The organism is Acinetobacter sp. WC-141 (assembly GCF_000313935.1).
GTDB lineage: Bacteria > Pseudomonadota > Gammaproteobacteria > Pseudomonadales > Moraxellaceae > Acinetobacter.
In genome coordinates this window covers 1-115,343 of the sequence record NZ_AMSS01000011.1, presented here as the reverse complement: position 1 = coordinate 115,343, position 115,343 = coordinate 1, and the positions used below count along the sequence as shown (strand labels likewise).

111 protein-coding genes and 3 pseudogenes (1 of these 114 running past the window's edge) are annotated in these 115,343 nt (G+C 37.7%); 46 read left to right on the top strand and 68 right to left on the bottom strand.

All coding sequences use genetic code 11. The annotated features are described in order from the left end of the window. Both ACINWC141_RS01490 and ACINWC141_RS01485 read left to right on the top strand, forming a co-directional pair. Window positions 1-780 carry the 3' portion of a PepSY-associated TM helix domain-containing protein gene (locus ACINWC141_RS01490; protein ID WP_034677207.1) on the top strand. Its footprint begins 777 nt before the window's first position, so only the last 780 of its 1,557 coding nucleotides appear in the window; its start codon lies beyond the left edge, outside the window; its stop codon occupies window positions 778-780. After that, window positions 777-1,058 carry a hypothetical protein gene (locus tag ACINWC141_RS01485; RefSeq protein WP_034677204.1) on the top strand — a complete coding sequence of 94 codons (282 nt, stop codon included), beginning with the start codon at window positions 777-779 and terminating at the stop codon, window positions 1,056-1,058. The genes ACINWC141_RS01490 and ACINWC141_RS01485 overlap by 4 nt, the downstream gene beginning before the upstream one ends. Here ACINWC141_RS01485 and ACINWC141_RS20190 read toward each other — a convergent pair. Further along, window positions 1,033-1,148 (bottom strand): annotated as a pseudogene (locus ACINWC141_RS20190) (hypothetical protein). The gene ACINWC141_RS01485 and the pseudogene ACINWC141_RS20190 sit on opposite strands and share 26 nt — an antisense overlap. Window positions 1,149-1,209: 61 nt before the next feature. Here ACINWC141_RS20190 and ACINWC141_RS01480 point away from each other — a divergent pair. Further along, window positions 1,210-2,100 (top strand): sulfite exporter TauE/SafE family protein, encoded by an 891-nt coding sequence (locus ACINWC141_RS01480; RefSeq protein WP_009387152.1) that lies wholly within the window; start codon window positions 1,210-1,212, stop codon window positions 2,098-2,100. Window positions 2,101-2,196: 96 nt separating this feature from the next. Beyond that, window positions 2,197-3,306, top strand: coding sequence for a 3-deoxy-7-phosphoheptulonate synthase (locus tag ACINWC141_RS01475; RefSeq protein WP_081399974.1), 1,110 nt, complete (start codon window positions 2,197-2,199; stop codon window positions 3,304-3,306). Between the two features lie 68 nt (window positions 3,307-3,374). On the opposite strand, the gene ACINWC141_RS01470 is transcribed toward ACINWC141_RS01475, so the two are convergent. From ACINWC141_RS01470 to ybaK, 8 genes are all read right to left on the bottom strand, one after another. Then, a complete protein-coding gene (locus ACINWC141_RS01470; RefSeq protein WP_034677201.1) occupies window positions 3,375-4,118 on the bottom strand; it encodes an adenosylcobinamide-GDP ribazoletransferase in 744 nt (247 codons plus the stop codon). A gap of 106 nt (window positions 4,119-4,224) precedes the next feature. Further along, a complete protein-coding gene (locus tag ACINWC141_RS01465; RefSeq protein ID WP_009387071.1) occupies window positions 4,225-5,793 on the bottom strand; it encodes a histidine-type phosphatase in 1,569 nt (522 codons plus the stop codon). Between the two features lie 124 nt (window positions 5,794-5,917). Beyond that, window positions 5,918-6,517 carry a histidine phosphatase family protein gene (locus ACINWC141_RS01460; RefSeq protein ID WP_009387099.1) on the bottom strand — a complete coding sequence of 200 codons (600 nt, stop codon included), beginning with the start codon at window positions 6,515-6,517 and terminating at the stop codon, window positions 5,918-5,920. Next, window positions 6,510-7,565, bottom strand: coding sequence for a nicotinate-nucleotide--dimethylbenzimidazole phosphoribosyltransferase (gene cobT / locus ACINWC141_RS01455; RefSeq protein ID WP_009387084.1), 1,056 nt, complete (start codon window positions 7,563-7,565; stop codon window positions 6,510-6,512). The genes ACINWC141_RS01460 and cobT overlap by 8 nt, the downstream gene beginning before the upstream one ends. A gap of 1 nt (window position 7,566) precedes the next feature. Then, complete coding sequence (gene cobU, locus ACINWC141_RS01450) at window positions 7,567-8,085, bottom strand: bifunctional adenosylcobinamide kinase/adenosylcobinamide-phosphate guanylyltransferase (RefSeq protein WP_009387194.1); 519 nt, start codon at window positions 8,083-8,085, stop codon at window positions 7,567-7,569. Further along, on the bottom strand, window positions 8,073-8,699 hold the full coding sequence (locus tag ACINWC141_RS01445; RefSeq protein WP_009387123.1) for a 2'-5' RNA ligase family protein: 627 nt from the start codon (window positions 8,697-8,699) through the stop codon (window positions 8,073-8,075). The genes cobU and ACINWC141_RS01445 overlap by 13 nt, the downstream gene beginning before the upstream one ends. Window positions 8,700-8,804: 105 nt before the next feature. After that, the gene (gene mtlD, locus ACINWC141_RS01440; protein ID WP_009387075.1) at window positions 8,805-10,952 is read right to left on the bottom strand and encodes a bifunctional mannitol-1-phosphate dehydrogenase/phosphatase; all 2,148 of its coding nucleotides are present in this window, start codon (window positions 10,950-10,952) and stop codon (window positions 8,805-8,807) included. A gap of 654 nt (window positions 10,953-11,606) precedes the next feature. Beyond that, the gene (ybaK, locus tag ACINWC141_RS01430; protein ID WP_009387110.1) at window positions 11,607-12,074 is read right to left on the bottom strand and encodes a Cys-tRNA(Pro) deacylase; all 468 of its coding nucleotides are present in this window, start codon (window positions 12,072-12,074) and stop codon (window positions 11,607-11,609) included. 190 nt (window positions 12,075-12,264) lie between these two features. Here ybaK and ACINWC141_RS01425 point away from each other — a divergent pair, with 190 nt between their 5' ends. From ACINWC141_RS01425 to ACINWC141_RS01410, 4 genes are all read left to right on the top strand, one after another. Further along, window positions 12,265-12,567: a hypothetical protein gene (locus ACINWC141_RS01425; RefSeq protein ID WP_034677196.1), complete on the top strand. Its 303-nt coding sequence runs from the start codon at window positions 12,265-12,267 to the stop codon at window positions 12,565-12,567. Between the two features lie 233 nt (window positions 12,568-12,800). After that, window positions 12,801-14,174, top strand: coding sequence for an ABC1 kinase family protein (locus tag ACINWC141_RS01420; protein WP_009387079.1), 1,374 nt, complete (start codon window positions 12,801-12,803; stop codon window positions 14,172-14,174). 229 nt (window positions 14,175-14,403) lie between these two features. Next, window positions 14,404-15,687, top strand: a complete 1,284-nt coding sequence (locus ACINWC141_RS01415) for an acyl-CoA dehydrogenase family protein (protein WP_171061946.1) — start codon at window positions 14,404-14,406, stop codon at window positions 15,685-15,687. Window positions 15,688-15,710: 23 nt separating this feature from the next. Next, entirely contained in the window at window positions 15,711-16,916 is a 1,206-nt protein-coding gene (locus tag ACINWC141_RS01410; protein ID WP_009387141.1) for an acyl-CoA dehydrogenase family protein, read from the top strand. A gap of 109 nt (window positions 16,917-17,025) precedes the next feature. On the opposite strand, the gene ACINWC141_RS01405 is transcribed toward ACINWC141_RS01410, so the two are convergent. Continuing rightward, a complete protein-coding gene (locus tag ACINWC141_RS01405; protein WP_009387159.1) occupies window positions 17,026-18,249 on the bottom strand; it encodes an alkane 1-monooxygenase in 1,224 nt (407 codons plus the stop codon). Between the two features lie 189 nt (window positions 18,250-18,438). On the opposite strand from ACINWC141_RS01405, the gene ACINWC141_RS01400 reads away from it, so the two are divergent. Continuing rightward, window positions 18,439-19,383, top strand: coding sequence for a cupin domain-containing protein (locus tag ACINWC141_RS01400; RefSeq protein WP_413814694.1), 945 nt, complete (start codon window positions 18,439-18,441; stop codon window positions 19,381-19,383). A gap of 48 nt (window positions 19,384-19,431) precedes the next feature. Here ACINWC141_RS01400 and ACINWC141_RS01395 read toward each other — a convergent pair whose 3' ends face one another. From ACINWC141_RS01395 to ACINWC141_RS01385, 3 genes are all read right to left on the bottom strand, one after another. Further along, window positions 19,432-21,297, bottom strand: a complete 1,866-nt coding sequence (locus ACINWC141_RS01395) for a SurA N-terminal domain-containing protein (protein WP_009387128.1) — start codon at window positions 21,295-21,297, stop codon at window positions 19,432-19,434. Between the two features lie 131 nt (window positions 21,298-21,428). Further along, entirely contained in the window at window positions 21,429-21,701 is a 273-nt protein-coding gene (gene hbs / locus ACINWC141_RS01390) for a non-specific DNA-binding protein Hbs (RefSeq protein WP_001043034.1), read from the bottom strand. A gap of 169 nt (window positions 21,702-21,870) precedes the next feature. Then, window positions 21,871-22,326, bottom strand: coding sequence for a phasin family protein (locus tag ACINWC141_RS01385; RefSeq protein ID WP_009387139.1), 456 nt, complete (start codon window positions 22,324-22,326; stop codon window positions 21,871-21,873). 208 nt (window positions 22,327-22,534) lie between these two features. On the opposite strand from ACINWC141_RS01385, the gene ACINWC141_RS01380 reads away from it, so the two are divergent. The 8 genes from ACINWC141_RS01380 (at window position 22,535) to fdx (ending at window position 28,646) form a co-directional block, all read left to right on the top strand. Then, complete coding sequence (locus ACINWC141_RS01380) at window positions 22,535-23,182, top strand: hypothetical protein (RefSeq protein ID WP_009387080.1); 648 nt, start codon at window positions 22,535-22,537, stop codon at window positions 23,180-23,182. A 109-nt stretch (window positions 23,183-23,291) separates the two neighbouring features. Next, a complete protein-coding gene (locus tag ACINWC141_RS01375) occupies window positions 23,292-23,765 on the top strand; it encodes an Rrf2 family transcriptional regulator (protein WP_009387115.1) in 474 nt (157 codons plus the stop codon). Window position 23,766: 1 nt separating this feature from the next. Continuing rightward, entirely contained in the window at window positions 23,767-24,984 is a 1,218-nt protein-coding gene (locus tag ACINWC141_RS01370) for an IscS subfamily cysteine desulfurase (protein WP_009387124.1), read from the top strand. 67 nt (window positions 24,985-25,051) lie between these two features. Further along, the gene (iscU, locus tag ACINWC141_RS01365) at window positions 25,052-25,438 is read left to right on the top strand and encodes a Fe-S cluster assembly scaffold IscU (RefSeq protein WP_004792646.1); all 387 of its coding nucleotides are present in this window, start codon (window positions 25,052-25,054) and stop codon (window positions 25,436-25,438) included. A gap of 30 nt (window positions 25,439-25,468) precedes the next feature. Further along, the gene (gene iscA, locus ACINWC141_RS01360) at window positions 25,469-25,789 is read left to right on the top strand and encodes an iron-sulfur cluster assembly protein IscA (protein WP_009387121.1); all 321 of its coding nucleotides are present in this window, start codon (window positions 25,469-25,471) and stop codon (window positions 25,787-25,789) included. An 84-nt stretch (window positions 25,790-25,873) separates the two neighbouring features. Continuing rightward, window positions 25,874-26,392, top strand: coding sequence for a Fe-S protein assembly co-chaperone HscB (gene hscB, locus ACINWC141_RS01355; protein ID WP_009387098.1), 519 nt, complete (start codon window positions 25,874-25,876; stop codon window positions 26,390-26,392). Window positions 26,393-26,430: 38 nt separating this feature from the next. Next, on the top strand, window positions 26,431-28,290 hold the full coding sequence (gene hscA, locus ACINWC141_RS01350; RefSeq protein ID WP_009387112.1) for a Fe-S protein assembly chaperone HscA: 1,860 nt from the start codon (window positions 26,431-26,433) through the stop codon (window positions 28,288-28,290). A gap of 17 nt (window positions 28,291-28,307) precedes the next feature. Next, the gene (gene fdx / locus ACINWC141_RS01345) at window positions 28,308-28,646 is read left to right on the top strand and encodes an ISC system 2Fe-2S type ferredoxin (protein WP_009387062.1); all 339 of its coding nucleotides are present in this window, start codon (window positions 28,308-28,310) and stop codon (window positions 28,644-28,646) included. 51 nt (window positions 28,647-28,697) lie between these two features. Here the strand turns inward: fdx and ACINWC141_RS01340 are convergent, their stop codons facing one another. The 8 genes from ACINWC141_RS01340 to ACINWC141_RS01305 all read right to left on the bottom strand — a co-directional run bounded on the left by ACINWC141_RS01340 (window position 28,698) and on the right by ACINWC141_RS01305 (window position 37,954). Continuing rightward, entirely contained in the window at window positions 28,698-30,164 is a 1,467-nt protein-coding gene (locus tag ACINWC141_RS01340) for an adenylate/guanylate cyclase domain-containing protein (protein ID WP_009387118.1), read from the bottom strand. Between the two features lie 56 nt (window positions 30,165-30,220). Further along, window positions 30,221-30,655: an HIT domain-containing protein gene (locus ACINWC141_RS01335; RefSeq protein ID WP_002117900.1), complete on the bottom strand. Its 435-nt coding sequence runs from the start codon at window positions 30,653-30,655 to the stop codon at window positions 30,221-30,223. Window positions 30,656-30,856: 201 nt separating this feature from the next. Beyond that, entirely contained in the window at window positions 30,857-34,318 is a 3,462-nt protein-coding gene (gene mfd, locus ACINWC141_RS01330; RefSeq protein ID WP_009387108.1) for a transcription-repair coupling factor, read from the bottom strand. 134 nt (window positions 34,319-34,452) lie between these two features. Further along, window positions 34,453-34,809 (bottom strand): hypothetical protein, encoded by a 357-nt coding sequence (locus ACINWC141_RS01325; RefSeq protein WP_009387068.1) that lies wholly within the window; start codon window positions 34,807-34,809, stop codon window positions 34,453-34,455. An 82-nt stretch (window positions 34,810-34,891) separates the two neighbouring features. Beyond that, the gene (locus ACINWC141_RS01320) at window positions 34,892-35,824 is read right to left on the bottom strand and encodes a Dyp-type peroxidase (protein ID WP_009387135.1); all 933 of its coding nucleotides are present in this window, start codon (window positions 35,822-35,824) and stop codon (window positions 34,892-34,894) included. 141 nt (window positions 35,825-35,965) lie between these two features. Then, window positions 35,966-36,745 carry a glutathione S-transferase N-terminal domain-containing protein gene (locus ACINWC141_RS01315; RefSeq protein WP_009387091.1) on the bottom strand — a complete coding sequence of 260 codons (780 nt, stop codon included), beginning with the start codon at window positions 36,743-36,745 and terminating at the stop codon, window positions 35,966-35,968. 25 nt (window positions 36,746-36,770) lie between these two features. Beyond that, window positions 36,771-37,277: a ribonuclease E activity regulator RraA gene (gene rraA, locus ACINWC141_RS01310; RefSeq protein ID WP_009387056.1), complete on the bottom strand. Its 507-nt coding sequence runs from the start codon at window positions 37,275-37,277 to the stop codon at window positions 36,771-36,773. Between the two features lie 11 nt (window positions 37,278-37,288). After that, window positions 37,289-37,954: a Rossmann-fold NAD(P)-binding domain-containing protein gene (locus ACINWC141_RS01305; RefSeq protein ID WP_009387095.1), complete on the bottom strand. Its 666-nt coding sequence runs from the start codon at window positions 37,952-37,954 to the stop codon at window positions 37,289-37,291. 212 nt (window positions 37,955-38,166) lie between these two features. Between ACINWC141_RS01305 and rpsT the strand changes: the two genes are divergently transcribed. Next, window positions 38,167-38,433 carry a 30S ribosomal protein S20 gene (rpsT, locus tag ACINWC141_RS01300; RefSeq protein ID WP_003651535.1) on the top strand — a complete coding sequence of 89 codons (267 nt, stop codon included), beginning with the start codon at window positions 38,167-38,169 and terminating at the stop codon, window positions 38,431-38,433. Window positions 38,434-38,490: 57 nt separating this feature from the next. On the opposite strand, the gene ACINWC141_RS01295 is transcribed toward rpsT, so the two are convergent. Then, window positions 38,491-39,225, bottom strand: a complete 735-nt coding sequence (locus tag ACINWC141_RS01295) for a histidine phosphatase family protein (protein ID WP_009387127.1) — start codon at window positions 39,223-39,225, stop codon at window positions 38,491-38,493. Window positions 39,226-39,282: 57 nt separating this feature from the next. Then, entirely contained in the window at window positions 39,283-40,140 is an 858-nt protein-coding gene (locus ACINWC141_RS01290; RefSeq protein ID WP_009387061.1) for a 3'(2'),5'-bisphosphate nucleotidase CysQ family protein, read from the bottom strand. 293 nt (window positions 40,141-40,433) lie between these two features. Between ACINWC141_RS01290 and ACINWC141_RS01285 the strand changes: the two genes are divergently transcribed. Beyond that, window positions 40,434-40,802: a hypothetical protein gene (locus ACINWC141_RS01285; protein ID WP_009387158.1), complete on the top strand. Its 369-nt coding sequence runs from the start codon at window positions 40,434-40,436 to the stop codon at window positions 40,800-40,802. A gap of 56 nt (window positions 40,803-40,858) precedes the next feature. Here ACINWC141_RS01285 and ACINWC141_RS01280 read toward each other — a convergent pair whose 3' ends face one another. From ACINWC141_RS01280 to ACINWC141_RS01250, 7 genes are all read right to left on the bottom strand, one after another. Further along, window positions 40,859-41,518, bottom strand: a complete 660-nt coding sequence (locus ACINWC141_RS01280; RefSeq protein ID WP_009387157.1) for an SOS response-associated peptidase family protein — start codon at window positions 41,516-41,518, stop codon at window positions 40,859-40,861. 107 nt (window positions 41,519-41,625) lie between these two features. Beyond that, window positions 41,626-43,359, bottom strand: coding sequence for an ABC transporter ATP-binding protein (locus ACINWC141_RS01275; protein WP_009387178.1), 1,734 nt, complete (start codon window positions 43,357-43,359; stop codon window positions 41,626-41,628). Window positions 43,360-43,372: 13 nt separating this feature from the next. Continuing rightward, entirely contained in the window at window positions 43,373-44,515 is a 1,143-nt protein-coding gene (locus ACINWC141_RS01270; RefSeq protein ID WP_009387192.1) for an ABC transporter permease, read from the bottom strand. 7 nt (window positions 44,516-44,522) lie between these two features. Beyond that, window positions 44,523-45,461, bottom strand: a complete 939-nt coding sequence (locus tag ACINWC141_RS01265; RefSeq protein ID WP_009387186.1) for an ABC transporter permease — start codon at window positions 45,459-45,461, stop codon at window positions 44,523-44,525. Between the two features lie 12 nt (window positions 45,462-45,473). Further along, window positions 45,474-47,507 (bottom strand): M3 family metallopeptidase, encoded by a 2,034-nt coding sequence (locus ACINWC141_RS01260; protein WP_081399973.1) that lies wholly within the window; start codon window positions 47,505-47,507, stop codon window positions 45,474-45,476. Beyond that, complete coding sequence (locus ACINWC141_RS01255) at window positions 47,508-49,328, bottom strand: ABC transporter substrate-binding protein (RefSeq protein ID WP_009387074.1); 1,821 nt, start codon at window positions 49,326-49,328, stop codon at window positions 47,508-47,510. Between the two features lie 18 nt (window positions 49,329-49,346). Further along, a complete protein-coding gene (locus tag ACINWC141_RS01250) occupies window positions 49,347-51,125 on the bottom strand; it encodes an ABC transporter substrate-binding protein (protein ID WP_009387089.1) in 1,779 nt (592 codons plus the stop codon). A 780-nt stretch (window positions 51,126-51,905) separates the two neighbouring features. Here ACINWC141_RS01250 and ACINWC141_RS01245 point away from each other — a divergent pair. The 5 genes from ACINWC141_RS01245 (at window position 51,906) to ACINWC141_RS01225 (ending at window position 57,191) form a co-directional block, all read left to right on the top strand. Beyond that, on the top strand, window positions 51,906-54,575 hold the full coding sequence (locus tag ACINWC141_RS01245) for a TonB-dependent receptor (protein ID WP_009387140.1): 2,670 nt from the start codon (window positions 51,906-51,908) through the stop codon (window positions 54,573-54,575). A 108-nt stretch (window positions 54,576-54,683) separates the two neighbouring features. After that, complete coding sequence (locus ACINWC141_RS01240; RefSeq protein ID WP_005304763.1) at window positions 54,684-55,397, top strand: energy transducer TonB; 714 nt, start codon at window positions 54,684-54,686, stop codon at window positions 55,395-55,397. Between the two features lie 41 nt (window positions 55,398-55,438). Then, a complete protein-coding gene (locus tag ACINWC141_RS01235; protein WP_009387170.1) occupies window positions 55,439-56,320 on the top strand; it encodes a MotA/TolQ/ExbB proton channel family protein in 882 nt (293 codons plus the stop codon). 15 nt (window positions 56,321-56,335) lie between these two features. After that, window positions 56,336-56,758 carry an ExbD/TolR family protein gene (locus tag ACINWC141_RS01230; protein WP_004792697.1) on the top strand — a complete coding sequence of 141 codons (423 nt, stop codon included), beginning with the start codon at window positions 56,336-56,338 and terminating at the stop codon, window positions 56,756-56,758. A gap of 19 nt (window positions 56,759-56,777) precedes the next feature. Continuing rightward, window positions 56,778-57,191, top strand: coding sequence for an ExbD/TolR family protein (locus tag ACINWC141_RS01225; protein ID WP_009387150.1), 414 nt, complete (start codon window positions 56,778-56,780; stop codon window positions 57,189-57,191). Window positions 57,192-57,242: 51 nt separating this feature from the next. On the opposite strand, the gene ACINWC141_RS01220 is transcribed toward ACINWC141_RS01225, so the two are convergent. From ACINWC141_RS01220 to ACINWC141_RS01205, 4 genes are all read right to left on the bottom strand, one after another. After that, window positions 57,243-57,704 (bottom strand): GNAT family N-acetyltransferase, encoded by a 462-nt coding sequence (locus ACINWC141_RS01220; RefSeq protein WP_034677165.1) that lies wholly within the window; start codon window positions 57,702-57,704, stop codon window positions 57,243-57,245. 99 nt (window positions 57,705-57,803) lie between these two features. After that, the gene (locus ACINWC141_RS01215) at window positions 57,804-59,969 is read right to left on the bottom strand and encodes a malate synthase G (protein WP_009387129.1); all 2,166 of its coding nucleotides are present in this window, start codon (window positions 59,967-59,969) and stop codon (window positions 57,804-57,806) included. A 366-nt stretch (window positions 59,970-60,335) separates the two neighbouring features. Beyond that, a complete protein-coding gene (gene zapE / locus ACINWC141_RS01210; RefSeq protein ID WP_009387105.1) occupies window positions 60,336-61,478 on the bottom strand; it encodes a cell division protein ZapE in 1,143 nt (380 codons plus the stop codon). 77 nt (window positions 61,479-61,555) lie between these two features. After that, window positions 61,556-62,578: an AraC family transcriptional regulator gene (locus tag ACINWC141_RS01205; protein WP_034677162.1), complete on the bottom strand. Its 1,023-nt coding sequence runs from the start codon at window positions 62,576-62,578 to the stop codon at window positions 61,556-61,558. Between the two features lie 160 nt (window positions 62,579-62,738). Here ACINWC141_RS01205 and ACINWC141_RS01200 point away from each other — a divergent pair, with 160 nt between their 5' ends. Beyond that, window positions 62,739-64,247, top strand: a complete 1,509-nt coding sequence (locus ACINWC141_RS01200) for a flavin-containing monooxygenase (RefSeq protein ID WP_009387146.1) — start codon at window positions 62,739-62,741, stop codon at window positions 64,245-64,247. Window positions 64,248-64,295: 48 nt separating this feature from the next. Next, complete coding sequence (locus ACINWC141_RS01195) at window positions 64,296-65,207, top strand: LysO family transporter (protein ID WP_009387160.1); 912 nt, start codon at window positions 64,296-64,298, stop codon at window positions 65,205-65,207. On the opposite strand, the gene pyrF is transcribed toward ACINWC141_RS01195, so the two are convergent. The 28 genes from pyrF to ACINWC141_RS01055 form a co-directional block, all read right to left on the bottom strand. Further along, window positions 65,204-65,902, bottom strand: coding sequence for an orotidine-5'-phosphate decarboxylase (pyrF, locus tag ACINWC141_RS01190; protein ID WP_016138293.1), 699 nt, complete (start codon window positions 65,900-65,902; stop codon window positions 65,204-65,206). The genes ACINWC141_RS01195 and pyrF overlap by 4 nt on opposite strands. Window positions 65,903-66,087: 185 nt before the next feature. Further along, window positions 66,088-66,453, bottom strand: coding sequence for a lipopolysaccharide assembly protein LapA domain-containing protein (locus tag ACINWC141_RS01185; protein ID WP_009387088.1), 366 nt, complete (start codon window positions 66,451-66,453; stop codon window positions 66,088-66,090). Window positions 66,454-66,478: 25 nt separating this feature from the next. Next, entirely contained in the window at window positions 66,479-66,781 is a 303-nt protein-coding gene (locus ACINWC141_RS01180; protein WP_003651488.1) for an integration host factor subunit beta, read from the bottom strand. Window positions 66,782-66,937: 156 nt separating this feature from the next. Further along, a complete protein-coding gene (gene rpsA / locus ACINWC141_RS01175) occupies window positions 66,938-68,611 on the bottom strand; it encodes a 30S ribosomal protein S1 (RefSeq protein ID WP_009387126.1) in 1,674 nt (557 codons plus the stop codon). Window positions 68,612-68,722: 111 nt separating this feature from the next. Beyond that, window positions 68,723-69,403, bottom strand: coding sequence for a (d)CMP kinase (gene cmk / locus ACINWC141_RS01170; protein WP_009387179.1), 681 nt, complete (start codon window positions 69,401-69,403; stop codon window positions 68,723-68,725). 10 nt (window positions 69,404-69,413) lie between these two features. Beyond that, window positions 69,414-69,854, bottom strand: a complete 441-nt coding sequence (locus ACINWC141_RS01165; protein ID WP_009387131.1) for an SRPBCC family protein — start codon at window positions 69,852-69,854, stop codon at window positions 69,414-69,416. Between the two features lie 70 nt (window positions 69,855-69,924). After that, complete coding sequence (gene tadA, locus ACINWC141_RS01160) at window positions 69,925-70,428, bottom strand: tRNA adenosine(34) deaminase TadA (RefSeq protein ID WP_009387138.1); 504 nt, start codon at window positions 70,426-70,428, stop codon at window positions 69,925-69,927. 5 nt (window positions 70,429-70,433) lie between these two features. Beyond that, the gene (locus ACINWC141_RS01155) at window positions 70,434-71,558 is read right to left on the bottom strand and encodes an enoyl-CoA hydratase/isomerase family protein (RefSeq protein ID WP_081399972.1); all 1,125 of its coding nucleotides are present in this window, start codon (window positions 71,556-71,558) and stop codon (window positions 70,434-70,436) included. Continuing rightward, on the bottom strand, window positions 71,555-72,268 hold the full coding sequence (gene ung / locus ACINWC141_RS01150; RefSeq protein ID WP_009387114.1) for a uracil-DNA glycosylase: 714 nt from the start codon (window positions 72,266-72,268) through the stop codon (window positions 71,555-71,557). The genes ACINWC141_RS01155 and ung overlap by 4 nt, the downstream gene beginning before the upstream one ends. Window positions 72,269-72,317: 49 nt before the next feature. After that, the gene (locus ACINWC141_RS01145) at window positions 72,318-72,914 is read right to left on the bottom strand and encodes a 6-pyruvoyl trahydropterin synthase family protein (RefSeq protein ID WP_009387142.1); all 597 of its coding nucleotides are present in this window, start codon (window positions 72,912-72,914) and stop codon (window positions 72,318-72,320) included. A gap of 229 nt (window positions 72,915-73,143) precedes the next feature. Next, window positions 73,144-74,103 (bottom strand): type II secretion system minor pseudopilin GspK, encoded by a 960-nt coding sequence (gspK, locus tag ACINWC141_RS01140; protein ID WP_009387069.1) that lies wholly within the window; start codon window positions 74,101-74,103, stop codon window positions 73,144-73,146. Beyond that, window positions 74,103-74,804 carry a type II secretion system minor pseudopilin GspJ gene (gene gspJ, locus ACINWC141_RS01135; protein ID WP_009387137.1) on the bottom strand — a complete coding sequence of 234 codons (702 nt, stop codon included), beginning with the start codon at window positions 74,802-74,804 and terminating at the stop codon, window positions 74,103-74,105. Before gspJ ends, gspK begins: the two co-directional genes overlap by 1 nt. Continuing rightward, window positions 74,804-75,184 carry a type II secretion system minor pseudopilin GspI gene (gene gspI, locus ACINWC141_RS01130; protein ID WP_009387073.1) on the bottom strand — a complete coding sequence of 127 codons (381 nt, stop codon included), beginning with the start codon at window positions 75,182-75,184 and terminating at the stop codon, window positions 74,804-74,806. The genes gspJ and gspI overlap by 1 nt, the downstream gene beginning before the upstream one ends. Continuing rightward, complete coding sequence (locus tag ACINWC141_RS01125; RefSeq protein WP_009387182.1) at window positions 75,174-75,728, bottom strand: type II secretion system protein; 555 nt, start codon at window positions 75,726-75,728, stop codon at window positions 75,174-75,176. The genes gspI and ACINWC141_RS01125 overlap by 11 nt, the downstream gene beginning before the upstream one ends. Window positions 75,729-75,738: 10 nt before the next feature. Next, window positions 75,739-76,347, bottom strand: a complete 609-nt coding sequence (locus ACINWC141_RS01120) for a TetR/AcrR family transcriptional regulator (RefSeq protein WP_004642629.1) — start codon at window positions 76,345-76,347, stop codon at window positions 75,739-75,741. A gap of 36 nt (window positions 76,348-76,383) precedes the next feature. Then, entirely contained in the window at window positions 76,384-77,157 is a 774-nt protein-coding gene (locus tag ACINWC141_RS01115; protein ID WP_009387117.1) for a TatD family hydrolase, read from the bottom strand. Window positions 77,158-77,174: 17 nt separating this feature from the next. Then, a complete protein-coding gene (locus tag ACINWC141_RS01110; RefSeq protein ID WP_009387057.1) occupies window positions 77,175-77,516 on the bottom strand; it encodes a PilZ domain-containing protein in 342 nt (113 codons plus the stop codon). A gap of 11 nt (window positions 77,517-77,527) precedes the next feature. After that, window positions 77,528-78,508, bottom strand: coding sequence for a DNA polymerase III delta subunit-related protein (locus ACINWC141_RS01105; protein ID WP_009387065.1), 981 nt, complete (start codon window positions 78,506-78,508; stop codon window positions 77,528-77,530). 13 nt (window positions 78,509-78,521) lie between these two features. After that, entirely contained in the window at window positions 78,522-79,283 is a 762-nt protein-coding gene (kdsB, locus tag ACINWC141_RS01100; RefSeq protein ID WP_009387109.1) for a 3-deoxy-manno-octulosonate cytidylyltransferase, read from the bottom strand. Window positions 79,284-79,292: 9 nt separating this feature from the next. Continuing rightward, window positions 79,293-80,303 (bottom strand): tetraacyldisaccharide 4'-kinase, encoded by a 1,011-nt coding sequence (gene lpxK / locus ACINWC141_RS01095; protein ID WP_009387176.1) that lies wholly within the window; start codon window positions 80,301-80,303, stop codon window positions 79,293-79,295. A 2-nt stretch (window positions 80,304-80,305) separates the two neighbouring features. Beyond that, a complete protein-coding gene (gene msbA, locus ACINWC141_RS01090; RefSeq protein ID WP_009387151.1) occupies window positions 80,306-82,033 on the bottom strand; it encodes a lipid A export permease/ATP-binding protein MsbA in 1,728 nt (575 codons plus the stop codon). Continuing rightward, the gene (locus ACINWC141_RS01085; RefSeq protein ID WP_009387120.1) at window positions 82,030-82,458 is read right to left on the bottom strand and encodes an ExbD/TolR family protein; all 429 of its coding nucleotides are present in this window, start codon (window positions 82,456-82,458) and stop codon (window positions 82,030-82,032) included. Before ACINWC141_RS01085 ends, msbA begins: the two co-directional genes overlap by 4 nt. A gap of 14 nt (window positions 82,459-82,472) precedes the next feature. Then, entirely contained in the window at window positions 82,473-83,108 is a 636-nt protein-coding gene (locus ACINWC141_RS01080) for a MotA/TolQ/ExbB proton channel family protein (RefSeq protein WP_009387053.1), read from the bottom strand. A 50-nt stretch (window positions 83,109-83,158) separates the two neighbouring features. Continuing rightward, window positions 83,159-84,046, bottom strand: coding sequence for a ParB/RepB/Spo0J family partition protein (locus tag ACINWC141_RS01075; RefSeq protein ID WP_009387096.1), 888 nt, complete (start codon window positions 84,044-84,046; stop codon window positions 83,159-83,161). Beyond that, window positions 84,043-84,825, bottom strand: a complete 783-nt coding sequence (locus ACINWC141_RS01070; protein ID WP_003651453.1) for a ParA family protein — start codon at window positions 84,823-84,825, stop codon at window positions 84,043-84,045. Before ACINWC141_RS01070 ends, ACINWC141_RS01075 begins: the two co-directional genes overlap by 4 nt. A gap of 21 nt (window positions 84,826-84,846) precedes the next feature. Beyond that, window positions 84,847-85,479, bottom strand: a complete 633-nt coding sequence (gene rsmG, locus ACINWC141_RS01065) for a 16S rRNA (guanine(527)-N(7))-methyltransferase RsmG (RefSeq protein ID WP_009387190.1) — start codon at window positions 85,477-85,479, stop codon at window positions 84,847-84,849. An 87-nt stretch (window positions 85,480-85,566) separates the two neighbouring features. Further along, on the bottom strand, window positions 85,567-86,256 hold the full coding sequence (murU, locus tag ACINWC141_RS01060; protein WP_009387066.1) for an N-acetylmuramate alpha-1-phosphate uridylyltransferase MurU: 690 nt from the start codon (window positions 86,254-86,256) through the stop codon (window positions 85,567-85,569). Then, window positions 86,256-87,269, bottom strand: a complete 1,014-nt coding sequence (locus ACINWC141_RS01055) for an aminoglycoside phosphotransferase family protein (RefSeq protein WP_009387064.1) — start codon at window positions 87,267-87,269, stop codon at window positions 86,256-86,258. Before ACINWC141_RS01055 ends, murU begins: the two co-directional genes overlap by 1 nt. Window positions 87,270-87,389: 120 nt before the next feature. On the opposite strand from ACINWC141_RS01055, the gene ACINWC141_RS01050 reads away from it, so the two are divergent. After that, entirely contained in the window at window positions 87,390-89,828 is a 2,439-nt protein-coding gene (locus ACINWC141_RS01050) for an LPS-assembly protein LptD (RefSeq protein ID WP_009387119.1), read from the top strand. Beyond that, window positions 89,828-91,138 carry a peptidylprolyl isomerase gene (locus ACINWC141_RS01045; RefSeq protein ID WP_009387133.1) on the top strand — a complete coding sequence of 437 codons (1,311 nt, stop codon included), beginning with the start codon at window positions 89,828-89,830 and terminating at the stop codon, window positions 91,136-91,138. Before ACINWC141_RS01050 ends, ACINWC141_RS01045 begins: the two co-directional genes overlap by 1 nt. A gap of 119 nt (window positions 91,139-91,257) precedes the next feature. Here ACINWC141_RS01045 and fba read toward each other — a convergent pair whose 3' ends face one another. From fba to ACINWC141_RS01030, 3 genes are all read right to left on the bottom strand, one after another. Further along, complete coding sequence (fba, locus tag ACINWC141_RS01040) at window positions 91,258-92,295, bottom strand: class II fructose-bisphosphate aldolase (protein WP_009387063.1); 1,038 nt, start codon at window positions 92,293-92,295, stop codon at window positions 91,258-91,260. A 121-nt stretch (window positions 92,296-92,416) separates the two neighbouring features. After that, entirely contained in the window at window positions 92,417-92,662 is a 246-nt protein-coding gene (locus tag ACINWC141_RS01035) for a hypothetical protein (RefSeq protein WP_009387171.1), read from the bottom strand. A gap of 123 nt (window positions 92,663-92,785) precedes the next feature. Beyond that, window positions 92,786-93,973 (bottom strand): phosphoglycerate kinase, encoded by a 1,188-nt coding sequence (locus ACINWC141_RS01030; RefSeq protein ID WP_009387092.1) that lies wholly within the window; start codon window positions 93,971-93,973, stop codon window positions 92,786-92,788. Window positions 93,974-94,111: 138 nt separating this feature from the next. Between ACINWC141_RS01030 and ACINWC141_RS01025 the strand changes: the two genes are divergently transcribed. From ACINWC141_RS01025 to putP, 14 genes are all read left to right on the top strand, one after another. Further along, window positions 94,112-94,495, top strand: a complete 384-nt coding sequence (locus ACINWC141_RS01025) for a DUF2237 family protein (protein WP_003651438.1) — start codon at window positions 94,112-94,114, stop codon at window positions 94,493-94,495. After that, a complete protein-coding gene (locus tag ACINWC141_RS01020) occupies window positions 94,495-95,088 on the top strand; it encodes a Maf family protein (protein WP_009387155.1) in 594 nt (197 codons plus the stop codon). Before ACINWC141_RS01025 ends, ACINWC141_RS01020 begins: the two co-directional genes overlap by 1 nt. A gap of 31 nt (window positions 95,089-95,119) precedes the next feature. Next, entirely contained in the window at window positions 95,120-96,283 is a 1,164-nt protein-coding gene (locus ACINWC141_RS01015) for a ribosomal protein uL16 3-hydroxylase (RefSeq protein ID WP_009387156.1), read from the top strand. 374 nt (window positions 96,284-96,657) lie between these two features. Continuing rightward, the gene (locus tag ACINWC141_RS01010) at window positions 96,658-97,221 is read left to right on the top strand and encodes a TetR/AcrR family transcriptional regulator (RefSeq protein ID WP_009387090.1); all 564 of its coding nucleotides are present in this window, start codon (window positions 96,658-96,660) and stop codon (window positions 97,219-97,221) included. Window positions 97,222-97,687: 466 nt separating this feature from the next. After that, window positions 97,688-97,999 (top strand): ArsR/SmtB family transcription factor, encoded by a 312-nt coding sequence (locus ACINWC141_RS01005; protein WP_002121379.1) that lies wholly within the window; start codon window positions 97,688-97,690, stop codon window positions 97,997-97,999. 411 nt (window positions 98,000-98,410) lie between these two features. Beyond that, window positions 98,411-99,613 carry a serine/threonine transporter SstT gene (gene sstT / locus ACINWC141_RS01000; protein ID WP_009387087.1) on the top strand — a complete coding sequence of 401 codons (1,203 nt, stop codon included), beginning with the start codon at window positions 98,411-98,413 and terminating at the stop codon, window positions 99,611-99,613. Between the two features lie 5 nt (window positions 99,614-99,618). Continuing rightward, window positions 99,619-100,299 carry a YoaK family protein gene (locus ACINWC141_RS00995; protein WP_009387085.1) on the top strand — a complete coding sequence of 227 codons (681 nt, stop codon included), beginning with the start codon at window positions 99,619-99,621 and terminating at the stop codon, window positions 100,297-100,299. A gap of 3 nt (window positions 100,300-100,302) precedes the next feature. After that, window positions 100,303-100,839 carry a DUF2058 domain-containing protein gene (locus ACINWC141_RS00990; RefSeq protein ID WP_009387144.1) on the top strand — a complete coding sequence of 179 codons (537 nt, stop codon included), beginning with the start codon at window positions 100,303-100,305 and terminating at the stop codon, window positions 100,837-100,839. 367 nt (window positions 100,840-101,206) lie between these two features. Further along, a complete protein-coding gene (locus ACINWC141_RS00985; RefSeq protein WP_009387059.1) occupies window positions 101,207-103,054 on the top strand; it encodes an ABC transporter ATP-binding protein in 1,848 nt (615 codons plus the stop codon). Further along, complete coding sequence (locus tag ACINWC141_RS00980; RefSeq protein WP_009387078.1) at window positions 103,054-103,494, top strand: MaoC family dehydratase; 441 nt, start codon at window positions 103,054-103,056, stop codon at window positions 103,492-103,494. The genes ACINWC141_RS00985 and ACINWC141_RS00980 overlap by 1 nt, the downstream gene beginning before the upstream one ends. Before the next feature lie 107 nt (window positions 103,495-103,601). Beyond that, window positions 103,602-104,627 (top strand): AraC family transcriptional regulator, encoded by a 1,026-nt coding sequence (locus tag ACINWC141_RS00975; RefSeq protein WP_009387134.1) that lies wholly within the window; start codon window positions 103,602-103,604, stop codon window positions 104,625-104,627. A 37-nt stretch (window positions 104,628-104,664) separates the two neighbouring features. Further along, window positions 104,665-105,039: a glycine cleavage system protein GcvH gene (gene gcvH / locus ACINWC141_RS00970; RefSeq protein WP_003651425.1), complete on the top strand. Its 375-nt coding sequence runs from the start codon at window positions 104,665-104,667 to the stop codon at window positions 105,037-105,039. A gap of 99 nt (window positions 105,040-105,138) precedes the next feature. Continuing rightward, window positions 105,139-105,837: an SIR2 family NAD-dependent protein deacylase gene (locus tag ACINWC141_RS00965; protein ID WP_009387174.1), complete on the top strand. Its 699-nt coding sequence runs from the start codon at window positions 105,139-105,141 to the stop codon at window positions 105,835-105,837. A 400-nt stretch (window positions 105,838-106,237) separates the two neighbouring features. After that, on the top strand, window positions 106,238-107,728 hold the full coding sequence (gene putP, locus ACINWC141_RS00960; protein ID WP_009387107.1) for a sodium/proline symporter PutP: 1,491 nt from the start codon (window positions 106,238-106,240) through the stop codon (window positions 107,726-107,728). 33 nt (window positions 107,729-107,761) lie between these two features. Here putP and ACINWC141_RS00955 read toward each other — a convergent pair whose 3' ends face one another. Continuing rightward, on the bottom strand, window positions 107,762-108,250 hold the full coding sequence (locus tag ACINWC141_RS00955; RefSeq protein ID WP_009387072.1) for an Lrp/AsnC ligand binding domain-containing protein: 489 nt from the start codon (window positions 108,248-108,250) through the stop codon (window positions 107,762-107,764). A gap of 124 nt (window positions 108,251-108,374) precedes the next feature. Between ACINWC141_RS00955 and putA the strand changes: the two genes are divergently transcribed. From putA to ACINWC141_RS00935, 4 genes are all read left to right on the top strand, one after another. Next, window positions 108,375-112,127, top strand: a complete 3,753-nt coding sequence (putA, locus tag ACINWC141_RS00950; RefSeq protein ID WP_009387154.1) for a trifunctional transcriptional regulator/proline dehydrogenase/L-glutamate gamma-semialdehyde dehydrogenase — start codon at window positions 108,375-108,377, stop codon at window positions 112,125-112,127. Between the two features lie 106 nt (window positions 112,128-112,233). Then, window positions 112,234-112,707, top strand: coding sequence for a GrpB family protein (locus tag ACINWC141_RS00945; protein ID WP_009387196.1), 474 nt, complete (start codon window positions 112,234-112,236; stop codon window positions 112,705-112,707). Window positions 112,708-112,813: 106 nt separating this feature from the next. Continuing rightward, window positions 112,814-113,899, top strand: coding sequence for a tRNA (uridine(54)-C5)-methyltransferase TrmA (trmA, locus tag ACINWC141_RS00940; RefSeq protein WP_009387104.1), 1,086 nt, complete (start codon window positions 112,814-112,816; stop codon window positions 113,897-113,899). A 248-nt stretch (window positions 113,900-114,147) separates the two neighbouring features. After that, entirely contained in the window at window positions 114,148-114,378 is a 231-nt protein-coding gene (locus ACINWC141_RS00935) for a hypothetical protein (RefSeq protein WP_003651412.1), read from the top strand. Window positions 114,379-114,413: 35 nt separating this feature from the next. Here the strand turns inward: ACINWC141_RS00935 and ACINWC141_RS20425 are convergent. Further along, window positions 114,414-114,590: pseudogene (locus ACINWC141_RS20425) on the bottom strand (phosphodiester glycosidase family protein); the annotation flags it as partial. Window positions 114,591-114,632: 42 nt separating this feature from the next. After that, window positions 114,633-115,343: pseudogene (locus tag ACINWC141_RS00930) on the bottom strand (IS3-like element ISAba22 family transposase); the annotation flags it as partial.

The window sequence follows — 115,343 nt, the reverse complement described above, 5'->3', positions numbered from 1 at the left end:
GGTAATCAACCGTTATCAACGATTAGTGTAAAAAGCCCGAATACTAATCAGGCGCAAATTACTTTTCTTCAAAAAGAAGATCACTCAATCACTCGTAATCAAGCTCAAATTACATTAAATGCTTCAACTGGCAAAATCTTAGAAGACACACGTAATAATAGTCCTATTGCAACGCTGAACGCGGGTATCTATGGCCTACATATGGCAACATTTGCTCAGCCTTTACTTCGTTTAGGATTCTTTTTCTCAGGCATTTTAGGCTGTGTAATGATTGCCTCTGGTTTGTTACTGTGGAGTCTTAAACGACAAATTCAAAATAAGAACAGCAAGTTTCATTTTGGACACTATTTGGTTGACCGTTTAAATGTCGCAACTTTTGTTGGGTTACCTTGTGCAACTGTCGCCTATTTAAGCGCCAATCGATTATTTACAGTCACTTCAACTACAATAAATTATGAAATCTATAGTTTTTTCTTAGTCTGGCTCATCAGCTTAATCATTGCGTTAATCACTAAAAAACAGCATTTATGGCGAACCCAACTTATTATTTTTATTATGCTTTGTATGGCACTTCCTATCTTAAATCTAAGTTATTTACTTAAACATGAGTATGTTCAAAGTCTCAGAGATTATTGGACCTTTGCACGTGTAGATGTATTTTTGTGGATCTTTGCAGCTTTAGCAATTTTTATATTCTTCAAAATTCAACCTATCCAGCATAAAGCTGTAGAGAAAATTCAAAAAAAGCTGAATAAATTAAATACTGAGGTGAGCTCATGATCTGTATAGCTTTCATCTTAATTTTATTAGGAATGTATTTGTTATTTATGGCCAGCGAAAAATATCGATCGCCCAAATCAACAGGTCATTTCAAATCATTAGCTCAAAAATATTACCGTCAATTTAAAATAGCTGCATTTATATCATTTGTTTTATGTGCATTTATTCTTATTCACCACTATAACTTTTCAATTGGTTTTGTCAGTTGGTGGATTTTTGCAACGCCATTAACTTTTGTCCTGATACTTTTACTTAATCCGCTAAGGTCATCAAAATAATCATTTTCTTTAAAAATGATTAAATATAGTACAAGCTAAGCAAAATTTTCATTGCTTAGCTTTTTTTTGCATAAGTAAATCATTATTCATGACAACTGTTTATCTCTAAAAGGAATAAGATATCTGCGTTTCGTGATAAGTGGCGATAAAGATGTCTGGTGCTTTTGAATTTATCTTAGCGGGTATGTTAGTTGGTTTCTGTGTAGGGATTACAGGAGTTGGTGGTGGATCATTAATGACACCAATTTTAATTGGCCTTTTTAGAATTGAACCTCATATCGCAATTGGTACCGATTTACTTTATGCCGCAATCTCAAAATTTTGTGGATCAATGGTTCACGCTAGAAAACTCAATATTGTCTGGCCAATTGTATTATGGTTAGCTGTAGGCAGTATTCCTGCATCTTTCGCTACCACTTGGGTACTTGAACATTTTTTAAGTCAGTCAACACACTATAAAGCTGTACTCACCATGGTATTAGGCTTTATGTTGACCTTAACTGGTGTTTCTATCATTTTTCGTTCTCGTATTGAAAAATTCTTCAATAAATTCAGAAGTAAAGAAGTAACTCAAACTGAGACTGAGCATTTAGCTATTCATAAAAAACGTAGCTTTATCGTGGTTATGGGTATCATCTTAGGTGTATTCGTAACGCTTTCATCAGTCGGTGCAGGTGCCTTTGGGATTATGGCCCTTGTGATCATGTTCCCGAACTTGCCAATGATTCGAATTATTGGTTCAGATGTGGTACATGCGGTATTACTGACCTTAGTGGCCGGCCTTGGACACATGAGTGCTGGTAACGTCGACTTTACACTTCTTATGTGGTTATTGGTGGGTTCAATTCCAGCGATTATTGTAGGTACACTTATTAGTTCTCGCATGCCTGAACGTTTAATCCGAAAAATTTTAGGGATTACCCTATTTGCCCTCGGTGTTAACTTTATGGTTCACCCAGTCAAAGCAAAACCAAAAGCACCTGTGGTACAACAACAACAAGCTGTAGTTGCCGAAAAAACAAGCAACTCAGCTGAAAGATAGCAAAATCAATAAGATTTTTCCAAACTGAAATACCATGCGATGTAGTATTTTCATAATTATTTCATGGTATATTCAGTACACAAAACAACCTTTAGTATGATCGAACCAGTGACAGCAATGACTACACATTTAAATTCCGTTTCAAAGCCAGATATCGACGACGTTAATATTAAAAGCATTCAAACTCTTGTAACACCAAATGAGCTTAAATCAGAACTTCCTTTATCTGATGTTGCTTCACAAACTGTTCTAAAAGGCCGCGAAACTATTCGTAATATTTTAGATGGTTCAGATAAGCGTCTGTTTGTCGTTATTGGTCCTTGCTCTATTCATGATCCAAAAGCTGCTCACGAATATGCCGATCGTTTAAAAGCACTAAGCGAAAAGGTTAAAGATACTCTATATCTAGTGATGCGTGTTTATTTTGAAAAACCACGTACGACAATTGGGTGGAAAGGTCTAATTAATGACCCTGACATGAATGACTCGTTTAATATTGAAAAAGGTTTACGTATTGGTCGTAAGCTTTTACTTGAGTTAAATGAAAAAGGTTTGCCATGTGCAACTGAAGCACTTGACCCAAACTCTCCACAATACTATCAAGACTTAATTTCATGGTCTGCAATTGGTGCACGTACAACCGAAAGCCAAACTCACCGTGAAATGTCTTCTGGCCTATCATCACCAGTAGGTTTTAAAAATGGTACTGACGGTGGTTTAACTGTTGCGACCAATGCGATGCAGTCTGTTAAATATGGTCATAGCTTCTTAGGTCTTAACGAAGACGGACAAGTTTCGATTATCAATACAAGCGGTAACCCTTACGCACACGTCGTATTACGTGGTGGTAATGGTAAGCCTAACTATGACGCTGGCTCTGTTGAAGAAGCAGAAAATGCTTTAGCGAAAGCAAAAGTTAGCACTAAAATCATGATTGATGCGAGCCACGCGAACTCAAATAAAGACCCGTACTTACAGCCACTTGTTCTTAAAAATATTACTGAACAAATTTTAGATGGTAATAAGTCAATTGTTGGACTTATGGTTGAAAGTCACTTAAAAGGCGGCCGCCAAGATATTCCTGAAAATCTTTGTGATCTCGAATATGGTAAATCAGTGACTGATGGCTGTATTGACTGGGAAACTACTGAAAAAACATTACTTGAAATGCATGAAGCTTTAAAAGACGTTTTACCAAATCGTTAATACATCTTTTTAAGAAGATCAATTAAGCCCTCATTTTTGAGGGCTTTTTTATTTTTCGAAATTCAACATTAAACTAAATAGAAATAACTCACCACAAAAGCAAAAAGCAGCACGGTTTCGCTAAGCTCAATCGCCGCCCCGACTGTATCACCTGTAATACCGCCAATTCTTTTAATAAACAGATGTCTTAAATAAACCAGGCTGATCAAAAAGCCAATAATGGCGATGAGCCCTTGCCATTCCCAATATAAAGCCAATAACAAAACTATCGCAGTTATTATCCATGAGGCTGTTTTAGGTAAATGATCAGTCAACGAACGGCCTAAACCTTTTTCACGGACATATGGTGTAGTTAAAAACAAAATAGATGGCACAATACGCCCAAGTACGGGAACAAAGACTAAAAATAACGTTTGATACTGTTCAATCAGCACATAGACCAGTGCAAACTTGAGCAAACAAATAATAACTAAACTTAGTACACCAATTGGGCCACAACTTGGATCTTTCATGATTTGTAAAGTACGTAGTTTATCTCCGAAACCACCTACCCACGCATCTGCCGTGTCTGCCAGCCCGTCTAAATGCAACCCACCTGTCAGCCAAATCCATAAAGTCATTATGATAGCAGCAAGCAAAAGAACTGGTAATTTGGTTAAAAGACATGAGACAAGAAAGAGAAAGCCACCAATAATGAGCCCAACCAGCGGATAGAACAAAATAGCCCGACCATTTTCTTGCGCCGTCGGCATTGTCTTTAGCTCAATAGGCAGAACAGTTAAAAATTGCAATGCAATCCAAAAAGGTGTCATATCCAAGTCTCTAACTGATCTATATTTAAAAACAAATTGGATTATGAATAAATAAAAATGGGAATAGCAATCCCTATTCCCATTAAAGACTCCAAAAACTGAAAATCTATTGCATTTGATAGCACTGTTTCAATTTAATGTAGTCGTAGTAAAAACTAGTTGGTGTATAACGCGCATAGTTACATGTAGATTTGAACAAAGTTTCTTTTTCGTTATAAAGCATTTTTACCAAAGTATTGCCTTGGCTATTTTGGTAAATATCCCATTGGACATTTGCTGCCATAGGTGAAACTACTTCACCGCGCCATGCGCTGGTTGAGTAATTATAAGTCTGACGTAGTGGTAAAGGCTGCATCATACTATGTAAATCTAGGCTGGTTGCCAAAGGAATAATAATTTCAGCATGGGCAAACCGTAAAACTGCTTTGTAAGGCTGAGCTTTATTCACCACGTCGTCAACTTGTTGGAATAGGTCCTGTTTAAGTCCTTGAGCAATTTCACTGGTAACCAGATTTGACTCTGTGAAACTTGGACCTTTTTCGTAAAAATCGTTTGCATCATTAAATTCAGCGTAGAATTTCGCAGCATCTAACGGCATATATTTATCAAAATTGATACCTTTCAACTCATCTTTCATACCACCAGAAATTGAATAGAGCTCATAAATATAAGCTGCTGCATCAACTGCACTGGCAATTGTATTTTTACCCTTACCTTTTTCTGTAATTTGCTCACCTTTAGGTGAAGTTACCGTAAAGGATCCGGTATTGCTAAAGCTATAACCTGTTGTGCCCAGTTTTTTAATAAAGTCTGCTTTAAAAATCGGATTAAGTACAGTTTGGGCTATTTTTTCAGCTTCTGTATTTTTTGATAACTCAACTAACTTTTGGGCTAAATCTTTATTATTTTCTTCAAAATCTTGATAGGCCTGACTAGCATCATAAACTTTCTGTTGGCTAGCACTCAGTGGTTGAGCTAAGTCTTCGTCTGCATTCAAACTATGAAAATAGAGTTTAAAACGATCAACGCCACCATCTTCAACACTTGGAACACTTTCACTCGACAAATTGGTATAAGACACTGGAACAATATTAGCTTTAAGTTTGGGTTGTTGCTTAATCAGCTCAGCAGTGAAGAATTTAGCACTATCTACCGCACGATCCACTCCAGAACTCTGCACCAATATTGAAGCTTGCGAATTTAAAAGATTTGGTAAGCGCTGTAATAAGCGATCTGCAATGCCACGGTGTTCTAAAATACCAGTCATGGTTTCATTTCCATAACCGTACTGGCGGATTCCTTCCACGCCATAGCCCAATAAGATATTGGCTTTCATCATTGCTTCTAAATCAGCACCTAATTGTTCACCTAATGGTGTTAAGGCATTTTCTGCTTTTGCCTGTTTCCATAAATTATAAAGTGCCAAATCATATTTCAGACTTGAGAGGCCTCTTGAACCATGACGTGCCACTAACTCTGTAAAAACTGGCTGAAATCCATTCGGCGCTTGTTCATAACTTTTTAAGTTTTGTTGCGGTTGGTAAGGTGTTTTGGTTTGATAATATTTTGATGAGTTTGTTGGGGCAGTTGTTTTAACATCTTGATCATCATTGTTGTTACAAGCCGCAAGTAATAATGATGCGGCGAGCAGAGTTGTTTTAAATAAAATATTCATAAGCCAGATAAGCTGTTAATAAGAAATGCCAATAGCTTAGATTCTAGCAATGACAGTTCTATTACACAGGCTAAAATAACATTGTAAAAATAATAACTTACAAGTGTATAAAAATATAAAAGTATTATCTCAATATAAAATTTAATTGATTATCTTTTTCAGAAAATTCGAGAGAATATAATTTCCCAAGCTCTGCTGGCATTTTAAGTAAGTCATCTAAAGATTGTTGTCTGGCTAAACAAGCCAATAGCTTAATCACACCGCCATGAGTTACAACCAGTGCATGTTGCCAATTTTGCTTTTGCATATGTACAAGCAAATCTTGAAAACCCTTCAGGATTCGCATTTGAAACTGGTTTAACGTTTCTGCCCCCGGCGGACAATATTGACTCGGTTTTTGCCAAAAATTTGCCAGCAATTCTGGGGAGGTTTCATAAATTTGCTGAGTTGAAACGCCCTCCCAATCACCAAAATACATTTCCTTTAAATCATGATTTAGAAGTAAAGGCAGCTGAGTTGTCTTCGCAAGTTGCTCAGCAAAACAAGCACAACGTTTTAATGGCGAACTTACAACTACATCCCATGAATGATTTGCAACTTGCTCAATGGTTGACTGCATTTGCTGCCAACCTTTAGCAGTTAACACATCATCTAAATGACCACGTAAAGTATGGCTATATTGACTTTCACCATGTCTGAGTAAATCGATCCTGAATTTACCCAATTTTGTCTCCACTTACGGCAGCTTGAGCAAAGGTAGCCATTTGGTTGTGTAATGCACATGCCATTTTAACCAATGCTAAGGCAGTCCCCGCGCCGCTGCCTTCACCTAACCGCAAATTCATTTTTAAAATCGGCTCAGCATTGAGTTCTTGCAAAATACGGCGATGACCATATTCAGCCGATTTATGGCCAAATAACATCCAGTCACGTACTTTAGGGTTCATTCGTACCGCGCATAAAGCAGCGACCGAACTAATAAAGCCATCTACAATGATAGGTAGGCCAATCTGCGCACATCGAATATAAGCACCTACAATTGCCGCAATTTCCAATCCACCAACTGCACACAAAGTTTTGAATGCATCACCAGTAACATGTTTATGGTGAAGCTCAATTGCTTGTTCAATTACTTCAATTTTATGTCTTAACTGTTCGGCACCAATTCCAGTTCCTACACCTGTCAGTTGTTCAGCCGTATCATTTAGTAAAAGACAAGCTAAAGCAGAAGCTGAACAGGTGTTCCCGATTCCCATTTCACCAGCAATATAAATATCTGCGCCATCGGCTTTAGCTGTATCTACACTCTTTTTTCCCAACTCTAAAGCAGCACGACATTCATCAGCATTCATTGCGGCTTGTTTGGCAAAATTTGCTGTACCAGCCCGAATACAATGACGTTCAACGCCTGCGTATTCGTACACTTCACCTACGGTACCACAATCAATCACTTGCAAATCAGCTTGATGATATTTGGCAATGACACTAATTGCTGCACCACCAGTTGTGAAGTTTTGTAGCATTTGACGAGTTACGGCTTGAGGGTATGCAGAAATATTTTCTTCAACCACGCCATGGTCACCTGCAAAGATTGTGATCCATGGATGGTTAACTTGAGGATGGGCATTTGACTGTAAACTGGCAAGCGTAATTGCAATCAGTTCTAAATCACCTAAGGCACCAGTAGGTTTAGTGAGTTGGAGTTGGTGTTGCTCAGCTTGTTGTTTTGCTTCCAGATCAGGTTGCTGTACAGATTCTAACCACCATTTCATTTTACTTCTCACCTTTTAAAATCATTGGAAAACCCGCCACACAAAACACAACCTTATCTGCCATTTGTCCTAAAGTTTGATGCAATCGTCCTGCTTCATCGACAAACCGGCGGCTAATCTCACCTAATGGCACAACACCAAGACCAGTTTCATTACTTACTAAAATAATTTCTGACTGGAGCTTAGGTAAAATTTCTATTAGTTGTTTGCACTCAAACGCTTGAACGTCTTGATCTTCTAAAAGTAACAAATTCGTTAGCCAAAGCGTTAAACAATCCACCAAAATGATTTGATTAGGTCTATCAATTTTTTGCAAAGTTTTTGCCAAAAATAACGGTTCTTCGACTAAAGACCAGTGAACAGGACGCTGGTTTTGATGGTGTGCAATTCGGCTTTGCATTTCTGGATCAAGTGCTTGCGCCGTCGCGATGTAAGTTACAGCTAATTGTGTAGATATTGCCGTTTGTTCAGCCAACCGACTTTTGCCAGAACGAGCACCACCCAAAATTAGTTGCAACATGAATCACCTAAAAACAAATGCTGATATGGATATAACTTACCTTGTAAAGTTTGAGCCTGATAATAACCAAACGTCAAATGCTCAATTTTAAGTTCAAATTCAGCGTGTTTATATTGTACAGGTAATTGAGAAATTTTTCGTAAAATCAAATCACTACTATAGTCTTTTTTATACAACCCCAATGTAATGTGCGGGCAATAATCTAAAGCTGCAATTTCATTAAAAACCGTGCCTAGTTTTTGACGTATGCGAGATAAAATATTTTGAGATTCTTGGATTTGAACAAATAAGGCGCTGCTAAAACTATCAACTGCTCCAATTTTTAAATGAAATGGAGCAAAATCCTCTTTTATTAAGATTTCTCTTTGCTGCTCAAATTCACTCAAACTAAAGTCATCACTATAGATTCTAGTTTCGTGGGTTAAAAATCCACATATAAACAGCGTGATATGATATTGACGGCTATTGGGTTCTAATAAGAATTCTGAAAAATGCACGCGCAAGGCATCTAAATAATCAACTACTTTTTGATCATTAATTTCTAAATACCATAAAGCATAATTTTGGCGCCCAAAGTGCCATTCAGGATAATCCCGTATAAATGTTGGCACCATGAACGTCGAGGGTTTTAGCAGCACAGCTTTAATTCAAAATCTTTCAATTTTCGTATTAAAGCACGTTTGCCTTTCAGTTGTAGAACATTAATTATTTAAACGAACTTAAGCATACTGAGTACGCGTACTTTTGGAGTTGGTAATATTCATGTTTAAAGGCTGTTTGCCTTGTTCAGAAAATAAATATTGAACTAATTGCGTTAACTCAACTTCAAGTTGTCTTTTTTGGGCAGTACTCATATCCAATTTTTGAATTTGCTGCTGTAAATGTTTAATCGCATCCGCCTCTTCAATTTCTAAATATTGAATCGCATAGGCATACCCTAGTGCAGCACCTTTTAATAGATTTTTATAAGGCAAATCATGCACTATATTCACCTCAATTGACGCAATTACTCTTTCATTATGAGTTAATTTGCGAAGTGGATCTCTTGCCACTCGTTGACAAGGATCTTTAAATGCATATTCACATGAATCTAGAAAGCTTTGTGCCATACGAACCAAATCTTTTGCATAGTTAGGCAACACGATTGCAAGCCCTTGCTTTACTTCTCTAATTAAGTTTTCTGCAAAGGCTTTAACTGAATGATCACCCATGGCAACGCCAATAGAATCATAACCAAGTAAAGATGCGTACCAAGCAAGCATCGCGTGTACGCCGTTCCATAGACGGTTTTTGATTAATTGAATGTCTGTAATCTGATTAACCAAGACAACTTGACGTAATTTTTCAAGTAAAGGACTACCCTTTTCTACATAAATTGGCATATCCGTTTCGCTATGAAACAAAATTAGATCCATGCTTTGTAATATGTGTCCTGGCTGAAAATTACGGCGCATGTTATCAACATATAAAGAGGCCTGGTTTTGCTGATCTTGAGTCAGTTTATTGCAGTCTTCAATTTCGACCTGTTCCTCTTGCTCCACATCAGATAAATGCTGTTCAAGAAAATGATGCTTAATGCGAAGCTGACGATATAGATTTTGATTAGATAGTTTAGAAACCATGCGGTTTACAACGGTGTCGCAAAAATAATGTTCTTTTAAAATATGCTCCGTCACGTCCTCATCGTTAGTTAGCTCTAGTAGAGCTTCTCTCAGATGCTTCATCACTAAATATTTTGCGCCAACTTTATTTAAAATAATTAGAAAGGTTAACGGTTCTATACATGTTTCAAGTGGTGAGTTAAAACGAGCGTATAAACCCTTTGCAATCGTTTTTGACTCGGCTTCAATTGCTTGTTCAGGTAAACACAGAGCGATCAAACTTGATTGAGTATACATCTCTAACATTTGCTGTTCATTGTCTGAATCAACAATGGTCATATTCTCAATGCGTTCATCATGAGAAAACTGCCCATAGCGAATGCCATAAGTTCCAAACGCATTTACTGCTTCACGAAATAGACTATTACGGGTAGAAGCAATGATTCGTCTTGGTTTGGTGTATCCATCCCAATGCGACAAGATTTGCGCCATATAACCACCACCAATAGCACCGAAACCGTGTATCCCAACGGTAAGCTGATTCAAACTTTGTGGAAAAGGTTCTTGTACTTCTGGCATATCCATAATAGGAATAAATTGGTCAAGATCTGTTAAGAAGTCATACATCTGATCATAATAAAAATGTGCTTTTTCCAGCATTTCGTCATTTGGTTCTTTAATATCTTTTAATAAAATGGTTAAACCTTTTGAAGTGTGAGCTGAAGTTAAACCATTTTCAGAATCTTCAAACATAAGACACTGGTTAGCGTCCAAGTGAAGTTGACTAGCAGCTTTTAAAAAGATTTCTGGATGTGGCTTTCCTTGCTCTACTTCATCACCACAGGTAATCACATCAAAAAATTTATAAACATTCGCATTAATTAAATATTCTTCGGCAATTGCCCTACGACTTGAAGTCGCAACAGCCATTCTTAAACCCGATTTTCGTAAACGCTCTAAAACTTGAACTAAACCCTTTTTGATAGGTACGCCGTGTTTTCGAATATATTCGAGTTCCATCTCATCAGCTTTTTTTCGAATTTCTTTATAAGGAACATTTACGCCATATAACCGTTGAGCCAATTGCTCAGCAGTAGTTGCACTTAAACCTAAACATTGCATTAAATATTCGTGTGAAAATTCCTGTCCAATGAGTTCTTGAGATGCTTGTTGCAATGTTTGAAATCGCAACCTCTCAGTATCAAACATTGTCCCATCCATATCAAAAATTGCTCCATGAACAGGTTTTCCATGAAAAATAAGCACGTTTTTTCCTCTTTTTTGATCATGTTTTATTCAGGGTATACAAAAAATTGGTTAAAAAGGCGGGATATTAATAAATGAAACATTAGTGATCATTTATTAATCAAAAATATAAGAGATCTGTTACTGAGCAGAGTTAAAACTCTAAAAAGGTTGAACAATATAAATAAGTATGAAGCTAGCTTTAAATACAAGAGCAGCAAGCCATCCTCGCTTACTGCTCTTGTTTTATTCTTTTTATTGCGCTGATCGTATTTATTTTTCTTAGTTCCATTTACCGCTGCTTGGACCTGCATATTTTTATAATATCTTGCAGGTGCTCACATACCAGAAATCAACTCACTTTTGGCTGTTATTCTTATCTGAGCCTCTGGTATAACTCAAGATTTCTTAGAGTATTAGCATAAACTAATAGAAAATAAGTTTGATATCACAAACAATTTCCTCCTCTTTATCGGAATTACAACTGTACCCCTATTAACAATAATGATAATCATTTTCATTAAATCATTCAAGCTTTTTTTAAATTTTATTAGTGCTGATCTCTTTTCATGAAAAATAAAGAAGAACGTACATTGAGCAATATACTCAACAAAGTATTTTCTAAAAGTAGATAAAAATGATGATTAGCTTTTAGAGTAAGCTTCTAAACTTTTATTATTGATCAAGTACATCAACAAATTGAGCATTTAAGAGTTGTGCTAGATCTTTAGGGTTTAAGCCAATATCTAGTCCACGTTTCCCTCCACTCACATAGATTTTGCTGAACTCTTGTGCAGATGCATCAATAACAGTTTTTAAGCGTTTCTTCTGACCTAAAGGACTAATCCCTCCGACCAAATACCCCGTTAAACGTTCAGCGTCTTTTGGATTGGCCATCTGCAATTTTTTACAGCCAAACGCCGTAGCTACTTTTTTCAAATTTAATTGATGATTAACTGGCAATACAGCGACAAAATAATTCTTATCGTCGCTCACCATTAAGGTTTTGAATACTTCCCTTACATCTAAATTTAGTTTTTCTGCGGCTTCTAGTCCAAAACTTTTAGCATTCGAATCATGTTCATATTCATGAATAGAAAATTCGATTTTATTACTTTTTAACAATCTACATGCAGGAGTCATGATAAGTGGTGTTATAGATGAAATTGTTTCGATTATAGTTTTTTTAGAAAAATTTTTAAATTTGCTTAGGCTATTTACAAGAGTTACATAAAAAATCAATCAGCAACTGAAGAAAAAATAATCTCAACTTGATATTCGCTGCTCGACTCCATATATTTTATTTAGATTTGAAGTCTGAGCTGACAATTTTATGAGTTATAAACACAACAATCTGATGGCGATGCGTCACCGTTTTTGGGATGAATCTTCAGATTCTGTATTAAATGAAAAGCAGTTTTTGCAACAGACGTTAATTGAACAAGGTATTTTTAATAACGCAACTCTTGATGATGTTAAGTATTTCTTTTATACCCTGCCTAGCATCATCATTGTAAAAGCTCATGCACTTGGTTTCATGCACGATTCAGTCAAACAGATGTTATTGCAACATATTCAGAGTAATCGTCTTCATTTGATGCAAAAATCTGAATTAAAGATTCAATTTAAAATGTAATCCATTTTGTTATCAACGATCTGTTTTATCTTAGTTTTACTCATCTGAACGGTCTCAATTTCTTAAATTTCTAAATTGCTTAGGCTATTTGAGAGTTAATGAAATAAAGATGACCATTTCGACCTATCATTCAGTCTGAGAGAACTATTTTAATACGCTCAAAACATGTAATATTCGTTACAATTTTAGATCACCAGCGTTTGGCTGCATGATGCGCATAGGATTCTATTTTCATGTCAAATCAGAAAGATAAGCTTAAGAGTTTAAAAACTTCTTCCATGGATCGACGCTTATCAATCGCGAAAGCTTCTTTACTTGCGGGAACGCGTTGGGCAACTGCAAGTGCCTCTTCTTTATTTTCTAATGAAGAAGAGAAAGAAAAGAAACGCAAAAAAGCGATGAGCGAACAAGCTAATTATCTGGTTTCTGAAATAGGTAAACTTAAGGGTTCTATTGTTAAAATCGGCCAAATGATGGCCCTTTATGGTGAACATTTTTTACCAGAAGAGATTACCCAAGCATTAAATACCCTAAATAACCAAACTGTTGCTTTAGATTGGCCTGCGATCAAGCCCCATCTACAAGAACAGCTAGGCGCAAAATTAAATGATTTAACGATTGATCATGAGCCAATTGGTACAGCCTCTCTCGCCCAAGTACACCGTGCAACACGTAAATCAGATGGCTTAGAATTAGTTCTAAAAATTCAATATCCCGGTGTTGCAAATGCAATTGATTCAGATATGAGCTTGTTTAAAAACATGCTTAAACTGACACGTATGGTGCCACAAACCCGTGAATTTGATCAGTGGTTTGATGAAGTACGTGAAATGATGCATCGCGAAGTTGACTATGATGTTGAAGCTGCCACTACCCGTCGCTTCGGTGAGCGCTTAAAAGATGACGAGCGTTATATTGTTCCGACAATTGTAGATGAATATTGCACCAATCAAGTACTGTGCATGACGTTCGAACGCGGCGTTCCAATTAACAGCCCTGTTATGTTGTCTTTGCCTCAAGAGCGTCGTAATCAGCTTGGTGAAGCTTCACTAGAAATTGCAGTTCGTGAAATTTTTGAATGGGGCGAAATGCAGACTGACCCTAACTTCGGCAATTACCTTGTTCGTTTGGGTAATGGCCAAGATGTTCAAGATAAGATTGTATTATTAGATTTTGGCGCTATCCGTCAGTTTGATGAACACTTGCTATCAGTTGCACGTAATTTGATTCAAGCAGGTTATCATCATGATAAACATGCGATGGTACAAGCAATGACTGGATATGAGTTTTTTGAGGCAATGCCTGAAAGTATTAAACCAGGCATGGCGGATGTCTTTTTAATCGCGACAGAGGCATTTAGTACCCCTGCAAATAATCCAGATATGCCTGCTGGCCTTATGGATGAACATGAACGTTATGACTGGAAGAAAAGTCAGTTACATAGCCGTGTTATGCAGCAAGCAAGTAAATCGATGGCGTCACGTTATTTCTCAGTTCCTCCAAAAGAATTTATGTTTATTAGCCGTAAATTTATTGGAGCCTATACATTTATGACGGTTATTGATGCAAAAACAAATGTACGACGTATGATTCGTAACTTTGCTTAATTTAATGAAGGGCTAGAATGATTCCATGTCATTCTAGTCAATACCTCACTACTCACCCGACAATAAAATTATTTTAAATATATAAAATCAAAAACTTACAATCTACTTACTTTCTATCTACCATTTATCTACTCATTTTTCGAATGTCAGTAACGACATAGTTTTTTACTATGAGGCGTGTCAGCATAAAACAATAACAACGTGTTAGGACACCATAATCATGACAAGTATGATCAATAAAGCTCAGGGTTTGGGTTTATCGCTGATCACCAGATTGGCTGGAAGCGATGTACTTGATCAACTCAAGTTGCGTAAATTTGTTGAAAAATCACTGTACCAAGGTTCAAAAGCTGGTTTCAGAGCATTGAGCCAAACTCAAAAAGCATTTAAACCGAAACAGATCTCTCAACAACGTTTGCCCCGACAACAAAAAACTCTGTTTGATTTAAGCCTAACTGAAGAACAACAAATGACCTCTGACGCAATGTCTCAATTTGCTCAAGAGGTTTTATTAGGATTAGCACATGAAGCTGACCAGAATGCTCAGTTTCCAGAAAGCCTTTGGCAATATGTTGAAGATCTAGGTCTTAACTACTATGCACTTCCTGAAGCATTAGGCGGTGTAGCAGCTGAACAAAATATTGTAAGTAACTTATTGATTGCTGAAAAACTAGCTGAAGGTGATTTTAGCCTTACAGCAGGATTACTCAGTACATTTAGCGTCATTAATGCAATTACACGTTGGGGTTCTGCAGAAGTTCAGTCAATGTACCTACCATGTTTTGCAGAAGACTCAGACATTACAGCAACCTTTGCAGTACAAGAAGCCACACCTGCATTTAATCCTTACGTATTAAAAACCAAAGCTTTACTTGAAAATGATCAATTCTTTATTGATGGCGAAAAAACGCTAGTTATTTTAGGTGACTTGGCTGACGTATTTTTAGTAAGTGCAGACTTTAATGGTAAGCCAGACGTATTTGTTGTGCAGTGCAACGAAACTATTTCAATAAAAAACAGTCCAGCCATGGGTCTTAAAGCCACAGAAACAGCAACTTTACGCTTTAATCACACTCCTGCTCTACGATTAGGTGCAACAGACTTTGATTACACTGCTTTTTTAGATTTAGGGAATTTAATGTGGTGCGCAATGGCTGTGGGCACCTGTGAAGCTGTAAAAGCTTACTGTATTAAATATGCCAATGAACGAACTGCATTTGGTGAGCCAATTTCTCATCGACAAAGTGTCGCTTTCATGATTGCCGATATGGCAATTGAAATTGATGCAATGCGTATGCTGATTTTAAATGCAGCAAGCCTTGCCGAATCAGGCAAACCATTCCACCGTGAAGCTTATCTGGCTCAACTACTTTGTGCTGAAAAATCCATGAAAATTGGTACAGATGGTGTGCAAATTCTTGGTGGACATGGTTTTACAAAAGAACACCCTGTTGAACGTTGGTACCGTGATTTACGGGCTACGGCAATTTTACAATCTGGCTTACATGCTTAAATGATCAATCAGAGGATACTTTAATGAATTTACAAAATCCTAAAAAATTCAAGATGATGATTGATCAAGCACATGATGTTGCGATCAATGTTTTACGCCCTATTTCTCGTAAATATGATAAAGCTGAGCATGCTTACCCTAAAGAACTCGATATGCTCGCTTCTCTCATTGATGGCATGAATGAAGGTGGCGAAGGTATTAATGCTGGAGCTGCAGGTGCTGGAAAACGTGGCGATACAGACAATGAAGGTATTCGTAACGGAACCAATATGTCGACCGCTCTTGGGATTATCGAGATGTGTTATGGTGATACAGGCTTATTGCTCAGCATGCCACGTCAGGGTCTTGGGAACTCAGCCATTGCTGCTGTGGCCAATGATGAGCAGTTAGAGCGCTTCAAAGGAACATGGGCTGCCATGGCGATTACAGAGCCAGGTTGTGGCTCTGACTCTGCCGCTATTCGCACCACTGCCACCAAAGATGGTAATGACTATATTTTAAATGGCGAAAAGATTTTTGTAACCTCTGGCGAACGTGCAGATTCGGTTGTTGTTTGGGCTACACTTGATCGCAAAGTTGGGCGTGCAGCTATTAAATCATTTGTAGTACCCAAAGGTACGCCTGGAATGAAGGTTGAACGACTCGAACATAAATTGGGAATTAAAGCTTCAGACACAGCAGTAATTAGTTTTATTGACTGCCGCGTACCAGCCGAAAATCTTTTAGGGAACGCTGAAGTCGACGTTGCAAAAGGTTTTGCCGGAGTGATGGAAACTTTTGATAATACTCGTCCACTAGTTGCTGCAATGGCAATCGGTTGTGCTAAAGCTTCACTCGAACGAATTAAAGAAATATTTAAAGATCAACTCGATTCCACTTATTCCACGCCTTATCTACACACCTCTAATCTTGCAGCGCAAATCTATCGTATGGAAGCTGAGTGGGAAGCTGCTCGCCTGCTTATGTTAAAAGCGACCTGGATGGCCGATAACAAAAAGCCAAATTCTAAAGAAGCTTCTATTGCGAAAGCCAAAGCTGGCCGTGTAGGGAACGAGATTACTTTAAAATGTGTCGAACTGGCCGCAAGCGTTGGCTATAACGAAGATGAGTTACTTGAGAAATGGGCACGTGATTCGAAAATTCTCGATATCTTTGAAGGTACTCAACAAATCCAGCAATTAATTATTGCCCGCCGAGAACTGGGTAAATCTTCTAGCGAACTAAAATAAGAATTAAGGGAAGTTTTTCCCTTCTTCTATTATCTTTTTATGTCAAAACTTAAAAGCCCTCTAGTTGTTAGACTAAAGGGCTTCGTATTTCAGGAATTAATATTTTTATTTATTCGGTAGTTGTATTATCTAACGCTTTATCAACTACACCAAATTTCTTAAAGATTTTTGCACGTCGTTTTGAAGAAATATTTGCTTTGTTTAAATCTCCTTTATAGTGATCAAAAACCCGCTTATCCATTATTTTAAACCACAATGAAGGAATTAATGCCGGTAATAACATACTTGCATAACCGCTTGGTAACTCTGGTGCCTCATCAAAATGACGTAATGCTTGGAATGGACGAGTTGGGTATGCATGATGATCTGAATGACGCTGCAACTGGTACAAGAATAAGTTCGTGACTACGTTATTGTTGTTCCAGCTATGTTCAGGCATTGTACGCTCATAATTACCATCAGCTTTTTTCTGACGTAATAAACCATAGTGCTCAATATAGTTAATAATTTCGAAAAGACTAATACCATAAAAAGCTTGAGTTGCTAAATATGGAATTGTACTTTTACCAAAGATTCCAACCATAGAACCATGAAAAGCAGCACTCATGCCCCAGCCTTGTAATAATTCATTATCTGAAGACCAGAATTCTTTACCTTTACGTTTTAAACGATTTTTTTCAATTTCTATTGCAGATTTAAAAGAACCAACAACGGTACGTGGCCAGAATTCATAGAATGTTTCACCCATACGTGATGAAGCTGGATCTTCTGGTGTTGCTGCACGCTTATGATGACCATAAGGATGCTCAATACGGAAATGATTATAACCTGTAGGAACTAAAGCAAGATGAGATAGAATATGGTCTATACGGTCATGCTTATGACTTAACTCATGGGCTGTATTAATCGCAATACCATTGATTGCACCCATTGAGATACCCAGTAAAATCTTATCAATAAAAGATGTCGTTTTACGGCTTGTTAAATAACATGCGTAAACATTTGCAGCATACTGAAGAGGAATAAAACTTTTCACAAGACGTGAATAATATGGATCTTTTTCTAAAAGCTTAATTTCTTCATCTGTCGGATTTCGCGCATCTTTCCCAATAATTGTATCAATTGCCGGAATCACGACATGTAATAAAAGTGGACCACCTAAAGCAAAGACTTTCTTTAATGGACGTGGACCAAAGTGATAACCTGCTAAAATACCTAAACCGATAGCAGGCAAAGCAGGACTAATCATCCATAACAAGCGTTTGCGATCTATTTCACGCATAGACGCAGGCACTGGCATAAGTTCTTGCTGAACATTTACTGGTGCATTCATAGTTATATTTCCTTTTTCTATATGTCTATATAGTTAAAGAAATAGTGTTTAGTTAACAGTAGTAACCGTCCAAAAAACCTATGTTAAAGTCTTTGGCATTTTCTTCCACTTTTCTGTCCTAAAAACACATGTTGATCTATTCCTATAGCTCACTATAATTTTATTAAAATAATGATTGATCATTTAAATATGGATGCACTAAGTAAATTTTTTGATGATATTCACCTTAATAAGTCTGAATACATCTATTTAAAAGCGCAAGGAGAATGGGCTTTTAAAACACAAGATCAATCTGCTCTACTTGCTTATATTGTTTTAACTGGTTCAGTCTATATTCAACTTAACGCTTCAGAAAAAATTATTGCAACCGCTGGTGATATTATTTTAATTCCTTCGGGAAAATCACATAGTGCGACTGACTCAAAATCAACAGCGAGTAAGCTAGTAGATTCTCTGGATATTACTTCGCTTTTTAATGGTCATAGACAAGATGTCATCGAATTTGGTACTTCATCTCCAGATAATACATTGTTGCTATGTTTACGCTGCCAAATCGATACTCATATGGCTGGGCCACTTATTAATGCCCTGCCGTCCATCATGCATATTCAACATGAAAACCAAACTAACCCACCTGAATGGTTACAAATTGGACTTTATTTTCTAGCAATCGAAACTCAAAAAATTCGGCCGGGTCACGACAAAATTATTGATCATCTCGTCAGTATTCTGCTGATTGAATGCATTCGTGATCATATTCAACAAATGACAGACCAACAAAACTGGTTAGGTGCCCTAACACATCCTGAACTGAGTAACGCACTATCTGCTATCCATAGTCAACCGGAAGTCACATGGACAGTAGAATCTTTAGCGGAACAATGCTGTATGTCACGCTCTAAATTTGCAAACTTATTTAGCAGTATTATTGGTGAACCACCTCTGACTTATTTGCAGCATTATCGTTTTCGTTTAGCAAGTCAGTATTTACGCACAAGTAACTTATCAATTCAGCAAATATCAAATAAGGTTGGCTACTCATCCGAAACAGCTTTTAGTCAGGCATTCAAACGAATTTTTGATTTATCTCCTAAACAATATAGACAGCAATATATTGGACACAGCTTAGATTAACTGCCAATAAAAAAAGCGCCGAGGCGCTTTTTTTATTGAATCAAATTATTATTTAATTTTCGCATGTGATTTTAAATATTGACTGTAATCTTCTAATATTTGTTGACCACGCGATTGACGATAAAGTTGTTTTAACTGCTGTAACTGATCAGCTGGAATAGCATTTGCAGCAGAGGAATTTACATTTGAAACTGCAACAACAACCAGCTCATTTGGTAAGTTCGCTGTTGTAACAGACCACATACCTGGCTTAGGTGTAGCTGCGCTAAATGCCGCGCGCTCAATTTCACGCTTTAATCCTTGTGAACGACTAAATACGCCAGCCGATTCAAATGCTACTTTGTTTTTAGCAACAACTTGATCTGCTGGTTGAGTTTTAAATTCAGCCAACATTGTAGCAATTTTTGCTTGAACAACTTTACGCGCTTTTTCATCGATAACTTTTGCTTTCGCTTCATTCATCGCTTGTGCTAAAGGTTTCACACCAGCAGCATGATAATCACGTACTTTAACCCATACCGTATCACCATTCGCTAACTGAATATTAGACGATGCATTACGGTCACCATTTTTTACGTCATCATTAAACAATTTAATTTTAACGTTCGGATCACTTAAATATGGATTTTGTGTAGCTAAAGTTACGCCATTTAATGATTCAACTTTTGTACCTTTTACTTCCTGCACAACAGCTTCTAAAGAATCATTACCAACAATCGTTTCATTTAAACTATTTACGGTATCTGAATAAACAGTCGCAACTTTATTCTTTTCAACCTCAGCAGTTAAACGCGCCTTCTCTGCTTCAAACGAAGGGATTTGATTAGCTTGAGTTTCTGCCTCAATAATATGATAACCATATTGTGTTTTTACTGGTTGAGAAATTTGTCCATTTTTTAAGCTCACTACAGTTTTATCAAATGCATCGGAAAAAACACCTGGTGCATATGCTTCAACTAAACCGCCTTTAGTTTTTGAACTTGGGTCTTCAGAGAACTGAGATGCAGCTTGTGCAAATGTAAGGCCGCCTTGAATTTTCGCATATACTTCTTTAGCAAGTTTTTGAGCTGCTGCATCATCACGAGCATCTGTAGTAATTAAAATATGCTTCACCGTACGTTTAGCATCTTTTTTCTGAGTCTCAACGAACTTGCTATATGCTTGCTGAAGTTCAGCTTCGGTTGCAGGAGCTGGTTTAGCCATTAATGATGGCGACACAACCACATAATCCACATCAACAGAAGCTTGTTGTTTAAACTCATTTTGGTGTTTGTTGTAATAATCTGTGGCTTCTTGATTAGAGGCAGTTAAACCAGTTTTATAACCATCTAATTTAATACTAGCCAAATGCAATGTACGTTGTTCAGTTTGCAAATTCGCAATTTGCATTAAATCAACTTTACTTACTAAAGAATAATCAGAAAAAGTTGAAGTAAGCATTTTTAAAGCATGATCTTGACGAAGGCTAGATATTAAGCCCTGACTTGTCATACCAATAGAACGTAAATAATTTTCATAGAGTTTTTGCGAGAATTGTCCATTCTCTTGCAAACTAGGCTGCTGAGCTAACATTTGCTCAATTTGAGTATCACTTAGTGAAATACCCAATTTTTCAGCTTGTTGAATTAATAAATTACGTGACACTAAAATATCGAGTGCTTTAGCCTGAATAACAGGCAAATTAAGTAAACTTTCATCACCTTTAACTGCAGCTAAATATTGTTCTTTGTAAGACTGAGTTAAAGTTTCAAGATCTTTTTTAGATATTTCTTGGCCATTTACTGTTTTCGCAACATCAGCCTTGTTTCCCCTATTAAAATATCCTTCAATACCTACAAGTGCTAAAGGGGTCAAAAACAAAATTAGAAGGACTTTGCCGAGCCAACCCTTAATGACTGTACGAAACGATTCCATAAGTATTCCAATATTTTATTTCGAGGAGAATTTTAACTGAAAAACCACAATCAATGAATGAGCAATATTGGTCAATTCAGATTTTTAATAAAAAACGCGCCTATATTGGCGCGTTTAATCATCTTAAAAGATTAAGCTACTGAATCTTTAAGACCTTTACCAGCTTTGAAGCTAGGTACTTTTGTTGCTTTAATTTGAAGCTCTTCACCAGTTTTAGGGTTACGACCAGTGCGTGCAGCACGTTCTTTAACACTGAAAGTACCAAAACCAACTAAAGTTACTGTGTCACCTTTTTTAAGTGCTTCAGTAATTGACGCAATCGTCGCATCGAGTGCCTTGCCTGCATCAGTCTTAGATACTCCCCCTTTTTCAGCAATTGCATCGATTAATTCTGATTTATTCATGAATAAAACATCCTCTTAATATCGTTTGTTTAAGGTCCAAGGCTATAGTTTAAAAGGCCATGACGCCTTTATAGCAATGCTTTGGGGGAAAACGCAATACTAGAGCAGGGCTTTTAGCAAAAATAAATGCTAAAAAACTGTTATATATTTGCTAAATCCCAACATTTTTTTACTTTTTATTCAATTTTGCTTTCAACTGTTCGTTTTCTTCTATTAAAGCATCCACCTTAATATGAAGCTGTACCAAAAGCTGTTCAATGTGCTGTAAATCCTTCGGAGTCACCAATCCAATCCTATTTAAAGAATGATTAACACTGGTATCAAGAATTTTTTCTACTTTATCTTTTGTTTCAGATACAGATTCTTTTGCTTTTTCTGTGACCTTACCAACCGTAGTATCTGCCAAGTCTCCGGTTTTAGATTCCAGCTCTTCACCTACCTTGACCAAAGAATCAAATAGCTTGTTGCCTTCTTCTTCTGCACGTGAAAAAGCCCCTAGCCCTGCTAACCAAATTTGCTTAGTGTACTTTCTAAAGTCTAAAGCCGATTTTCTTGAACTTCTTGATTTCAATTTACTTTTTTCTTCTGACTCTTCTGTCTGGGTATCTATATTTGCATTATCCATTGATCTAAGCTCCTAATCAGATGAGAGAGATGATGACTGATTTGACCACAAAATATTTCTATAATATCAAAGTAAAGACTTGATCCATTTACAAAACTGTTCTACAAAGCAAGTAAGTCATGTAAATATATTTAACAGGACATTTATTAAAGTTTGAGATAGGATGTCCCATTCTTGAATTAATTGCTATTTCTAAGGATAAACTTTTATGAGTGAAACGCAACAAAGACAAAAACATCCCCGTCTGTTGCTGAATATTGTTCTAATTATTTTAGAAACTTTCTTTTCATTTATACTCACCCACGATGGTGTTCTTCGCTTGCAAGCGAAAAAGTTTATTTCAAACAAAACAACGATTCGCATCAATAGCTATCTTCCTTTTTTTAACTTTTATGTTCAGTTTACAGAAAAAGGTTTGTTGTTCGATATCCACTCTTTTGATCGACGTGTTGATCTGGAAATCAATAGTACACTTATCGATCTGATTAAAATTTTCGCTTTTTCAAACCAGCGTAGTCTTAACAACATGCGTATAGATGGCGATGAAGAAACGAAAAAAGAGCTATTAGATTTAATTTCTCATCTTACCTTGCCTAAACTTTTAGCTGACTGGAAGCAATGGTTTAATTCACCTGATGATGAAGCTGAAGCGCTTGCTTCACGTAAACGAATTGCCCCATTGCTTGAAAAAATTGATCAGCAACGTTCAGAAATCAATTCACTTCATGTGGAAATTAAACAATATCAAAATCGAATCACTCGCCTACAACAGCGTCAACGCAATATTAACTTCTCCTTTGGTATAATTAGCCTGATATTTATTGTTTATTTCATATATAATTTATGGGTTGCTTAAATTATTTTTCCATTTTGTTCCTGCACTTGAATTAAAAATAAAAAAACTTGACTATTTTAGTCGGGATTCATAAAATCCTATTATCTAGTCTTAACATGTGTATCGAATCATGCGCCTTACAACTCGCGGTCGCTACGCAGTGACTGCTCTACTTGATTTAGCTTTGCAGCCAACTGAACAAACGATCACGCTCGCCGAAATTGCCGCTCGCCAATCCATTTCAGTTGCTTATCTAGAACAGTTATTCGCAAAACTTAAGCGTCATGGGTTAGTTTCTAGTGTTCGCGGTGCAAATGGTGGTTATCATTTGGCTCGAAATGCTGATGAAATTACTGTGTTAGAAATTATTGAAGCCGTAAATGAAACTGTTGATGCAACACGTTGCGACCACAAGGCTAACTGCCAAAATGGTGCAATGTGTCTCACCCACGATTTATGGCAAGAACTCTCTCATCATATTGCCGACTATTTAGCAAAAATCTCTCTTGCCGACCTCATTAGCCGAGACAACGTTCAAACTGTTGCATTGCGCCAAAATGTGAGCGGCACAGATTCAGCTCTTTTATCGGGTACAGGTATTTGATATGAAACGTCCAATTTATCTTGATTACGCAGCAACCACTCCAGTAGATCCGCAAGTTGCAGAACGTATGATGGAGTGTTTAACTTTCGACGGTACCTTTGGTAATGCTGCATCTCGTTCGCATGCTTATGGCTGGCAGGCAGAAGAAAAAGTTGAATATGCACGTGAGCAAGTCGCAAATTTAATTAAAGCTGACCCACGTGAAATCGTTTGGACTTCTGGTGCAACTGAATCAGATAACCTTGCCCTAAAAGGTGTAGCACAATTTTATGCATCTAAAGGCAAGCACATCATCACAAGTAAAATTGAACACAAAGCTGTTCTAGATCCTTGTCGTGAATTAGAAGAACAAGGTTTTGAAATTACTTATTTAGAACCAGAACCACGAACAGGTTTAATTACCCCTGAAATGGTAAAAGCTGCCCTTCGTCCTGATACTGTCCTTGTTTCTTTAATGATGGTAAATAACGAAATCGGTACAGTTACAGATGTAGCAGCGATTGGTGAGTTAACACGTGCCAATAAAACCTTCTTTCATGTAGATGCGGCTCAAGCTGCTGGTAAAGTTGAAATCGATCTCTCTACCATGAAAATTGATCTTATGAGTTTCTCTGCTCATAAAATTTATGGTCCAAAAGGTATCGGTGCATTATATGTACGTCGTAGCCCACGTGTTCGATTAAAAGCGCAAATTCATGGCGGTGGTCATGAACGTGGTATGCGTTCTGGTACTTTAGCAACTCACCAAATTGTTGGTATGGGTGAAGCTTTTGAAATTGCTGGCAAAACAATGCACGCAGAACAAGAGCGCATTCGCAAATTACGTGACAAACTTTGGAATGGTTTACAAGGCCTTGAACAGGTTTTCTTAAATGGCCATCCTACTCAAAACGTTGCTAACTACTTAAATGTCAGCTTTAACTTTGTTGAAGGTGAATCTTTAATGATGGCACTTAAAGATGCAGCCGTATCAAGTGGTTCTGCTTGTACTTCTGCAACATTAGAGCCTTCATACGTTCTTCGCGCATTAGGTTTATCTGATGAGCTAGCACACAGCTCAATCCGCTTCAGTTTTGGTAAATACACGACTGAAGAAGATATTGATCATGTGCTTACAATTACCAAAGCCGCTGTTGAGAAATTACGTGAACTTTCTCCGCTTTGGGACATGTACAAAGAAGGTATTGATCTTTCTACAGTTGAATGGGCTGAACACTAATTCATTGAAATTAGTGTTTTTACCCTCATATTAATATTAGGCTGACCCCGAGGTTTGGAGAAGCGAAATGGCTTATAGCGAAAAGGTAATTGATCATTACGAAAATCCTCGTAATGTTGGTGTTTTAGACAAAAACTCTGAAAATGTAGGTACAGGCATGGTGGGTGCACCTGCATGTGGCGACGTGATGCGTTTACAAATTCAAGTAAACGATAGCGGTGTAATTGAAGAAGCACGCTTTAAAACTTACGGCTGTGGTTCTGCAATTGCATCAAGTTCACTCGTAACTGAATGGTTAAAAGGCAAGACCCTTGATGAAGCTCAAGCAATCAAGAATATTGATATCGCAACAGAGCTTGCCCTTCCACCAGTAAAAGTTCACTGCTCTGTACTAGCTGAAGATGCAATTAAAGCTGCGATTGAAGATTATCGCACTAAAAAATCAAAAGCTTAATTTGTTACTATTGTAAACGTTGGAGTTTTCATGATTCATTTAACTGAAAATGCTGCGACTCATATTAGCAATTACCTTAAGAACCGAGGTAAGGGTGAAGGCATTCGCGTGGGTGTGAAAACTTCTGGTTGTTCCGGATTGGCTTACGTTCTTGAATTTGTTGATTCTGTCGATGAACATGACGAAGTTTTCGATCAATTTGGCGTTAAGGTATTTGTAGATCCAAAAAGTCTTGTGTATTTAGAAGGCTTAGAAATGGACTATGTTAAAAATGGCCTTAATGAAGGGTTCGAATTTAACAATCCCAATAAAAAAGGTGAATGTGGTTGCGGTGAGTCTTTCACTGTATAACCCTTCTCCTTCCATCTCTCATTAAAACAGTGTCTTTTTATAGCACTGTTTTAATGTATTTAATTAACGTGGACCTCCTTTCTAATGAATCATTTTGAGTTGTTCAATTTACCCGTAGAACTCGATATCGATTTGGCGAGCTTAAAATCTAGCTTCTTGAATTTGCAGCAGCAATATCATCCTGATAAAGCAGAAGATAAAAATCAGGCGTTGATCAAGTCAAGTGAAATCAATCAAGCTTTTAAAATACTATCGCAAATAGACAGCCGCGCAGCTTATCTTTTAGCATTAAAAAAGCAAGACCATCACCTTGATCAATCTATTAGTGATTTTGAGTTCTTACAATCAGCTTTAGAACTTCGTGAACAACTTGATGAAGCAACTTCACCAGAGCATCTAAGCACACTTAAACAAGAAGTGTTTCAGTGGATAGAGAGTTTAGTTCGCGAATTTAAGATTGATTACACTGATGAAGACTGGGGTGAAGCTCGAGATACTGTACGTAAATTACGTTTCTTTCAGCGCGTTCTTAACGATATTGAAAAAGCAGAAGATCAAATGTTGGATGACGAAGACAACTTTGATTTAGACGACGATTTTTAATTTTGCTTTTTCCAAATTATTTTCAAGGGATTTAACTCATGGCACTTTTGCAAATTGCTGAACCGGGTCAATCCAGTGCCCCACATCAACACCGCATTGCGATTGGTATCGACCTAGGAACGACACATTCTTTAGTTGCGACAGTGTTATCAGGCAAACCTAAAGTACTCAATGACGAAAAAGAAAGAAGACTTCTTCCTTCTATTGTGCACTACGGAAAGGATGCAATTCACTATGGTGAAGAAGCAAAGCCTTTTCTTATTGCTGACCCTAAAAGTACAATTGTTTCTGTGAAACGCTTTATGGGTCGTTCAAAAGCAGATATCAAATTTCAGCATCCCTATGAATTAATCGGTTCTGAAAATGAGATGCCAGCTTTTGAAACACGTGCTGGTCGTAAAACTCCTGTTGAAATTTCGGCTGAAATTTTAAAACAATTAAAAGACCGTGCTGAAACTAGTTTGCAGAATCCAGTAAATGGAGCAGTCATTACTGTTCCTGCCTATTTCGATGAAGCTCAGCGACAAGCAACTCGTGATGCTGCACAGCTTGCGGGATTAAATGTATTACGTTTATTAAATGAACCAACCGCTGCTGCTGTCGCTTATGGTTTAGACCAAGAAACTAATTTAGCAACAGATCATAACTATGTAATTTATGATCTAGGTGGTGGTACTTTCGATGTATCAATCTTGCGTTTCTCACAAGGTGTCTTTGAAGTATTAGCAACAGGCGGCCATACTGCTTTAGGTGGTGATGATTTAGATCGTCTCATTGTTAAATGGGCTAAAAAGCAGTTAGATATTGATACTCTCAGTGATGAAGCATATGCAGTATTTATTGTTGCTGCTCGTCAAGCGAAAGAACAGCTATCTACACAAGAATCAGTTCAGTTAAAGCTACTTGAAAATGTACTAACACTTGATCGTCCGACTTTTGAAAGTATTATCCAAGTTGCTTTAGATAAAACAATTAGTGTCTGCAAACGTGTTTTACGTGATGCAAAACTTGAATTATCAGATATTCAAAATGTTGTTTTAGTGGGTGGCTCTACTCGTTCGTATGCTGTTCAGCAAGCAGTTCGTAATGTATTTAATCAAGAACCACTTTGCACGATCAACCCAGATGAAGTAGTTGCAATTGGGGCATCTATTACTGCCAACCAATTAATTGGAAATAGTCAAGACGGTTCATTACTTTTAGATGTAACCCCACTTTCACTTGGTTTAGAAACCATGGGTGGGCTAGTAGAACGTCTTATTTCACGTAACACTGCTATTCCAGTTGCTCGTCGTCAGGAATTCACAACTTATCAAGATGGCCAAACTGCCATGCTTATTCATGTGGTTCAAGGTGAAAGAGATTTAGTAGAACATTGTCGTTCATTAGGAAAATTTGTCCTTCATGGCATTCCCCCAATGACTGCAGGTCAAGCACGCATTGAAGTTACCTTTCAAGTCGATGCGGATGGCCTACTCACCGTTTCGGCGCGTGAAACGACTTCAAATGTACAGGCTCAAATCGATATTAAACCATCTTATGGTTTATCTGAATCTGACACTGAACGCTTATTAATTGAAGGTTTCAAACACGCAGAAGAAGATAAGAATCTGCGTCATCTAAAAGAAACCAAAGTTGAGGCTCAACGTGAGCTTGAAGCTTTAGAACAAGCTCTCAAAGTTGACGCCGATTTGCTTAATGATGAGCAGCTTGAAGCACTTAAAACCGCTGAAAATCTTTTGAAAGCGCAACTTGAAGACAATGATATTCAAGCGATTGAAAAAGCTGTAGAACAACTTAAAGTACATAGTGATGCTTTTGCCGCACTACGTATGAATCGACATATTGACCACGCCTTAAAAGGTACAAAACTTGAAGATTGGTCAAATTCAAACTAAAGGTATAGGTGATCAATATGCCCCGTATTAAAGTACTTCCTCATGCTCAGTTTTGCCCTGAAGGCGCAGAATTTGAAGTCGAACAAAATGCAAATCTTTGTCAAAGTTTGCTTGATCGAGGAATTAAAATTGAACATGCTTGTGACATGTCGTGTGCTTGCACCACCTGCCATGTAGTCGTTCGCAAAGGTTTTGACAGTCTAGAAGAAATGGATGATGTTGAAGCAGATCTTTTAGATCGCGCTTGGGGACTTGAGCCAGATTCTCGACTCTCATGCCAAGTAAAAATTGTTGATGAAGATTTAGAAATTGAGATTCCTAAATATACAATCAACCATGCTTCAGAAAATCATTAATCGAGTTATTAAAAAAGCTGCTTTAAAAGCAGCTTTTTTTTACTTTATATTTTAAGCTTGATTTTGTTGATCAATTTCAACAGGTTTAACTTCATCTTCAAGTCTTAATTGTGCAATACCTTGAGTATTAATCAAAGTTTGTTGAACTTTAATTCGTTGAATCATTTTCTCAAGTACTTCTACTAATTCTGGATATTCATAGTTTTGTACTTCTTCTAAATTAAGTACTAAATGGAAACCTTTATACTCATAATCAAACCATTGCTGATGATCTGACTTATTCCCTGTGTATTTCTCCATCACCTGCCATGTCTTCACAGCACCTTGAATACCTTTTAAGTAAATTGGCGTTTTTGGAGCACAAAGGAAATCACTTTTTATTAATTGATAAGTATCATCTGAAATTAAAATTTCATCTATTTCAGCCGCGTATTGTAACCGAGCTGCCAAATTCACATCACGACCAACAATGGTATAAGCCATGCGATGTGTTGCCCCATAATTTCCTACGTGGCAATAACCGGTACTAATTCCCATACGAATGTGTAAGGCTGAATAGCCCATTTTTTTCCAACGTTCACGCAACAATTTCATTTGCTGTCGCATAGCGATTGCCATTTCTACACAAGCTTTAGCATCTTGCTCTACGCCTTGAGAATTCGGATCGCCAAAAAATATGAGGATGGCATCTCCCATAAATTTATCGACAGTAGCTTCATACTGCTTCGCAATTTCCGTCATATGGCTTAAATAATCATTAAGCAAAAATGCTAAATCATCAGGAATTAAAGTTTCTGATAATTCTGTAAAGCCTTGAATATCCGAAAAGAACACAGTCATTTTTTTACGTTTATATTCAATTTTTGCTTCCGCTTCACCGCGCATAATAGACTGCCACAACTGCAGTGGCGCATAACGACTTAACTGATTAGCAAAAGCAATATAACGCGTCATTTGATCATAGTAATGTTGACGTTGCTGGCTAATTTTTTTAACCCAACGATGTTGGTAATAATTTCCAATGGTAATAAACATGACCAAACCCAAGAGTGTAATTACAGTTAACTCTTGGCTAGTAGGCTCAAAATATGTATAAAAACCAAATAGGAAAAAAGTACTTAAATAAAAAATAATCGCGCCGAGCAAACTAGTCAAACAAATGACTGCGAAAGAAATACGACTATTAATTGCAGAATAAAATAATGCAAAAAGTGCAATAAATGTAGGGACCAAATTAAGATGCAGACCAGCTAAGGTAACTGCTACAACAATTGCATCAATTGCAAAAAAAACGCTTTTTTGAGTTTTCTTATCAAATTGGTATTGAAGCCAGTGCTCTAACTTCGAGCTAATAAAAAGCAAAAATAGGAATAAAGGTGGAACGTAGATCTGATAATTTGTATTAGGTGAGGTAAAAGCATAGATCACTAAAATTAAGGACAGAATTGAATATCCCATCAAGCGATGAAAATATGCAAACTGTTTAGGCTCTCTATCGATAAACCTCTCTAATTGCACCCTGTCCTCCACACCTCAATGTAGCCACATTCGTATAAATGTGGCATTGCATTGATTTAATCCATGCGCCAATCAAAAGGCATATCACCTTGACCACGTAAAGCAAGCATAAGAGTTTGACGCATATGAGCCAGTACATCATTTGTGTATGGAACTGCAGGTGTGCCCCAAACTGGCTTAGGCCATGCAACATCATTTTGATAACGCACGACATGATGGAAATGCAACTGAGGTACCATATTACCTAGAGCTGCAACATTCATTTTATCTGCACGGAATACTCGAGATAGCTGGCTAGACAACCAGCTTGATTCACGTAAAAACTGTTCTTGATCAGCTTGACTCAATTCATATAATTCTGTGATTCCCGGCACACGAGGGATTAAAATCAGCCACGGGAATTGCATATCATTCATTAAACGACATGTTGAAAGCGGGAAATCGCCTACAAAAAAAGTATCTTGAGCAAGTTGTGGATGCAAACTAAACATATCTTTTATAAATGACAATAAACAATAATGGCTAATACTATCACATCAGTTTTGATGTGAGTATTGCTAGTGTCTGGTTTGATTACAAATAACAATGATTTTATGCACTTATTCCTCTTCTGATCCGAGAAATCGTGCATAAAATTCTGATATCACCTTACAAAAAATTTGTATTAAATAAAAATTACTTTAAAACACTATTTAAGCATGTAATTCGTTTAATAATTTTGCCAATAAATCATTAATAAATTGAATGCGTTTTTCTGGTTCCTCAAGCTGAACCATAACTTTTAAACGCTGTCCGCCCTCCATTCGATAATAGGTCGGATGCTTTTGCATGAGCTGAATAATGCTAATCGCCTGAACTGGTGTATCAGGTGAGAATTCAATATTGCCACCTTGTGTATTAATATCGATTTTGGTAATGCCCAATTGCTCTGCTTTCAAGCGTATTTGATGGACAGTAAACAAATGCTTAACCGATTGTGGCGGAACTCCGAAACGATCAATGAGTTCCATACGAATATTATCGAGTTTTTCTTGCGTATCTGTATTACTAATACGCTTATAGAATAATAAACGCTGATGCACATCTCCTAAATACTCATCAGGAATAAGTGCAGGAATATGTAAATTAATTTCTGCAGTCAATGACAACGGCGCATCGAAGTTCGGTGTTTTACCTTGCTGAATTGCCTTAGTAGCCTTCTCCAGCATTTCCATATACAAGCTATATCCAATTGCCTGCATTGAACCGCTTTGTTGCTCACCTAAAAGCTCACCTGCACCGCGAATTTCTAAATCTTCTGTCGCTAGCATAAAGCCAGCCCCCAGAGTTGAGGCACGCTGGATTGCATCTAAACGCTTTTCTGCATCACCTTTTAAATGTTTTATAGAGGGAACTAACAAATAAGCATAGGCTTGGTGATGTGATCGTCCTACACGCCCACGTAATTGGTGTAATTGAGCCAAACCAAGTTTGTCGGCCCTTTCTATCAAAATTGTGTTGGCATTTGGAACATCAATCCCGGTTTCAATAATCGTTGAGCATACCAACACATTAAACTCTTTGTGATAGAACTGCTGCATGACTTGTTCGAGCTCTCTTTCCCTCATTTGCCCATGAGCAACTGCTACACGAGCTTCAGGTACAAGAGTACGAATGTTTTCAGCAGCTCTTTCGATCGTATCGACTTCATTGTGTAAGAAATATACTTGGCCACCACGTAGTAACTCACGCAAAATAGCTTCTTTAATAGAAGCTTCTGTATGTTCTTGCACAAATGTTTTAACGGCTAAACGACGGGCTGGCGGCGTAGCAATGATAGATAGATCACGCATTCCCGAAAAAGCCATATTTAGAGTTCGTGGAATAGGTGTTGCGGTAAGGGTCAACATATCCACGTCTGCACGTAATGCTTTGATACGCTCTTTATCACGTACCCCAAATCGATGTTCTTCATCGACCACCATTAGACCCAAGTCTTTAAACTGCACATTTTCTTGTAAAAGTTTATGGGTTCCGATCACAATATCGACTTTACCGGCAATTAAATCTTCAATATTTTTTGTATGGGTTTTATTTGAGCCAAAGCGTGACAACACTTCTATACGCACAGGCCAATCAGCAAAACGATCTTTAAAAGATTCATAATGTTGTTGTGCAAGTAAAGTTGTAGGCACTAAAACAGCAACTTGCTTACCGTTTTGCACAGCAACAAAAGCAGCTCGCATGGCTACTTCAGTCTTACCGAAACCAACATCACCACAAACAAGTCGATCCATAGGTCTAGCTTGTTGCATATCGTGAAGCGTGGCTTCAATAGCATTCGCCTGATCGAGTGTTTCTTCGTAGGCAAATCCACTGGCAAATTGCATATAAAGCGATTGATCGACCTCAAAACCAAATCCAGGTTTTGACTGACGTCGTGCTTGTATATGTAATAATTCGGCTGCAACATCATGAATTTGTTCTAAAGCTTTGCGTTTAGCTTTACTCCATGCATCACTTCCAATTTTGTGAAGTGGAGCTAAATCTGGATCTCCGCCACTATAGCGACTGATAAGATGCAAATTAGTTACAGGTACATAAACTTTTGCCCCTTCAGCATAATTGAGTTGCAAGAATTCATAATCTTGCCCTTCAATTGCTAAAGTAACTAATCCTGCATAACGTCCTACACCATGATCAATATGTACAACTGGGGCATCAATACTTAGTTCGGTCAAACTACGAATTAAGAACTCTTCAGAAACTTCTTGCTGACGTTTACGACGACGCTGAACGACCCGATGCTCATATAATTGATTTTCAGAAATAACCGACAATTGGTCTGTTAAAAGTAATCCACGGTCTAGCGGTGCATTTGTAATAGCAATCGCAAACTGACTGGTTTGAAATTGTTCAAAACTATCTACACCAGGAATGTCACCTAAACTGGCACGCAAACCATCTCTTAAGCTTTCACGTCGGCCTGCACTTTCTGCAACCAATAAAACCGGATGATTTGCTTCATCAATATATTTTTTGACTACTGAAAACGGTTTTTCTTTTTTTGGGTCGACCGCTAACTTCGGTGGCTGTTCCACTTTAAGGTTTAATGCACCGATCTTTTCTTCAACCGTTTCGGCGCTCACAAGCATACGCGGAAACTGATTTAAAGCACTAAGCAAATGGTTTGGAGCAATAAATAACTCTTCAGGAGGAAGAATTGGTTGATCTACGTTATGGCGTCTATCTTCATAACGACGAATAACTTCTTTCCAAAAGTTGGTTAAATCTGTATCCACATCGTTAGTTGTAATTACAATGCAATTCTTTGGTAAGTACGTTGTAAGTGTACTTTGCGATTGCATTTGTGCTTTATCAAAAAATAACGGTAAATAAAATTCAATTCCTGGAGAAGCAATTCCCTCTAGGACATCTTGATAAATCGGGTTTTTCTTAGGATTTGCCGTAGGGAAAAGTTCAGAATACCGATCTCTAAAAATTGAACGAGCTTCTTTTAACGGGAATTCTTTTGCAGGTAAAACTGTAAAACTTTTTAAAGCTGTAGTCGTTCTTTGCGTTTCTGGATCAAAGAATTTTAATGTATCAATTTCATCATCAAACAGATCAATACGAATAGGTGCTTCTTGCCCTGACGCAAAAATATCCATAATACTGCCACGTACAGCAAATTCACCATGATCGTAAACAGTATCAACCAAATGATAACCAGCTTGTACTAAACGTAACTTCTGTTGCTCTAAATCGAATTTTTGCCCAACATGAATATCAAAATGTTCACCTAGAACCCATGAATACGGTGCAACTCTTTGGGCTAAAGTACTTGCTGAAAGGAGCAATACACCCTTCTGAGGCATATTAGATAAAATTGCGAGACGTTCTGAAACAATATCTTGATGAGGTGACAAACGATCATACGGTAAGATTTCCCAATCAGGAAAAATTGTAGGTTTTATGCCATAAAATTCAAGTTCACTTTCTAATTGAGCAACATGTTGGTTATTTCTGGCAACCACCACAAGTAAAGATGAATGCTGAAGAGCAATTTCTTTAAATAATAAGGCAGCAGATGAACCTAATAACGACCCCACCCAACGCTTTTCACCGGCTTTGAGCTGTTGTAAATTCAATTGAGAGATTTCTTGTTGAAACATGTATATGGCTTTTATCAGCTAAGAAGATATGAGCCTAATAGTAGCATGATGTTTTTAGTGAATTGAGTTATTTTTTTGAAAATCAAACTACTAGTTAGCTTTACTTTTTATATTTTTTAATCAATCAACTATGATTATTTATCACGCAAAAACAAAACGTAATATTGATTTAATATTTGTATAATCGCTTTAAGTTGAAGTAGCTTCTCTTGTGTATTTCCCAATCTTTCCACATAGCGTTGGGTTGCGATTTCTAGATCAATCTTTTCATTAATTTGTGGAGTAATGAGGAATAATTTCTGAAGATTATCAAAATTTTGTAATTTACGATTTGAGAAATACTCCATATGTTCTGACCATTTCTCATTAATCACTACGTCTTTAATGATAGGTCCTCGTTCAGAATCAAATTTTAATTGATTCTCTTGCAAGTAAATTTGTTCTGGCGTTTCTTTTGAGCCTTGAAAAAGCTGCGTTATCTTCTTAAACATTTCATCACATCATATTAATTTTAAATTCAAGCAATGGAAGTAATCGAGTTACTTCCATCATTTAAGCCTTCTAGTTTAATGACTACTCATCGCCTAAATCATCAAGAAAATCGACAGTGGGTACAAAAAATAGAGTACCAGTCTGGGCAGTACTAAAGTCAAGCAACCGATCGAGATTACCCTGCTCATTCCCTAAAAACATGTTTTCAAGCATTTGTTTTGTCGTGCTAAATTTACGCGAGTACCCAATAAAAAATGTGCCATATTCATTTCTAGAAGGATTTGAAAAAGGCATATTCGCTCGCATAATTTTAAGTTCATTACCTTCTGCATCATGAGCTTTACTTACAACATTATGAGCAGTTAAAGGTTTTTCATCATCGCTGAGCTCAACATCATTGAACTTTTTACGGCCAATCACTTTTTCCTGCTCTTCATCGGTTAATGAACGCCATTTATCCATATCATGCGTATATTTTTGAATAAAAGCATAACTTCCGCCGATAAAATCTGGATCTTCATCACCGACCAATGCCCACTCTGCTGCAATAACGGGTTCCGGGTTTTCAGTCCCATCAACAAAGCCAATAATTGCCCGCCCATCGAAATAACGAAAACCATGAACTTCATCAATGGGATACGTTACCTTACCGAGCTGCTGATTGATTATATTACCCAGCTCATAACATAAAGTCTGACGATCAGCACGAATATGGAAAAATAAATCTCCCGGAGTTGAGACAGCCGTATATTTCGGGCCTCTAATTTCTTGAAATGGTTGTAACTCTTGAGGCTTCGCTTGCTCTGGAAATAAGATATCCCATGCATTTGAACTAAAACCTAACGTAGCATTAAATTTACTTTCTGGATAACGATTAAAGAGACTTCTAGTTAATGCTGAAAAATTGGCAGCAAAATCTTTTACTTTTTCTATTACAGAATCACCTTGAGCTAATCCCAATACAATAAATAATGCATTTTCACCAGGAGCGCTCGTTACAGGCTGAATTCTCATACATTCCATAAAATATGCCTTTTAGGTATTTAATCTCGTTAATTTAGCATATTCACTTTCTTTTCATACATCCTATAATAAAATCTATGTTCATAAGAGTTTAAGTAAAGCTCCTTAAACCCTTACTAAAATTAATCTTAATCAACGTCCATATTGCTTCTTTAAATATTTTACGATTTGAGCAGACTCAAACATCTTAACTCCAGTATTTGGGTCTACCAAATAAGGTACCTGCATTTTGCCTTGCATAAGAGGTAACAATTTTTCTCTTTTTCCACCTTTTAACGGTACATATTTACCCGGTTTTAAACGAAAAATAGCTGGGCCCTGATCTTGCCATCTTTCTTTTGCAACATTATGCAGAATATAAGGAAGCTCAAGCTCACAGAGTAGACTTCTTACAATTCGCGAATAAGGACTTGCCTCAAAACTCCATAACTCAAGCTTTTGCTCAGGCGCAGCTCTATCAATAATTTTTTTGTTTATCCAAACGCCCCGAGCACCATTTAATATAGTCCCTAAAAATGCTACATACGGCATGTTAGGGTAACTCGAAAATTTCTGAGGCGTCTTTCCTGTTTTACCGTAGTGTTTAAATAAATGATGAATAATGTCTTGTGACTCATATAGCTTATCACCAGTATTTTCATCAATTAGAAAAGGAAATTTTAATTTGCCGCCAGTCACTTTAACAATAGAACGATACTTCAACCCACCTTTAGGACATGGATAAATTTCAACATCCAGATTTAGCAGTGTAATCACTTCACGAACACGACGGCAAAATGGCGAACCTTCAAATTCATATAGTTTCAAAGCTTTTACAGGTTGCTGAGGAAAAGCAGTGCCAGTTACACCCCTACCACCTTCAGCGATTGCAGATACAACTGCCTGTAATACTTTAATTTGATGATTCACCATCTTGCTATCCTTCTGTAGACTGTGATTAAACTAATTTTTCTTTTGAAATCACAATTCCATTATTATCAGCATAGATAAAATCGCCCGATTGAATTGTGACACCACCAAAATACAAAGTGGTGTCTACTTCGCCAATGCCTTTACGATTACTTTTTTGCGGAATTGCAGCCAATGCGTGCACGCCTAAATCTAAAGTTGCAAGTGCATCAACATCCCTCACACAGCCATAAATTACCACACCATTCCAGTTATTTTTAACTGCTGATTCAGCAATCATGTCTCCCATGAGTGCACAGCGCATAGAGGCGCCGCCATCTACCACCAATACTTTCTCTGTACCATCTGTTGCCAATAACTCTTTTACACGTGAGTTATCTTCAAAGCACTTTACTGTTACAACCTGTCCCCCGAAAGTTTTACGTGCGCCATAGCTTTGAAAGAACTTACCATCCATGGACGGAATTACGACTTGTAAGTCTTTCTCAGGGTTATCATCTAATAAATCACATGTTACAAATGGTACTGTCGACACTTTTTTCTCCCTTATCGAGTTTTCTGTATGCTCAGATTATCATAACGTTTGAATGCTTCAATTTGCGTTAGCGCCGCTACGACCATGGTATGAGCCAATTGCTCCGCAGTTACAGGCTTATATTTGAATGGTTTTTGTAATTTATTCTCAATAAATTTAAATAGACTCTGCCCCAAATCCTCTATAAACCGCACCTCACTGCGCTTACCAATAAGTAAAGAGGGTCTAAAAATAGATAATTTTTCGAGCTCTAGACTCTCAATATAATCTTCTAATTGTCCTTTTACTTTATTGTAGAAAATAGGTGAGTTCGAATTTGCACCAAGAGCGCTCACTAATAAAAGATGAATATGTTTATCTTGTACCAAATCCGCCAAATGAGCATTGATTTCATAATCTACCGCGTAGAAACCCTGCTTTGAGCCCGCATTTTTTAATGTTGTTCCCAGACAGCTAAATGCATGGGTATGACCATTCACATCTTCATCATTCAACATTAAGAAATCTTCCATGATGAATTGATTAACTTTGTCATATGTATTAAATACTTGAGATTCTTTTCTAACCACCAACGTAATGGCTTCAAATTCTGGAGCCTGCTGGAGCTTTTCTACAAGTTCTAATCCGACTAACCCTGTTGCGCCAAGCACAATCGCTTTTTTCTTACTTGCTGTCATTTTTTATCCATCCCTATTTGGCTTTGCTTTAAATTTAACCTTTTCTTACCGTTTTAACAGCCCCTAAAACAGCTTAAAACGTTCTCAAGGCTTGACTTCACGGTGTTGATTCATCACAATATGGCACTTGTTTACGGGCTGGTGATGGTTACACCAGTTTACTGGATTGACCACAGCCCGCCCAGACCAACTTATTTTCAAGGAGTGCAAGAGTGGCAAACTCTGCTCAAGCTAAAAAACGTGCGCGTCAAAACGTTACTGCACGTAAACACAACGCAAGCTTGCGTTCTATGGTTCGTACATACATCAAACGTACTTTAAGTGCAATTGCTGGTGGTGATCATGCTGTTGCTACAGAAGCTTACCAAAAAGCTGTTCCTGTAATCGACCGTATGGCTGATAAAGGCATCATCCACAAAAATAAAGCTGCTCGTCATAAGAGCCGTTTAAATGCTCAAGTTAAAGCGTTAGCTAACTAATTGAAGCATGTAAAAAAAGCCCGCTAGGGCTTTTTTTATTATCTATCGTTTTTGAGCTTATAGCGTTTTTCGAAATTTGGCTACATTTAGCTCATAGGCCTTACCTCTCCAAATCCATTTTAATTTGCAATTTGGAAATTCTTCACCTTCAAACCATACAAATATGCCTTCCATCATTTCAGGCCAATCTTCTTTCTTAATTTTATTTTCACCAGAAATTACAGCAACAATTGCAGCAATAATAGTGTCATGACTTACAGCCAAACTAAGTCCGCCTTGAGTTTTAGGATTCGTATGGTAAATAAGCTCTAGTACATCTAAAACACCTGTAATTGGATGCTTCATGCCAGGTAATGCATTATTTACAAAACTATTAATAAAACCTAAAGCACCCTGCTTTTTAAAATAAGGAGCAGCTTGTTGTATGTCTAATACAAAACTGCCTGGCTCAACCAGTAGTCCCTGTTCAACAATTTCAATCGTATGAGTATTAAATTCAGGACTTACATCATCAGCCCCTTCAATCATGAGCGCGGCCGTATCGACACAACGTTGTATTGGACTTGAAATACAATGCTGGATAACACGATCTGTATTTTTAATTAAATAATTACCCCATGCCTGAGCAAGCTCACGCCCTTGAGGAGTAAGTTGGAGGTCATATCCTGCTAAACCCTGCCCGTCTACAAGTTCTCTTAGAGAATGGCGCGTAAATAAGGTCACGGGAGTTGAAGCATCGGGCAATAAATCAATTGCTTCAAACATACTTTTAGGCAATAAATCGAGTGCCATTGTTATCTTGTCATCTTTTTTCAATACTTTGCCACTATAACATGTCTGGCATAACTCTCAATCTATAACACCTGATTGGGCTAATGCTTCAAATGCTATTTTTTTGCTTTCCTGATCACGAAATGCGATAAAGCCCTTATTTAAAACCGTGTGTCTCTGGTTATATTCAAAAGGTTTCCCATCAAGCGTAAGTAAACCACCGCCTATACTCTCTAACAAACCTTGCCCGGAACTTGTGTCCCATTCAGAGGTTGGATGAAAGCGTGGGTAAATATCTATTTCACCTTCTAACATCATGCAAAATTTATAGGCACTTCCTGCTTCTCGACGAATAATGCTATGTTTTTCTTCGATAGGTTGAATAAATTTTTGATATTTCGGATTTTTACTGCCATGACTCAGTCCTATTTGTATAGGCGCATCTGGTGAAGGCGAAGTTATTTGATATTGGTACCATTGTTTTTGAGTGAAACTATATTTAAAAGGCAAATCTTGCAGATATCCTAAGTACACGACCTGTTCACACGGCACAGCAATAACTGAAAAGATCGTCTCTTTACCCTTAATCAAACTTAGGTTTATCGTAAACTCATCACGTTCATGTATAAATTCTTTAGTTCCGTCAAGAGGATCTAACATCCAGCATGTGGACCAGTCATGCCGCGCACTATAATCACTTTCTTCCGACAAAACTGGCAACTCTGGAGTAATTTCTGCCAAGTGTTTTAATAAAAAAAGGTTCACTTTTAAATCTGCTTGAGTTACAGGTGAATCGTCTTGTTTTTCATGAATAGTGAACTCATAACCCGCAGAATAATTTTGATATTCTTGTAATAAAATTTGGCTGGCTTGTTCCAAAACTGGAAGAAGCTGATTAATCAAAGTATCTTGTGGGCGCGTAGTTGTTATAAACATAAATATGCTCTACATAGTTTCATTTCTATTATAGGTGAATTATGAACAATTCAATATTCGCCAACAGTTTGATTTACTAAAAATCTATCTTAGTCATTAGATGATTGCCGCTTTCTGGGCATGCTATATAGTTAACATGAATAATAATGAGGTTTTAAAATGGCCTTTATTCCGTACAAAAAACAATCTATAAGTTATGAAAAATAAACAACTTAAATCAGATTTATCCATTTCCTTTTCATGTATTTCTTGTTATGTTCAATCACACAATAACAAGATGGAAGAAAGTGCACATGATGCTATATGGATATCATTTTTCGACAATAGAACATAACTGGGAAGAACTCACGCCCTTAAATGAGTTCCTACAAACATTTGCAGATGATGATGGTGATGTTTCAACCAGGGATAAAGAGTCTCTCAAAGAAATCATTGCGAAATCAGATACAGCTTTGGCTTTAGCAAGAGAAATGGGTTGGGATGGCAGTTATACAGGGTGTCCTTATCTATTCTGGTTACCAAGTAAAAATAGTCAGTCTTTTGAATATGGCTTTGTGTTTAAACAGACATCAGACAATACAACTTTTGTGATTTCACCCATTGAGTTGAGCTATCTAGCTCAAGATTCTCAGGTCCAGACCTTAAGTAAAACAATTGAATAAGCAATATAGGTTATTGATTCAATTTTGACATCAATAACCTCTTCTTGATTTTATTACTATTCAAACATGCTTAACTGTGGCGTAGGTTTTATAATTTTTTCTTTTGGTACATGAGAGCATTCAAACTCTTCAACTGGAAAACCTTCTATAAAACTTGAAATATCAGGTGACTCCAAACTCAACCACTCTTCTAGTCGGTCATGTGGGATCACAATCACTGATCTTTTGACATCTCCAGGCTCGTGAAAATCTTTCATCATAGGATGGTCTATGGCATCCATGGTCAACATACTTGCAGAACGAATCACAGTTTCATTGATTTTGCAGATTTCATAGATTGCTGCAATAAAAAAAGCTTGCCCATCTTTACGGCGTACACCCCACCGCTCAGGTTTATCATTTATATATTTACTTTCATAGAATTCTGTCACCGGAATCACACCAAACTTACATTTAAGTGCAGCTTCTTGAAAACTCGGTTTTTGGAAAATCGTTTCATGACGAGCATTGTAGGTATGCTTTGCTATATTCGTATCTTCTGCCCATTTTGGAACCAAGCCAAACATGACTTCACGCCACTCAAGACCTTGGGGTGATTTGAATAATAGCGGCATTGTACCCGCAGGATAAACCTCTTCGGCATAGCTAAATCCGACCACAGGCAATTTAAGTTGCTGTAATTGGGCAAGAGTTAAAGGTTTAAAGTTGGCACACATAGCAAAGATAAACTACTGTATTTTTCACTCTCTTATTTTATAAGCATTTACCCGATAAACCAAATAAAAAGGCACTTGAAAGTGCCTTTAGCGACATAACTTTACGCTTATGAAACGTGTTGAATCCCTTGGGGAATAGCTTGTAATAGACGTTTAGTATAATCGTGCTGAGGATGCGCATATAGCTCATCTGAATTGGCTATTTCTACCACCTCCCCATGATTCATGACCATGACTTGATCAGAGATATATTTCACAACCGATAAGTCATGCGAAATAAAGATATAACTGAGCCCAAACTCATCTTGTAGGTCTTGTAATAAGTTAAGTACTTGTGCCTGTACAGACACATCTAGCGCCGAGACAGATTCATCACAAATCAAAATTTCAGGCTTTAACGTTAAACAACGTGCAATCGCAATACGTTGACGTTGCCCTCCCGAAAATTCATGTGGATATCGATAATAAGCTTGCTCAGGTAAATTCACTCGCTCAAGTAGTTCAAGCGCAATTTGTTTACGCTCAGCATCATCTTTACCAATGTTATGGATCTGCATGGGTTCTAATAAAATCTGTCCAACCGTAAAGCGTGGATTAAGAGAGGCATACGGGTTTTGAAAGATGATCTGGATTTTTCGTTGATATTTAGCAAACTCTTTTTCAGTTAATGAAAGAATATCTTTTCCTTCAATAAAAGCCTGCCCACCAGATGCTTGATGTAACCGCATAAGTAATAGACCTACCGTCGTTTTACCCGACCCTGATTCGCCGACTAAACCTAAAGTCTTTCCTTTAGCAAGTTTAAAAGAAACTCCTTTTACGGCCTGAAACTCGTCTTTGCCAAATAATCCTTTACGACTATAAAAGCTTTTTTTCAGATCTTTCACTTCTAAAATAATTTTCTCATCGCCATTTAAGCCACGTTTACGCTGCGGAATGTCCGAAGCATCAAAACTTTGCTCAACCAAGACATTATCTTCTTGGCGCATAAAATCACTCGTCACAGGCAGTCGATAAGGACGCTGTGATATTTGTGGACGACAGTAAAGTAATGCTCGGGTATATACATCTTGAGGCTGTTCAAGAACCTGTTCAGCAGCGCCTTGCTCTCTAATTTCACCATGACGCATTACAATGACTTGATCTGCAATTTCACCGACCAACGCCAAATCGTGGGTAATAAAAAGCATCGACATTTGACGACGCTTACGCAATGACTCGAGTAAATCAATAATCTGTTTTTGGATCGTGACATCAAGTGCCGTAGTCGGCTCATCGGCAATGAGCAGTTTAGGCTCACACGCAATTGCCATAGCAATCATGACACGTTGCTGTTGCCCCCCTGAAAGTTGATTAGGATAGGCATCAATCTTGGTTTCTGGTGAAGGAATACCTACTTCTTTAAGCAACTCCAAAACACGCTGGCGAGCCTGTTTACGGCTCAACCCCATGTGCAGACACAATACTTCTGCAATTTGGTTGCCAACCGTAAAAACTGGATTTAATGATGACATCGGCTCCTGAAAAATCATGGCAATATCTTTACCACAGATTTTACGCATCTCTGCACGAGATAAACTGAGTAGATCCGTGCCTTCAAATATAATTTTACTTTGATCATCAATTTTACTTTGTCCAACAGGTAACAATCCCATCGTAGCCAACGAAGTTACCGACTTACCACTGCCCGACTCACCGACTAAAGCGACAGTCGTATTCGCTGGAATATCAAAAGAAATGCCTTTTACGGTTTCAATATATTGCTTATCTTCACCTTTAAAACTTACTCGTAAATTTTTAACCTGAAGCAACGGTTCATTCTTATTTTCTTGTTCTATCATTTGGACCTTCCTTTTATTTTAGCTTTGGGTCTAACGCATCACGAAGTGCATCAGTAAACATTGAGAATGCCGTAACCAAAACAGCCATTGCGACAGAGGCTGCGACAAGCTGCCACCATTTACCTAAAAGAAGTTCACTCTGGGCTTCATTTAACATGCTGCCCCAAGACACTACGCCTACAGGCACACCAAAACCTAAGAAACTCAAGATGACCTCAGATTTAATGAAAGACACCACCAGAATTGACATTTGGACCAAAGCGATATGGCTGACATTTGGAAAAATATGAATGAACATACGGCGGAAGTGTCCAACGCCAATTGCTTTAGCAGCAAGAACGTACTCACGTGCAGTATGTTTCATATATTCGGCACGAATTAAACGATAAACACCCGTCCAGCCCGTTAGACCTAAAATCAGAACAATGGATAATATGCCTTTTTGTTGAAGTACGGCAGCAATAGCAAGCACCAATAATAAATAGGGAATTGAAGTAAAAATGTTATAAAACCAGTTGAGAATATCATCCACCCAACCACCGAAATATCCAGAAATTGCGCCTAAAAGCGTGCCGATACCTACCGCAAGTAAGGCAGATATCACCCCAACAATAATTGAAGTTTCAGCACCTTTAATTGTTTTCTTTAAAACGTCTTGTCCCCATTTGTCGGCTCCAAACACAAGGGTACTTTTTAGCTCTGCTTGCTGATCTAGAAGATGCCCGCCAAGCTGTTGATCAATGGCTTTCATATCATCAGCTAATGGGTCAACTACACCATAATAATTAATCGCGCTTCCAGAGCTTTTCTCTTGTTTAATTTCAGCCTTAAGTTGGTGGATTACATCTTTTAAAGGATCTACAGGATTTTCTGGTAATTCCTCATCAACCACCGCAATATTTTGCCCTGTTTCTGTTGTCTTATCTGCTCCTATAAATGTAGGTGGCGCGTAACTCACTGCAACTTCTTTGTTCCAGTCAGATGCAATCACCCCAGTCATTGATAGAGCCAAGATAATAAAATAAAGCAATACAATCACTAGTGATGACATTGCGATCTTGTCCGCCCGAAGACGCCGCATGGCAAGTTTCCACAGGCCAGATGAATGAGCTGCGGCTTTTGTTTGTTGTTTTCTTTTTGATAAAACGCTCAGCATAGCCCACCTACTTCAACTGTACACGTGGATCAACCACTTTGTAGACCAAATCGGCAATCAGGTTAAAAATCATGGTTGCAGCAGCAATGTAAACTGTAATGGCCTTAATAACAGGAAAATCACTCCGCTCAACTGCGATAATGACCTCTCGACCAATACCCGGAATACCAAAAAAACGTTCAATTAAAAATGCACCTATGAGCAATGCAGGTAAACTTGACATCACATCGGTAATAATAGGAATTGAAGCATTACGCAGTACATGTACACCTAAAATTCGGCTTTCACCGACACCTTTGGCACGTGCTGTTCGAACGTAATCCTGATTAATTTCATCAAGCACAAAACTACGATACAAACGTAAGGTCGGTGCAATACTCACAACCAACATGATTAGAATCGGTAGTAAGGCAAACTTAAATAAGTTATCAGTAAAGCTATCGCTCCAGCCTTGTACAGGGAACCAACTTAGCTGATACGCAAGAACATATTGAAAAACAATAATGTAAACTAAGATGCTGATCGACATGCCGATGGTACAGAGCATCATGACCATACGGTCGGTTAGAGAACCACGTACAGCTGCAACAGCCAATGCCAAAATAATTGAAATAACCGTCTGTAAAATAGTGAGCGGTATTAAAAGCGTGAGCGATGGCCCTAATCGAGTTAAAATAATTTGAGAAACAGGTTCTCCCGTACTCCAACTCGCGCCATAGTCAAAAGTCAGTATTTGTTTAATAAAAATCCAGAGCTGTACGTAATAAGGCTGATCGACTCCTAGCTGTTTACGAATATTTTCGATCTGCTCAGGATTAGACATCTTGCCCGCTAAAATATAAGCAGGATCGCCACCTACCCAGTTAAAAAGAATAAAAATAAGTAAGACTACCCCCAACATGGTTGGAATCATCTGCCATAAACGCCGAATAACATATGCCAGCATAGTGATAATTCCTTATTTAACTCGTTGTCCGGTAATTTCATTAAAGAACGCTTTGTTATCAGGTTCACGGCCAAGGAAATCTTTAACTAATTCAGCTGCCGGTTTTTGGCTACCTTGTGACAAAACGGTTTGACGGTAACGCTGTCCAACTTGCGGGTTATTAAGGTTGTCCCCATAGGCAGAAAGCATGTCTAAAGCTAAAACCTCAGACCACATATAGCCGTAATAACCTGCTTGATAACCGCCCATCAAATGCCCAAACTGCCCAGGAAACTCTGTTGTTGGCACATACCCTAAAGCTGTAGCAGCTTCCATTTTTTGCCAATTTTCCAAAGGTTTTACTTTTAATGCATCGGCAGTATGCAATGACATATCGTACTGTGCATAAAGAGTCTGACGTGCATAACGCAAGCCACGACCATAGTTATGTACAGCTTTTAAACGAGAAATTAACTCATCATCAACACGTGGACATGCTGGATCACAGTAATCAGCCACTTTAGATAAAGTCTCTTTACGGCGTGCCCACTCTTCATACATTTGAGACGGCGCTTCTACGAAATCACGCTCTACAGAGGTTCCAGACTGACTGGCATAACGTGTATTTGACAAAATGCCATGTAAAGCATGACCAAACTCATGAACAAAAGTTTCAAGTTCATCACTATTTAAACCTTTACGGTTAAAATTGGTGACTAAAGCCGACACGGGTAATCGATTGGTTAAAGTGCTGCCACCGTATACTCCCCAAACGGCAGCATGGCCATATTTCCCTTCACGAGGAAATTTATCCATATATAAGCCGCCAAGAAGCTTTCCTGTTTTTTTGTCAACTACATCGTAATATTCAACTTCATCCTGCCATGCTTTAACTTTGACGGGTTTAAAATCAATGCCATAAAGGTCAGATGAAATGGCGAACAACCACTTCTGTGCAGCTAAAGTCGGGAAATAATCACGAAGTTTTTCCTGATCAATCTGATATTTACTCTTACGAAGTTTCTCACTCCAGTAAGCTTCACTCCAACGTGTGATCTCGGTTTTTTCTAATGGGGTTTTTAAGGTTTGTGCTTTAAATTCACGGAGTTCTTCTACTTCTTTACGTTCAAGTGGTGCTACTGTTTTTTGGACTTCTGCTAAAAATTGATTTACAGCCTCAGGCGTTTTAGCCATACGGTCTTTTAAAACCCAATCTGCATAACTTGCTTTTCCAAATAATTGCGCAAGCTCATAACGCAAATCTATTGCCTGTTTAAGTAGTTTTAAATTTTGCTCAGTACCACGTCGAGTAAAGGCAATTTGATATCTTTTTCGGGCATCATCATTATCTGCCAACTCCATAAATGGACGATATTCAGGATATTCAAAACCTAATAAATAGTTGCCTTTAGCATTTTTCTTTAATGCTGAAATATAACTTTGAGGTAAGCCTTTCATCTCTTCAGGAGTAAACTCAAGTTTCTCCGGATTATCGCGAACATTACGGGCATATTCTTGCTCAAGTTTAGTCAACTCATCCAGAATAGCCTTCATTCGTGCACGCTTTACTGGTTCAAGTTGAACACCTGTGTCTTCAAACTGATCTAGAATATCTTGGCGGTATTTTTGGTCAATTGGGTCTGTTGCTTGTGTATTTTTAATTAAGTTATATAGCTTCGGGTTCTGAAATATATCAGTGTGAAACTGATTAATTTTGATTTCACAGTCTTCTGCTGCCTTACGTAACTTTGCATCTGGGTCTACGTTACTATATAGACTTATTGGACCTGAAAAATCTTCAAAATGCGCAAAAATTTTATCCCATTTTGCCAATATAGGTGCCGCTGCTGCATTATCTTTAACAGGCGTTTTTTCAAAAATTGTAATCTGTTGCTGAATCTTTTTTAAATTAGCATCGCACCATGCTGGAAGTTGTTGGGCTTTAAGTAATGGTAAAGTAGGACGTGTTGTCTCTGCCGTTGCAAACTGACTTATGCCTATTGCTAACATACATAAAGTAGTCATTTTTAGTGGATTTTTTTTCATCATATCTCCAATTTTTTTCATTTAATGATTAGATTTAGTATGTGTATCGATATCAATGTACATCCACTCAGCATGTAAAATTGGATGCTTTTTATATCCAATGATTTGTGGTTGAGCCAGCATATTTCGGTAGCGTGCATAAGAGACCTGAACAGGCATATACACTTCTAATAAACGTGTCATTTTTCGATAAAGTGCATCTCTCTCAGGACCTGCTTGCATTTGTTGTGTCTGACGATACAACTGATCAAACTCTGGTGTCGAACCACAAGACCAGTTTGTCATATGCGTATTGGGTCCATAAAAATTCTGCATAAAATTATCCCCATCTGGATAATCGGCTATCCATGCAGAAGAACCAAACATACCTTCACATTGTTTTTGCGCTCGAATGAGATCTGCAAAAAGCATGGGTTTAAAGACCATGCGAATATTTAAACTATCAAAGTTCTTTTTCCAAAGTTCAGCACTTTGCTGACCAATACTGTCATTACGCGCCATATATTCAATGACCAGAGGCTTACCATTTGGCTGTGTACGCCAACCTGAGGCATCTTTTTTATAGTGATATCGATCTAATAGTAAATTTGCTGCTTTCACGGAATATGGCGTACTGCTTCTATACTGTGGATCGTTACCCACTACCCCTGGTGGAACTGGAAAATCTAAATGCTGAGCATCATCATTTCTTACTAATTTAATTTCTTGATCTATTGAACGAGACATTGCAATAGCACGGCGCAAGGCAATCTTTTCTTTACTCATTCCGCCAACGACCGGATTCTTAAGATTCCAATAGATATAGCTAATTTCAGGATCAACAATACGAGATAGCTGCACACCTTCTTTAGCAAGTTCAGGTCTTAATTTACCGTCTTTAATTGCTTTTGCGATCAGTTGACCTTCAAGCTGAAATATATCAATTTCACCACGCTGAAATGCCAGCCATCGTGATTGGTTTTCTTCCATAACCTGAATATCAATTGTGCCGATTTGCGGCATTTTTTTACCCTTAAGGCGTTTCACAATTGCCTCATCTTCAGGACTACTCGCTATAAAGTTCCAAGTAAAGCCGCGAAAGTCAGGGTTCGCTTTTAAAACAATCCTCGAAGCAGGCACCCATTTACTAAGTACATAAGGTCCTGTCCCAACAGGATGGCCCATGACATAACCTGCTTTATCTTTATACTTTTCGATGACTTCACGTGCCACTGCACCTGTTGGGTCATGTGCCAGTAATAAAGGAAAGTTATAGTCTGGCTTAACTAAACGAATCACCAAAGTGTATCTATCTGGCGTTTGTAAGCCACTCACCTTTTGATCATAGTTAAATTTTCCGGTTTTATTGGCTGCTTTTATTAATGCATCCATACCTTCAATTTTGTTCTCTAACAACCAGCTATTTGGAGAGCGTAAATTTGGGTCCAATAAGCGTTTAAAAGAATACGCATAATCGTTGGCTGTTAATTCTCGGGGTTTACCTTTAAAAACAGGGTCTGGCGTAAAATAAATACCCTTTTTAATGTGAATGGTATAGGTCAGACCATCGGCACTAATTTTCGGCATAGCAGTTGCTATTTGCGGAACGAGTTTTGCGGGCCTTGCTAAATAGTCATAGGTATATAAAGTTTCAAATATCGAAGTAGTTACATGCGCCGAATATAAATCATGGATATAAGCTGGGTCGAAACCTGTTTCAGCTGTCGGGAATACATAACGTAAAACTTTATTTGGATCGGCTGGGCTTTTTGCAAATATAGTCGTAGATCCAGTTAATGCCATGCTGGCAAATAACAAACCGACACTACAATGCTTGAGCTGTTTTATTAAATTTTCAGTCATATTTATCTTTATCTAAAATTATTTTTTAACAGGGGTAATATCAAGATATTGCCAGTTTGTATTCATCATTGGATGGGGTTTAAACCCTTGAACTTGTGGTCGTATCAACCAATTACGAATTCGAGTTACATGAATAATCCATGGATTATCAGCTTCAATCTGGCGGTTAAGCTTTTCGTAATATGGTAGACGTTGTTGCGGTGGTAAATGAGTGGCTTGATTATAAAGAGCATCATAAGTTTTAGACTGGTAACACGCATGGTTTCCCTGACCCGCGTTTGGACCATAAAGTAATTGCGCAAAATTATCTCCTTCAGGATAGTCAGCAATCCATGCCCCGCTCCACATCATATATTTACATTGAGTTGCGGCTTTTAAGTTATCTGCAAAATTACTTACTTTAAAATCAGCACGGATACCTATTGCATCCAGATTTTTTTTCCAGAGTTCTGAATGAATAACTGATGCTGAGCTATTTTCAGTATTAATTTTTAAAACTAAAGGTTTGCCGTTTGGCAATTTTCGGTAGCCATCAGACCCTTTTTTATAACCATAATAATCAAGTAGTTTATTTGCCAATAAGGGATTGTACCCTACGCTACTTCTGTACTTGGGGTTATATCCATTTACACCTTCAGGTATGAACATTTCAGCTCTAACAGCTTGGCCTTTATAAGCCTGTCGTATACTTTCTTTTTGATCATAAGACAAAGTAATGGCTCTACGAAGAGCAATCTTTTCTGGACTAAAACCACCAATGACTGGATCACGCATGTTCATCATCGTATAGGTCATTTCAGGTTCTTTATTAGGAAAATGCTTAATTCCTTTTTTTTGAAAAGACGCTTTAAGTTGACCTCCATCCAAAGCTTGAGGAACAGCATCGGCTGTAAGTCTATCAAAATCCAGTTGGCCAGACTGGAAAGCTAACCATCGTGACTGTTGTTCTTCAATAATACTGACCACAACTTTGCCAATTTGCGGCATTTTCTTACCGCTCATTTCTTTAATAAGCTGGTTATCCCATGGCGTTCCTGTCGACTTAAAATTCCAGACAAAACCCCGATAATCAGGATTGGCAACTAATTCGACCTTACTTCTTGGTACATATTTACTCAACATGTAAGGTCCAGTACCAACCGGATGCATACCGATACCATCACCGTAGTAATCAACAACCTCTTTGGCAACACCACCAAAAGTAATATAGGCAAGAATATAAGGGAAATTAAAGTCTTGGCGAGTTAAGGTAAATTGTAGAGTATATCGGTCAATTGCTTTAAGCCCTGCAATTGATGCAGCATAATCAAACTTTCCAGTTTTCTTTGCTTGAGCTACAACTGCATCAGCTCCGACTAATTTGCCATCAAGAAAAGAAACTGCAGGTGCCCTATTTTTAGGGTCCAAAATACGTTTAATTGCATAAACATAATCTTCAGCCACCAGTTCACGATGTTTACCTTTAAAGGCAGGGTCATCGGTGAAATAGATACCCGGCTTAATTTTAAATGTATAAACTTTACCATCTTGGTCTACCTTAGGCAGACTTTCAGCCGTATAAGGAACTAACTGTACTGGACTTGCTAAATAATCATATTTCAGCAAAGGTTCAAAAATTGTTTCTGCAATACTAGCACTATAGAAATTGGTAGTTTTGACCATATCGAAGCCATCATCTGGAGCTTCATAGGCAACATGCAAAATTTTGTTTGGTTGTGCAGGCGTTTGGGCGAAAGCACAAGAAACTGATGTAATAGCCAGACTTAAAATGGCGAGCTTAAAAATTTTTAATTTCAAGTTCCTACCTACTTAATTAATTTTTTAAAGATATTATCCTTTTGAGTAACATCTAAATCCGAATAAGAAAAGTTCTTTCTCAATGGACTACTTTCTTCTTTGTAAATTACTAACCTTTCTATTCAATCTTTTATTTGATCGAATGGAAAACATCATACTGAAATTAGAAAGCTGTAACTATCTAATATAAAGCGAATTTCATGCCATATTTTATGATCAAGAATAATTCATATAGAAATATTTAAAATTTACATTTTAATTAGGCACTTAAAACTTCTGGGACTATATAAATAAAAGTAAGTTTTTGCCAAATATTATATTTATATAACTTATTCATGATTAGCCTATAATGCACAATTAAAAGTCATGAATGTTTCATTCTAGTTCATAAATTTTTTATAGAGTAAGCAAATAACATTAGCTCAAATCAATAATTTATATCAAAAAAATATAATTTAAAAGAAATGTTACATTATACAATTACATTTCAAAAAGTTCTAAAAAGATACAAAAGTAAAAAACCAATACATGAACAACCCAATAATGATTATTTTTTATACAAATAATTTTGGAACTTTTAGCCAACATAAAAAAAATTACCAAATGGAAAATTTTTTTACTGGATAGAAAACCCTAAAACCTCCTCACAAACATAATAAAATCAATATATATCAATATTTTGCATAAACTAAAAAAAGAAAAATATATAGTTGGCACTTGCTTTGCTTAAAGACTTTTCAGCAATATCGCTAACTACAACAAAAAGGGATCAAATCCACGATGAAAAAAAAATACAATGTTCGATCTCAGGTAACCCCCAAGATTGGCAAAACAATTCTTAAATTAAGTACCCTTAGTTTAAGCATGATGTGTCTTACCATGGCACAAGCAGCAGAAACAGAACAATCCAACTCAGATGATAAACCCGTCAAAGTTGTAAAAGTTGCTGTGACAGGCTCTTCAATCAAAGGAGTTGCAGCTCAAAGTGCTTCACCCATTACTATCGTAAAAGTTGACGAAATTTTAAAACAAGGGGTAACTACAACTGAAGAAGCTTTAGCCAAAATTAGTGCAAACCAATCTAATTTTGTTACTGCCAGTAACGTGGGTGCAAGTAAAACAGCCGGTTCAGCGGCAAACTTGAGAGCCTTAGGTGCCAATAAAACACTTGTTTTACTTAATGGTCGTCGATTAGCTGCAAATGCATATGACAGTGGCGTCACAAACTTAAATATTATTCCACTCGCAATGTTAGACCGCATTGAGGTTCTAAGAGATGGCGCCTCTTCCATTTATGGAACAGATGCAATTGGGGGAGTAATTAACTTTATTACCAAAAAGCAATTTACCGGACTTAACCTGACCGCTGGTTATCAAAAACCAGAACAAAAAGGCGGTGAACAGCAAGACTACAGCATCTTTGGCGGCTTCGGTGATTTGGACGAAAATGGCTATAACGTTTTTGGTGTTGTGGACTATCGCAAAGGCGATGATGTTATGGCCCAAGACCGTAAAGTTAGTCGGCGTGGAGGGATATTACCCGAATTAGGTGTTAATAGAACCAGTAGTGGTTCATTCCCTGCCAATGTCCCAGGTTTAGGTAACCCTTACGCATCCACTGGTTGTGGTAATAACCCTCTTAATAGTATCGATGATGGAACTTGTCGATATAACAGTCAAGCTGTGATTGGAATTGTTCCAAAAACAGAAGACATCTCAGCTATGGGCCGAGCTACATTTAAACTAAATGATAATTTTAACGCGATTGCAGAATATTTATATGCAAGAAGTGAAGTCACTACTTCAGTTGCACCAGATGTATTTTTTGATCTGACGCTTGACTCTAATAGTAAATATTATCCAGGAAACGGTATAACTCCAGCTTTAGCAGGCGCTAAGGGAACTATCCCTCTATATCTGCGTTCACAATCGGGTAATCGTATAAGTAATAGTATTAACCAATCACATAGATTGTTTGCGGGTATTGAGGGTGAAACTCATGGTTGGGACATTAATTCAGGCGTTACCTATGCACATAGTAGTGCATCGGATGCTATCGTAAGTGGCTATTTAAACTTTGATAAAACACAAGAAGCTTTAAATAATGGTATTTTAAACCCATTCGGACCACAAAACCCTGAAGATGCTAATGTATGGAATGAGTTAGGAGTTGAAGGCAAATATTTAAAAGCCAACCTAGATACAACTACGGTTGATTTCACTGCAAGCCGACCTATATTTAAATTACCAGCTGGAGATGTTGGTTTTGCAGTTGGAGCAAGCTATCGTTATGAAGATTGGACTTCAAAAGTCGTTACTGATGTTGCCCGAGTGGCACCAAGTACAGGTGTCGATCCTGATGAACCAGTAAATACTGGCGATCGTAATATTAAATCGGTATTTACCGAATTTCATATCCCACTTCTTAAAACTTTAGAAGCTCAAATTGCCGCTCGTTATGATGACTACAATGATTTTGGTGATACTTTTAATCCAAAATTTGCACTTCGTTGGGAACCTATTAAACAGTTAATGTTCCGCACAACTTATAGTACAGGTTTCAGAGCACCAACACTTTGGGAAGTTAATGGCGCAAATTCGATAACCAATACAGGTGCATCATATAATGATCCACTGCTTTGCCCTGGTGGAGTTGTACAACCAGGAGGACAAAAAGAACGTGATTGTAAGATGCAATTCGACAGACAAAATGGAGGTAATAAAACTCTAGATCCAGAAGAGTCAAAGTCTTTTACTGCAGGCTTAGTATTTGAACCAATTAAAAATTTAGCCTTCACTCTTGATTACTTCAATATCGAAGTCGACAAGCAAATTGCTACACTTTCAGAAACTGCTATTTTTAATGACCCTGTGAAATATGCAGACAAATTTGTACGTAATCCTGATGGCTCATTAGATTATATTATTACAACACAACAAAATTTAGGTGGAATTAAAACTTCTGGTTTCGACGTCGGCTTAAGTTGGGTTTCTCCAATGACTGCTACAGGTCGTTTCGGTTTCAATATTGATGGTACATATATAACTGATTACAAATACCAAGCCGAGCCAGATGGGGAATGGATAGGTGTTGCTGGGTCATATAGCGGCTTAGACTATCAATCTATTATTCTGCGCTGGAAACATACCGCAAACCTAAATTGGAATTATGAAAACTGGGCTTTAAATCTGCAACAGAACTTCTCTCGTGGATACCAAGATCAAAACTCTAACGACCAAAACCATAGAGTTAGCGACTATACAACATACAATATTTCAGGCACTTATAAAGGCTTTAAAAATCTAGAAGTGACCGCTGGTATTAAAAATATTTTTGATGAAGACCCTCCTGCTTCTAATGTAATTGATAACTTTCAAATGGGATATGACCCACGTTACGCAGATCCTTTAGGGCGTACGTACTTTGTACGAGGTACATATAAGTTCTAAATGGTTGTTCTGCAAACATGACTTTAAACATCGTGTTTGCAGACCGAATACTCACCCTTAGTCAAACATTAATTTAAGAATTGTTTGTCTCAAGTTTCAGGAGTAACTATGGGCATGACTTTTACAGACATAGAAAATAAATCTGCAAAGCGCCTTATTGGTATTGCCGCAGTACTTTTTCTGCATCTTATTGTTGCCTATATTCTGATGTCAGGTTTAGCAAACAATATTCAAAAACCAGCAGAAAAACCTGTGGAATTACAAATTATTCAAGATATTAAACCACCTCCTCCACCTAAACCAGAGGAGCCAAAACCTAAGGAAAAACCGCCTGAGCCACCTAAAATGGTAGAAAAAGTTGCCAAAGTTCCTGAGCCGCCTAAACAAGTAGAGAAAGTAGCGACACCGGTACAAAAAACGACACCAGTAGCTCAACCAACTAAAGTTGCTACCCCAGCTCCTGCTGCACCTAGCACCCCATCACCAAGTCCTGTTGCCGCACCAGCTCCAGTGGCAGCTGCCCCAGCTCCTAAACCAGCTGGCGTAACTCGCGGTGTTTCGGAAGGTTCTGCTGGCTGTGAAAAACCGGAATATCCTCGTGAAGCACTGATGAATGAAGAACAAGGTACGGTGCGTATACGTGTTTTGGTTGATACTTCAGGCAAAGTCATTGATGCCAAAGTAAAAAAATCAAGTGGCAGCAAAACCTTAGATAAAGCAGCAACTAAAGCTTACAGCTTATGTACATTCAAACCAGCAATGAAAGATGGCGTGCCTCAGCAAGACTGGTATGAAATTGAATATCCATTCGTAATTGAATAAACAATTGAATTAGTCAGAAATTAAAAAATATTGGAGATAATATGATGAAAAAATCAACTCAACCGCTAGTACGTTTCGCTTCTGCAAGTTTAATCGCAGCTTGTTCGCTACTTCCATTAAACTCGGTTTTTGCAGAAGAAACGAGTAATGCCCCTGTGGCAACAGCAACCGCTGAAACTACTTCAAATGCAAATACTCCAACTCCACCACCGAAACCAGCAACAAGCGAAACTGTTAAAAACCCTTATGGTCTAGAAGCGCTTTGGCGTGAAGGAGACTTAGTCGCTAAATCTACTTTATTTATATTAGTGCTGATGTCTATTGGCACGTGGTACATCATTATTTCAAAATTCTTACAACAAGCTAAAGTAAAACGACAAGGCAAAGAGGCAGAGAAAAGTTTTTGGGAAGCAACTTCACTAGATAATGCAGCTGATAATTTAGAACAAAGTAGCGCATATCGCTTTATTGCAGAAAAAGGCATTAACTCAACTAAATCGCACGGCGGCTCTTTACTTGAGCGAATCGATTTTAATACATGGGTGAGCATATCAATTCAACGTGCAATTGAAAAAATACAAAATCACTTAGGTGGTGGTTTAGCTTTCTTAGCAACAGTTGGATCAACGGCACCGTTTGTTGGTCTTTTTGGTACGGTTTGGGGAATTTATCACGCATTAACAGCCATCGGGATTTCAGGTCAGGCATCTATTGATAAAGTTGCTGGTCCTGTCGGTGAAGCTTTAATTATGACAGCTATTGGTCTTGCAGTCGCAGTGCCCGCTGTACTTGGTTACAACTGGCTGACTCGCCGTAATAAAGCCGTTATGGAAAATGTTCGTTCGTTTGGTTCAGATTTACACGCAGTTTTATTAAGCGGAGAAATTAGTACCAATAATTCGGTTAACCGCAGCATTAAATAACGAGGAGCAAACATTATGGGTATGAGTGTTGGTTCTGAAGATGACGATGAAATGATTGGCGCAATTAATACGACGCCTCTAGTTGATGTCATGTTGGTTTTACTTATTATTTTTCTAATTACGATTCCGGTAGTTACACATACGGTTCCAGTGAAACTACCAGAAGAAAAAAATACGCCATATGCAACCACACCTGAAAATATTCAACTTTCTGTGAACAAGAAAGGAGATATTTTCTGGAATGAAAGCTATGTGCCTAATAAAGAAATATTGCTATCAAAGCTTCAAGCCGTTGCACAAAAAAGGCCTCAGCCAGAAGTTCATATTCGTGGAGATCAGCTTACTCATTTTGAGGCGATAGATCAGGTCATTAGCACGACCAAACAAGCTGGTATTGGCAAAATTGCATTTGTTACTACCCCACCAGCCTCCCAGTAATTATTTTAAGGAGAATTTTATGGGTATGAATGTCGGTTCAAATAATGATGACGATGTGATGTTGGAAGTCAACATGACACCTCTTATTGATGTCATGTTGGTACTTATTATTATGTTCATTATTACCATCCCTGCACCAAACAATGCGATTAATATTAATTTGCCAAACGGCACACCCCCACCAACAAATGAAAAGCCGCCTGAAGTGATTGATGTAAGAATTGACGCAGCAGGTAAAGTGTTTTGGAATAACCAGCTGGTTTCAGACCGCACCGCACTAGAGACTTTATTCCAAGGTGTGGTCACCAAAAAAGATCAAGACCAGATCAAACTTAAACCAGATCAAATGGCTGAATATAAAAATGTAGCGATGGTCATGGCTACGGCGCAGCGTTTAGGTGTCACCAAAATTGGAATTGTGAGCAGTAACTAAAATTGCTTTTAAATCTATTCTATTACTTCATACGCTAACTGGAATTTTCAGTTAGCGTTTTTTTTGAAGGGAAATATTCAACTCTAAAATAATATCTCCACATTCATCATATTCTCCAGTTTCTATAAAACCCAATTTTTTATAAAGTTTTCCAGCACAATGATTAGATGATTTATACATAGTTCGAATGCGTTTAGCTCCTTTTGTAAATATTTCATCAATTGCGATTTGCAACGCTGCGGTACCATAACCTTTAGCTTGATTATTTTTATCAATCATAAAACGAAACAACCAAAATAAAGTCTCATCAGGTGGATCAATTTCGACACAATACATTAAGAACCCAATGACGTCATTATTGAAACAGATCACTCTTGGGCAGTAATGTTCTTCCACTTTAGACTCAGCAATAGAATATACATTTGGTGCAACATAGTCTTTTTGAGATTCATCCAAAGATAATCTTGCACATTGAATCCAATTCTTACGATCTAGACTTTTCAAATTAATCAAATTCAAAAATCCTTTAGAAATACATTTTCTTAGTTTAAGCAAAAAATATACCGAGAACAAAAAAGCCTCCGAAGAGGCTTTTTTTATGACAGGTTAAAATTAGTCACCTGTATAACCTTTTAACTTTAAACGAGCAGCATGTAGCAACGGCTCAGTATAACCAGAAGGCTGTTCACAACCTTTAAAGATCAGGTCAGAAGCCGCTTGGAAAGCAATGTTGGTTTCAAAGTTAGCAGCCATTGGTTTATACAATGGATCATTCGCGTTTTGTTCATCAACAATTTTAGCCATGCGTTTAAGCACCTCTTCAACTTGTTCACGAGTCACAATACCGTGACGTAACCAGTTTGCAACGTGTTGAGAAGAAATACGTAATGTTGCACGGTCTTCCATTAAGCCCACGTTGTTAATGTCAGGAACTTTCGAACACCCCACGCCTAAGTCAACCCAACGAACAACGTAACCTAAAATACCTTGGCAGTTATTTTCAAGCTCATTGTTGATTTCTTCTGCTGACCAGTTTGTTTCTGGTGCAAATGGAGGAGTCAACAAGTCATCTAATGACAACATTTCTTCAGCTTTCAACTGATCTTGACGTGCTTTAACATTCACTTGATGGTAATGCATCGCATGAAGAACTGCACCTGCCGGAGATGGAACCCAAGCACATGAAGCACCCGCATTTGGATGTGCAGCTTTAGTTGCTAACATATCTTTCATGCTATCTGGTTTTGGCCACATGCCTTTACCAATCTGTGCTTTACCTTGTAAACCACATTTTAAACCAATTGCAACGTTACGGTTTTCGTAAGCAGCAATCCATTTTTGTGTTTTTACAGCTTCTTTACGCACAACTGGCGCGGCTTCCATTGACGTATGAATCTCATCGCCAGTACGGTCCATAAAGCCAGTATTAATAAAGATCGTGCGGTCTTTTGCAGCAGCAATACAGTTTTTCAAGTTTACAGATGTACGGCGCTCTTCATCCATAATACCGATTTTTAACGATTTAGGTGGTAAACCAATCGCCTGTTCAGCACGTTCAAATAACTCTACAGCAAACGCAACTTCTTCTGGACCATGCATTTTTGGCTTAACAATATACATAGAACCTTTACGAGAGTTCTTATTTTCGTTTTCACTACGGATGTCTGCAACTGACAACAATGGTGTTACCAATGCATCCATAATACCTTCGAAAATCTCTTCCCCATCTACTAAAATAGCTGGGTTAGTCATTAAGTGACCTACGTTACGAAGCAACATAAGTGAACGACCATGAAGTTTCGTTGTACCACCAATTAAATTTTTAATTTCGCGGTCTTTATTTAAATCACGAACAATCGTTTTACCGTTCTTTTCAATAGATTCTTGAAGCGTACCCTTCATTAAACCTAACCAGTTACGGTAACCTTCAACTTTTTCTTCAGCATCTACAGCGGCAACAGAATCTTCTAAATCCTGAATTGTGGTTACAGCCGCTTCGAATGTTAAGTCTTTAACACCCGCTAAATCAGTTTGTCCAATTGGACTAGATGCATCAATTTCGATAATCACATGAAGACCATTACTCAAAAGTACAACTTCTGTAGGATTCGCTTCTTCACCGTTGAAACCAACGAACTGAGCTTCATGAGCTAAACCTGTTTTTGAACCATCTTTCAAAGTCACAACAAGTTTGTTTTGCTCAATCGCATATTTTGTCGCATCTGCATGTGAGCCTTGTGCAAGTGGGAAAACTTCATTTAAGAAGTTTTTAGCGAACTCAATCACTTTTGCACCACGTACAGGATTATATCCTTTACCTTTTTCAGCTCCACCTTCTTCAGAAATTACATCGAAGCCGTAAAGTGCATCATATAACGAGCCCCAACGAGCATTTGCTGCATTTAAGCAATAACGAGCATTACGTACAGGTACAACTAACTGTGGACCTGCCAATAATGCAATTTCTTCATCAACATTTTCAGTTGTAATTTGAAAGTCTTCAACTTCTGGCACTAAATAACCAATTTCAGTTAAGAACGCCTTATACGCACCTAATTCAAATTTATTGTTGCGGTGCCATTCATCAATTTTTGCTTGTAATTCATTACGCTTAGCCAATAATGCTTTATTTTTTGGGCTAAGATCGACAACAACTTGCTCAAAGTTCTTCCAGTAAGTTTCACTATCTAAACCAGAACCTGGTAAAGCTTCATTTTCGATAAAATCGTAAAGTTCTTTAGCAATCGCTAACTTGCCTTTTTGAATACGTGCAGTCATTGTCTTTCCTGAAGTTGCTACTTTTTATACCAAGAGAATCCTAGTATACCGATTTAAATTAAGCTGAATACTAATATCACATTCCTAAATAGTAAGCATTTTCCCTTGTAAAACTATTGACAAAGATAAATTTCTCTATATAGGAAATATTAAAATTCTAACTAGGATTCCCAACAATTTATTCAATATTTAAAGATACTGAAACTAGACTTTTTGTTAACAGACAAAAAATTCCACTATCTTATTTTTCTAAAGCGTATTTAGTTATATCAAACTTTACAGTGCGAAAAAGCACTATTTAACTAAATTTATCAATTTTTGTTGTAAAAAAAGCGCCCTTTTTAGAGCGCTTTTCATATCTATTTTTTATGCGTTTTTAGTATCATCAATATGACGATGTTCAGAATGTAAATATTCATCAGATTGCATTTCTAACAAACGCGAACGAGTACGCTCAATTTCAAACGCTAACTTTTCACCTTGATAAATATCAATAATACTATCTTGAGAAGTTAACAGTAATTTTACTCCACGATCATAAAATTCATCGACTAAATAAATAAAACGACGTGTACCTTCAGATAAGAAATCTGTTAAATGAGGAACATTACTCACCAGAACCGTATTATAGATATTCGCAATTTCAATAAAATCTGCTGGGCTACGTGGTTTAAAGCAGAGTTCAGAAAACTCACACCACAACACATCTTCTGTATGGCCTAGCGTCTCAACAATACGATTATTGATTACAATTGGCTCTTGAGAATGAGTTTGTGTATGAGTTAGTGCGTTAAAACGTTCTGACATCCAGTTTTGGACTTCATTACTTAATGGCGATTTAAATAATTGAGCTTGTTTTAATACACGTAAACGATAGTCCACACCTGCATCTACATTTAAAACAGTGCAGTTCTTTTTAACCATTTCAATTGTTGGTAAAAAGCGATCACGATGAATACCGTTTTTATATAAACCGTCTGGTGCGATATTGGATGTTGCAATTAATGTCACACCACGAACAAACAATTTTTGGAATAAATCACTGAGAATCATTGCATCAGTTACATTTGATACAAAGAACTCATCAAAACAAATAACGACTGCATCTTTATAAATTTGGTCAGCCACAATTTCAAGTGGATTGCGTTGGCCTGAAAGCTTATTTAGCTCTTTATGAACATGTTGCATGAAATGATGAAAATGCATACGTGTTTTACGGCGAAACGGCACTGACTCATAAAATTGATCCATAAGCCAAGTTTTTCCACGACCTACTCCACCCCACATATAAACACCTTTAGGTGAGGTTTGGCGGCGAAAACGACGGAAAGCTTTTTTAGAGGCTTTATAACGGTTTAAAAGTTCTTTCCATACACGATCTAATTCTTGCACTGCCTGTGCTTGCGCTTCATCTGCCATAAACTGGCCTGAAGCTAAAGCCTCAGCATAGCGTTCTGCTGGGGAAGAAGGTGAGAATGCAGTACTATGAGAAGATTTTAAATTTAACATATCGTTTTATTTCAATTTTAACTGATAGGAGTATAGCGAACATTTTGTTCAACCACATTAGCTTTTAGCATCAAGAATTACGACGATGACTCTTTGCCATATTGTCGAGGACTCTGCCCAAACCATCGTTTAAATGCATGATTAAATGCCGCTGGTTCAGAATAACCGAGCAATTCAGCAATAACTTCTATTGAGTATTCCCTATATTCCATAAGCTTTAATGCCTTATTCTTGATAATTTGTTCACGAATTTGCTTATAACTCGTATTTAACTGTTGCAGTTGATGCCTTAATGTCCTTTCAGGCATTTTCAATGCAAAAGCAGTTTCCGCCATGCTCGGGATAATTCCTTGTTGCAACTCAAGATAATCTTGCACACATTGTATGATATGTGGAGTTTGATGATCTTGTTGATTTAATCTTGTTATTTCTGTAATACATTTTGATTCATAAATACGATGTGTAATGATGTCCGCAGAAGGGATTTTGATTTCAAGTACATCCTTACTTAGGCTAAATCCTGCATATTTACCATTAAAGTGCACATCCTCACCATAGTATGCGAAATAGCGAGATAAAATATCTGAGTCCGTTGGTTTTTCAAATGGAAGTTCTATACGCATAGTGGGCATTTCTAATCCCATCATTGTATAAATATCTTGAATAAATTTATAAGTTCCTGAAACTTCACATTGTGCCCGCAACTGTCCAACTTGGGTTTTCAAATCAACAGGCAAATAATTTAAGATGGTGCGCTCATCCGTTTCACAAAGCCCTAAAGCACCAAATAAATGAGTAAGCCTTTGATATTTTATCCCTTTACTTAATGCAGTCTGAACATCATTACTTGTTACAAGCAACATCAGCAATGGTCCGTAACCAGCTAGAGCATAATGCTGGCCAATAAATAAGCCCTTCTCAGGTTCAACATTTTCACTAATAATTTGTTGAATATCCCATTCTAGGCGATCATGAATTGTGGAACTCGGATCTAAAGCATCAACCTTGATTCCAATACCAGCCAAACGTGAGTCGACATCAATGCCAGCATTGCGCATTCCTTGAATTAAATACATTAAACCAAGTATCGACCGTTTCATTCTTCTATCAATTTCCCTAGACTCAAATGTTTTACTATAAAGAAGAAAGAAAATTAATTGCCGAATCTATCAATTTTCACGTCGATCCAATCATGTTTAAACTGATTAAAAAACGTTAGTCTTCCATGCAATCCTCTTTTCAGCTTATGCAGGGTTTCCAATGCTAAACACAAAGCAAGATGCTATTCAAAAAACTAAAATCGCTATTATTGGTGCTGGATTTGGTGGTCTAGCAATGGCTATCCGTTTACTGCAAAATCAACAGCAAGACTTTGTTATTTTAGAAAAATCAAATGACGTCGGTGGAACTTGGCGCGAAAATCGCTACCCTGGTGCGGCATGTGATGTTCAATCTCATATGTATTCCCTCTCTTTTGCACCCAAAACTGACTGGTCAAAACGTTATGCTGAAGCACCAGAGATTTTTGAATATATTCAAGATATTACAGAAAAATATAAGATTAAAAATTACTGTAAGTTTAACCATGATGTAACCCATGTCCAATATGATGAAATGCGTCATGTGTGGACTCTAGATTTTAAAAATCAACCTTCGCTCGAAGCTCAATTTATAGTTTTTGCATCAGGCCCTTTGCATATCTCGCAAATACCTCATATTCAGGGCATCGAAAAATTCAAAGGAAAAGTTTTTCACTCTTCACAGTGGAAACATGACTACAACTTAAATGGTAAATCAGTCGCATCAATTGGTACGGGTGGTAGTGCAATTCAATATATTCCAGAAATAGCTAGAGATGTTAAGCAGCTCTATGTATTTCAAAGAACCGCAGCATGGGTAATCCCTCGAGATGAGCGCAAATACTCAAACTTGAGTAAAGCATTGTTCAAATCTTCTAATATTTATCGCCAAATTCATCGTAGTCGTCTTTATTGGAGTAATGAGTCGCGCGTTGTACCCATTGTTCAACCCCAAGTTATGAAATATGGCCAGAAGTTGGCAGAAGCGTTCATTCGCTTCCAAGTAAAAGATAAAGAGGTAGCTAAGAAACTCACACCAGACTTTGTGATGGGATGTAAACGGATTCTTATTTCAAATAAATACTTCCCTACATTTAATCGTAAAAATGTTGAGTTAGTGACGGATGGCATCCAAGAAATTAAAGAAAACAGTATTATTACTAAAGATGGAAAAGAACGGCCTATTGATTGTTTAATTTACGGTACAGGTTTTATTACTGACCCACGTATTTACTTGAAACATTTCACTTGCATTGGACGTAATCAAATCGAATTAAAACAGGCATGGAAAAATGGTGCAGAAAGTTATTATGGCATTATGACTAAAAACTTTCCGAATCTATTTCAATTAGTCGGTCCTAATACAGTATTAGGTCATAATTCGGTTATTTTTATGATTGAATCTCAAGTAAATTACATTTTACAACTTATTCAACTCGTAGAAAAATCTGGGCAAAAAGCGATTGAGATCAAACCAGAAGTTCAAGATGCATTTAACGAGCGGGTTCAAACCCAGCTTCAAGGGACTGTATGGCAAGCTGGAGGCTGTAATAGCTGGTATCAATCTGCCGATGGAAAAAACTTTTCGCTATGGCCAACTTATACATGGAAGTACTGGTTAGAAACACGCAAAGTTAATTCTAAAGATTACTTACTCTTAAATAAAAGCTCACAGAGCTATGCAGCTTAAAATGTTCCAGACATAATAGGTGGGTTAAAACAATCTACCTATTATTATATGCAATCTTTTTATCTCATCATTCAAATTTTTTTAGCACTTACTTCCGGCTATTTTTTAGCGCCCAAACTATCTTTAAATATCCAAAAGTTTATATTTAAAATACTGCCCTATTTTTCTTATATTCTCTTGGCAAGTGTCGCTTTAGAGTTAACACTCGCACTGGACCAAATTGAGAATCCTTCTGCCATACTTCCACCAGCTATTATTATTGCACTTACTACATCTTTTGGTTCTTTTTTTACCTGTTTATTGGCTTATACAATTTTTGATAAACAAAGTGTCAAAGGCAAAATTTCACTTCAACTCTTTGTAAATGCTTTAAAGAATATTGCAAAAGCTTTTTTTGCCTTAGGCGTCGGTGTTCTATTAGGAGCTATCGCCACTCAATTCAATTCACATATCTCATTTAATAGTTGGTATTTATTATTACTTTTTATTTTCTTAATTGGTATTGAACTTGCCTTCACTCATTTCAACCGTACGTGGCTAAGCTGGAAGATTTTAATTGTACCTTTGGCTGCATTTATCGGCTCATGTATCGCAGGCTTCATCAACTACTTTTTGCTTAGCAAGCATTTTGCATTGAATGAAACATTAGCATTAGCACAAGGTTATGGCTGGTATTCAATGTCAGGAATCTTGTTTACACAATTACACTCGGCAGAACTAGGTGGTATTGCGTTATTAACTGATTTATTTAGAGAGATCGTTGCTATATTTTTAATGTATACCATGGGATGGCGCTTTCCACGTCCTGCCATCTCAAGTGCTGGCGCAACCTCAATGGATGTTACATTAGCCATGGTAAAACAGTCATGTGGTACACATTATGTACCACATGCCATGATGAGCGGCTTATTATTAAGCCTACTCGCTCCGCTATTAATTAGCTTATTCCTAAATTTTTAAGCAATTGAAGCAAGAATAGACTTCAACATTTCTGTTGGATTTTCTGCTTTAGTAATCGGTCGACCAATGACCAAGTGCGTAGAACCATCAAGCATAGCTTGCTTCGGAGTCACAATACGTTTTTGGTCGTCCGCATTTGAACCTTCCGGACGAATACCAGGGGTTACTAAAGAGAAGTCTTGTCCAATCAACTCACGAAGAATTTTAGCTTCTTGTGCAGAACAAACCACCCCATCCAAGCCACTTTCTTTAGTGAGTTTAGCTAAGCGTTTTACATGCTCTACTGGCTCAACATCTAAACCAATATCTTTTAAATCTTCACGCCCCATTGAAGTTAATACAGTAACCGCAATTAATTGAGTTTGATAGTTACCTGCTTTTAAACGCTCTACACAAGTTTCCATCATTTTACGACCACCGGAAGCATGGACGTTGACCATCCACACTCCTAAATCAGCGGCTGCACAAACAGCCTGAGCAGTAGTATTTGGGATATCATGAAATTTAAGATCAAGAAAAACTTCAAAATTTTGTTCTTGAAGTTTTTTTACAACAGATGGACCTTCATGAGTAAAAAGCTCTTTACCCACTTTTACACGGCATAAAGTAGGATCAAGTTGTTCAACAATTTTTAAAGCGTCATATTGGCTTTTTGCATCTAACGCAACAATGATACTCAAGAGACTTTCTTCCATCACATAAAAACAGCATCATTATAATAGACAAATTATCAGGGAATAAAGGAATGTATAAGGAAGGCTTTCAAATTTAGAGATAATAATGCAACGGGCACTTATTTTTAGAACAATAAAAAGAAGAAAATGCGAATAAATTGAGAAATATACTACTCTTTACTCGTAAATAAAGAGTAGTGTGCGAATTATAACGGAGTAGAATTTTTATCTTGGGGATAAACATCTAAAACGGTTTTTTCATGTCTTACATTTGCAGCGGCTTCTGCTGCTGCCAATTGAGCACTTTGAATCTGTTCTTTTCTCAAATGGTCAATATCTTTACGAAGACGTTTAATTTCCCAGCTTTTTTGAAATACTCTGAAAACTTGTACACCTAACAAAAGACCGACCACCGTTCCAAGTACTAATGTGAGTAGTAATAATAAGCCTAAACGCATAGCTGGAACTTGGGTAAATAACAAATCAACAGAAAGCTCTGTTGGATTTTGCAATACTAGTGCTAAAGAATAACCAAACACAACAATAAGCAATGCAATTAAAAGATAACGCATAGGCACCCCGCTTATAAATTTTTATTTATTTACCGGATTCATTGACTGCATCACGCAGCGCTTTACCCGGTTTGAAATGTGGAACAGCTTTGGCTGCCACTTCTACTGATCTTCCTGTTTTAGGATTGCGACCAACTCTTGGATCACGGTGGTGTAAAGCAAAGCTACCAAAACCACGGATTTCAATACGATTATCAGTTGATAGTGCTTCTATCATTTGATCAATCATAATTTTAACCGCTTCTTCCACCAAAGGTTCAGCTAAGTGTGGGTTTTTTAGCGCAATGCGTTCAATCAAATCAGACTTATTAAGAGCTTCAGTAGTCATCTACGACCTCGTTATTTATTGCTACTCTATGTCGTCTGATAATAACCTGTTTAAATACAAAACGGTAGCGCAGTATGTTGAATACTACGCTACCGTTTACAGTAATTTGTATAAAAAGTACAATTCCGTTACATGAAACCGTACTTTGTTAACTTATTACTTCATTTGTGCTTTGATCAAGTCACCAATAGTCTTAGGACCATTTTCTTGACTTGTTGTTGCTGTACGCAAGCTAGCAACTGCTTCTTTCTCTTCAGCTTCGTCTTTTGCTTTAACAGACAAGTTGATAGAGCGAGATTTACGGTCAACGTTGATGATTTTCGCTTCAACTTCTTGACCAACTTCTAAGAATTTAGTTGCATCTTCAACGCGGTCACGGTTGATTTCAGAAGCTTTAAGAGTAGCTTCTACTTCGTCAGCTAACTTAACAGTTGCGCCACGAGCATCAACTGCAGTTACAGTACCTTTAACTAAAGCACCGCGTTCGTTAGCAGCTAAGAAATCATTGAACGGATCGCTGTTCAATTGCTTGATACCAAGGCTGATACGGTTACCTTCAGCGTCTACAGACAAGATAACAGCTTCAACAGTGTCACCTTTCTTGTAACGACGGATAGCTTCTTCGCCTTGTTCGTTCCAAGAAATATCAGACAAGTGTACTAAACCGTCGATACCGCCATTCAAGCCGATGAAGATACCAAAGTCAGTGATAGACTTGATAGTACCAGATACTTTTTCGCCTTTCTCATGAGCTTTAGCAAACTCTTCCCATGGGTTAGCACGAGTTTGTTTGATACCAAGGCTGATACGACGACGTTCTTCATCAACTTCAAGAACCATAACATCAACTTCATCACCAATCTGAACAACTTTAGATGGGTGGATGTTTTTGTTAGTGTGATCCATTTCAGAAACGTGAACTAAACCTTCAACACCTTCAGCGATTTCAGCGAAACAACCGTAGTCAGTTAAGTTAGTTACACGAGCTTTAACGATAGAACCTTTAGGGTAACGGCTCATGATCGCTAACCATGGATCTTCGCCTAATTGTTTAAGGCCTAAAGATACGCGGTTACGCTCACGGTCAAATTTAAGTACTTTAACAGTAACTTCTTGACCAACTTCAACAACTTCTGAAGGGTGCTTGATACGTTTCCAAGCCATATCTGTGATATGGAGAAGACCATCAATACCGCCAAGATCAACGAATGCGCCGTAATCAGTAAGGTTCTTGATTGTACCTGTAACTGTTTGACCTTCTTCAAGTTGAGCAAGTAATGCTTCACGGTCAGCAGAAGATTCAGCTTCCATAACAGCACGACGAGATACAACAACGTTATTACGTTTAGCATCAAGTTTGATTACTTTAAACTCTAACTCTTTACCTTCAAGGTGAGTAGTGTCACGGATAGGACGAGTGTCAACTAATGAACCTGGTAAGAATGCACGAACAGGACCGATGTCAACAGTGAAACCGCCTTTAACTTTACCAGAGATAACACCAGTAACGATTTCGCCATCTTCAAAGATTTTTTCAAGTTTAGTCCAAGTTTCAGCACGCTTAGCTTTTTCACGTGATAAAACTGTTTGACCCATACCGTTGTCAAGAGCTTCAACAACTACGTCAACAGTATCACCAACCTGAACTTCAAGTTCACGTTGTTCATTTAAAAATTCAGCACGGTCAACAATGCCTTCAGACTTTAGGCCAGTGTCAACAGTTACCCAGTCGCTATCGATGTTTACAACAACACCTTGGATGACTGCACCCTTTTCAACGTTGAGGTTTAATTCACTTTCTTCAAAGAGGGCTGCAAAAGATTCGGTCATGATATACCTGATAAATTCCGCGGTCTTGGATCAGACAAGGCCGGTTTAGTTAAGTATCAACATAGTCTTTATAGACTGATCAAGCTATGCGTCAACTGATAATTCTATTTGCTAAATGGTACGGCTATTGACATACTCAACCATCAACTTAAATACCTGATCGATCGTTAATTCCGAACTATCAATAATGTAAGCATCATCGGCTGGCTTGAGCGGAGCAACTTCTCGCTCCATATCTCTTTTGTCCCGCGCCTGTATATTAGCTAAAATGTCGTTTATTTTAGCATCTAGGCCCATACCCTGCAACTGTTTTACTCTTCGCTCCGCACGCGATTCAGCGGAAGCTGTCAGATAAATCTTCGCATTGGCTTCTGGAAAAATAGCAGTTGCCATGTCACGACCATCTGCAACCAAACCAGGATCTTGTGCAAAGGCTCTTTGTCGCTCAAATAATGCCTGTCTAAGTTCTGGAATTGCCGCAACTTTCGATGCATATTCACCAACCCGCTCTGTACGAATTGTTTGAGATACATCTTCGCCATCTAGAAAAACTAAGATCCCTGCTGTGGAGGTTTCAAATTTAATATCTAGGTGACGTGCATATTGAATACATTCATCAAGCTGACTGTCTAATTTCTCTAATAAATCGTGTTTATGTAATGACAACCCCAATAAACGATATAAGGCACCCGAATCGAGTAAATGATATTGATAATGTGCTGCAAGTTTTGCTGCCAATGTTCCTTTACCCGAACCACTCGGACCATCAATAGTAATAATTTGAACTGTCATTGAACTCTCACTAAGAAGCAATTGCTTTAGCTAATCTCGAAAAGCCTAGTGTAATGGCTAGTTTTAGCTGTGCAAGGATTAATTTACTTACCACTGGAGCTTTTGCCGTTAACTCGATGCGGTATGTAACTAAAGTTATATATGGGGTAATTTCAGAAAACTCGATTCGACCTAAATGATGTTTAATCAAAGGATTGTCTATTAGTTTATATTCAATGCTTTTATTTTCTTCAAGCAATGTAATTTCTTCTTTAAGTGGCTTGATTGGACCAAATCCCATACGACGAATAGAGCCTAATCCATCAGGTCTTTTAGAATCTGCTGAGTCTTTCACACGTATAACTTGTAAAGGTGCAAAAGCAGTATTATAAGTTGCATGTTTAGAAAGCAAGTTAAATACATCACCAATAGGAGCATTAAATTCTTTTTTTACGGTAATTACATTACGCATTGAATAGTCCTTATTACATAGAATCATGGCATTAAAACCGCGTTAGTTTGCCATAAGAGCATGTTATTTTTTAATCATTTAAGGACGTTTTTTGTTGTTTTTCTTGTTTCTTTTGCTCGCGTCTTTGTTTAAAAAAATGACTGAGTTGTTGAGCACATTTTTCTTGCAAACAACCTTGTTGAAAGGTAAATCTGTGATTGTAATAACCATGTTGTAGTAATTGACGAGCACTTACCAATGAACCTGCTTTAGGCTCTGTAGTACCAAAAACCACATGTTTGATTCTCGCATGTACTAATGCGCCTACACACATAGTGCATGGCTCAAGAGTGACATATAAAGTCGCATCTTCGGGTAATCGATAATTTTCTAATGATAAGCATGCTGCGCGAATAGCTTGAATTTCTGCATGTGCAGTTGGATCTAACAAACTAATTGGAGCATTATAGCCTGATCCAATCACTTGATTTTGGCTCACCACAACCGCTCCAACAGGGATCTCACCCTGCTGAGCGGCTAATTCAGCTTGCTCGTAAGCAAGCTGCATCCAATATTCATCACTATATTCAGTCATGTATTTTAGATGATTACGCCGTGTTGTCTAAGTAACGCATTCCAGCTATCTATTGAAGTAACTGGCGGACAATCAGCCAATATACCTCTTAGACTTAAGTCTTCACACGGTTTCCATTCTGGTGACAAATCTTTATCAACCAAGCGTGCACGAACCCCTTCTACAAAGTCGGGGTGACGAATTTTCCATTCAGAAATTTGAGCTTCTAGATCAAAAACTTCATCCCAAGAATGTATTTGTTTACCCCATTGCCACAGCAACCAAGTGATTGCAGCAGTACTAGGAGATCCTTTTTGCAAGTTCTCACTTGCTTGGCGAAGCCAATCACTGCTTGCATCACGCAAGCTCACAATAGCTTGATAATCTTGTTCAAAGTTAAAACCACGACAAACGCTATGAATCACATCTAGTGAATTTTGTAATGGACCGGCCGCAACAGGACGATGCAAACTATTTAAAGTATCATCAATTGCACGGAAGTCCCCCGCAGGATAATGAGCCCAATTAATATTTAAAACTTTTTGCAAAACATTATCACGCTGTGCTTCACAAATATGTGTTGCCCAACCGATGCTATATGCACCAGCGGCTGTCATGATTGAACCAGTTAAACCAGTAAACAACCCTATTGGGCCACGATCTGCTAAGAAACGGCTCGCCCCCACATCTGGATATAAACCAATATTAATCTCAGGCATTGCCAAACGAGAATATGGGGTTACTAGACGAAATGGTGCTGCCATAAACAAGCCCAAACCACCACCCATAACATAGCCCTCTCCCCAAACAACCACGGGTTTAGCATAATTATGTAGGAGTAAGTCTAAAGCGTATTCTTGCTGAAAAAACTTATTCGCAGTATCTACTTCTTGATTTATAACAAGTTGACGCAACTTTCTAACGTCACCGCCTGCACAAAAAGCTTTTGGTGTAGTTGAATCCAACCAAATTGCTTTAACGCTCTCATCATCACGAAAATCTTCAAATACACGTAATAATGCCGTTACGATCGACTCATCTAAAGCATGTAATGATTTAGGACGATTCAGACGTACTATACGCCAGCCGTTCTTTGCTTCTTCAACCACCAAGTCCGGGTGATAGTTATTTACATTGGGAGAGTTCATCATGCGTCCAATTGCCAGTCTATGGGCTCAATGCCATGTTGTTTCAAATATTGATTTGTTTTTGAAAACACTTTGCATCCAAAGAAACCACCTCTGTTTGCAGCAAGAGGCGAAGGATGCGCGGCGGTTAAAACCAAGTGTTTGTCTCTATTTATACGTTGTCCTTTGCGCTGTGCATAAGCACCCCACAAAATAAATACTATATGTTCTCTTTGCTCATTCAGAACATCAATGACTTCATCAGTAAATGCTTCCCAACCTTGCTTTTGATGTGAAGTCGGCTGCCCAGCTTCAACGGTAAGTACACTGTTGAGTAAAAGCACACCTTGTTTAGCCCATTTCGTCAAATCGCCATGGCGAGGAGCAGGAATTCCCAAATCTGTATGTAATTCATGGAAAATATTACGTAAAGATGGAGGTAATGGGATACCTTTTTGAACAGAGAAACTTAATCCATTCGCTTGATTCGGCCCATGATATGGATCTTGTCCCAGAATAACGACCTTCACATTAGCCAATGGCGTTATATTTAGAGCACTAAAGATTTGCTTACTCGGTGGATAAATTATTTTTTGTGCTTGTTTCTCTTGAAATAAGAAATCGCGCAAATTATCCATTTGAGGACTTAATAAAAACGGCGCTAAAGATATTTTCCAGCTTTCTTCTAATTGAACTTTACTGAGTTTATCTTGCTGTTGCTCAGTTAATTGCATTAATGTCATCCTAGATCAATTTTCAATTCTACAAATAGAGTAATTCGATTTACACTTCGACTTGCAAATCAACTTGAGGGTTATTAAATTTCATCCCTTTTTTCAAGTCTTCATACATTTGCGGATTTGACCACTCTATCTGAATTTGTTCTGAAAAAACAATTCCATCAAGGCTTAAAATACCCATTTGTTCGTTTTGAATATCTTCAATAAAGCTTTGAGCATATCCAGTATCGGTCTCATGAACAATAACTGAATAAACCTCAACATCACCTTCCCCATTTTGAGTGATGGTTGATTGCAAAACTTGCTGTGCTAGATAAAAGAAAATACGAGAGAACTGTTCAGCCGATGGTGAAACAGGTAAAGAAATCCAGCGAGCACTGAAAGTCTGACAAGCATCAATATATTGAGAATCATCTTTTTCCCAAAAACAGATTGCATGATCAAAGCTATCAAAAAGTTCTTTTATTACTCCTTTTAAAAGCCCAAAATCATAAACCATTTGCCCATGATCTAATTTCGAAGCTTTAAGCAATAATTCGACTTTATAGCTATGTCCATGAATTGATCGCTTACAACGATCCGATGTACAGTTACGTACAACATGTGCATTTTCAAACTTAAATAACTTACGAATTAACATGTGCCAAATCGATCATTCCTTCTAGGAACATTATTATAAAGCAAAAGACAAAAACTTCGCACCACTTTTCAATTAGAAACAATTAGCGAAAAGTATGATAAGACTTGTGAAGAAATATTGCAGATAAACATATGGAAAATTTATATTTGTTCTATTATGCCCATTAGAAAAACTCATAACAACAACTTTCCAACATCACAACAAAAACAAATAAATTTTAATTTTTCAACTAGTTAAATGGCGACATATTTCTAGAATAGACATAAACTTGCTTATCATTACGCATTAACGCGCTTGTAAATTGTCTTTTTCTATTATTTAGCATGACCTCAATTTGTGCTTGAAAAAAACTCGACTTTACATCCAACAAGCTATTCACATCAGTTCTCTTTTGAGTATCGACTGTTGAAAAAGCATTCAATTGCCACAATTCATCAACATTTTGAAAGAATTTTAAATTTTGTTGGCGCAATTGAATTTCTTTTTCTATCGCATCTAAATCTAATTTTTGATCAATACTCGCTAAGACTAATGGCGAAGCCGTATTAATATTCACTTTTGTATTTTCAGGTAAGGCAGAAATATAAGGAGCGATTAAATCATATTTTTTGCCTTCAAAACCTCTTACTAATTTTAACTCTTCAATACGATGAAATTTAGCATTTGAAGCTAAATAGCTAGGATCAAGTCCTTCATAATAACTGCTTTCTGCTCCCATAGGCCCAGATGGTTCTTCATCTGGATCTTGCCAGTCGATAACAGCTTGACTTAGCTCTGCTGGCAAGCCTACGCGTACAAGTAACCGCTCAAACCAGCTTTTAGCAGCTTCATTTACCTTGCCTTCATTAGTCGTTAAATTGTTTATATTAAATTTCCCTGACTCATCTATTAAACGCCCTGATACTGTTCCATCTTCTATTGGAAAGGGAGGCATTGGCTGTGCCCATGTTTCTTTTAAATGATCAACGCCACCGGCATTGTTTGCATCTTGAATTAATAATTCAGAAAAAAAAGCCTCTGCACTTTTGGCATAGAGTAATGACTGATTTTGACGCATCAAATAACCAGTGTTTTCCATTGTATTGGTTTGATGCTTTGCAATAGAGGCAGCTAAAATTGTAGCCAGAGCAACCATAATTAGAATGGTGAGCAAAGCAACGCCTTGCTGGCTTTTTTTATAATGCAACATTATTGCCCTCCTTGCTTTAAGAGCGATAAGTCTCCTTGATTTAAGCTATAAATCCACTCATAACTTACACCCGCAACCGTGAGTTGTATTTTTATTCCTTTCGGTAACTTTCTAAACTCTTCAGGCTTTGTAGGATCAATATTAATTTCTGGCCACTTTGTCACTTCTTGTGGCGTGAGCACCATAATTTGAAATTGTTCAACTTGGCTTAACAGCGTACTTGATAATGGCTGCTCTCTGTTTGAAGTATTTAAATTGCTATATTTAAGACGATAAAGCTTTTTTTGATCAGGATCATATCGATATTCAATACGCTCAAATGGTGATAAGCCTTGCTTTAAGGGATCAGTAACACCAGCCTTACTAAAGTGAAGAACTTGATTATCGAGCTCTAAGGCTGGACGTAATTGCCCGCCTTGATTAGCCGATAAAGGTATAATTTGCAACGTATCACGTAAAATTTGTTGATAAGCATCTTGTAATTCAAATAGTTGCACTTCGTGTTGTGCATTACGATCACGGACTTTTAATAAATAATCAAAAATCTTCCAACCCAACAAAGATAGAACAGCAAAAATTGCAATTGCGACTAAAAGCTCAACTAAAGTAAATCCTGAGGCATGAGTTAATCGAGCACTGCTCGATCGTGCCGCAAGATGAGAAACAGTATTTCTAGGGCAAGAATATTTATTTTTTATCATTATTTTGCTTTCATTGGATAATTAAAAAATACCAAGTGGGTAATTCCATTTTGTACTTTCCCCTTGTCAGAATCATATAAGCTAATTTGCAAGTCTACTTTCTGAACATTCGGGCTAACTGTGGATTGCGCAGATTTATCAATCTGCCAAGTTTCACCTTGAGAAGTAACCTGCTTACTTTGAGTACCTTGCAGCCATTCTTGATTTATCTCCATTAAGGCGACTTCATTCATTGCCACAAACTGAGCTTTTGTTCTAAGAATTGCGTTTGAGGTAGATTGGGTATATTGCATGGCCACTTTAGTTAACGCGACAGCAGCTACTGCAAAAATTGCTAAAGCTACCATTACTTCTAATAGAGTAAAGCCTTTAGATTTCATTTATTTTACCCAAATGATCAATTTGTATTTCTGAGCCAATTGGTTTTTGTTCAAAGTAAAACTGTATTTTAACTGTTTTAGCTTCACCATTTCCAAACCAGATTAACTGAGGTGCCTGTCCTCCTATTAAATCTGTATTAGTAGCTTTTGAATAGTTCTGACCATCTAGAGGCTGTATTGTAAAATAGACATGTTTAGGCAATTGGCGCGTAGTAAATTCTGAGTATTTCTGCCAACGGTTTTTTAAATCTTGGACCTGTAATTTACTCTGATCGTGGTATTCATACAGTTCATAGGAAAATGGAGAAATGTCTGTCTCACTAAGCGTAGATAAAGCTAAAACCCGAGACTGATCAAGCGACTCTTTACCGATTTTATGCGCATCAAGCAGAAATAACTCTCTTGCTTGCATTGCTTTCTTTTGGTCAACCCCACCTATATTGAGGACAACGAGAGAAGTCATAATCGTCATAATAACAATCACCACCATCACTTCAATGAGGGTAAAACCTTTTTGTGATTTAGACGGTGATGGGGATTTCATATTGACCTATTTAAGCATATTGTTCGACAGCTTGTTTAGGTAAGGCTAATGCCTGATCAATATAAGCCACTCTTAAAGTGTCTCTTGAACCTAAATACCGTTGATAAAAACTTGAATTGAGAATAGCTGCCGCACCATGAGTTAACGACCAAATAGAGGCCAGATAATCTCGTGTAGGCATATTGCTTTGAATAGATTCTAAATAGTGATCCGTCATGCGAATGATAATTCGCAATCGCTGTTTACGCACCTGATAAAGCTCATTAAAAAGATGATGTACACCTTGAGCTGTAATCGAAAGTTTTTCTTCAATTTGATGAAATAAAACTGTCCGCTCAGGATGATGTAAATGATGCAACATAAAAAAAGCCAAATGTTCCGGAAAGGCTTTTTCAGTATCTTGAACCATTTCGAGTAACATACGCTCATTACGAATAATCAATAGCATGTACAACTCATCTTTACTTTGAAAGTGTTTGTACAAAGTTCCTTTTGCTAAATCAAGCTCAGCAGCCAAGACATCAAGTGTCATTCCAGCTTCGCCATTTTCTAGCAATAATTGCTCCGCAACCTGAAATATTAATACTTCTCTTGCTCGGAACTGAGCCTGACGATCCATCTTCACGCAATTACTCTCTTATATAGTTTCTATAACTTAAATCGCTTTTAGCAAGTTCTCAAAATTTTGTGAGGTGATCATTGCAATTTCCTCAACCGATTTATCATATACATCGCTGAGCGCTTTGGCTACATAAGGCACATATTTTGGTTCATTTGTTTTGCCACGATATGGTACAGGTGCTAAATAAGGACTATCTGTTTCAATTAAAAGACGATCTAGGGGAACTTGTTTAGCTACATCACGCAAGTCCTGTGCGTTTTTAAATGACACAATACCTGAAAAAGAAATGTAATAACCACAATCAAGCACAGCCTTGGCCGTTTCCCAATCTTCAGTAAAACAATGCAAAATCCCATGCGTGGAGTTTTCAGCACGAATAATATCTACCGTATCATGCTTTGCTGAACGCGTATGAACGACAACTGGTTTTTTTACAACTTTCGAAGCTTGGATATGTCTTGCAAAACATGCTTTTTGCTCTTCAACAAAATCGGTACTGTGATAATAGTCCAGTCCAGTTTCACCTAGCGCCCATACTTTTTCCGACTGTGCCAATCCAATCAAATGCTCGGTCGTGGCACGTGCCATTGTATCTACATCCTCACAAGGATGGACACCTATCGTATAACCAACGTCTTCATGTCTCTTTGCAATTTCTGCTAGTGCAATGTGGTCATCAAGATCAACGGATATTGCCATAAATTTAGACACACCTTCTGCTCGCGCTGCTGCGAGCGCAAGGTCTAGATCACCGTTATAAGGCGTTAAATCTAACATCGTTAAATGGCAATGCGTATCAACAAACACTTTTTCATCCTATTTGATTACATAGTATAACTTGGACGGTCTAGAGACATACTACCAGCCAAAACTCTTTCCGCCTCAGCTTTATAGTAAACTCCCTTATCTCCACTTAACTGAATAGCAAAACCCTGAGGTTTAAATCCGCTTTGCTTATGTGATATCCAAATCACCTTACCAGTAAGAGGAATTTTTTGAGATTGCTCTGGTAACGTTGCTAGAATAAAAATCTCTTGTCCCATTTTTACTTTTTGTTTTGATGGTACAAATAGACCTCCACCTTGCACATATCCCATATAGCTTGCTTGCAAAGTAGCTCTATCAGGAATATTTACCTGAATAATCCCCCCCATTTGCGGCTGCATATTTTTCCCCCTTAAATATTCATTAACGTTATAAACAATTGATCTATAATAAGTTGACTCTGTACATTTTGCTCAACTAGCTTTTTTGCTTGTTGTAATTCACTATAAATATTAAATAAGCTTTCCAAATCGTAATGTGAACTTAATTGTTCAAAATTTAAATCTGTATTTTTCTGTGGTTGATTTAGCTTGACACAAATCAAATCTCCCAACAAGTACTCAAAAAGTACGATAAAATCATTAAAACTTAATTCTTTTTGCCATTTTCCAGAGAAGAATAAAGGCATATTTTTTTGAGCAACAACTTTCAGCCAATCATTTAAGAAAGTCTGTCGTTTAGTAAACCAATCACTTTTTGCAATTTCTATTGCTTGTAAAGGCATGTCATTAGATAGCCCAAGTAATAAATCAGGTTGTACTTCTGCAATTTCAGATAAATGCTCATTCAAATATGAAGTAGCCTGTTCATATGAAATGCGATCTAGAGCGAAATGCTGCAATCGGCTACGAATCGTGGCGGGTAATTTAAGGTAGTGATCAGCCAATAAAATTAAAACAACACGCTCACCTGGTTCTTCTAGGGTTTTTAATAGCGCATTTGAAGATGCCAAGTTAAGAGCTTCAGCAGGTTCAATAAGAATAACGCGCCAGCCCTCTCCTGTTTGTTGCACAAAAGGTAGTAGATCTCGAATCTTTTCGATTTTTATTTTTGCATTTTGCTTTTTATTTTCTTCATCTGTTGTGATATGAACATAATTTGGATGAGTATCCGATTTTAACCATTGGCAACTGCTACACTCACCACAAGCACCATGAGGCTGCTTATTGAGACAAAGCACCCACGCCAAAAAATGCTTAGCAAAAGCATGTTTCCCACAGCCTTCCTTGCCATAGAATAATAGGCCATGTCCAATATTGGGAAACCTTGTTGTTAAGGTATCCCACGTTGTTTTCTGCCAAGGATAAACCTTTGAAGTTACATTCGGATTCATTAAAAATTAACGCTTATTCAAAAGATTCGACAGGCATATTATTTAAGCGATCAAGATCAGCTTGAGTGTCCACACCAGGAGGTAAATTTGCTTGAGCAACAGCAATCGCAATACGATGTCCATTTTCTAAAACACGTAATTGTTCAAGACTTTCTAATTTTTCAAGCTTACCCATATCCCAGGTCACATATTCTTGCAATAAGCTCACTCGATACGCATATAAACCTAAATGACGAAATGCTTGTGTATGTAAAGTCGGTTCATCATGCTTAGCCCCATCCCGATCATAAGGAATAGTTGCCCGGCTAAAATATAAAGCTTCATTTTGTTTAGACATGACTACTTTTACAATGCTATCGCGCTGAAATTCATCTAAGGTATGAATAGACTCGCACAATGTCGACATTGAACAATTTGGTTTATCAACCAAAAGTTTTGCAACTTGTTGAACAAGCTGAGCTGGCAATAAAGGTTCATCCCCTTGAACATTTACAATAATATCATTTGCATCCCAGCCTTTAATACGAGCAACTTCGCTTAATCGATCTGTTCCTGATGGATGATCAGGACTTGTGAGAACAACATCTACACCATCTGCACGGCAAATCTCAGCAATACGTTCATCATCTGTAGCCACACATAGATCATCAAAGCCTTCGACTTTTTTTGCTTGATCCACCACACGTAAAATCATAGGACGGTCATGAATAAGCAACAATGGTTTACCTGGCAAACGCGAACTTGAGAAGCGTGCTGGAATGACGATGTGTTTCATTTTTTATTCCTAGGATAATTGGATATCAAGTTTCTGCAATTGCTTTTTTAAAACCTGATAACACTCTACAGACAAGATAGCTTTAACAGGAACAACCCAAATAGGCTGTTTAAATTCAGGATGTTTTTTAAGCAGTGGCAATAATTTAACTGCATCTTTTTCAGTTGTAATAAGTGGCAGTTCATCATCAAAAATTAAATCATTGATTGAGTAATCATGATGATCACGAAACGCATGTTCTTGAAATTGTTTCAAACCTAAATCTTTAAGTGTCTGGTAAAAACGCTGTGGAAAGCCAATACCCACTACAGCATGATAATTACTTTGAGGATTAAAACCGTGTTCGCCCCTTGACGAAGGATTGAGTAAATATGGCTGTCCAGTCTCAAGATGCATATTTAATTCTGTAGTTGGTTTATATGCATGTTCAATTACTGTTCCAGTTTCTAAACGCTCAACTGGCTCTCTCAAATATCCTTCAGGTAATAGTTTTTGATTTCCTAAACCACGATTTTGATCGAGTACAATCCACTCGATTTGTCGTCCCAAAGCCCAATGCTGTAAGCCATCATCACTAATAATTAAATCCACTTGTGTTGCGGCAACCAAGAGCTCTATTGCCGCCTGTCTATTAGGACCCACCGCCATAGATACGCCAGTTGACTGTACAATCAAAGCAGGTTCATCTCCTGCTTCTACCGCCTGACTAGCCGATGTTACTAACATAGGAAAAGGACCTGTACCACCATATCCCCGACTAATTACCCCAACTTTGACATTATGCTGTTGTAGATAATTCACCAGTTGTATTAATAATGGAGTTTTTCCACTTCCACCCACAGTAATATTTCCAATTACCATGACAGGCACAGGCGCTTTATAGACTTTCTTTAAACCTGCCGTATAAAAATTACGATTTAATAGAAACCCAGCACGATACAAACAAGATAATGGACGCAAAGCAATCAACCAACGCGATTGCTTATTCCATGCATTTTGGATCAGCTGGGCCAATGACATGCTTAGTTATCCTCAAAATTACGCTGATGTAATTGATAATAAGCACCATGTTTTTCAAGAAGCTCTTTATGAGTACCTTGCTCAACGATTTGCCCTTGATCCATCACTACAATACGATCAGCATTTTCAATTGTTGATAAACGGTGTGCAATAACGATTGTTGTACGGTCTTGCATCGCTTCATCAAATGCTTGCTGAATAAAATGTTCAGATTCATTATCGAGAGCACTTGTAGCTTCATCTAAAATTAGAATTGGAGCATCCTTTAAAATTGCTCGAGCAATTGCGATTCGCTGACGCTGACCACCTGAAAGGTTTAGACCTTGTGCACCTAAAACAGTGTCATAACCATTTGGTAAATTCATAATGAAGTCATGCGCATATGCTGCTTTTGCCGCTGCATAGATTTTTTCATCTGATGCACCTTCCAACTGACCATATGCGATATTTTCGCGAACAGTACGGTTAAACAATATAACTTGCTGATTTACCATTGCAATTTGTGTGCGCAGACAAGAAATTTCAATATCATTAATTGGCAAATCATCTAAATAAATTTGTCCACTCGATACTTCTTGGAAACGTACCAACATGTTGACTAATGAACTTTTACCCGCTCCTGAACGACCAACCAAAGCCACAGTTTGACCTGGACGAATATCTAAAGAAAAATCTTTAATAGCTGCTACGCCATCAGCATAATTTAATGTCACCTGATCAAAACGGATCGCCCCATTTAATTTAGGTTTCAATTGACCATCGTTTTGCTCTTCAGGTAAATCTAGTAGTTCAAAAACAGAATGAGCTGCTGCTAAACCGCGTTGTAACTTTTCATTAACATCAGTTAAGCTTTTAACTGGTTTTGCCAACAGACCAGCTGCTGTAAGGTAAGCCACAAATTCACCAGCACTTGTAGTGCCTAAAATCTGAGGGCGTAAAGCCAACCATACAATAAGAGCCATAGCACAAGCCATTACCACTTGAACAACTGGACTATTCAGGTTTTGTACAATCACCATTTTTAAACCGCGTTTTAAGTTCTCTTCCGATGATTTATAGAAACGTTTTTGCTCAGATTCTTCACCAGCAAAACTTTTTACTACAGCATTACCATTAATACTTTCTTGAACAACATGGTTCACATCACCCATCGTGTCTTGAACCTGTAACGAAAGCTTTCGCATACGTTTCGAAGCTTTACGTACTAAGACGCCAATCACGGGTAAAAACACAAAAACGCATAAGGTAAGACGCCAATTGGTATAAAACAGATAACCTAGTAGCCCAAGAGTAATCATCCCATCTCTAACAATGGTTCTTAATGATTCAGAAGAAGCAGCTGTCAGCTGTTCAACGTTATACATAATTTTGGCAGTAATATGACCAGATGAATTATCTAAGTAATATTGTGCTGGGAGCTTTAAAAGTTTCGCATAGACTTCCTGACGAATACTAAAAACCAAACTACGTGAAATCACCGCAGTATAGTAGCCGCCCATAAATAGGCCCAAGCCACGGAAGAATACTAATAAAATAATTAATAACGGGAACCAATCCAAATCTGCTCTACTGCTGTTTTGGATTGCATCAATAATAAATTTAATCAATTTAGCAACGGAAACTTCTGTTGCTGAGTTAATACCGAACCCGATAAGTACTAATAAGGCCACGCCCCAATAAGGTTTTAAATAGGCAAGGAGACGCGTATAAACCTTAAAATCTTGATTCACTCAGAAAAACCTCTAGAAGGAACTTTGGTACTAATATTGATGTTAACAAAACCGAGTCGTCCTGCTACATCCATAACGCGAATTACATCCTGTTGAGACGCTTTGGCATCCGCAGCAATGATGAACATAAAATCACGGTGCTCTTGAGCAACCTGCTTGATTGCAGTACTCAGATCAGCAACATCTTTAGACGAAAGTGCTTGACCATTCACAGCATAATGACCAGCAGAGTCTACCACGACTTCAATTTTATGATCGTACTGTTTTGGTGGAACACCTTGTGCATCTGGTAAAGTTAAATTGATGCGACTTGGCTGATTAAAAGTGGTCGACAGCAATAAAAAAACTAGAATGAACAACAAACAATCAATCATAGGCGTTAAATTGATATGAATGTCTTCAACCTGAGAACGTTTAAATTTCATCTGACTTCCACCTTTTAACCAACACGGCGGTGTTCAGCTACAGACGAAGAACGCTTATAGAACAATGAGGCATGAAATAAGGTCGATTGCTGTTCTAATTCGGCAATATAATCTTGCACCACTCTTTGAAAATAGCGATAAGCAATTAAAGCAGGAATTGCAATTAACATCCCTACAGCTGTGGTAATTAATGCTTTAGAGATACCGGGAATCATTAAACTTGGACTACCAGCTGATCCAAAATCAATAACAAGAAATGACTCAATAATTCCTACTACAGTACCAAGCAAACCAAGCAACGGCGCTACCGCACTTAGAGTGCCCAAAAAATTAATATTTTTTTCTAAATAAGAAATTTCTTGAGAAGCCGCTACTTCCATTTGCGCACGAGCAAATTGCTCACCATGCTCGCGGTGCTCGAAACCTGCTTTTAAAATGTGTCCCAATGCGCTACTTTGCGCGTCTACATTTTGTTCCAAAATTTCCACGATATCTTCAGCTTTCAAAGAGCCCTTACCACTTAATGCTTCGGGTAAAACTTGTGAACGTCTTAACCGAACAAAACGTTCAATACTGATCGCAACAGTTAAAATCGAGCATAGAATTAAAGGCAGCATCAACCAGCCACCCGCTCTCACAAGTTCCCACATATGTTCTTCCCCAAGAATATAAAATTAGAAATACATGACCCAACTGCAAATTATTCTGGCAAACAAATATTTAAAATGCCATCTAACTCATCTAAGGTGTGATAATGAATAACAAGTTTACCCTTACCTTTTTGGTTATGATCAATTTTTACATTAGCGCCAAAGCGCTCTGATAACTTTTGTGTCAATTGCTCAATATCTGGTGCTACAGGCGCTTTTTCCTTTTCCTGTTTAGGCTCACTTCTATCACGCACCAATTGCTCTGTTTGACGAACTGACAATCCTTTATCAATTACAATTTTAGCAACTTCTAATTGATCTTTACCTTTTAATGTCAAGATAGCTCGCGCATGCCCCATATCAAGCTGGCCTTGCTGCATGAAATCTTTGATATCATCGGCTAAACTCAATAGACGCAATAAATTACTGACAGTAGTACGTGCTTTACCTACTGTGTCCGCAATTTCCTGATGACTTAAACCAAATTCATCATGAAAACGCTGTAGAGCTAGTGCTTGATCAATTGGATTTAAATCTTGACGTTGAATGTTTTCAATTAACGCTAATGCAATTGCAACCTGATCATTTAAATCACGAACAATTGCGGGAATTTCAGTTAAGCCCGCAAGTTGCGCTGCACGCCAACGACGCTCACCTGCAATGATTTCATATGGATGCGTTTCATCATCAACTGGACGAATTACAATAGGCTGCATCACCCCATGTTTTTCAATAGAAGATGCTAACTCTTGTAAATCGTGCTCATGAATAAAACGACGTGGTTGATATTCACCGCGTTTCAGTAAATTAACATCAATTTGCTTTAACTGTCCGTGGTCTAGTGCCTGTGCTTCCAGTTGTAATTTTTCTTTTTGAATTGAACCAAGTAATGCATCTAAACCACGTCCTTTAGCCAATCCGCGTTTTTTGATGCTCATACTTTACTTCCTTTCTTCACTTTACTTCTCTTTAACATCTCAGCTGCAAGATTTAAATATGCAACCGCACCTTTAGAACTTTTTTCGAAATAGATAACAGGTAAACCATGTGCTGGTGCTTCTGCTAAGCGAACATTACGGGGAACAACAGTATCATAAAGTTTTTTGCCAAAATACTGCTCAAGCTCTGCAGAAACATCACGTGTTAAAGCATTTCGTGCATCGTACATCGTACGTAATACACCAATAATTTCTAAATCAGGATTGAGTGCTTTTTGAATACGATCAATAGTCTGAGTTAGATCAGCCAAACCCTCTAACGCATAATACTCACATTGCATTGGAATAATTACACTATCTACAGCCGCCAAAGCATTGACAGTAATCAAACTCAAGCTTGGAGCACAATCCACAATGATATAGTCAAATGAGTTTCTGATTTCATTCAAAGCATTCTTTAGAATGAATTCACGACCTTCCTGCTCTGCAATAGCAAGCTCTACACCTGAAAGCTCACGATTAGAGCCTAGAACTTTATATCCAACTTCTGCTTTTTGAATGGCTGTTTCAATTGGAACTTCGCCAAGAAGAACATCTGTAATTGAATACAAAAGATCGTTCTTTTGAATACCAGACCCCATCGTAGCATTACCTTGTGAGTCCATATCCACAAGTAACACACGTTTCTTTAATACAGCTAGAGACGCTGCAAGATTTACTGCAGTCGTTGTTTTACCAACACCACCCTTTTGGTTTGCAATCGCAATAATTTGAGCCATGGTAACCTTAATACTTTTTATTTAGATACGTTGAAGTAAAAGTAAATGACGTTGTTCATCAAGTCTTGGTACGCGCAGTTCAATCACTTTACATGAAAAGTCCTGCTTGAGCTGCTCAATTTCCTCAACTGGCACTACACCTTTCATCGCTGCGATTATACTGCTCTGATGAAGGTATGGCTGAGCTGCATCTACAAAGTCCGTTAAAGAAGCAAAAGCTCGACTTGTTATGACGTCAAACTGGCCAAGCTCATCAATTGTATCTTGATTCTCAACACGTGTTTGTACTGCCACAACGTTACTCAATTTAAGATCAGCAATAAATTGCTTCAAAAAACGAATTTTTTTACCATTAGAATCTAAAAGAACACATTGGCGTTGAGGCTGACAAAGAGCAATAATCATGCCAGGCATACCACCACCTGTACCCACATCAAGTAGTCTACCTTCAGGTAAGTCATTTAAAATACTTAGACTATCCAACAAATGCTTCACTAACATTTCTTTCGGATCACGAATTGCTGTCAGATTATATGCTTTATTCCAAAGTACCAAAGCATCTTGATACTTTAACAATAATCCCAAAGCTTCATCGCTAAGCGATAAACCTAATTTTTGACTACCCTGTTGTAACTCTTGAAAAAACGGATGCATAAACAGATAACATCTAAGTAAAATTTAAAACAAAGTATACCCATTTATGCATCGTGGAACACTAGTTAACGATTAGGGATTACACACTTAATCGTAGAAGCCTTCACGAATTTGCAAATCTAGCTGCATTAAACGCTCAGGCGTTCCCACATCTACCCATGCACCTTTAAGCTTTTCACCAGATATTTTTTGATTGTGCATTGCTTGCTTCAACAGTGGAGCTAAAGGACGTTTACCCGGTTCCAATCCATCAAAAAGCTTAGGATGGATAACAGAGACACCACTAAAAGTCAGGTTTTCACCCTTCACATCTTGATCGAATGTAAAGGCGCGTCCATCCAATAACGTAAAGTCGCCTTCAGGATGTTGTTTAGGGTTATCAACCAATACAATATGTGCTAAATCATCATTTAGCTTAATATGACGTAGAGCTTCAAAATCCATCGTGGTCCATACATCTCCATTCACCAGAATAAATGGATCAGTTCCAAGCAGTGGCAAAGCATTAATAATTCCACCAGCTGTTTCTAGACCTTCATCCTCTCGTGTCCAACGGATATCCACACCAAATTGAGAACCGTCCCCTAAGCTACTGATGAGCTTGTCGGCCAACCATGCAGAATTGATGACGATTTCGGTCACACCAATTTTCTTAAATTTTTCAATATGCCACACAATAAGCGGCTTACCGCCTACCTCAAGCAGAGGTTTTGGGGTATATAGCGTGAGTGGACGCATACGATTACCCAAGCCAGCAGCAAGAATCATTGCTTTCATTATGCTGCTACCTCGTAGTTACCATATTTCTCAATGAATTTAGGCATGACAATGTCATTTATGAATAACATAAACTCATCAAGTTCAGCATAACCACGGCTTTCTTCGATCAAATACCACATGACACGTGGTAAATCTTTTAAATAACCAGATTTACCATCGCGTTCAAACAGACGCACAAAAATGCCCAGAATTTTAATATGGCGCTGAATAGCCATTAAATCTGCATCACGTTTAAACTGTTCAAAACTGCGGTTCTGTTTAGCAGACTCTGGTAGTAAGTCATAAAAGACTCTAAACCATTGATATACACGCTCTGCATTCCACTGAACATATGCATCACGAGTAATCGAGATTAGGTCGTAAGTATCGGCACCAACCACGGCATCCTGAAAGTCAATCACACCCAGTTCTGCTTCATCTGCAATTTTCATCAAATTACGACTGTGAAAATCACGATGTACAATCACTTGCGGCTGAGCCAATGCAGTTTTTGCCAATAGATCGAAAGCATCATCAATCACCTGTTGCTGCTTCGCATCTGGAACAATCTGCAAAGATGGTAGCATCCAGTCGGTTAACAGCTTCATTTCCGTTAACAGTTTTTCATAGGAGTATGCAGGAAATTGCTCATGACCATCTACAGACTGCAAATGAATCAGCTGTTTAAAACTTTGTTCATAGTATTGATCAACTGTTTCTTCATTTAATAATGTCGACAACAGCACATCTCCAAAATCTTCCAATAACAGAAAACCTTGAGCTAAATCTTTGGCGACGATCTGCGGTACGCGTACACCATGGCCTGCAAAAAATTCGTCAATGGTCACAAACGGAACACAGTCTTCTTTTTCTGGAGGGGCATCCATGAGCATATACGTTTTATTTTGTAACTGGATACGCGCATAACGGCGAAAGCTTGCATCACCTGCCAAAAAAGCGATCTTAAATTGATCATTTTCAAGAACAGATGTAAGCCATGTATATATCAATTGTTCACGTTGTGTATTCATTTGCAATAAAATCTAAAACAAGCTGAGATTTTTGAAGGGTTAAGTGTAGCCACTTATAAACTTTTTCTCTATGATGCGACAATAATTAATTGTGAATTAGCATACTTGGTTAATGAGACAATGAAGCATCAGTTTAAATTTAATCCTTTAGCGACAGCTATTTTTACGCTCTTATGTGGCTCCATACAATCAAGTTATGCTGAGTCAGCTGATGTTGTCTCCAATATAGACAATAATCAACTTAAAGCGAGCATCAAAGAAGCCTACCCGGGTCAAGAATTCTTTCAACAGTATTATGTTGATAAATCTGCACCTGAGGCACAGCTTCGTGACAATAAATATTTAAGCTCGGCATTTTGCCAGGGTACGTGGGTTACACCGATTAACCCAGAGACCAAAGCTGTAGATGCCGACAAGACGACTTCTGTCGTTACGGCTAATTATGGACATTATAATCCGGCGGGTGACTCTGTTTTAGAAGGAGACGTCGTTATTGATCAGGAAGGACGCACGGTACGTGCTGACAAGGTTACGATTGATAAGACTCAAACCTTTGCACACGCACAAGGCCGAGTACAACTGGCTCAAGGCGGGTTACTTTCACAGAGTGACGAAATTAATTACAACCTAAAAAACCAGACTGGTAATTTAGAAAATAGTTTTTATATTTCTGAACAGCAACATGCTCATGGTCACGCAGGGAAAATCGAAAGAACATCACCAAATGTCATGGTTCTTAACGATGCTACCTACACGACTTGTCCACCGGGGCAAAAGCCGGGTTGGAAAATTCAGGCAAATAAAATTGAGCTAAATCAGGAAACTGGGCGTGGTGTAACTCACGGGACAAAACTGTATGTTAAAGATGTTCCAGTTTTAGCTATTCCCTACTTTAACTTCCCGATTGATGATCGTAGAACTACAGGTATTCTCAACCCTCAGTTTGGTTTTTCAAACGATGGTGGTGTCGAGCTTTCTGTTCCGGTTTATTTAAACCTTGCACCAAACTATGATCTCACACTTACCCCGCGTTATTTAGCAGACCGCGGTGCAATGTTAAAAGGTGACTTCCGCTATTTAACTGATGGCTTTGGTGCAGGTGAAATATGGGGTGGCATGTTGCCATCTGACAAAGAATATGATGATAAAGATCGTAAAGATTTCCATTTTTTACATAATTGGGAGATCAACGATCAATGGTCGACCAATCTAGAATATAACTATGCTTCAGATAAAGATTATTTCTCTGATTTAGATAGTAATCCTAACTCTAAAACAGATCTTAACTTACGTAGAGCATGGGAGCTTAACTACCAACATGGTATTCCGGGCTTAAAAGCTCAGCTTAAAGTTGAAGATTTCCAGACACTTGATCCTGAAGTTAAGGATGCAGACAAACCATATGCACGTTTGCCGCAATTCTTATTGAATTATGTCACGGGTAATCCATTAGGCTTACAATACGAATTCAATAACGATACTGCATACTTCAAGAAATCAATTAATGATGATTCTGCTCAGGAAAGTAGTGGTACACGTATCTACAACCAGTTTGCAACGCGCTATAACTACCGCACACCAGCAGCATTTGCGATCCCTGAAGTTTCTGTACGTTCTATTCAAACATTCTATGATAAGGACAGTATCGCATCTCAAGGTCTAGATGGCGGTTCTGAAAACAAATCAGTCGTTGTGCCTCAGTTTACTTTAGATACTGGGCTAAACTTTGAACGTGAAGGCAAGTATTTACAAACACTTACGCCACGTGCTTTCTACGCATATGCTCCATACAAAAACCAAGATGGCTACCCTAACTTTGATTCGACAAGTGCATCAATTAGTTATGATCAGTTATTTAACCCATATCGCTTTTATGGTCATGACCGCCTAGAAGACAATAACTTTTTATCATTAGGTGTAAGTTACAGCCTCTTCGATACTGTAGGTTTAGAACGTTTACGTGCAAGTGTGGGGCAAAGTTACTATTTCGAAGATCGTCGTGTCACCTTACAACAGCAAGATGAATTTGACACCGAGCGTAAGACAGGTCCAGTCGTTAGCTTATCAAGTCAGTTAAACCAAAATTTCACGATTGCTGCTAACTCAGCATGGATGTCTAATGGTGATAACGCTCAGCGTGATTTCCAAGTTTATTACACTGGAGATAAAGGAAATCTATATAACTTAGGCTATTTCTATCGCAAAGATATTGCAGGACGCCAAGATACTTATGATCAGGTTGTTGCATCGTTTATACAACCAATTAAAGACAATTGGCGTATTATGGGCCACGTACAATATGACATGGACAATGATGTTGCCCGTGAACTCTTATTAGGGGTTAACTATGAGTCATGTTGCTGGGGCATTTCTGTCTATGGTCGCTCGTACTATAACGATCTAGATGATCCAAAATCTCCAGATGTTAGTGAAAAACGTGCCATTATGGCCGAAATTACATTAAAAGGTTTAGGTGGTTTAAACAATAAACTCGCGTCTTTACTTGAAAATCGCGTTTTAGGTTTTAACAAAATTAATCAATCTTGGACACAACGTTAATGAAGACAAAGCATCTTAAACAGTTTTTTAAAGCAACTACCCTTGCTGCCCTAATCTCTTCATCAATGCATAGTTTTGCCCAACCCGCTGATGAAGTTGTGGCAATTGTGGACAATAGCGTAATTTTAAAAAGCGATCTTCAACAAGGGATGGCTGAAGCCGCTCACGAACTTCAGGCACAAAAAAAAGAGGTTCCACCTCAGCAATATTTGCAATTTCAGGTGTTAGATCAACTCATCTTGCGTCAGGCACAACTTGAACAAGTTAAAAAATATGGTATCAAACCTGATGAAAAAAGCTTAAATGAAGCCGTCCTAAAAGTAGCAAGTCAATCTGGTACTAAGAGTTTAGAAGCCTTTCAGCAAAAGTTAGATGCTATGGCCCCAGGGACTTATGAAAGTTTACGCGGTCGAATCGCTGAGGATTTAGCGATTAGTCGTTTGCGCCAACAACAAGTCATGTCTCGTATTAAAATTAGTGATCAAGATGTAGAGAACTTCTTAAAGTCACCTCAGGGACAAGCTGCATTAGGCAACCAAGCACATGTAATTCATATGCGTATTGCTGGTGATAATCCGCAGGAAGTTCAATCAGTAGCTCAACAAGTGCGTTCAAAGCTTGCGCAAAGTAATGATATAAACACATTGAAAAAACTTTCAACTGCAAATGTAAAAGTTGAGGGTGCTGACATGGGATTCCGCCCACTTTCAGACATTCCTGCCGAACTTGCAGCACGTATTACCCCATTACAAGAAGGTCAAACAACTGACTTAATCTCAGTACGTGATGGTGTACATGTTTTAAAGCTCCTTGAACGTAAACAAAATGAGCAAAAAGCATTAGTACCTCAATATCAAACTCGCCATATTCTTATTCAACCTTCTGAAGTGGTTAGTCTTGATAATGCCAAGCAAATTATTGATAACATCTATAAGCGCTTAAAAGCTGGCGATGATTTTGCAACTCTTGCAGCTACCTATTCAAATGATACAGGTTCTGCGCGTGATGGCGGCAGTTTAGGCTGGGTAACTCCAGGTATGATGGTGCCTGAATTTGACAAAAAAATGCAGGAAATTCCTGTAGGTGAAATCAGCGAACCTTTCCAGACTCAATTCGGTTGGCATATCTTACAAGTAACTGAAAAACGCGAAAAAGATATGACTCATGAATATCAAGAGCGTATGGCACGTCAAATTTTAGGTGAACGTCAATTTAACACTGAAATTGATAGCTGGTTACGTGAAGTACGTGCAAATGCTTATGTAGAAATTAAAGATCCAAGCCTAGACAAAAAGAACTTACAAAAGTAAGACTTTTTCTCTTCAATAAAACCTGTGTTTATCACAGGTTTTTTTATAAATAAAATTCACTTAATAAAAAAACCGGTTATTTACATAACCGGTTTTTTTAAATTAAACCCTGACGGGAATTATTTATAACGATCAACCATTTTCTCTAAAGAAATTGGGCGAATCTTGTCAGCATTTCCAGCTGTACCAAACGCTTCATAACGATCAATACAAATTTGCTTCATTGAATCTACAGTTTTAGCAAAGTATTTACGTGGATCGAACTCAGCTGGGTTTTCAGCCATAAACTGACGAATTGCACCAGTAGATGCTAAACGTAAGTCTGTATCGATATTAATCTTACGTACACCATGTTTAATTGCTTCTACAAGCTGTTCAACAGGCACACCATAAGTCTCTTTAATATCTCCACCAAACTCGTTGATTACTTTCAACCATTCTTGCGGCACAGAACTTGAACCATGCATTACAAGGTGAGTATTTGGTAATGCTGCATGAATTTCTTTGATGCGGTCAATTGCCAAGATATCGCCTGTAGGTGGACGCGTAAATTTATACGCACCGTGTGAAGTACCTACTGCAATTGCTAGTGCATCAACATTTGTATCAGCAACGAATTGAGTCGCTTCTTCAACAGAAGTCAAAAGTTGTGAGTGGTCAAGTACGCCTTCCGCACCAACACCATCCTCTTCACCAGCCATACCAGTTTCAAGGCTACCTAAACAGCCAATTTCACCTTCGACAGAAACACCACATGCATGTGCTAAAGCAACAACATTACGAGTTACATCAACGTTGTATTCGTAAGTTGTAGGTGTCTTACCATCTACACCTAATGAACCGTCCATCATTACTGAGCTAAAGCCAAGCTGAATTGAACGCTGACAAATATCAGGGCTTGTCCCATGGTCTTGGTGCATTACCACTGGAATATGTGGCCATTCTTCAATTGCAGCCAAAATAAGATGGCGTAAGAATGGAGCGCCTGCATATTTGCGAGCTCCAGCTGATGCTTGAACAATTACAGGTGAATTGGTTGCATCTGCGGCAAGCATGATTGCGCGCATTTGTTCTAAGTTATTTACGTTAAATGCTGGTACGCCGTAGTTATGTTCAGCAGCGTGATCCAAGAGCTGGCGCATTGAAATGAGTGCCATAATATCCTCCCAGGTAGTGCGGGTTATTCTACCCTTTCATTTATTTCAATTCAGCAACAAATCACAGTATTTCAAAAAAAATCCCCGCATATGCAGGGATTTTTTAACAAAAAACAACAAATTAATGTGTTTCTGAAGCAGCAGCCTCACTTGATGCACTACCTTCAACCACATCAGTATTCTTTTCATCTAAAACTGGCTTATCAATCGCATCAATCGCTGCTTGTTGCTCAGGCGTTACTTTGTCAGAAACAGCAGTAGAAGCTGCCGATTCTTGACCAGCCTGCGATGCCTCATCTTTCTTAGCACAAGCAGTTAGCATCATCGGTAAAATTAACAGAGCAGCAAATGTAAGCTTTAAATTCATCACTATTGTCCACAGTTGGTGATTTAATGCTCATTATTTTATTGCAGATATATGACAGTTTAATGACTTATCAATGAAAAAGAGATTGGTGGCCCAATCCCTTCTTCTTTTTAGATAACAGTATTAAGCACGCTCAAGTAGTACAGCAACTGCTGGCAAAGTCTTCCCTTCAACAAACTCAAGGAATGCACCGCCACCTGTAGAAATATAACCAATTTGATCAGCAACGTTATACTTATCAATCGCAGCTAAAGTATCTCCACCACCAGCAATAGAGAAACCAGCAGATTGGGCAACTGCAAGAGAAAGTGCTTTAGTACCTTCACCAAATTGATCAACTTCAAATACGCCTACAGGGCCATTCCACAGAATCGTTTTTGATGTTGTTAAAATATTAGCAAATGCTTTAGCAGTTTCTGGACCAACATCCAAAATCATATCATTTGCAGTAACGTCTTCTACTTTCTTCACAACAGCTTGTGCTGCTGCTAAAGAACCCAAGAAATCTTCAAAATTAATTTGCGATGCATCAGCAACCACTACATCTGTAGGAAGTGGAACACTTACTTTCGCAGCAATTTGTTTTGCAGTTTCAACTAAGTCAGCTTCATATAATGATTTACCAACATTAAAACCAGCAGCTGCTAAGAATGTATTTGCAATCCCACCACCAACGATAAGTTGATCACAAATACTAGAAAGAGAGTTTAGAACATCAAGTTTAGTTGAAACTTTAGAACCTGCAACAATTGCAACCATAGGCTTTTCAGGTGTTTGCATTGCACGGCCTAATGCATCTAATTCAGCTGCCAATAAAGGACCAGCTGCCGCAACAGGTGCAAAACGAGCAACACCTTCGGTAGATGCTTCTGCGCGATGAGCAGTACCAAATGCATCCATTACAAATACATCGCATAATGCAGCATATTTTTGTGCAAGCTCTGGATTATTTTTCTTTTCACCATGGTTAAAGCGTACATTTTCAAGCAATACAACTTGACCAGCTTCGACCTCAACACCATCTAGATAATCTGTTAATAACTTAACTTCTTGACCTAATACTTCTGTCAAATAAGCAGCGACTGGTGCAAGTGATTGTTCTGGCTTTGGTTCACCTTCAACAGGACGACCTAGATGCGAAAATACCATCACAGCTGCGCCTTTTTCTAAAGCAGCTTTAATTGTTGGTAACGCCGCGCGTAAACGAGCATCGCTAGTAATCACACCATTTTTGACAGGAACGTTTAAATCTTCACGAATAAGAACACGTTTACCTGTTAAGTTAAGGTCAGTCATGCGCTGAAAATTCATGTAAAGCTCTCTTTATGATTTTAAAAACGCGCCAATTTTAAATGATTACATCAAAAAAGGTTAGTTTTTTTGCATAAAAGCTGTAGAAAGCCCGAGTTTTGATTATGATAGAGATAGTCATTTGATATTTCATCCATTATGTCTATTCATCCAGATCCACAAATCAATCGTTTAAATGTTTTAGGGGAACCTTTAGCAAGTTGTTGTTTCGACCCTATTACTGGCTATTTTAGAAATGGCTTTTGTCACACAGCAGTAACAGACCTTGGTCAGCATACCGTATGTGCGCAAATGACCTCTGATTTCTTAAATTTTTCACAAAAAATAGGTAATGATCTTATTACCCCTTTACCAGAAGTAGATTTTCCTGGCCTAAAACCCGGTGATTTCTGGTGTATCTGTGTAACGCGTTGGGTAGAAGCTTATCAAGCGGGTCAAGCCCCTCCTATCAAAATACATGCATGTCACCAAGCTGTATTAAGCTATGTACCTTTAGATGTTTTAATGGAATTTGCAGTGTAATGGTTCAGCCACAAATTATTTTGGCATCAAGCAGTCAAACGCGTAAAGTCTTAATGGATCGCTTAGGGATTAAGTATATCTGTGTTAGTCCAGATATTGATGAAAGTCCCCGTGATGAAACCCATGCTGATGAACTTGCAAAAAGATTGGCTTTCACAAAAGCTCAAGTAATTGCTGCACAAAACCCACATGCAATTATTATTGGTTCTGATCAAGTCGCATGGCGAGAACATGCCCCTAGTGACTTTATTGGTAAACCGATGACCACTGAAAATGCAAAAGTACAGTTAGCCGAAAACTCAGGTCGAACTGTCTTCTTTAGTACTGCACTCAGTGTGCAATGGCATGATGGGAATTTTGAGCAAACGCTTGTTGAACACTACCAAGTTAAATTTAGGACCTTAACTCAAGCTGAAATTGAACGATATGTCGCATTAGATCAACCCCTCCATTGCGCTGGTAGCTTTAAATGTGAAAGTTTAGGAATCAGTTTGTTTGAAAAAATGATAGGTCAAGACCAGACGACACTCATGGGTTTACCAATGATTCAGCTTTGCCATATTTTAAGGCAGCTTGGTCTACAAATTCCTTAATTTTAGATATTTTTATAAATAGGTTATTTCCATGACTCAACCTTTAACAGTTTTAGGTGATATTACTGCCGAACAATTTTTAGCAGAATATTGGCAGAAAAAACCTTTACTCGTGCGTAACGGGTTGCCAGAAATTGTCGGTCTTTTAGAACCCCAAGATGTGCAAGAACTTGCTTTAGAGGAACATGCAAGTGCTCGACTCATTCGTCAAAAAGATAGAAATCCAAACGAGTGGCACGTCAAGTCTTCACCTTTAACCAAAGGTGACTTTCAAAAGTTACCAAAATTATGGACGCTTTTAGTACAAGCTGTAGACCACTATTCTTTTGACCTTTCTGAACTTTGGAAAAAATTTCCATTTATTCCACAATGGCGCCGTGACGACATTATGGTTTCCTACGCTTCTAAAGGTGGTTCAGTAGGAAAACATTTTGATTTTTATGATGTATTTTTAGTTCAAGGCCATGGACACAGACGCTGGCAACTAGGACAAATGTGCGATGTAAATACTGCATTTGTACCAAATCAGCCATTAAAACTTTTACCAGAAATAGACGTGCAATTTGATGAGATTTTAGCACCTGGCGATTTGCTCTATGTTCCACCGGGAATGGCTCATTATGGCGTTGCCGAAGATGATTGCCTAACTTTCTCATTTGGCTTTCGCATGCCTAATGTTGCCGGGATGATGGAACGTATTAGTGATCAATTTTCAGCTAATACTTTATTGCAAAATCCTGTTGTAGATGTGGCACGTAAACAAACAAGTCAAATCGGTGAAATTAACACAACTGAACTGAGCTATCTAAAGGACTTAGTTTTGGCGCAATTAAAAGATTCATCAGCACTTGATGCCGCTATCATGTCTTACATGAGTGAACCTAAATATCCGGATAATATTCCAGAAGCTGATGAAATCGAAGGCGATGACTTAAAAGAAATTTTACATGAAGGATATGAAGTTCTTTTAGAGCCAGCCTCTCGACTACTTTATACAGAACAAAACGGAACCTTAAACTTTTGGGGGAATGGTGAATCGCTATTTATAGCTGAGTCCTTTGAGCAAAAATTAAAAGCAATTGCCAATGGAGAAAGCCTGCCATTCGATAGCCAATTTAATGATGATGAAATACTAGAAAACGTTGCTCACTTGTTAAATGAATCTATTCTGATGCTTTTACCTCCTGCTGAGTGACCTTTGTAATAGAAAGTAGACTTTTTCATGAAAGTGGAAAAGTCTACTTTTCAAATTAGCTACCAAACTCAAAATACACTTCATCATTATTCGTTAAATGCACCCCAAGCTCTCAAATAGGCGTGGAAAATGTTATTAAAACTAAAGCAAAATTGAAATGAAAATAAAAACCAAAAAGTCTAACTCTACATTCTAAGAAACGGCATATCTCTTACTTACTCTTTCCTTAAAATTTAAACGACGCGGTTTAAAAAAATAATATCTTTTTTCTATCAATAACAAACAATACCTTGTAAAATTAAAGATCCAGATTCTCATTAATACAGATCACAGTTCAAGCGAATAGCAATTCATTTGTGAGAGGCTAAAAAAATATGTCGAAAAAAGATGACATTATTAACACCGCATTAAGACTTTTTAACTCATATAGCTATAATTCTATAGGTGTGGATCGCATCATTAATGAATCTGGCGTTGCAAAAATGACTTTTTACAAGCATTTTCCATCAAAAGAAAAATTAATTGAAGAATGCTTACTTTTACGAAATACGCTTTTGCAAAACTCTCTTACCTCTGCCTTATCAAAACATGATGAGTTAGATCCTCTCGCGAGAATTAAAGCAGTATTTTTATGGTATTCCGACTGGTTTAATAGCGAAGACTTTAATGGCTGCATGTTTCAAAAAGCATTGGAAGAAGTTTTAAAACAATATCCATCAACTCATCAACCTGCCACTTTATATAAAGCTTGGCTGACCCAGCTCATGCAAAATCTTCTTAACCAGTATGAAGTAAAAGAACCAGGACCTTTATCTTTATTACTTGTTAATATATTGGAAGGTATGACCATTCAAGCACAGGTCGAACATGGTTCTATAAAAATTTATGATTATTGGAATCGAGTTGAAAAATTAATCGACTTCGAAAGAGCTGCTTAAAAATAAAGCGTGATATTCTTCTTCTTATATTAATATTCTTCTTATCTATCACGCTGCGTCTGAAAGTCATTTTGGTTCAAAATTAGACGTTTTTTTGGACCCTACCGAACCAAAATATACAGACCTGTCTGTACAAAACAGATTATATATTTAAAAAATAAAAACTCAATCTTTTTTTATGCATGATTCAAAGATAAATTAGATTTAACTATTTATAGGGACGAAATAATCATTATTTTATGTTGACTTCAATTCACTTATACTTAACAATTAAACTTATAACACAATGCAACACTTTAGACACAAAAGAAATACAAACAACTGTTTTTAATTAAAAATACTACTTATTTATCAATTCCCCTTATATTGCTTTTCAACAAAAACAATTGGATTGATTAGTTTTGCTACATTCATTTCCGCAAGATCAATCTATACTATGCCCGCTATATTGATATAGGTATAAAGTATGAAAGATGGACTCCAAATTGAAGAAATGAAAAATGCGGCTGATTCAGTCGTTGGAATTCTAAAATCTTTGGCTAATACAGATCGTTTATTAATTTTATGTCACTTAGCTTACGAGGAGCTAAATGTCTCACAAATTGAAGAGAAAACCCAAATTACACAGCCCACACTTTCACAACAGCTTATGATGTTACGTAAAAGTGATGTTGTATCAACTCGTCGTGATGGTAAGCAAATTTTTTATTCTATTAAGGATGACAATATGCATTCAATTTTAAATACACTTCACCAACTGTACTGTGCAAGTAAATAATATCTTTGAATTATAAATTTATAATAATATTAGTAATTTCCTGAAATATGCGATTTTTCAGCTTGAAAGCTTAGAGTCTAGTCCAAGCACGAAGTTTTGAAAATTCGCGTAGCTTTTCCCCAGTTTCACCGATCCCATTTAATCTGTTATTAACTCATTTCTCTTACGTTCATTCAGTGTATTCACCGTTTTTTGAAATAATTCATTTTCTTCACGAACAATTAACAAGCAAAGCCTCCTTTAAAAAATATTAAAATTTAAAATTAACCAGAACTAAAACAATGGTTTAATCTTACCACCTATCATAAAAGCCTCTAGACAGTATAAAAAAGCTTAAGATTCCCATAACTTAAGTATAAAATACTCCGCTTGTTCAACCTTTAGCCATGAATAGGTTAATAAGGTCTTTATATGCTTGAATTCCTTTCTCGATTAAGCTTGGTAGCCAAGATTATTATCGCCATTATTTTAGGTATTGGCGTTGCATTACTATTTCCAGACATTACGCCATATTTAAGTTTATTTGGTGAGCTTTTCATTAAAGCCTTAAAATCGGTTGCCCCTATTTTAGTTTTTGTATTGGTACTTTCCTCTATTGCCAACTTTCAGGTGGGCCATAGTGCAAATTTACGTCCAATCATGATTTTATATGTGGTCGGCATGTTGCTTGCTGCTTTCACAGCTGTGATCGTCAGCCTTTCTTTTCCTAGCACTTTGTTCCTCAACACAGTTTCTCATAATGATTTGCAAGCTCCAGGAAGTTTAGCTGACATTTTGAAAAATTTGCTTTTAAGCTTTATTGCCAACCCTGTTCAAGCCATTAGTGAGGCTAACTTTATTGGTATTTTAGCTTGGGCAATTGGCCTTGGTTTAGCCATGCGTCATAGCTCAGACACCACTAAACAAGTCATGCAGGATGTTGCACATGCTGTAAGCGCTATTATTCACAAAGTAATTGCTTTTGCACCGGTGGGTATTTTCGGTTTAGTTGCAGTGACTTTTGCAGATGCTGGTCTCGCAACACTTGAAAGCTATGCGCAATTATTAGTAGTACTGTTAGGTACGATGTTCTTTGTCGCTTTAGTTATCAATCCAATTCTTGTGGCACTTACTATACGTGGTAACCCATACCCTCTCGTATTTAAATGCCTTAAAGAAAGTGGGATTACTGCCTTCTTCACAAGAAGCTCAGCAGCCAATATCCCAGTTAACTTAGATTTGGCAGAGCGCTTAGGTGTTAATCCATCTACAGCAAGCGTGTCTATTCCATTAGGTGCAACAGTAAATATGGCGGGTGCAGCAGTTACAATTACTGTTCTTACTCTAGCAACTGTTCATACACTTGGAATTCATGTTGATTTTGCAACAATGCTCATCTTATCAGTTGTTGCTACAGTTTCAGCATGTGGTGCTTCTGGTGTAGCTGGCGGCTCTTTGCTTCTGATTCCTGTTGCTTGTAGTTTATTTGGTATTTCAACCGAAATTGCTATGCAAGTTGTAGCTATTGGTATGATTATTAGTGTATTGCAAGACTCTACAGAAACAGCGCTTAACTCGTCTACGGATGTTTTATTTACCGCAGCTGTAGATATTCGTTCCAAACAAGCTTCATAAACGAAATGCCATTTCAACGTCTACCAAACTGGTTCCAGCTTGGAGCCTTTTTACTGGCATTCAATGCCGGAATGATTAATGTTTTAGGACTCATTACCCTTTTACATCAATCTATTTCACATATGACTGGCAACGTTAGTATGTTAGCTATGAGTTTGGTAGAGTGGCAACCAGAGCATATCATTTTCTTGTTTCTGGTGATTATTTGTTATGTTTGCGGTTCATTTTATAGTGGTTTTATTTTAGGCAGCAGCCATTTTCGACTAGGTCGTCGTTATGGCTTACCTTTGAGTCTTGTTGCCTTATTCATTTTTCTTTGTTGGCTATTACTTCCTTATTTTCCACGCTATGGATTATTATGGGCTTGTACAGCGATGGGCCTACAAAATGCAATGGTTAGCCATTATAAAGGAACCATTATTCGAACTACCCACCTATCTGGTGTTTTAACAGATATTGGTTTAGCACTTGGATATAAAGCCAGAGGCTTACCTATAGAAAACCGACGTATAGTTTTACACTTACTTATTTTTACGGGTTTTCTGCTTGGTGGAATTCTTGCAGCACTAGTACATCCACATTTAAAGTTACAATCATTTTTATTGCCAGCAACTTTAAGCTTAGTCTTAAGTATTTCTTACTGGGTAGTTTACTTCTATAGCCCTTCAACTTCACATAAGGATTAAGTCATGGTTAAAAATGCCTTACAAGCACAGCTACTCAAAGCTGGGTTAGTAGATAATAAAAAAGCAAAAAAACTAACAAAACAAGCTCATCACGAACAACGTATTGGTCAAAGCGATGAGCCTGAAATCAAAGCGAATATTGAAAAAGCCCAACAAGAAAAGTTAGCGAAAGATCAAGCTTTAAACTTAGAAAAACAGCAACAACTTGAGGAAAAAGCCCTCAAAGCATCAATCATTCAAATGATTAAACATCATAAAATTTCAAATACTGATGGTGATAGTGTTTATCAATTTATTGATAAGGGTAAGATCAAGAAGGTATATATTTCTCAGCAAATATATAATGCTCTTGTATCAGGCAGTTTGCTGATTGCTAAAGATCAAAATCAATATGCATACTTGCCTAAAGCATTAGCTGAAAAAATTGATCAGAAGATGAAAGGTTTTATTTTATTGAATAATGCTGAGTCCAATGAACAGACTACAGATGAAGAAGATCCTTATGCAGCGTATGTTATTCCTGATGATTTAATGTGGTAATACATACAAGGGCCTTTATGATACAAATCTAAGGGCCTTTTTCGATTTGGGTTAAAACGTATTAATTTAACAAATGTTCAAAATACTAAGAAAAAATACTTAAAGAATAAATTCCTTCACCACTTTATCTATTAATCCCGATATAATAAATCATAATTTTTTAAGTCCTCGCGACATTCTTGAAGTTTTCTTCAGGTATCCAAATTTCACGTCATGTACTAATGAGTGACGTACAACACAATCAGTTCTGTGTATTTTTCATACTCAAAAGATCGAAAAACCTAATCGATATTGATCTAGCTGACTCTTTTGTAAAATTAATTGCAAAGACTTAATTAAGTGGCTTTTGTCTTAAAGGTAGTAATTCATGCTGAAGTGGTTTGAAAAACTTGTAGATCCCTACCCAACAAAAGGTCTGGATGAACCTTTACCAACTCGTTTTTTTGCATTTGTCTGGCAAGCGACGGAAGGCTTACGCCCTTATTTATTCTTACTTATTCTTTTTACAGCTGGTGCTGCAAGCTTTGAGGCCTTACTTTTTTCAAAGATTGGACAACTCGTAGATTGGTTAAGCAAAAGTCATCCTGCAACTTTTTTCAGTCAACATGCAACTGATCTACTGATTTTAATTGGTGTTTTATTTGCCAATATCTTTTTCGTAAATATTCAATCTATTGTTAAACACCAGATTTTATATAGTACTTTTCCAATGCGTTTGCGTTGGCGTTTTCATAATCTTTTATTAAAACAAAGCTTAGATTTTTTCCATAATGACTTTGCAGGAAGACTTTCTGCAAAAGTTATGCAAACTGCGCTGGCAATCCGTGAGTTCTGGATTATTTTGGGCGACATGTTGGCGTATGTCACTATTTACTTTATTACCATTAGCATTGTTCTTGGGGCTATTTCACCCATTCTGCTAATACCACTTTTAGTTTGGCTAACTTTATTTCTATTAAGTGCTTGGTTCTTTATTCCGCGTTTAAGTAAAGTTTCACAGCAACAAGCCGATGCCAGAGCAGTTATGACTGGCCGCATTACCGATGCTTATACCAATATTCAAACTGTTAAATTGTTTGCTCACGCGGGACGTGAGAGTCAATATGCAAAAGCGTCAATGAAAGAGTTTATGACAACAGTCTATGCTCAGATGCGTTTAGGCACTCTTTTTGAAATAAGTATCAACATGCTATCCGCCGTTTTATTTATTGGTGTTATTGGCACTTCAGTTTGGCTATGGACTCAAGGTTTAGCAGCATTAGGTGTAATTGCAGCGACTACTGCTATGATTTTAAAGCTCAATAGTATGGCTGAATTCATGATGTGGCATATGTCCGCATTATTTGAAAATGTCGGAACCATTCAAGATGGTATGCAAACACTAGGTAAAAAAATCAATATTCAAGACAAATCAGATGCAAAAACTCTTGAAGTTCCCCAAGGCGAGATTGTATTTAAAGATGTAAGTTTTGCTTATAACAATAAAAATGTGATTGATCACTTCAACTTGCATATTAAAGCAGGTGAAAAGATAGGAATTGTGGGACGCTCTGGAGCAGGAAAATCCACCCTTATTCAGTTACTTTTACATTTTTATCATCTTAAAGACGGTGCAATTTTAATTGATGGACAAAATATTGAAAATGTGACCCAAGATAGTCTAAGAGCAAACATTGCTTTGGTTACACAAGACACTTCTTTATTACATCGTTCAGTAGCCGAAAATATTAAATATGGACGCCCAGATGCATCTGATGCCGACATGGAAAATGCTGTAAATAAAGCAAAAGCAGCCGAATTTATACCACAATTGGTTGATTTAAAAGGTCGTAATGGTTATGACGCTCAAGTAGGTGAACGTGGTGTAAAACTTTCTGGTGGTCAAAGACAGCGTATTGCTATTGCACGCGTATTCTTAAAAGATGCCCCTATTCTTATTTTAGATGAAGCGACCAGTGCACTAGATTCAGAAGTTGAAGCAGCGATTCAATCCAGTTTAAATGACCTTATGGTTGATAAAACGGTTATTGCAATTGCCCATCGATTATCTACTATTGCACAAATGGACCGTTTAATTGTTCTTGATGAAGGTCGAATTGCTGAGCAAGGTACACATGAAGAGTTAATTGCTCAAAATGGAATATATGCACAATTATGGAAACGTCAAACAGGTGGTTTCTTGTTTGAACAAAAAGTTTTACAGGGTCAAGATTAATGCTTTATTTAGAAGATTTGAAAATTGGTGATCGTTTCATTAGCCGTGAATATGAAATCACCTTAGATGAAATCAAAAAATTTGCAAATTCCTATGATCCTCAAACATTTCACACAGATGAAGAGCAAGCTAAGCATGATCCTATTTTTCAGGGGATTGCTGCCAGTGGTTGGCATACGTCAGCCATCACGATGCGTTTATGGACAGAATGCATGCCAATTCATGGCGGTCTAATAGGTTCAGAATCTAGTTTACGGTGGCCACGCCCCACTCGGCCTGGTGATAGAATTCATGTTGAAGCTGAAATTTCGGCTATCACCCCATCCAAAACAAAATTAGATCGTGGTATTGTAAGTTACGTTACGCAAGCCTTAAATCAATATGGTGATGTTTTACTTATTTCAACAACAAAAATTGTTGTCTTTAAAAAAAATGTTTAAAAATGGTTGATATGATTGTCTAACAGTTTTTATAAACTCAGTTTATATTTCATGACAAGATGTGTAAGAAATGCATGTGAAAAATTGATGAGAGCAATGGAACGCATATGAAAATTACCTCAGCTCGTCAAGATCAGGGTATTCCGGGTGTCTATGGCTTATTGCTATTAGATGTCGTTTCACGTTGGGGATACAACGACGAAACGTTATTTGCTCCATTTCATCTTACCAGCGAGCAACTGGCTGACCCTGACTATCGTATTTCTACACCTGTAGCAAATGAGCTCGTTAAACACGCGCTTAAATTAACTGGTGAAACTACTTTGGGTTACCATCTTGGTACTCAAATGCGTATTTCGATTCATGGTTTCATTGGCTATGCCATTATGACAGCCAAAGATATTACAGAAGCAATTGCTCTTGCAGCTCGTTTTATCCAGCTACGTTTACCTTTTTTACAATTATATTTTTCTACGTTCGGGCCAAAAGCCACATTACAGTTACAATGTGATATTGAACTTGAACCTTTACGTACGGAAATCGTTTTAGGTTTAACGATTGGTATCATGAGCATGGCGAAAGCAATGACAGGTATCGAAGATTTAGCTGGTGATGTAGATTTAGATTTCCCGGAACCAGAAGGTTTTGACAAATATAGAAATAAACTAAGCAGTACAATTCGCTTTAATCAGCCGCATTTAATTTCTAGTTTTGATAAAAAATATTTAGGTCTTAAATTAATTAATTCAGACCCAATCGCCAGTCAAGTTGCCATTAACCAATGTGAAGCTGAACTATCTGCTTTAGGTGAGCGCCGTCGTTTAGCAATGCGTGTTCGTGATATTTTAAGTAATTCTGAACAACATTATTTAAGCATCGAAAATGTAGCCGAATGTCTACATATGTCAGATCGCACACTTAAACGTCAATTGGCAGCAGAAGGAACTTCATTTTCAACTTTGGTTGATGAAGTGCGTTATCGTCATGCGACATCTTTACTTTCCCGTACAGATTATAGTCTTGAACAAATTGCTGATGAACTTGGCTATTCGGACGTTGCAAACTTTAGTCGTGCTTTTAAACGCTGGAGCGGCCGCAGTCCAAGCAACTGGCGTAAAGACCCATACTTATAATTTTTAAAACTATTGGACACAAGCTTAAGGAGTTACCATGAATCATCCTTCGGAACTGAAGTATGCACGTACACATGAGTGGGTAAAGATTGAGGGTGATCTTGTTATTACAGGGATTACTGATCATGCACAAGATGAACTTGGCGATTTGGTTTACGTTGAAACTCCAGAAGTTGGGAGTCAAGTTACGGCTGGCGAACAAGCTGGTGTAGTTGAATCAGTAAAAACTGCTTCTGACATCCATGCTCCTGTTTCAGGCACTGTAGTAGAAGTAAATACTGATCTTGAAGATGATCCTGATTTTGTAAATGACGATCCATATGGTAAGGGTTGGATTTATAAAATCAAACCAGACAACATTGCAGATGTTGAAAAACTTTTAACAAATGCAGAATATGAAGCTGGCTTATAAAAGATAGCTAAAGCTTTTCATATTTAATAAAAACCAGTTTAGTCTTAAACTGGTTTTTATTTATCTCTCCAAAATCAGTTTTACGAATCGGTGGCCTAGATGACAAAACTTGTTGTATTCTCTGGCGCTGGCATGAGTGCCGAAAGTGGAATTAGCACTTTTCGTGACAGTAATGGTCTATGGGAAAATTACGACATCCACCAAGTTGCCACACCTGAAGCATGGCAAAAGAACCCTGCTCTAGTTCAACGCTTTTACAATGAACGACGCAAAAATATTTTAGAGTCTCAACCTAATTCAGCTCATCAATATATTGCAAAGTTACAAGACTATTTTGACGTACAAGTTATTACTCAAAACATTGATGATTTACATGAACGTGCCGGAAGTACCAAAGTTTTACATTTGCATGGAAACATTCGCTTAGCAAAAAGTTCGGGCCCAAATGCACAATTCACAACTCAGTTTTATGACATTAACGGTTGGAAATTAGACTTAGAACATGACCTGTGTCCAGATGGTTACCCCCTTCGTCCACATGTTGTTTGGTTTGGTGAAGCTGTACCTGCTTATGAAGAAGCAATTAGAGTCGTGCAAAGTGCAGATATTTTTATTGTAATCGGCTCCACATTAAGCGTATATCCGGTTGCGGGTTTAGTGCATGAAATTGCAGCTCAATGTAAAGCTTACTATATAGATCCCAAAGCAGATCATGGACGTGTTCCTCAACAATACGAATTATTAAAGATGTCAGCGACTCAAGGAATGCATGAACTTTTTGAAAATTTAACTAATTAATTGCTATTTTTAAGGGCTAAATAAATTTAATTTGAATAAAAATTACTATTTTTTAGATAAAATTTTTTAACATTGTTCTAATTTTGCTCAATAAAACTTTCTCACTTAAGCACGTTGTAACTAAATTTAGAGTTATTTTTTTAAAAATATTTTTATTTTCCACAAAATCTTTAAAAAATAAATATTAAAAAATTATAAGCTAATGATTAATATTATAATTTTTCTGTTAAAAAACCCACTTATTTTAACTTACACAAAGATACAAAAGTACAATATAAAAATAACAGAGCAAAAAAAATCTTTTGTGGTTGAATCTCAACCTCTTGAATGCCGTACAAGAAAACAGCGACCTGGATTAGGTTACAATCACGGATTATGGATATAAGGACACACATCCATCATGAGTTATTTTGATCCCACCCTCATCATGTTTATGGTGTACATCGTAGCAATGGTACTTATTGGCTTATTTGCCTACCGTGCTACAAGCGACTTCTCAGATTATATTCTCGGTGGTCGTAGTTTAGGCAGTTTCGTTACTGCGTTATCCGCAGGCGCATCAGACATGAGTGGTTGGCTACTCATGGGTTTACCAGGAGCAATTTATCTTTCTGGTCTCTCTGAAGCGTGGATTGCAATTGGTCTTATTATCGGTGCTTGGCTTAACTGGCTACTGGTTGCTGGTCGATTACGCGTTCATACTGAAATTCAAAACAATGCATTAACTTTGCCAGATTATTTTACAAGCCGTTTTGATGACCAGAAAAAAGTACTTCGTATTTTCTCTGCCGTTATCATCTTGGTTTTCTTCGCTATTTACTGTGCTTCAGGCATGGTAGCGGGTGCCCGTTTATTTGAAAATTTATTCGGCATGTCTTACAACACAGCAATTTGGCTCAGTGCTATTGCAACCATCAGTTATGTTTGTATCGGTGGATTCTTGGCAATTAGCTGGACTGATACATTCCAAGCTGGATTGATGATTTTCGCTCTGTTATTAACACCAATTGTGACTTACCTTGCGATCGGCGATACAACTCATTTTGTTACCCTGATTGAAACTGCTCGTCCACATGCGTTTAATATCATTTCCGATTTCGGTGTGGTAGCGGTTTTATCTTCCATGGCGTGGGGACTCGGTTACTTTGGTCAACCACACATCCTTGTACGTTTCATGGCAGCCGATTCAGTAAAATCTATTCCTGCTGCTCGTCGTATCGGTATGACATGGATGATTTTATGCTTAATGGGTGCTGTAGGTGCTGGTTTCTTCGGTATTGCTTATTTTGAGCAACACCCTGAATTAGCAGCAGTTGTGAGCAAAAATCCTGAAACTGTATTTATGGAATTGACTAAAATCTTATTCAACCCATGGATCGTTGGTATCATTTTGGCTGCAATTTTAGCTGCGGTTATGAGCACATTAAGCTGTCAACTTTTGGTATGTTCAAGTGCTTTAACTGAGGATTTATACAAAGGTTTCCTTCGTAAAAATGCATCTCAAAAAGAACTTGTATGGGTTGGCCGTGTCATGGTTCTTGCCATTGCCCTTCTTGCAATTTTTCTTGCAGGGAACCCAGATAGTAAGGTTCTTGGTCTTGTTGCTTATGCATGGGCTGGCTTCGGAGCTGCGTTTGGTCCGCTTATCATCTTGTCATTGTTCTGGAAACGTATGAATCTACAAGGTGCTTTAGCAGGTATGATCGTTGGTGCGGTTGTGGTTATCGGTTGGAAAAATCTTTTCGCAAGCACAGGTGTTTACGAAATCATTCCAGGCTTTATCCTTGCATTCATCAGCATCATTGTGGTTAGTCTTTTAACTAAAGCGCCAAATGCAACAGTAACTGGACGCTTTGAAAAAGCAGATGAACTCTACAAAGAAAGTGTGTAAATCATTGAAATAAATAAAGGGGCTTTAGCCCCTTTATTTATTTTTGGTTTTAATTTTAATTTTTGAAGTATCTTTCACTACCTGCATGACTGGATAACTCCGAGTTTCTTTCACTCCCGGTAACTGCCATAACACCTGCCCCGCAATACGTCTAAATTCTTCCATACTGCCACTTCGTAATTTAATTAAAAAATCAAACCCTCCACTTACCATGTGGCATTCAACAATTTCTGGATAGTGCACTACAGCATCAATAAACTCATCTAAAACGTTAGGTGTCGTTTTATCTAGTAATACCTCAACGAACACCAAAAAATTTGCATTTAATTTGACTGGATTTAATTTTGCTTCATAACCCAAAATGAATTCATCTTTTGTCAGCTTTTGAACTCGAGCCATTACAGCAGTTGGAGATAAATTCACCAGTTCGGCTAATTTACTGTTAGAAATACGCCCATCTGTTTGAAGAATATCCAAAATTTTCAAATCAGTGCGATCAAGGCTTAATAATGGGCCATTCATCTGAATTTTCCTCTAAAAAATGGGGTAAATATAGTGAGTTATTCGGTGTTTCTTCTGTAATGATAAATTATCTAAACCTCTCTACTCAAGATCTTTGTAAGAGAGTCGGTTGGCGGAAACAGATATGAACACAATGGATACTTTTCATCAAATGGATAAATCTCACCAAGGCTATATCACCGAATTCAACGATAAAAGTGAGTTTGAACAACGCATCAATACAGCTTGGCGACGTGCTGAACCGGAAGCTGTAGAAGAGCTATTACAAGCTGCCGCGGTATCTGATGATTTAGATCATAAAATTTATGACCTTGCTTTTAATCTTGCCCATAACTTACGTGAACGTAAGACCTCTTCGGGTAAAGCTGGTATTGTTCAAGGGTTATTACAAGAATTCTCTCTTTCTTCACAAGAAGGCGTGGCGCTCATGTGTCTTGCCGAAGCTTTGCTTCGTATTCCAGACTCAGCAACACGTGATTTACTCATTCGAGATAAGATCAATCAAGGCAACTGGAAAGAACACGTTGGCCAAAGCAGCTTAATGTTTGTCAATGCTGCGGCATGGGGCCTCATGTTAACTGGTAAGCTCATGGAAACTCCAAAGCAAACCAGTCTTTCAAGTGTACTTACTGGTCTTTTAGCACGTAGTGGCCGCGGCATTATTCGTAAAGCTGTTGACGTTGCAATGCGTATGATGGGTGAGCAATTTGTAACTGGTGAAACCATTGAAGAAGCTGTAGATCATGCGAAAGTACTCGAAGACAAAGGTTTCCGCTATTCTTACGACATGTTGGGTGAAGCAGCCTTAACCGAACATGATGCTGACCGTTACTTTAACGATTATACGCAAGCCATTCATGCAATTGGTAAAGCATCTAACGGTAAAGGCGTTTATGATGGCCCAGGCATCTCAATTAAGCTTTCTGCTTTACACCCTCGCTATCAACGTGCGCAAATTGAACGTGTTCATCAAGAACTTTACGGCAAAGTATTTGAACTCGCTCTTTTAGCTAAAAAGTACAATATTGGTTTAAATATTGATGCAGAAGAATCAGAACGTTTAGAAATTTCGCTTGAGCTACTTGAACGTCTTTGCTTCGAGCCAGAACTTGCAAACTGGAAAGGCATTGGCTTCGTTATTCAGGCTTACCAAAAACGCTGTTTCTTCGTGGTTGATTATATTATTGACCTTGCTAAACGCAGCCAAAAACGCCTCATGATCCGTCTTGTGAAAGGTGCGTATTGGGATAGCGAAATTAAGAAAGCTCAAATCGAAGGTATGGATGACTACCCTGTCTTCACACGTAAAGTACATACCGATTTATCTTACATTGCTTGTGCTAAAAAATTACTTGCTGCGCCAGAGTTTATCTATCCTCAATTTGCAACTCATAATGCTCAAACATTGGCAACGATCTATCATTTAGCAGATCCAAGCAAATATTATGCAGGTCAATATGAATTCCAATGCTTACACGGCATGGGTGAACCGCTTTATGAACAAGTTGTTGGTCCACGCGAGCAAAATAAATTAGGCGTACCTTGCCGTATTTATGCTCCTGTTGGTAACCATGAAACGTTGCTAGCTTATTTAGTTCGTCGTTTACTCGAAAATGGCGCGAATACGTCATTTGTTAACCGTATTGCCGATAAAACACTTAAAGTTGAAGATCTGATTCAGTCTCCAATTTATGATATTCGTAATGCAGCTAAGCTTGAAGGTTCAGTTGGTTTAAAACATCCATCAATTCCACTACCTTTGGATATGTACGGATCACTCCGTAAAAACTCTAAAGGATATGATTTAGCAAATGATGCTCCACTTGAAGCTTTAGACAGCACAGCTCAACAGCTCCGTAATCGAGTTTGGCAAAGCCATCCATTATTGGCAAATAAAGATTCGTTAGAGCAAGGTCATTCTGTTGCAATTACAAACCCAGCACAAAATGAAGAAATTGTTGGTTATGTACAAGAAGCTGATCTTAAGCATGTCGAAATTGCACTTAGCTCAGCTGAACAAGCACAATCAGAATGGTCAAATACACCTAAAGAACAGCGTGCTCAATACTTAAAACGTGCAGCTGACTTGATGGAAAGCCGCATTCAAGAGTTGATGGTTTTACTCTGCCGTGAGAGCGGGAAAACTTATGCCAATGCGATTGCAGAAGTTCGTGAAGCTGTAGACTTCTTACGTTACTACGCAACTCAAGTTGAGAATCTTCCTGCACATACAACAATTCAGCCTTTAGGTACTGTACTTTGTATTAGCCCATGGAACTTCCCTCTTGCAATTTTCTCTGGCCAAATTGCTGCAGCATTAGTGAGTGGTAACTGTGTTATTGCTAAACCTGCTGAACAAACCCCATTAATCGCAGCTCAAGCAATTCAGATTTTATGGGAAGCTGGTATTCCACATGGTGCTGTACAGCTACTTCCAGGCCGCGGTGAAACAGTCGGTGCTCAGCTTAGCCAAGATAGCCGTATTGATGGCATCATGTTTACTGGCTCGACTGAAGTTGCAAAAATTTTGCAAAAGACCGTTGCGAAACGTTTAGCCGATAATGGTCAATCTATTCCTCTCATTGCAGAGACTGGCGGTCAAAACGCCATGATTGTGGATTCATCAGCATTAACTGAACAAGTTGTACTTGATGTGGTAAGTTCTGCTTTTGATAGCGCGGGTCAGCGTTGCTCTGCTTTACGTATTTTATGTGTGCAAGAAGACAGTGCTGCAAGTGTTATTAAAATGATTAAAGGTGCAATGCAGCAGTTGATCGTAGGTAATCCTGCGATTTTGAAAACTGACATTGGTCCTGTTATTGATGACGAAGCAAAACAGACAATTGACCAGCACATTCAGAAAATGAAGTCTAAAGGCTACCCTGTACATCAGTTGATGTTTGGTGCAACAAGTCAAAATGAATTAGATAAAGGAACTTTTGTTGTACCAACAGCAATTGAGTTACCTAATCTTGACGATTTGCAACGTGAAGTCTTTGGTCCAGTTCTACACATCATTACCTATAAGTATGGTGAGCTTGAACAACTCATTTCACGAATTAATGCCAAAGGCTATGGTTTAACAATGGGTCTACATACCCGTATTGATGAAACCATCCAAACCGTTATTCAACATGCTGAAGTGGGTAACCTCTATATCAACCGTAACATTGTCGGCGCTGTGGTTGGTGTTCAACCATTCGGTGGTGAAGGTTTATCGGGCACAGGTCCAAAAGCTGGCGGTCCGCTTTACATGTATCGCTTAATGCAGCAATGTTCAAACAAAGTATTGGCAACACCATTTGCTATGAAAGCTGAGCAAACTGCTTTTGAAGGCTTTAACCGTGAGGTTTATCAGAGCTTACAAAATTGGGCGAAACAGCATTTACCGCAAGCAAATCGTGATATAGAACCATTTGGTGTTGGTAAATTCTATGAGTTACAAGGCCCTACTGGGGAAAGTAACCAATATATTATTTTACCGCGCCATCGTGTGCTTTCAATTGCAGATACTGAACAAAATCAATTGCATCAGTTGCTCGCAATTTTTGCAGTGGGTAGCAAAGCAGCAGTAATGCCTAATAGTCCATTATTGGCAAAATACAAACAAACTTTGCCAAAAGATGTGCTTGCAGCAATTACTACGGTTAAAAACATCGCATCAGATGATTTTGATGCAGTTTTACATCATGGTAACCGTGAAGAAATCTTCTCATTACAACAAGAAGTTGCTACGCGTTCTGGCGCAATTGTTGGTATTACCCATGTTGAGCCGAATGAGAATATTCCACTTGAACGTTTAGTAATTGAACGTGCAATTAGTGTGAATACAGCTGCAGCTGGTGGTAATGCAAGCTTAATGACAATGACTGATTAATCGATAATTTTTCTGAAAAAGCCCAAACCTCAGTATTTGGGCTTTTTTATTTAATAAAGTAATCTATTCTTAAATATATAAATTTTATTAATTCGAGATTTTCATAATGGTCTTTTTAGAACCAGAACTATATCAACAAAGATGCACTCAACTTTTTAATTCGTATAAAAAAGATATTTTAACACTTCTGCCATTTGCCAAAATTGAGCACATTGGTTCATCTGCCATACCTAATACGGTCTCAAAGGGCGATCTCGATATTTACATTGAAGTTAAGCCTGAGCAGTTTGAGATGGTAATTGAACGGTTAAAAACGCTCAACTTTATCGAAAAACAAAATACGCTAAGAACACATGAGCTTTGCATGCTCGAGTCACTCAATAACGATGATGTGGCATTTCAAATAGTAGTAAAGGATTCAATTTACACATTTTTCTTAATATTTAGAAATAAGCTTATGGACTCTCCAGCTCTAGTCAAAGAATATAATCAATTAAAATTAGAGTGTAGTCATTTAGATCACGATCAATATAGAGCAATAAAATCAGATTTTATTAATCGCGTTTTGAAACATCCTTAATTTTAACCGTAGTCTTGCTTATTGATATCTAGCTAAAATTGGCTCCTGTAACCCCGTTTTTTTTGATACCATTCACTATTTGATTCTGTCTAAATTTTCTTTGTCTATGACCTCTTCTTATCATCAACAACTTCAAACTAAAATTGACCGCATTACTGCCCAATTTTCTGAATTTACTCCACCTACATTAGAAGTGTTTGAGTCACCTGAACAACATTTTCGTATGCGTGCTGAGTTTCGTATCTGGCATACAGAAAATGACATGTTCTATGCCATGTTTGAACGTAACGATGATGACAAGCAAAAAACAGTTGTGCGCATTGATGAGTTTCCTATTGCGGACCAAAGCATTAATGATTTAATGCCAAAACTTTTGGAAGAACTTAAAGCAGAACCTAAGCTTTCTAACCGTATATTTGAAGCCGATTTTCTTGCAACGCTTAGCGGTGAAATGTTAGTTACATTAATCTATCACCGTAAACTAGATCAGGAATGGGAACAAGCAGCTAAAGCGCTTGCTGAAAAGTTAGATATTAAAATTATGGGCCGTAGTCGTGGCCAGAAAATTATTATTGGCGATGACTTTGTCGTTGAAGAATTCGAACTTTTAAATCGTACATTTAAATACAAACAAATTGAAAGTAGCTTTACTCAGCCAAATGCACAAGTTTGCAAAAAAATGCTGCAATGGGCATGTGATGCGGCAGAAGGATCGAAAAAGCATTTATTAGAGCTGTACTGTGGTAACGGTAACTTTACTCTTCCACTTTCTTTAAAGTTTGAACGCGTTTTGGCAACAGAACTTGCAAAATCTTCCGTTTATGCGGCTCAATGGAACATCGAGCAAAATCAGATTGATAATATTCAAGTAGCCCGTCTTTCAGCTGAAGAGTTCACTCAAGCTTATCAAGGTGAGCGCGAATTCCGCCGTCTACAAGAAGCGAATATTGATATTCAGAGTTATGATTTTGATACCGTATTTGTTGATCCACCACGAGCAGGAATTGATGACGAAACTTTGAAATTATTACAGGGTTTTGAACGTATTATTTATATTTCATGCAACCCAGATACATTGTATGAAAACTTAAAAATATTAGGTTTAACTCACCGTATTACTAAGTTTGCATTGTTCGATCAATTCCCTTATACGCATCATGTTGAGTCAGGTGTATTACTTGAGAAGATTTAAACAAAATCTTTCATTGTAAAGTTTTAAATAAGGAAGTTTTGTACCTCCTTATTTTTTAACACTTTATTAGTTAAGTATTTAAATTTTCAAAAAATATCAAGTCATCTATTCGTCATAATTTCGTTTAACTCGAGCATTCCTATCGAAAATTCTTGAGTTCAATTGGTGGATTTATCACTTATGGAGACTTGTATTTTATTTTAAATTGGCTATATTTCGAGCTATGTTAGGTTGTATATGAAGGCTCTATGAGTTTTTGGCAAAAGCTGTTCTTAGCAGATCAACAGCATAACGAGCATAAAAACCAAACTGCTTGTGTTGAAAATGACTGCTCATGTAAAACAAATGAACAACTTCTAAGTGCTCTTGCACTAGCAACAGATGAAGATGTCATTAAGGGAATAAAAAAAGTTCTTATTTCCCGTGGTTATAGCCGAAAAGAGTTAAATGAACTCACTCAAAAACCATCTATTCACTAATAAAAAAGCCAGTCTTGTACTGGCTTTTTTATATTTCACTTTATTTGGCAATCTGTTTGTTCAACCGAACCAACTATTGGCCCCATTTCAAATAATTGATCATTACGCTTGTTTTTTTGAATATATAAACTAGAAATAGAACCATCGAGATATAAAGCCTGCTCTACCTTAAGGTTTCTTTGAAAGAACTGAGCAAATCTGTAGAAACTCACTGATATACGCTGAATTATCAGGAGACTTTCCCTTGGGAGATTCTAGGCAGCCAACTTATAAAAGTCTTCGGCCATTTGATTTGGTGTCTTAAAACCCAAACCCTTTTGAATTCTTCGATGATTATAAAATAACTCAATGTATTTTATAATATCTGCTTTGGCTTCTTCTCTGGTTTGATAGTTGTAATGATGCACTAACTCATTTTTCAGTATTCCCCAAAAGCTTTCAATCGGTGCATTATCGTAACAGTCTCCGCGCTTGCTCATTGAACCTTGAAAACCATATTGCTCAAGTATATTTCGATATTCCTGGCTGCAATATTGACTTCCTCTGTCTGAATGCACAATCAGTTCTTTGGTTGGTTTTTGATTGTGAATAGCCATATTTAGCGCATTACAAACAAGCTGTGTTGTCATGCGCTCATTTAAGCTATAGCCAACCACTTGCTTCGTGTAAAGGTCTTTTACCGCTGCTAAATACAGCCATCCTTCAACAGTCCATATGTACGTAATATCACTTGACCATGCTTGATTTGGTCTAGTCATTGAGAATTGTTGCTCCAGCAGGTTTTCATAGATCGCTCGATTATGGTCACTATTCGTAGTCCTTTTAAAACGCTTGTGTCGCTTACAATACAGGTGGTTCAGCGCTTTTATCTGACGTACAGCGTACATACTCATTTTTATACCCTGAGCTTGTAAGTATTTGGTTAATCGAATATAACCATAGCTCTGCTTTGTCTCCTCATGGGC

Bases quoted from the DNA above. Each gene is read 5' to 3' on its own strand.
- ybaK (WP_009387110.1), bottom strand. From the start codon at position 12,074: ATGACTCCTGCATGTAGATTGTTAAAAAGTAATAAAATCGAATTTTCT.
- ACINWC141_RS01125 (WP_009387182.1), bottom strand. From the start codon at position 75,728: ATGAAATCCCCATCACCGTCTAAATCACAAAAAGGTTTTACCCTCATT.
- ACINWC141_RS01005 (WP_002121379.1), top strand. From the start codon at position 97,688: ATGAAAGATGGACTCCAAATTGAAGAAATGAAAAATGCGGCTGATTCA.
- fba (WP_009387063.1), bottom strand. From the start codon at position 92,295: ATGGCACTCATTTCAATGCGCCAGCTCTTGGATCACGCTGCTGAACAT.
- putP (WP_009387107.1), top strand. From the start codon at position 106,238: ATGAGTTATTTTGATCCCACCCTCATCATGTTTATGGTGTACATCGTA.
- pyrF (WP_016138293.1), bottom strand. From the start codon at position 65,902: ATGGAAGAAAGTCTCTTGAGTATCATTGTTGCGTTAGATGCAAAAAGC.
- ACINWC141_RS01325 (WP_009387068.1), bottom strand. From the start codon at position 34,809: ATGTTTAAGAAGATAACGCAGCTTTTTCAAGGCTCAAAAGAAACGCCA.
- ACINWC141_RS00955 (WP_009387072.1), bottom strand. From the start codon at position 108,250: ATGAATGGCCCATTATTAAGCCTTGATCGCACTGATTTGAAAATTTTG.
- ACINWC141_RS01195 (WP_009387160.1), top strand. From the start codon at position 64,296: ATGCAATCTTTTTATCTCATCATTCAAATTTTTTTAGCACTTACTTCC.
- ACINWC141_RS01075 (WP_009387096.1), bottom strand. From the start codon at position 84,046: ATGAGCATCAAAAAACGCGGATTGGCTAAAGGACGTGGTTTAGATGCA.
- ACINWC141_RS01410 (WP_009387141.1), top strand. From the start codon at position 15,711: ATGAATTTACAAAATCCTAAAAAATTCAAGATGATGATTGATCAAGCA.
- ACINWC141_RS01260 (WP_081399973.1), bottom strand. From the start codon at position 47,507: ATGAAAAAAATTGGAGATATGATGAAAAAAAATCCACTAAAAATGACT.
- ACINWC141_RS01105 (WP_009387065.1), bottom strand. From the start codon at position 78,508: ATGAATCCGAATGTAACTTCAAAGGTTTATCCTTGGCAGAAAACAACG.
- ACINWC141_RS01420 (WP_009387079.1), top strand. From the start codon at position 12,801: ATGTCAAATCAGAAAGATAAGCTTAAGAGTTTAAAAACTTCTTCCATG.
- ACINWC141_RS00945 (WP_009387196.1), top strand. From the start codon at position 112,234: ATGGTCTTTTTAGAACCAGAACTATATCAACAAAGATGCACTCAACTT.
- fdx (WP_009387062.1), top strand. From the start codon at position 28,308: ATGCCCCGTATTAAAGTACTTCCTCATGCTCAGTTTTGCCCTGAAGGC.
- ACINWC141_RS01020 (WP_009387155.1), top strand. From the start codon at position 94,495: ATGGTTCAGCCACAAATTATTTTGGCATCAAGCAGTCAAACGCGTAAA.
- rpsA (WP_009387126.1), bottom strand. From the start codon at position 68,611: ATGACCGAATCTTTTGCAGCCCTCTTTGAAGAAAGTGAATTAAACCTC.
- tadA (WP_009387138.1), bottom strand. From the start codon at position 70,428: ATGACTGAATATAGTGATGAATATTGGATGCAGCTTGCTTACGAGCAA.
- ACINWC141_RS01185 (WP_009387088.1), bottom strand. From the start codon at position 66,453: ATGCGTTATCTTTTAATTGCATTGCTTATTGTTGTGTTTGGTTATTCT.
- ACINWC141_RS01245 (WP_009387140.1), top strand. From the start codon at position 51,906: ATGAAAAAAAAATACAATGTTCGATCTCAGGTAACCCCCAAGATTGGC.
- trmA (WP_009387104.1), top strand. From the start codon at position 112,814: ATGACCTCTTCTTATCATCAACAACTTCAAACTAAAATTGACCGCATT.
- ACINWC141_RS01010 (WP_009387090.1), top strand. From the start codon at position 96,658: ATGTCGAAAAAAGATGACATTATTAACACCGCATTAAGACTTTTTAAC.
- ACINWC141_RS01395 (WP_009387128.1), bottom strand. From the start codon at position 21,297: ATGGAATCGTTTCGTACAGTCATTAAGGGTTGGCTCGGCAAAGTCCTT.
- ACINWC141_RS01070 (WP_003651453.1), bottom strand. From the start codon at position 84,825: ATGGCTCAAATTATTGCGATTGCAAACCAAAAGGGTGGTGTTGGTAAA.
- ACINWC141_RS01240 (WP_005304763.1), top strand. From the start codon at position 54,684: ATGGGCATGACTTTTACAGACATAGAAAATAAATCTGCAAAGCGCCTT.
- ACINWC141_RS01380 (WP_009387080.1), top strand. From the start codon at position 22,535: ATGAGTGAAACGCAACAAAGACAAAAACATCCCCGTCTGTTGCTGAAT.
- cobT (WP_009387084.1), bottom strand. From the start codon at position 7,565: ATGAAATGGTGGTTAGAATCTGTACAGCAACCTGATCTGGAAGCAAAA.
- ACINWC141_RS01265 (WP_009387186.1), bottom strand. From the start codon at position 45,461: ATGCTGGCATATGTTATTCGGCGTTTATGGCAGATGATTCCAACCATG.
- ACINWC141_RS01470 (WP_034677201.1), bottom strand. From the start codon at position 4,118: ATGACACCTTTTTGGATTGCATTGCAATTTTTAACTGTTCTGCCTATT.
- iscA (WP_009387121.1), top strand. From the start codon at position 25,469: ATGATTCATTTAACTGAAAATGCTGCGACTCATATTAGCAATTACCTT.
- kdsB (WP_009387109.1), bottom strand. From the start codon at position 79,283: ATGAAACACATCGTCATTCCAGCACGCTTCTCAAGTTCGCGTTTGCCA.
- ACINWC141_RS01085 (WP_009387120.1), bottom strand. From the start codon at position 82,458: ATGAAATTTAAACGTTCTCAGGTTGAAGACATTCATATCAATTTAACG.
- cmk (WP_009387179.1), bottom strand. From the start codon at position 69,403: ATGACAGTTCAAATTATTACTATTGATGGTCCGAGTGGTTCGGGTAAA.
- ACINWC141_RS01120 (WP_004642629.1), bottom strand. From the start codon at position 76,347: ATGGATCGTCAGGCTCAGTTCCGAGCAAGAGAAGTATTAATATTTCAG.
- ACINWC141_RS00935 (WP_003651412.1), top strand. From the start codon at position 114,148: ATGAGTTTTTGGCAAAAGCTGTTCTTAGCAGATCAACAGCATAACGAG.
- zapE (WP_009387105.1), bottom strand. From the start codon at position 61,478: ATGTTAAATTTAAAATCTTCTCATAGTACTGCATTCTCACCTTCTTCC.
- ACINWC141_RS00975 (WP_009387134.1), top strand. From the start codon at position 103,602: ATGAAAATTACCTCAGCTCGTCAAGATCAGGGTATTCCGGGTGTCTAT.
- hbs (WP_001043034.1), bottom strand. From the start codon at position 21,701: ATGAATAAATCAGAATTAATCGATGCAATTGCTGAAAAAGGGGGAGTA.
- ACINWC141_RS01050 (WP_009387119.1), top strand. From the start codon at position 87,390: ATGAAGCATCAGTTTAAATTTAATCCTTTAGCGACAGCTATTTTTACG.
- ACINWC141_RS01375 (WP_009387115.1), top strand. From the start codon at position 23,292: ATGCGCCTTACAACTCGCGGTCGCTACGCAGTGACTGCTCTACTTGAT.
- ACINWC141_RS00965 (WP_009387174.1), top strand. From the start codon at position 105,139: ATGACAAAACTTGTTGTATTCTCTGGCGCTGGCATGAGTGCCGAAAGT.
- ACINWC141_RS01285 (WP_009387158.1), top strand. From the start codon at position 40,434: ATGATGCTATATGGATATCATTTTTCGACAATAGAACATAACTGGGAA.
- ACINWC141_RS01315 (WP_009387091.1), bottom strand. From the start codon at position 36,745: ATGGTGAATCATCAAATTAAAGTATTACAGGCAGTTGTATCTGCAATC.
- putA (WP_009387154.1), top strand. From the start codon at position 108,375: ATGAACACAATGGATACTTTTCATCAAATGGATAAATCTCACCAAGGC.
- ACINWC141_RS01370 (WP_009387124.1), top strand. From the start codon at position 23,767: ATGAAACGTCCAATTTATCTTGATTACGCAGCAACCACTCCAGTAGAT.
- ung (WP_009387114.1), bottom strand. From the start codon at position 72,268: ATGCAATTAACTGAGCAACAGCAAGATAAACTCAGTAAAGTTCAATTA.
- ACINWC141_RS01445 (WP_009387123.1), bottom strand. From the start codon at position 8,699: ATGGTGCCAACATTTATACGGGATTATCCTGAATGGCACTTTGGGCGC.
- mfd (WP_009387108.1), bottom strand. From the start codon at position 34,318: ATGTTTCAACAAGAAATCTCTCAATTGAATTTACAACAGCTCAAAGCC.
- ACINWC141_RS01030 (WP_009387092.1), bottom strand. From the start codon at position 93,973: ATGAATTTTCAGCGCATGACTGACCTTAACTTAACAGGTAAACGTGTT.
- ACINWC141_RS01110 (WP_009387057.1), bottom strand. From the start codon at position 77,516: ATGCAGCCGCAAATGGGGGGGATTATTCAGGTAAATATTCCTGATAGA.
- ACINWC141_RS01485 (WP_034677204.1), top strand. From the start codon at position 777: ATGATCTGTATAGCTTTCATCTTAATTTTATTAGGAATGTATTTGTTA.
- ACINWC141_RS01415 (WP_171061946.1), top strand. From the start codon at position 14,404: ATGATCAATAAAGCTCAGGGTTTGGGTTTATCGCTGATCACCAGATTG.
- gspI (WP_009387073.1), bottom strand. From the start codon at position 75,184: ATGAAATCTAAAGGCTTTACTCTATTAGAAGTAATGGTAGCTTTAGCA.
- murU (WP_009387066.1), bottom strand. From the start codon at position 86,256: ATGAAAGCAATGATTCTTGCTGCTGGCTTGGGTAATCGTATGCGTCCA.
- ACINWC141_RS01035 (WP_009387171.1), bottom strand. From the start codon at position 92,662: ATGAATTTAAAGCTTACATTTGCTGCTCTGTTAATTTTACCGATGATG.
- cobU (WP_009387194.1), bottom strand. From the start codon at position 8,085: ATGTTGCAACTAATTTTGGGTGGTGCTCGTTCTGGCAAAAGTCGGTTG.
- ACINWC141_RS01165 (WP_009387131.1), bottom strand. From the start codon at position 69,854: ATGCGTAATGTAATTACCGTAAAAAAAGAATTTAATGCTCCTATTGGT.
- ACINWC141_RS01215 (WP_009387129.1), bottom strand. From the start codon at position 59,969: ATGACTGCACGTATTCAAAAAGGCAAGTTAGCGATTGCTAAAGAACTT.
- ACINWC141_RS01475 (WP_081399974.1), top strand. From the start codon at position 2,197: ATGATCGAACCAGTGACAGCAATGACTACACATTTAAATTCCGTTTCA.
- ACINWC141_RS01200 (WP_009387146.1), top strand. From the start codon at position 62,739: ATGCTAAACACAAAGCAAGATGCTATTCAAAAAACTAAAATCGCTATT.
- ACINWC141_RS01045 (WP_009387133.1), top strand. From the start codon at position 89,828: ATGAAGACAAAGCATCTTAAACAGTTTTTTAAAGCAACTACCCTTGCT.
- ACINWC141_RS01290 (WP_009387061.1), bottom strand. From the start codon at position 40,140: ATGTTTATAACAACTACGCGCCCACAAGATACTTTGATTAATCAGCTT.
- ACINWC141_RS01280 (WP_009387157.1), bottom strand. From the start codon at position 41,518: ATGTGTGCCAACTTTAAACCTTTAACTCTTGCCCAATTACAGCAACTT.
- ACINWC141_RS01270 (WP_009387192.1), bottom strand. From the start codon at position 44,515: ATGCTGAGCGTTTTATCAAAAAGAAAACAACAAACAAAAGCCGCAGCT.
- ACINWC141_RS01465 (WP_009387071.1), bottom strand. From the start codon at position 5,793: ATGAATATTTTATTTAAAACAACTCTGCTCGCCGCATCATTATTACTT.
- ACINWC141_RS01015 (WP_009387156.1), top strand. From the start codon at position 95,120: ATGACTCAACCTTTAACAGTTTTAGGTGATATTACTGCCGAACAATTT.
- lpxK (WP_009387176.1), bottom strand. From the start codon at position 80,303: ATGTCATTGGCCCAGCTGATCCAAAATGCATGGAATAAGCAATCGCGT.
- gspK (WP_009387069.1), bottom strand. From the start codon at position 74,103: ATGTTGCATTATAAAAAAAGCCAGCAAGGCGTTGCTTTGCTCACCATT.
- ACINWC141_RS01295 (WP_009387127.1), bottom strand. From the start codon at position 39,225: ATGGCACTCGATTTATTGCCTAAAAGTATGTTTGAAGCAATTGATTTA.
- ACINWC141_RS00980 (WP_009387078.1), top strand. From the start codon at position 103,054: ATGCTTTATTTAGAAGATTTGAAAATTGGTGATCGTTTCATTAGCCGT.
- ACINWC141_RS00995 (WP_009387085.1), top strand. From the start codon at position 99,619: ATGCCATTTCAACGTCTACCAAACTGGTTCCAGCTTGGAGCCTTTTTA.
- ACINWC141_RS00990 (WP_009387144.1), top strand. From the start codon at position 100,303: ATGGTTAAAAATGCCTTACAAGCACAGCTACTCAAAGCTGGGTTAGTA.
- ACINWC141_RS01425 (WP_034677196.1), top strand. From the start codon at position 12,265: ATGAGTTATAAACACAACAATCTGATGGCGATGCGTCACCGTTTTTGG.
- ACINWC141_RS01155 (WP_081399972.1), bottom strand. From the start codon at position 71,558: ATGATGAACTCTCCCAATGTAAATAACTATCACCCGGACTTGGTGGTT.
- ACINWC141_RS01400 (WP_413814694.1), top strand. From the start codon at position 18,439: ATGGATGCACTAAGTAAATTTTTTGATGATATTCACCTTAATAAGTCT.
- ACINWC141_RS01180 (WP_003651488.1), bottom strand. From the start codon at position 66,781: ATGACTACTGAAGCTCTTAATAAGTCTGATTTGATTGAACGCATTGCG.
- ACINWC141_RS01305 (WP_009387095.1), bottom strand. From the start codon at position 37,954: ATGACAGCAAGTAAGAAAAAAGCGATTGTGCTTGGCGCAACAGGGTTA.
- gspJ (WP_009387137.1), bottom strand. From the start codon at position 74,804: ATGATAAAAAATAAATATTCTTGCCCTAGAAATACTGTTTCTCATCTT.
- ACINWC141_RS01405 (WP_009387159.1), bottom strand. From the start codon at position 18,249: ATGAATGCACCAGTAAATGTTCAGCAAGAACTTATGCCAGTGCCTGCG.
- gcvH (WP_003651425.1), top strand. From the start codon at position 104,665: ATGAATCATCCTTCGGAACTGAAGTATGCACGTACACATGAGTGGGTA.
- iscU (WP_004792646.1), top strand. From the start codon at position 25,052: ATGGCTTATAGCGAAAAGGTAATTGATCATTACGAAAATCCTCGTAAT.
- ACINWC141_RS01255 (WP_009387074.1), bottom strand. From the start codon at position 49,328: ATGACTGAAAATTTAATAAAACAGCTCAAGCATTGTAGTGTCGGTTTG.
- sstT (WP_009387087.1), top strand. From the start codon at position 98,411: ATGCTTGAATTCCTTTCTCGATTAAGCTTGGTAGCCAAGATTATTATC.
- ACINWC141_RS00985 (WP_009387059.1), top strand. From the start codon at position 101,207: ATGCTGAAGTGGTTTGAAAAACTTGTAGATCCCTACCCAACAAAAGGT.
- hscB (WP_009387098.1), top strand. From the start codon at position 25,874: ATGAATCATTTTGAGTTGTTCAATTTACCCGTAGAACTCGATATCGAT.
- hscA (WP_009387112.1), top strand. From the start codon at position 26,431: ATGGCACTTTTGCAAATTGCTGAACCGGGTCAATCCAGTGCCCCACAT.
- ACINWC141_RS01080 (WP_009387053.1), bottom strand. From the start codon at position 83,108: ATGTGGGAACTTGTGAGAGCGGGTGGCTGGTTGATGCTGCCTTTAATT.
- ACINWC141_RS01235 (WP_009387170.1), top strand. From the start codon at position 55,439: ATGATGAAAAAATCAACTCAACCGCTAGTACGTTTCGCTTCTGCAAGT.
- ACINWC141_RS01335 (WP_002117900.1), bottom strand. From the start codon at position 30,655: ATGTTTAGTTTGCATCCACAACTTGCTCAAGATACTTTTTTTGTAGGC.
- ACINWC141_RS01320 (WP_009387135.1), bottom strand. From the start codon at position 35,824: ATGAGAATTCAGCCTGTAACGAGCGCTCCTGGTGAAAATGCATTATTT.
- ACINWC141_RS01385 (WP_009387139.1), bottom strand. From the start codon at position 22,326: ATGGATAATGCAAATATAGATACCCAGACAGAAGAGTCAGAAGAAAAA.
- ACINWC141_RS01055 (WP_009387064.1), bottom strand. From the start codon at position 87,269: ATGAATACACAACGTGAACAATTGATATATACATGGCTTACATCTGTT.
- ACINWC141_RS01145 (WP_009387142.1), bottom strand. From the start codon at position 72,914: ATGTTAATTCGTAAGTTATTTAAGTTTGAAAATGCACATGTTGTACGT.
- ACINWC141_RS01230 (WP_004792697.1), top strand. From the start codon at position 56,336: ATGGGTATGAGTGTTGGTTCTGAAGATGACGATGAAATGATTGGCGCA.
- ACINWC141_RS01275 (WP_009387178.1), bottom strand. From the start codon at position 43,359: ATGATAGAACAAGAAAATAAGAATGAACCGTTGCTTCAGGTTAAAAAT.
- ACINWC141_RS01225 (WP_009387150.1), top strand. From the start codon at position 56,778: ATGGGTATGAATGTCGGTTCAAATAATGATGACGATGTGATGTTGGAA.
- ACINWC141_RS01025 (WP_003651438.1), top strand. From the start codon at position 94,112: ATGTCTATTCATCCAGATCCACAAATCAATCGTTTAAATGTTTTAGGG.
- ACINWC141_RS01480 (WP_009387152.1), top strand. From the start codon at position 1,210: ATGTCTGGTGCTTTTGAATTTATCTTAGCGGGTATGTTAGTTGGTTTC.
- rsmG (WP_009387190.1), bottom strand. From the start codon at position 85,479: ATGCATCCGTTTTTTCAAGAGTTACAACAGGGTAGTCAAAAATTAGGT.
- ACINWC141_RS01205 (WP_034677162.1), bottom strand. From the start codon at position 62,578: ATGAAACGGTCGATACTTGGTTTAATGTATTTAATTCAAGGAATGCGC.